Raw genomic sequence first — 112,713 nt, 5'->3', positions numbered from 1 at the left:
CCGACCGGTTGTATCTGCAGAACCACTGGGGGGTGTACAGAAGCGACGACGCGGGCGCGCACTGGACCGACATCGGCGCGGACCTGCCGTCCACGTTCGGCTTCGCGGTGGCCGCCCATCCTCGCCGCGCCGAGACGGCGTACGTCTTCCCGATCAACGCGGACGCGGACCGGGTGCCCGCGGAGCACCGCTGCCGGGTCTTCCGCACCACGGACGCGGGCCGGTCCTGGGAGCCGCTGTCCAAGGGTCTGCCGCAGGAGGATCACTACGGCACGGTCCTGCGGGACGCCCTGTGCACCGACGACGCCGATCCGGCGGGGGTGTACTTCGGCAACCGCAACGGCGAGGTCTTCGCCTCGGCCGACGACGGCGACAGCTGGCGGCAGCTGGCGTCCCATCTGCCGGACGTGCTGTGCGTGCGGGCGGCGGTGATCGGCTGACCGGGGCGGAGCGGGCCGCGCGAGGGCGTCGCCGCGGGGCGCCGGCCATCGGTTGATCACCGGGCCGGGTACGGCAGTAGGGTGACGCCCGTGGCACCACGACCCTTGCATGAGATCGTCGAACCGGGCTGGGCGAAGGCCCTCGAACCCGTCGCGGAACGGATCGCCGGGATGGGCGACTTCCTGCGTGCGGAGATCGCCGCGGGACGCACCTACCTCCCGGCCGGACCCAACGTCCTGCGGGCCTTCCAGCAGCCGTTCGACGACGTGAGGGTCCTGATCGTCGGTCAGGACCCGTATCCGACCCCGGGGCACGCGGTGGGCCTGTCGTTCTCGGTCGCGCCCGAGGTACGCCCGCTGCCGCCCAGCCTGATCAACATCTTCCGCGAGCTGAACACCGACCTGGGTCTGCCCCAGCCGTCCAGCGGCGATCTCACTCCGTGGACCCAGCAGGGCGTGCTGCTGCTCAACAGGGCGCTGACCACGGCTCCGCGCAGCCCGGGCGCCCACCGCGGCAAGGGCTGGGAGGAGGTCACGGAGCAGGCGATCCGGGCCCTCGCGGCGCGCGGCAAGCCGCTGGTGTCCATCCTGTGGGGCCGGGACGCGCGCAATCTGCGTCCGCTGCTGGGCCGGCTGCCGGCCGTGGAGTCCGCGCATCCCTCGCCGATGTCGGCCGACCGCGGGTTCTTCGGCTCGCGTCCGTTCAGCCGGGCCAACGACCTGCTGATCCAGCAGGGCGGACAGCCGGTGGACTGGCGACTGCCGTGACCGTCGCCGGTTATCTGGCGGTGGACTCCGGCGGCTCCGGTCTCCGGGTCGCCGTCGGCGTGCCCGGCCGGGCGCCCGCCGCGCGGCGGGAGTCGCGGGAGCCGGTCCGCACCGGTGCGCGGGGCATCGATCCCGGCCATCTGATGGCCCAACTCACCCCGCTGGCCCGGGAGTCCGCCGCCGAGGCCGGAATCGGCCCACTGCAGACGGCCGTCGTCGGCGCCGCCGGGTTCGCCACCCTGGGCGACGCCCTGCGCGCCGAACTGCCGGGCGCCCTGGCCCGGGAGCTGGGGGTACGGCGGGTGGCGCTCGCCGCCGACGCCGTCACCGCCTACGTCGGCGCCCTCGGGCCGCGTCCGGGCGCGGTGCTCGCCGCCGGGACCGGCCTGATCGCGGTGGGCACCGACCTCACGGCCTGGCGCCGGGCCGACGGGTGGGGCCATCTGCTCGGCGACTGCGGCAGCGGCGCCTGGATCGGGCGGGCGGGGCTGGAGGCGGCGCTGCGCGCCCACGACGGCCGCGACGGCGGCTCCGCACCGCTGCTGTCCCGCACCGAGGAGCAGTTCGGCCCGGCGCACGGACTGCCGGGGCTGCTCTACCCGCGCACCGACCGGCCCGCCGTACTGGCCTCCTTCGCCCCTCAGGTGGCCGCTTGCGCCGCGCACGACCCGATCGCCGCGGGCATCCTGCGCGCCGCGGCCCGGCACATGGCCGAGTCCGTCGCGGCCGTGTGCCCGGCGGACGGGGAACCCCGAATGGCGCTCACGGGCGGCCTGTTCCGGCTCGGCGAGCCCCTGCTCGCCCCTCTGCGGGAGGAGTTGGCGCGCAGGCTGCCGCACGCCCGGCAGGTGCCCGCCGAGGGCGACCCCCTGCACGGCTCGGTACGGCTCGCGAGCGATCTGGCGGCCGGCCGGCTCACCCTGCCGGGTGAATCGACCATGCTCCACGTGGTCTCCGCGCAAGGCGATTGAGGTCACCGCAAAATCCGATTGTTCCGCCTTATAACCCCTTTATCGGCTAACGTTCCCGGCACGTGCCCGGAACACGTGTCGCCGTCGCGTAACTCATCAGACAAAACCGGACGGATACCGCTCACCTGCACCCTCCCCGAACGGAGTAACCCCGAAAGCCAGTAACATGCGGCGCCATGAGCACCCCCACTGGGCCCGCGTCCGGCCTGCCCGTACGAATGCCGCGACCCCGCCAGCCCGGACGGCACCGCCGGCCGGAACCGCTGGTTGCCCCCGAGGGCGCGCCCGCGCTCGCCCTCGCGGTGCCCGGTGCGCCCAGCGCCGCCACGCGCGCCCTGGCCGAGGAGGTCGTGAGCATCGCCCGCTCCGAGCTGCCCGGCCTGGACGCCCGGATCGGATTCCTGGACGGGGACGACGCCGAGTTCCCCACGCTGCGGACCGTGCTGGTGCGCGCGGCCGAGGAGCGCACGGCCCGTTACGAGCAGGCCGTCGCCGCCGGGGTCGAAGGGGTCAAGGAGCCCGACGGCCCGGTCGCCGTCGTCGTCCCGCTGCTGGCCGGCCCGGACAGCGCGCTGCTGCGGCAGATCCGCCAGTCCGTGATGGACAGCCGGGTCGCCGCCGATCTGACCGACGTGCTCGGCCCGCACCCGCTGCTCGCCGAGGCGCTGCACGTGCGGCTGTCCGAGGCGGGGCTGGCCCGTGCCGACCGCGCGCGCCTGTTCACCGTGGCCACCGCCGCCGACGGCATCATTCTGGCGTCCGTGGGCGGCGAGGAGGCCGTACAGGCGGCCGGGATCACCGGCATGCTGCTCGCCGCGCGCCTCGCCGTGCCGGTGATGGCGGCGGCCCTGGACCAGGAGGGCTCGATCTCCTCCGTCGCCGAGCAGCTGCGTTCCTCGGGCTCGCAGCAGCTGGCCCTGGCGCCGTATCTGGTGGGACCGGAGATCGACCCGGCGCTGCTGGCGGCGGCCGCCGAGGAGGCCGGCTGCGCCACGGCCGAGGCGCTCGGCGCGTACCCGGCGATCGGCAAGCTCGCCCTCGCCAAGTACACGACGGCGCTGGGCATCGCCCCGCCGCAGCCGCAGGGCACGCCGGTCCGCTGACCCACGCCCGCCTCCGCGGCACCCGTACGACACAGGGCCCGCTCCCCTCCCGGGAGCGGGCCCTGCGCCTTGCCGGGCGCCCTGCCAGGCAGGCGCTCCTCAGCCGAAGACGACGCAGGAGGCCGCGGTGACCGCCACGGAGCCCTCGTAGCGGGGCAGCCCCGTCGCCTCGTCCAGGGCGAACCATGTCACGTCGCCGGAGCGCTCGTTGGCCGCGTAGAGGAAGCCGCCGTGCTCGGCGAGCGCGCGCGGCCAGTGCCCGCCGCAGGGCACCGTACCGATCAGCCGGAGCACCTCGCCCTCGACGGCGAGGATCGACAGGACGTCCTCGCCGCGGGTCGCGGTCCACACGAAACGGCCGTCGGGCGAGACCACGATCCCGGACGGATAGGCGTCGCCGGCCGGGGCGCCGGGCAGCAGCGGGACCTCGGCCAGCGGTCTGAGGGAGCCGGCCTCGGCGTCCCAGCGGCACACGGTCACCGTGGGGGTGAGTTCGTTGACGACGTAGGCGTGCGCGCCGTCCGGATGGAAGGCCAGATGGCGGGGGCCGGAGCCGGGGCGCAGGGCGAACTCGCGGTGCACGGCGGGGACGCCGTCCTCCAGGGTGCAGATCCGCACCGAGTCCGTGCCGAGGTCGACGCTGACGGCCCACCTGCCGCTCGGGTCGGGCTGCACCTGGTGGGCGTGCGGACCGCGCTGGCGGCGGTCGTGCGGGCCGGAGCCGGTGTGCTGGAGGCGCCCGGAGGGCTTGGCGGCGAGCGAGCCGTCCGGACGCACGGGGACGGCGGTGACGCTGCCGCAGCCGTAGTTGGCGGTCAGCACGTGCCCGCCGTACAGGCCGAGGTGGGTCGGTCCGCTGCCGTCGACCCGGACGGGTGGCCCGGCGAGTTCCGGCCGGCCGCCTGCGACGCGGTAGGCGGCGACGGCGCCCTCGGCCGTCTCGCTGACCGCGTAGAGCGTCTCCCCGTCCGGCGACAGGACCAGGTAGGACGGGTCGGGTACGTCGTACAGCGCGGTGCCGAGGAGGAGGGCGCCGCTGTCCGGCGCGACCTCGGCGGTCACGAGTCCGGGGCCGCCCGCCGCCGTGAACGAGCCGATGAAGGCCCGGCGCCTGCCGGGCCTGCCGTCCTGTGCCACCGCTGTCCCCTCTCGGTCGAGCCCGTCCGGGCCGACGGTAGCAGCCGATCACGCCCGGTCTAGACCAAGGAGCGGGGGTTGTCGGCGGTTCTTTTCCTGGCGGGGTCGCGTCATCGCCCGCGGCCCGTCGGCTGCACGGGACCTGCGGTCGCCGCGGGGGATGTGTCCCTGCTCCGCAGGGAGGTGTCGTCGCCCTGCGAGCCTATGGCTGCGCGAGGGTCTGCGGGTGGCCCGACAGCCAGACCACGAAGCGGTCCGGCCCGGCTCCCCAACCCGCCCCAGCTTGCGGCACTCCCGACTCAGGCCCGCCCCGCGCACCCTCGGCCTCCCGGGCCGAGCCCTTGAGAGCCGCAAGCGCGGCGCGGCACGCTCAAGCTTCACCAGCCCCGTCGGCGAGCTCCGACCCTCCGGCCACCAACCGCACGAGCGACGACGTCGCGCGCCCACACCCCGCCAGCCCGATCGGCGATCCCACCCTCGGCACACCAGCCGCACCCGCGCGCTGGCTCAGCCCGCCAGCTGTACCCACGGCGTCCAGACTCAGCCCCCGTCAGCCGTAACCACGACGACCCAGGCTCAGCCCCCGTCGGCCGCACCCCAGCGGTGCTTTGCTCAAGCGCCAGCGGTGTCCTTCTCCCCACCAGCCGCATGCCAGCGGTGTCCTTCCCCCCACCGGCCACATGCCGCCAGCGCTCTGCTCAGCCCCCGTCGGTCGGCCGCCCCCGACCGTTACCCGCTCAGGCGCCCACCAGCCGCGACCCCGTCCGGGCGCGCAGGGGCTCGGCCAGGTCGGCGAGGGCGCGTTCCAGGCCGTGCAGGTGGGCGAGGGCGGGCTCGGCGGGCGGCTCGGCGGGACTGCGAACGGGCTCCGGCCGGCCCGCGGTGAGCGCCTCGACGGCCGACTCCACGCGCCAGCAGGCCGCGGCCAGGCGGGCGTCGTGCGAGGCCTCGGGATCGGCGGCGACCGCCACCAGGCCCCGCACCTCACGGGCGCAGTCGTCGAGGAGCGCCAGGACCCGGCGGGCGCGCCGCTTGCGGGCCGGCATCGGGTTCAGCGGGTGCACCAGCGGGGCCACCGACAGCCGTACCCGGCCGAGCAGCTGCTCCAGTTCGGCGACGCGGGGCGCCGGGTCCGCCGTCGGGGATCCCGCGAGCCGGGCCGCGGCCTCGGCCGTGCAGGCGTGGACGCAGCGCAGGGCGCGCTGGATCCACGCGTCCGTGATGGTGTGGGTGGTGACGGGCAGGACGAACAGCACGGCGAGCGCGGCGCCGAGCGCGCCCACGCCGGTCTCGGCCAGACGTAGGGCGAGCAGGCCGGGGCTCAGGACGCCGAGGAGGCCGTAGAGCAGTTCGGCGAGCAGGGTGACGCAGAACATCATCCAGGTGTAGGAGACCGCGGCCGTGTAGAAGATGCCGAAGACGGCGACGGCGACCAGGACGGCCGTCGGGACCGGCGCGCCGCCCACCGGGACGGCGACGAGGAAGCCCAGGCCGATGCCGATCACCGTGCCGAGGACCCGGCGGAAGCCGCGTACCAGGGTCTCCCCGCGCGAGGCCGTGTTGACGAAGATCCACCAGGTGGCGCCGACGGCCCAGTACCAGCGCTGTCCGGACACGAGCTGGCCGACGACCAGCGCGAATCCCGCGCCCGCGGTCGCCTGCACGGCCTGCCGCGTGGTCACCCGGGCCAGACCGCGCCCGGCGGGCGGGGCCGGTACGGCGGCCGGGGGCAGCCGGCGCTCGTAGCACCACACCCCGAAGCGCACCACGGCCGCACTGAGCACGGACAGCAGGACGGCGGCGTACAGCTCGGGCAGCTGCGCCGGGGTGGCGTGCAGGAACTGGGCCACGAAGAAGGTCATGAAGGCGAACACGCCCAGGCTGTGCCCGCGCGGGCCCCAGCGGCGCGCGTACACCCCGGCGCCGACGACGGCCAGGAAGACGAGGTCCCGCGCGACGGGCACGGCGTGCAGCTCGGCCGCGGCGGCGAGCACCGGCACGCCCACGGCGGGCAGCAGCGCGGTGGTGACCGCCTGCCCGCGCACGGTCGGGTCGGCGACGGTGAACAGGGCGAGGAGCGCGGCGAGGCCACCGGTGACCGCGCCGACGAGGGAGTGCCCGGCGAGGAAGCAGACGACGACCGCGAGGCCGATGCCGAGGACGGCCCGCGCGGCGAAGCGCAACCGCGCCCGCCCCGGGTCCGGAGCCACGAACATCCTCTTCAGCACTGCTGCCCTCCCCATGGAATCCGGATGGATCACCGGCACAGAAAAGGCGCCGCGGAGGTCCGCAGCGCCATCGACGACTCCATGAGAGCATCACCGACGTCACTGGCTCAAGTGTGTCCAGAATCGCTGTGCCATTGGCCCATCCTCATGTCTGTGTCCGCGCCGAGCAAGGAGCCAACGGACCAGGTCGGACGGCACAGGCCGGGATGCGCCCGCTGAGCCATTGGTACAGTCGTCCATCATGGCCGTGGACGAACTCGACACCCGCATCCTGCGACTGCTCCTGGAACAGCCGCGCACCAGCGTGCGCGAGTACGCCCGCATCCTCGGCGTCGCCCGCGGCACGCTCCAGGCCCGGCTCGACCGGCTCGAGCGGGACGGCGTGATCACGGGCACCGGTCCCTCGCTCTCCCCCGCCGCCCTGGGCCATCCGGTGCTGGCGTTCGTGCACATCGAGGTCACCCAGGGCCACCTGGACGACGTGGGGGACGCGCTGGCCGCCGTACCGGAGATCGTGGAGGCGTTCTCGATCACGGGCGGTGGCGATCTGCTCGCCCGGGTGGTGGGCCGGGACAACGCCCATCTGGAGGACGTCATCCAGAAGCTGATCAGCCTGCCGGGCGTCGTGCGCACGCGTACGGAGGTGGCGCTGCGCGAGCGCGTTCCGCACCGGCTGCTGCCCCTGGTGGAGTCCATCGGGCGGGCGGCGCGCGCCTGACGCTTGGCATGCTGGAGCGCATGAGCGATCTCGGCGGCCTCTCGGTCATCTTCGATCTCGACGGAACGCTGGTGGACAGCGAGCCGAACTACTACGAGGCAAGCCGGCAGACCCTGGCCGGGCATGGCGTCCCGGACTTCACCTGGGCGGACAACGAGGCCTACGTCGGCATCGGCAACCAGGACGCGACGCGGCTCTGGAAGGAGCGGTACGGCCTGAGTGCGCCCGCCGGGGAACTGCTCGCCGAGCTCAACCAGCGCTATCTGGAGCTCGCCCGCACCCGCACCCCGGTGTACCCGGAGATGCGCAAGCTCGTGGAGCTCCTGGCCGCCGAGGGCGTACCGATGGCCGTCGCGTCGGGATCCTCCCCGGAGGCGATCGAGGCGATCCTGACGGGCACGGGCCTGGGCGCGTACCTCCGTACGGTGGTGTCCGCCGAGGAGGTGCCGCACGGCAAGCCCGCCCCCGATGTGCTGCTGGAGGCGGCCCGGCGGCTCGGCGCGGATCCCGGCGACTGCGTGGTCCTCGAGGACGCGGCACCGGGCGCGGCCGCCGCCCACGCGGCCGGCATGCGCTGCATCGCCGTCCCGTACGTGGCCGCCCAGGCCGACCTGCCCGAGTTCGCCACGGCGAGCCTGCTGCTGCGGGGCGGTCAGACGGAGTTCACCGCCCAGTCGGCCTACGCCTGGCTCCGGGCCACGGCGCAGACCGGCTGAGCGCGGCGCCGGGCCACGGCGCTGTCCCGCCGAGCATGGGGCCGGACCACAGCGCGGTCCCACCGAGCATGGGGCCGGACCACAGCACGGTCCCACCGAGCATGCCGCCCGACCACAGCACGGTCCCGCCGAGTGTGGCGCCGAGACACCCGTCCGGAGCAAGGAGGCGCCGCCCGCGCAGGTCGGTGCGTTCCTGGCGGCGAGGGTGGAGCGGGCGGTCCTGCCGTGGAGGTTCCTGCCGTGCGGGTACGGCGGTGGCTGCCTAGCGTGATCCCATGACCACAGACCGGGCCGGGCCGGCCCCGCACGACCGACGGTGGCAAGCGCTCGCCGTCTGCCTGACCGCGGCCTTCATGACCTTGCTGGACACCTCGATCGTGAACGTGGCGCTCCCCTCGGTGGAGCACGGGCTGGGCGCCAGCACGGCCCAGCTGTCGTGGGTGATGTCCGGCTACGCCCTCACCCTCGGCCTCGCCCTGGTCCCGGCGGGGCGGCTCGGCGACATGCGCGGGCGGCGCCAGACCTTCCTGACCGGGCTCGCGCTGTTCACGCTCGCCTCGGCGGCCTGCGGGCTGTCCACCGGCGCGGCCTGGCTGGTGCTGTTCCGGCTGGTCCAGGGAGCCTCGGCGGGCCTGATCGCGCCGCAGACCTCGGCGCTGATCCAGCAGATGTTCCAGGGCGCGGAGCGGGCCCGCGCGTTCGGCATGATGGGCAGCACCATCGGCATCTCCACGGCGGTCGGCCCCCTCGCGGGCGGACTGCTGATCCAGGCGGTCGGTGGCCCCGACGCCTGGCGCTGGGTGTTCTACGTCAACCTGCCCCTCGGGGCGGCTGCCTTCTGCGCGGCGCTGCGGCTGCTGCCCCGCTCCCCCGGTGCACCGGGACGGCGCGAGTGCTTCGACGTGCCGGGCGTCGTGTTCCTGGGCTCGGGTGTGCTCGCCCTGCTGCTGCCCCTGGTACAGGAACAGCAGTGGCACGGACGGCTGAAGTGGGCCCTGCTCCCGGTGGGCGCCGGGCTGCTCGCCGCGTTCTGGGCGTGGGAGCGGCGCCAGGGACGGCGCGGCCGGGCACCGCTGGTCGACCTGCGGCTCTTCTCGCTGCGCTCCTTCTCGCTGGGGGTGCTGCTGAGTCTGGTGTACTTCGGCGGCTTCACCACGCTGTTCTTCGTCTACACGCTGTTCCTGCAGAACGGCATGGGCTACGGCGCGCTGGCGGCGGGCCTGTCGTCCATGCCGTTCGCGGCGGGCTCGGCGGCCGGTGCCGCTGCGGGCGGCCGACTGGTGGTGCGCTTCGGGCGCAGGCTGGTCATCGCCGGGCTGTGCACGGTGGCGGCAGGGATGCTCGGGGTCGTCGCGGCCGTGCACTGGGTACCGGGACGGGGCGTGGCCTGGGCGGCCGCTGTCCCGCTGCTCCTCGCCGGCATCGGCTCCGGCCTGACCATCTCCCCCAACACCACGCTCACCCTGTCCCTCGTGCCCGTAGGGAGGGGCGGGGCGGCGGGCGGCGTACTGCAGACCGCGCAGCGCATCGGCTCGGCGGCCGGTGTCGCCGTGGTGGGCTCGGTGTACTTCGCCCATCTGGCCACCCATGGCACCCCCGCGACCGCGCTCCAGTACGGCCTGCTCACCTCGGTCGGCATCATCCTGCTGGCCCTCTGCCTGGCCTTCGCCGACCTGCGCGAACGCCTCGCCCATCCACAGCCGGAGCAGCCCAGGCAGACGGCGCGGGAGAAGGTGTAGGGGCCGACGGCCGGACGGGGGATGGAGGGGCCGTTACGGCACGGCGCGGGCACGGGGCCGACGGGGGCGCGAAGAGGCCTGGCGGCACGGCGTGGCGGGCGGGGGCCGGAGAGCGGTGGCGGGCACGGCACGAGGGGGCGGGGTTGGGCGGGGCCCGGAGAGCCGTGGCGGCACGGCACGAGTGGGCGGGGGCCTGGAGAGCGGTGCCGGCCCCGGCGTCGGGTCGTATTGTGACACTCCGTGTGGCAGGGCGGTCGAACTCGGTCGCGCGACGGGATCGGGCACGTCGCGGCTGCGGCCGTGCGGCATCGGGTGTACGGCACCGGAGGTGGGCGGGGCAGGGGGCGCATGGCCTCTGCGCGAGTCGCCGTACGCCGAGATGCCTGCACCATCCGGTCCGCAACCCGAGCCCTGCCTCGCGGAACCCCACCAGCACCGCCGATAACCGAATGCACCGGTACGCGCACCAGTACCGGCACCGGCACCGACGTCCGCCGTCCCACGCGCCCGGCGCTCGCCACAAGGCGCCGGCGGCGTCCGGAAGCGGCGTGATCGAAGCCGGCGGCCCGCCGCTCACGACCTCCGGCGTGGCTTGCCCCGCTTGGGGGCCGGCTTGCTTCCCGCCGTGCGGGCCCGCGGGTTGCGGCCCGTCGGCTTCGGCGCCGGTTTCTGCCGGGTGCCGCTCGCTTCGGTGCGCTTCCGCTGCTGCTCCGCCGGAGGCTTGGCGCGGCCGCGCGTGCTGTTGACGGTGCGGCCGCGGACGATGCCGATGAAGTCCTCCACCAGGTCGGTCGTGGCCTCCTCCGGCCAGGACAGGGCGACGCCGGACTGGGGGGCATCGGTGACCGGGCGGTAGGTGAGGTCCTTGCGGTGGTGGAGGCGGGCCAGGGACTGCGGGACGACGAGGAGGCCGACGTTCGCGGCCACCAGCTCGATCGCGTCCTCGGTCGTCGCGGGGCGCTCGAAGGCGGGTTCGCCGGGCGGGCCGTCCCAGTCGAAGACGTCGTCCAGGGGGTGGAAGAGCACCTCGTCGGCGAGATCGGCCAGCGTGACCTCGTCCGCGGCCGTGATCAGGTGGTCCTTGGGAACCACGACCACCGTGGTCTCGGTGTAGAGGGGGATCGCGCTGAAGAACGTGCGGTCCACCGGGAGCCGGACGAGGCCGGCGTCGGCCTCGCCCGCCCGCAGTACCTCAGGCGCCTGGGCGGCCGGGACCTGGACGAGGGTGAGCGGGACGTCCGGCAGGCGCTCGTTCCAGATCCTCACCCATTTGGCGGGCGTCACTCCGGGTACGTACGCGAGCCGGAACGACGGTGATTCCTCCGAGCCTGTCACCAGGCCAGGTTACCGGGCGTGGTCGGTGGCCCGGCACGCGGCCGATACCCTTGGCCTCATGAGTTCGCAGCAGAGCGCCCAGACGATGAAGCCCGCGACCGCGGCGAAGAAGCTGGGTGTGTACCTCCCCGCCACCCCCGCCTCGTTCCAGGGGGGCGTCGTCACGCGCGCCGAGCTGAACGAGCTGCAGGCGAACCCGCCGGAGTGGCTGAGCGAGCTGCGGCACAACGGCCCCCACCCGCGCCCGGTGGTCGCCGCGAAGCTCGGCGTGTCCATCGCCGGCCTCGCGCGCGGCGGGGTCACCGAGCCGCTGACCACCGAGCAGATCGAAGCGCTCAAGCGGGAGCGGCCCGAGTGGCTGGAGAAGGAGCGCGCCACCCAGGCCGAGGTCCGCAAGGAGGGCGCGCGGATCAAGCAGCGGAAGAGGGAGGAGCAGGAGCGCGCCGCCGGGCGCGGCTGATCCTGCTCCGCCGTTCCGGTCTTCCGGAACGGCCTATTCCGAACGGCTCGTCCGGACGACCTGTCCTGAACGGCTTTTCCGTACGGCGATCTCCGTACGGCCTTGCCAGAACCGTTTTTCCACAACGCCCTCCGGACGGCCGGAGGGCGTTGTCAGTGGCCTGCCCTACAGTTCCCGTCACTTGATCAACGCGGGTGCGGGAGGCACGTATGGGGTGGGTGTCGGCAGGTGACTACGAAGTCGCCCTCGACGGCGGAAAGGTGGTGTGCCGCAACGCGTCCGGTCGGCGGCTGAAGTCGGTGCCGGCGAAGATCGGCGACGATCCGGCGGTGGTGGGCCTCAGGCAGCTCGTCGAGTGGCTGGAGCGGCACGAACGGCAGTGCCTGGACACGGCCGAGCGGTGGATGGTCCGCTCGCTGCCGGTGCCGCTCGCCGTCGTCACGCGCGTGTGGCCCGACCCGGCCTGGCGGGCGAAGCTGCGCGACCTCGTGGTCACCGGTGCCGACGGGCAGGTCGCCGGCTTCCTGCGGGACGCGGATCCCGAGCGCGGCCTGGGCCTGGTCGACCTCGACGGCGACCCCGGCCGGAGTGCGGGCGCGAAGGGGTACGGCACCGGACGGGCCGCCGTTCCCCCGTACCGGCGGCCCGCCGCACGGAGATCCGCACGGGCCGGTGCCGCGGGTTGCAGTGTGCGACAGCCGGGGGCCGCGGGGGTATGCGTACAACTACGTACGTCGACGGCCGGGGACGGGCCGCGAGGCGACCGGAGAGGAACAGGTGGGGCTGGACAGGGCCTATGAGCACATGACCGCGGTCGCCGTGGCGGCGCTGCACGAACGGGAGCCCGCGCAGCTGTGGCCGATGCTCGCCGGCGCCCTGGCGGATCTGTGCGGCGGCGAGGCGGCGATCCACAAACTCGACGACTGGAGCGAGCACGCGGGGACGATCGGTGTGGCGCCCGATGCCGCCGCCGTCGAGCTGGGGCGGCTCGCGCAATCGGACCTGGCCCTGCTCCGCGCGGGTTATCCCTTCGCCCGGCACTACGCGGACAGGACCGACCGGTTGCCCGTCACCGCCCGTCGAGCGGCGGGGCGGCGCTGGCCGGGCAGTCCCACGGCGCGTCTGCTCGGCGAGGCGCTCGACGTCGACCAAGTGCTGGGCGTGCCGCTTCCCGAGAGCACCAGCCCGGTCACCGGGTGCCTGGTCTACCGCGCCGGTACGGACTTCACCGACGACCATCTCGCCATGGCGGAGCGCGCGCAGCCGCTGCTGGCCGCCGTGGAGCGGCAGCGGCGGCTGCTGGAGGAGTGGCGGCGCGGACTCGGGCCGGGCGGAGCGCCGGACGAACGGGCGGCGGACGAGCGGGCGGCGGACTGCGCGCTGACGCCGCGCGAGACGGCCGTCCTGCTGCTGCTCACCGACGCGCTCACCGCCGACGCCATCGGCCGTCGCCTCGGCATCTCCGTCCGCACGGTGCACAAGCACGTCGAGAACATCTACCGCAAGCTGGGCACCCGCGACCGGCTGGGCACCGTGCTGCGCGCCCAGCGACTCGGTCTGGTGCCGTCGCCCGGTCCACCCTGAACCTGGGCGCGGCCTGCGTGATTCGTTACCGTGGAGCGGTCCGCCGGAGCCGAGCCGATCTGAAGGGTTGTCAGCCAACTTGTCACGTGATAGGTCGACGGTACCGCGAACCGCGAACCGCGAACCGCGAACCGCGAACCGCGAACCGCGAACCGCGAACCGCGAACCGCGAACCGCGAACCGCGAACCGCGAACCGCGAACCGCGCGGGAGCGGGGGCTCGGTGTCCGGTAGCCCCTCCGGCGGTTTCCTGCGCGTCCCCATAGGCCCCGACGCCCACCGCTGGCGTACGTTCCCGGCCGAGCGGACGCTCGTCGTGGCCGCGCGCACCGTCACCTCCACCGTGCGCGTGCTGGAGGTGCTGCCCGCCCTGCTCCGCGACGACCCCCGAGTGAGCGTCGTCTTCGCCCACGACCCCACCTCCGCGTTCGCCGACGGGGTGGGGGAGCTCCTGCGGGAGTCCGGATGCCGGGTCATGCCCTGGGACCAGCTGGCGTTCATCAGCCCCGATCTCATCCTCACGGCCAGCGAGAACGTGGACATACCGGACGGTGACTGCCCGGTGCTGGTGCTGCCGCACGGCGTGGGCTTCCAGAAGCGGGTCCCGGACGCGCGCGGGCCACACGACCGGCTGTCCGGCCTCGTCCCCGACGCGCTGCTGGAGTCCGGCCGGGCCTGGCTCGCCGTCTCGCACCCGGACCAGGAACGACAACTCCTCGCCGCCCACCCGAAGACCGCCGGCCGCACCCTGCTGCTGGGCGACCCCTGCTACGACGAGCTGCTCGCCGCCCGGGCCCGCCGGAACGCGTACCGGCGGGCCCTCGGCGTTGAGGAGGGCCGGCGGCTCGTCGTGATCAGCTCCACCTGGGGGCCGACCTCCCTGCTGGGCCGGCATCCCGATCTGCCGGTTCGCCTGCTGGGGGCGCTCCCCCACGACGCCTACCGGGTCGCGGCCGTGGTCCATCCCAACGTCTGGTCGGCGCACGGGTCCTGGCAGATCCGTGCGCTCCAGGCCTCGGCGCTCGACGCGGGCCTGCTGCTGATGCCGCCCGTGCACGCCTGGCGGCCCGCGCTCGTCGCGGCGGACCTGGTGATCGGCGACCACGGGTCGGTGACGCTGTACGGTGCCGCCCTCGGGCACCCGGTGCTGCTCGGTGCCTTCGGCGCCGACGCGGTGCCGGAGACGGCGGCACACGATCTGGCCGCCGCGGCCCCGCGCCTGGACCCGGGCACCGATCTGGCGGCTCAGGTCGAGAACGCCGTACGCGACCACTCCCCCGAGCGGTACGCCCATATCACCGGGCGGGCCTTCGCCGACTCCGGCCGGGCTCTGACACGGCTCCGCACCGCCGTCTACGAACTGCTGGAACTCCCCGAGCCCGGCTCCGCACCCCCGCCGGACCTGTTGCTGCCCGTGCCGGAACCGGCCGCCGAGCCGGTGACCTCCTGGCTGGTCGTCACCGAGGTGGGCGAGGAGCCGGCCGGTCCGGTCGTGTCGGTGCGCCGGTATCCGGCCGAGGCACGGGCGTACGCGCACGGTGGGCCGGAGGCCGAGGAGGACAGCCCGGACTCCTCGCCGTACCGCTTCGCGCATCTGGCCTGTTCGGACGGGGAACGCGACCGCCGGCTGCTCGAGAGCGCCTCGGTGATCGAGCGGGCCGACCGGGCCGGATCGGTCGCCGAGGCGCTGGCCTGGATCCGGGACACCCTGGCCCGGCTGCCCGGCAGTCTGCTGGCCGCCTGCGCGGTGGCGCGCGGTGGCCATCTGGTGGGGCTGCGGGACGGTCAGGTGGTAGAGGCGGCGGTGACCGGTCCGGCGCCGTCTCCCGGGCTCGCGGCGGCGGTCGTCCACGCCCGGCTGCGGCAAGGCCTGCCGCCGGGCGAGGCGCTGCTGACCCTGCGCATCGCCGGCGTGCGGGACGAGGACGTCGTACTCCGCCCGCGCCCCGCGCCGCCGCGTCTCAGCTGAGGTCCCGCAGTCGCCGGCGCACGTCGTCCGCGCGCCGGTTGCCGTTCGCCTCGTGGATCTCCAGGGCACGGGTCAGCCAGGCGCGCACCCCGTCCGGGTGGCGGCCGGTCCGCTGGGCGAGGCCGGCGAGTTCCTCCCGCGCGTCGGCCTCGTAGCCGTACGCGCGCCGTGCCTGAAGGGTGTCGGCCGCCGCTTCCAGGGCGTGGAAGGCCGCGTCGTACTCCTCGCGGTGGGCGTGGGCCCGGCCGAGGGCGAGGAGGGCGCGGGCCGCCATCCGCTCGTCGGGCTCGGGGAGGCCCAGCAGATCCGCGCGTGCCCGGCCGAGCAGGGTGAGGGCCTGTTCGTGCTCGCCCTGGGCGTCCAGCGCCGAGCCCAGGAAGAGCAGGGCCAGGGCTTCGCCGCGCCGGTCCTGGGCGCGGCGGTTGAGGTCGAGGCAGTAGCGGTACGTCTCCACGGCCCGGGCCGGTTCGAAGAGGTCGAGGTGGCGGCCGAGGAACTCCTGGACGGAGGCGCGCAGCAGCAGCCGGTCGGTGGCTTCGGCGAGGGCGACGGCGCGCTCCAGTTCGGTGCGGGCGCGGTCGTGCTCGCCGAGGTCCGTGAGGGGGCGCGAGAGCAGGCTGCGCAGCCGGGCCTCGCCGGCCCGGGCCTCGGCCGCGGCGTCGGCGGGGGTGGCCGGGTCGGCGGCGAGCGCGGCGGCGGCCTCGCTGCCCAGGATGAGGGACTCCTTCCAGGCGCCGAGCTGGCGGTGGTGCAGGAACAGCACGGTGAACGCCTCGGCCAGCGGCCAGGCCAGGGCGTGCAGGCGGTGGCGTACGGCCGCGCGCAGGACGGCGAGGATCGCGGGACACTCGGCGTCGAGCCAGGTCAGCGGGGCGGGGCCGTCGGGTGCGCGGAAGGGGTCCGTGGCCCCTGCCAGCAGCGCGGTCAGATCGGCGACGCGCAGCCGGTCCGCGCGCTGCGCCCGGTCGGCGAGGGCCGCGAGGACGAGGTAGTGGGTGGTCACCCGCTCGACGAGGGCCCTCTCCTCGTCGGGCCGTTCCTCGGCCACGGCACGCTCGCGGGCGTAGAGCCGGACGAGGTCGTGAACGCGGTATCGGCCGTCGCGGTCCCTGTCCAGCAGGCTCGCGGCGGCCAGTTCGCGCAGCAGGCGCCGGGCCGTGCGGCGGTCGACGCCCGTGGCGGCGGCTGCGACCGACTCGTCGAACAGTCCCGCGGGCAGCCAGCCCAGCAGCCGGAACATCCGGGCCGGTCCGGGCGGCAGCAGCCGGTAGGAGGGGCCGAGGACGGCCGACAGCGAGTGGCCGCCGCCGGGCAGGGAGATGCCCTCCAGCCGTTCGGCCTCGTCCCCGAGTTCCTGGGCCAGGTAGGTCAGGCTCGGGGCGTCGCCGGTGGTCAGCCGGGTCGCCACGATGCGCAGTGCCACCGGCAGTCCGCCGCACAGCTCCACGAGGCGTGCAGCCGCGCCGGGTTCGGCCGCGACCACGTCCGCTCCGCACTGGTCGCTCAGCAGTTTCAGGCCGCTGTGCGGGTCGAGGGGTTTCAGGTCGATGAGTTCGGCGCCGTCCTGCGCGACGAGCTCGCCGAGCTTGCTGTGACTGGTGACCATGACGGTGCTGCCGGGGCCCGTGGGGATCAGCGCCCGCACCTGGGCGGCCAGGGTGACGTTGTCGATGAGGACGAGCATGCGCCGGTCGCGGGAGTGGGTCTCGTACTGCCGCCTCAGCTCCTCGAACCGCTCGGAGACATGGGCATCGCTGCCCAGCAGCGCCCGCAGGATCGAGGCGAGGGCCTGTGAGGTCTCGACCGCACCCATGGCCGCGCCCACGGCGGACTCGTCGCGCAGGGCGGCGTAGTCGACGTAGAAGAGGCCGTCGGGGAAGTGCGCGCGCCGGGTGTCCGCCCAGCGGCAGGCGAGCGCCGTCTTGCCCACCCCGGGCAGCCCGGCGAGGACGGCGAGCCGCACCCTGTCGGGTTCCCCGCACAGGCTGTTCATCCGGTCGAGCTCGGCGACCCGGTTGCTGAACGTGCCGGTCAGGGCGGGCAGCTGGTCGGGCTGGACGCCGGAGGCCGCCGGGGCGGGCGGAGGGACGTCGAAGGCGATGTCGTACGACGCCGCCGGCAGCACCTCGGCCAGCAGCCGGCGCAGTTCCTCGGCGGCCTCGGGGTCGTCCTCGAGGATGCGCAGCAGGCGCCGCTCCCAGTCGGCGGCGACCCGGTTCGCCGCCGCCTCCTCGTCGCCGCTCTCTCTGGCGGCGTCCAACTCCGCGCGGGCGGCGTCCAGTTCGCCGTCCTCGCCGCGCCGGGAGAGCCAGCGGCTCAGCCGCCGCCCCCCGTGCTTCATCCTCAGCCAGGCGTCCGTGACCATGAGCCCGACCAGAGCCGTGGCCCCCTGTGCGGCGAGCGTCCCCAACTCGGCTTCCACCAAGCCCCCTTACGTCGTCCAGCGGCACCGGGACAGGCGGACCCCACGGTAGAAGGATCTTCGCCGGATTCCCAGTCGGCACCACCGGAGAGCCGACGTCATCACACCGGAGCCCGCTGCGCCCCCTGGCCGGTGCCGCTGGGTCGGCCAGGGAGGCTGAGCCGTACCGTGCGGCCGGGATCCTGCTCGTCGGTGTGCGGCGAACGCCCTACTCCGGCGCCTGGAAGCCGCCGATCCTCCGCTCGAGCAGTTCGGCCAGCCGCAGCGGGGTGCGGTCCTCGAACATCGGACCGATGAGCTGCACTCCCACCGGGAGACCCTCGGGGGACCGGCCCGCCGGTACGGCGGTGGCGGGCAGGCCGGGCATGGTCGCCACACCGGCCCACACCATCTGGTCGAGGTACGGGTACTCCACGCCGTCGATGTCGAGCCGGCGTGCCAGCGGATCGGGGTCGTGGTCATGCGGGAACGCGGGGGTGGGCGTGATGGGACACACCACGGCGTCGAACTCCGCGAAGAGCCGCCGCCAGCCGTGCCGGTGGAGTTCGCGGCGGCTGTTCGCCTCCACCCAGTCCCGGTGGCTGGACACCATGCCGCGCAGCCGCGCCGCATGGAGACTCCGGTCGTCGGCGCTCAGCCCGGCGGCACGCGCCCGCAGTTGCTCGTACGCCTCGTCGGGAAAGCGCGCGACGGCGCCCGAGAACCACAACTGCATGTAGGTCACCGCGGCTTCGGCCAGATCGGGCAGCAGCGGACTGTGCCGTTCGACGCGGGCACCGCCGTCGGCAAGCGCGTCGGCCACCCGGTTGACGCCCGCCCGCACGGCGGACCCGGTCGGAATGCACGGATGCTCCTCGATGACCAGGACCCGGAAGTCGCAGAGCCGCTCGTGGCGCGCGGGCGGCAGCCTCAGGTCGTACGCCACCCCCCGCGTCAGCGGGTCCGGCCCGGCCATCACGTCGAGCAGGAGCGTGAGGTCGCGGGCGCTGCGCGCCATCGGACCGACGACGGCGAGGTCCTGGTCGACCGGCAGCGCCGGCCCGGGCGGCGGGACCATACCGCGGTCCGCCGCCAGCCCCAGTGTCGGCTTGTGCGCGTAGACACCGCAGAAGTGTGCGGGGGTGCGCAGCGAGCCGCCGATGTCGGAGCCGATGGACAGCGCGCCGAACCCGGACGCCAGGGCCGCCGACGATCCGCCGGAGGACCCACCCGGCGTACGGCCGTGATCCCACGGGTTGTTGGTGGTGCCGTAGACCTCGTTGAAGCTCTGTATGTCCTGGAGTCCCAGGGGCACATTGGTCTTGCCGAGCACCACCGCGCCGGCGGCCCTGAGCCGTGACACCTGCACCGCGTCCTCGGCCGGTACGTAGTCCCGGTGGTGCGGCATGCCCCAGGTCGTGGGCAGTCCGGCGATGTCGTACGACTCCTTGACCGTCACCGGGATGCCGAGCAGCGGCCGGTCCTCGCCGCGGGCGCGCGCCTGGTCGGCACCGCGCGCGGCGGCCCGTGCCCGGTCGAAGTCCGGCACACAGATCGCGTTGATCGCCTTGTCGTCCCGCTCGATACGGGCAATCGCCTCGTCGGTCAGTTCCGCCGAGCTCACTTCACCGGCACGCAGGGCGGCCACGAGTTCTTCGGCCGTCTGAAAACTCCACTCCATGGATCAGACCGTACCGGCGCCTGAAACAGGGCACGAAACACCTTTTCGGGCAACCGAGTTGGAGATCTGAACGGTGGCTAGAATGAGCCATGACATTGAACTCCATACATGCAGGGACGAGTTGGAGTAGGCGGCGCTCGGCGGTTCTGGCTTCCTTGCTGAGTGCGGCGACCCTCGGATGGACTGCGGTCGCACTGAGCGTGCACACGGCCGGCTCGACCGCGCCGGACCCTGGCGGTGTGACCGACGCCGACCTGGCCCGGCTGGGCGCTGCAGTGATGGCCGTCATCGCGGCGGTGGCTGCCGGACTGTGGTGGCGCCACTGGGCGGCCGTACGCCGGCCGGTGATCGGCGGAGGTTGGGCGCGGGGGGCGTTCGCTGTCTCCGCCGTCCATTCCATGTTCGTCGTGCCAGTGATTCTCTTCGCCCCCTGGGACTGGAAAGCCCCTGTGATCGCGTTCACGTGCGCGGTGCTCGCCGGTGGTGTGCGGGAGGCCGCCGAGGTGACCGCCCCGGCCGGCTGGGGCGCGTCCGTCGGTGAGGGCCTGACTGCGTGACACCCGCGGCCCACGACGGCGGACGAGCGCGGCGGCCTACGTCGCCTGGTCCACGGGGAGCGAGAGACCGGCGCAGACCTCGTTGAGGACGGTGGGGCCTGGGCCGTGGTGCGGCCGTCCGGAGACGGGGGTCCCGAGTCCTTGCGCTCATGACAACGCACCCTGTCCTGGCCACAGTGCGTGCAGGCGGCCTCGTCCATCACTTACAGCTCCTCGGATCAGGCTTGATGAGTGGACGGCGGATCCGGCAGGTCGCCAGGTGAGCGTCCGTCACCGTCGTCCGGCGGGGCCGGACCTCACCGCTGCAGTCCCATCGAAGCGCATCCCTAGCCGAGGAAGCTCAGCCGCACCTGACGGTTGGGATTGTCCCTATTGGTGTCGACCAGGCAGACCGACTGCCAGGTGCCCAGCTCCAGGCGGCCGCCGATCACCGGGAGGGTGGCGTGGGGTGGGACGAGGGCCGGGAGGACATGGTCGCGGCCGTGGCCGGGGCTGCCGTGGCGGTGCTGCCAGCGGTCGTCGGCGGGGAGCAGGGTGTGCAGGGCGGCGAGCAGGTCGTCATCGCTGCCGGCGCCCGTCTCGATGACGGCGATTCCGGCCGTTGCGTGCGGGACGAAGACGCTGAGCAGGCCGTCGCGACCGGCCGCCGCCTCGCGCAGGAAGTCCTCGCAGTCGGCGGTGAGGTCGACGACGCGTTCCCGGGAACCGGTGGAGATGTGCAGCATGCGGGTGGTGAAGGCATCTGGCATGTCCCCATCCTGGCCCATGGGCCGGGTTTCGCAGCTGTGGCACGGGCACGTCCTGAGACGCTTCTTGCTCTCCGGATACCCGCATCTGGAGGAGGCGTACTGGTTCGGCGAGGGCGTGATTCCGGAGCCGTCGGCCCGCGGCCTGCTGGACCGTATGGCGGCTCCGGTCGCCGGGGGCGCGGCGCCACTGCCGGTCTCCGGCGGGCGCTGAGCCGGGGACGGGGCGCCGCGGCTGGTCTTGGGCGGACGCTGAGGCCGGGCCGGCTGACGCTTGGGCCGGGGCCGGGCCGGGGCCTGTCCGGCTTCGGGGCCCCGGCCGCCCCGGCTCTCGGGAAGATCCACCCCCGGTGTCAGGTTAGTAGAACCGTGAACGAATCACGTGAGGTCGAGGTTGTCGTCATCGGCGCTGGTCAGGCCGGGCTGTCCAGCGCCTACCATCTGCGGCGCACCGGTTTCGAGCCGGACCGTGACTTCGTGGTCCTCGACCACTCCCCCGCGCCGGGCGGCGCCTGGCAGTTCCGGTGGCCCACGCTGACGTACGGCAAGGTGCACGGGATGCATGCGCTGCCCGGCATGGAGCTGACGGACGCCGATCCCGCGCGCCCCTCGGCGGAGGTGATCGGTGGATACTTCGACCGGTACGAGCGCACCTTCGGGCTGCGCGTGCGACGGCCCGTCGACGTACGCGCGGTACGGGAGGGAGAGGGCGGACGGCTGCTCGTGGAGACCTCGGCCGGCTCCTGGTCGACCCGCGCCCTGATCAATGCCACCGGTACATGGGACCGGCCGTTCTGGCCCCGCTATCCCGGCCAGGAGACCTTCCGCGGGCGGCAGTTGCACACCGCGCAGTACACCGGGCCCGGCGAGTTCGCCGGCCGGCGTGTCGTGGTCGTGGGCGGCGGCGCCTCGGGTACGCAGCACCTCCTGGAGCTGGCCCCGTACGCGGCCGCGACCACCTGGGTGACCCGGCGGCCTCCCGTGTTCCGCGACGGCCCGTTCGACCAGGAGGCGGGCCGCGAGGCCGTCGCGCTGGTGGAGGAGCGGGTGCGCCAGGGGCTGCCCCCGCGCAGCGTGGTCTCGGTCACCGGGCTGCCCCTCAACGACGCGGTCCGGCAAGGGCTCGCGGACGGAGTACTGGACCGGCAGCCGATGTTCGACCGGATCACCCCGGACGGTGTGGAGTGGGACGGCGGACGGCACGTCACCGCCGATGTGATCCTCTGGGCAACCGGGTTCCGCGCCGCGCTGGATCATCTCCGTCCGCTGCGGCTGCGCGAGCCGGGCGGCGGGATCCGGGTCGAGGGCACCCGGGCGGTGGCCGATCCGCGCGTCCATCTCGTCGGCTACGGGCCGTCGGCCAGCACCATCGGCGCGAACCGGGCGGGCCGCGCGGCCGTGCGGGACATCAGGCGACTGCTGGCCGAGGAGCAGCCGGTCGCCGCGTGACGTTCCGCCGGCTCAGCGGGCGCCGCGTGACGTTCCGCCGGCTCAGCGGGCCGAGGGCCGCGAGGAGGACCGAGTCCGGCTCGGGCTCTGCGCCCGGCCGGTGCCCTCGTGGCGGGAGTTGAACTCCGCCACGTTGCGCATGTGCGTCGTGTAGTCGGAGGTGAAGCGGGTGTCTCCGGGCTTGACCGTGACGAAGTACAGCCAGTCGCCCGGCGTCGGGTTGAGTACGGCGCGCATCGCGTCCGCGCCGGGGTTGCCGATCGGTGTGGGCGGCAGGCCCATGCGCTGGTAGGAGTTGTAGGGGCTCTCGATGCGGGTGTCGTCCTGGGCCGTGTGGACGGTGTTGCGGTTCAGCGCGTAGTTGATCGTCGAGTCCATCTGCAGCGGCATTCCGCGCTCCAGCCGGTTGAGGACGACCCGGGCGACCTTGCCCATGTCCGCCTCGGTCGCGGCCTCGGCCTGGACGATGCTGGCGATGGTGACGGTCTGGTAGGGATTCATCGCGTCGTGCTGCGGCCCGGCCGCGATCGGCGCCGCGTCGAACTTGCTTTCGGCGGTGTCGACCATGAAGCGCAGCAGGGACTCGGGGGTCGCACCCTTCCGGAGGGGATACGTCGCCGGGTAGAGATAGCCCTCCGGGTTTCCCGCGGCGTCCCTCGGCAGCTTCAGACCGGCCTTCCCGACGGACTTGCGCGTGCTTCCGGGCGGCAGCCGCAGGGCCTTGTCGATCGCGTCGTACACCTGACTCGCACGCCAGCCCTCCGGGACGACGAGTACCGCGGACGGTGTCTGCTCGGTTCCGCTGTTCATCGTCAGCAGCGGCACCGCCACGGCGGTACCGGCCACGACGGCGCCAGCCACGAGAAGGGCGAATCTGCCCCGGCGTGTCAGTCGAATCGTGCTCCGCGGCGGAGTCTTCGTCTGCATGCGGGAACGGTAATACGCATATCACTACAAACCCGGCATCTGTCCGGTCTGTCGGTCACGGCGTCAGCGCGTCGGTAGCGGCCGCGTTCAGCTCGCCGGTTCGAGTTGCGCGTCCCGGCGCACCAGCGCGGCGTACCACCCGTCCAGTTCCAGCAGGTCCTCATGGCTGCCGCGTTCGGCGACCCGTCCGGAGTCGAGGACCACGATCTGGTCGGCGCCGCGGATCGTGGACAGTCGGTGGGCGATGGTGATCGTCGTGCGGTCGGCCGACAGGGCGTCGATCGCCTCCTGGACGGCCGCCTCCGTACGGGTGTCGAGCGCGCTGGTCGCCTCGTCGAGGATGAGGACCGGCGGATCGCGCAGGATGGTGCGGGCGATCGCGAGGCGCTGCTTCTCACCGCCGGAGAAGCGGTGGCCGCGCTCGCCGACGACCGTGTCGTAGCCGTCGGGCAGCGCGGCTATGTGGTCGTGTATCTGCGCCGCCCTGGCCGCCGCCTGCAGTTCCTCGTCCGTGGCGTCCGGCTTGGCGAAGCGGAGGTTGTCGGCGACCGAGGCGTGGAAGAGGTACGTCTCCTGCGAGACGACGCCGACCGCGCGGGCGAGGGTGTCGAAGTCGAGGTCCCGGACGTCGACCCCGTCGATGGTGACGCGGCCTTCGGTGACGTCGTAGAGGCGGGGCACCAGATAGCCGAGCGTGGACTTGCCGGCACCGGTCGGGCCGACGACGGCGAGGCTGCCGCCCGCCGGCACGGTGATGTCGACGCCGTCGAGGACTGCGCGGGCCCTGTCGTCGTTGTCGTAGCGGAACTCCACGCCCTCGAAGCGGACTTCGCCCTTGACCTGGTCGAGGTGGACGGGCCGCTCGCGCTCGGTGATGTCGATGGGCAGGTCCAGATACTCGAAGATGCGCTGGAAGAGGGCGAGGGAGGTCTGGATCTGGACGCCGGTGGCGAGCAGGCTCACGGCCGGCCGGAACAGTCCCTGCTGGAGCGAGACGAAGGCCACGATGGTGCCCAGGGAGACCTTGGGGCCGCCGAACTGCAGGGCCAGGCCGGCCGTCCAGTAGATGACGGCGGGCATGGCGGCCATGACGATGGTGATCACGGCCATGCGCCAGCGCCCGGCCATGTTCGACTTCACTTCCAGGTCGACCAAACGCTCGGACTCCTCGGCGAAGGAGGCGGTGAGCGAGTCGGAGCGGCCCATGGTGCGGCCGAGCAGGATGCCGCTGACCGAGAGCGACTCGGTGACGGTGGCCGCCATCGCGGCCATCTGCTTCTGCCGCTGTGTGGTGATCTTCTTGCGTTCGTTGCCGACGCGGCGGCTGATCCACACGAAGACCGGCAGCAGGAGCAGGGAGACGATCGTGAGCCGCCAGTCGAGGGCGACCATCGCGACGATCGTGGCGACCACGCTGGTGGCGTTGGAGACCAGCGAGGTGGCGGTCGAGGTGACGGTGGCCTGCATGCCGCCGATGTCATTGGCGATCCGGGACTGCACCTCGCCGGTGCGCGTCCGCGTGAAGAAGGCGAGCGACATGCGCTGCAGGCGGCCGTAGACGGCGGTGCGCAGGTCGTGCATGACGCGCTGGCCGACGGTGGTCGAGATCAGCGTCTGGAGCACGCCGAAGACGCTGGAGAGGACGGCGCTGAGGATCATGCCGAGCGCGAGCAGGCTGAGCAGGCCGGTGCGGCCCCGGGGGATCGCGACGTCCAGGGTCTCCTTGAGCAGGAACGGCGTGGCCACCGAAACCAGCGAGGAGGCGCCGACCAGCAGGCCGACGATCGCGAGCCGCCCGCGGTAGGGACGGAAGAGCTTCAGGATGCGGCGCACCTGCCGGGGCTGTTCCTTGGCGTCGGCAGGCGGGGTCCAGGACGGTTCTCGGTCGGGATGCATGGGCTCCTACGGAGGTGAACGGGCGTCGGTCGAGGGTCGGCCGGCGATGACGAACGGATCGTAGCTCATTGTTACCTATACTCACAATGAACGGCATCCTGATATTGTTCCCGCATGACCACCCCCGATTCCGACGGCCTGCTCGCCGAGCAGTTGCTGCGGCTGACCCGCCGGGTGCACCGCATCCAGAAACGCCATCTGGAACGGCACGACCTGGGCGTCACCCCGGCCCAGTCCCGGCTGCTGCGCACCCTCGCGCACTACGCCTCGCCGCCGCGCATGGCCGACCTCGCCGAGCGCCTGGAGGTGGTGCCGCGCGCGGTGACGACGCTGGTCGACGGGCTGGAGGCGAGCGGGAAGGTACGGCGGGTGGCGGATCCGGCGAACCGGCGGGTGACCCGGATCGAGCTGACGGACGAGGGGCGCACGACCCTGCGCGAACTGCGCGGCGCACGCCGGTCGGCGGCCGAGGAGATCCTCGCTCCGCTGACGGAGAAGGAGCGCCAGGTGCTCGGCGTGCTCCTGGACACCCTCATCGAGGGGGACGGCGGCCAGCGCTGCTGAACGCGGCGAACCGCGCTCCGCGACAGGGCACCGGACCCGCGTAGACCGCGGCGCGTAGACCACGGCGGACCGCACACCACGGGTCGACGTGCGGGCCGGAACCGGACTGGAGGACGTCCCGGGCCACAGCTTCCCGACGACGACGCTGAGCACGAGCACGCGGGCGACCCGCGCGAAGAGGGAGGTACGCAGTATGCGCGCGACGCGTCGCGGCAGGGACGGTACGGACTGCGGCACGGGCACTCCTGGAAGGGGAGACGCCCGTGTCACAGCCGTACATCACAGGTGGCGCACCTGACATCGCGCTGTGCTCAGCAGCGCTCGCGATCCTCCGTCAGCACTCCCTGAACGGTGGTCAGCGAACGGTCGTAGCAGCCGTCGGAGCCGTACAGCCGGTAGCGCTCGCTCGACGTGCCGACCGCATGCCGCTGGTCGCGCGGGACGTTGATCGTGTACGCCGCGTCGCCGCTGTAGGTGTCGTCGAGCCGCGACCACGCGGTGCGCCGGCCGTCCCGCAGTTCCACGACCGACGCGCGGTCGCCGAGCGTCAGGACGGTGCGCAGCCTGTCGTCCGCGCCGACGGTCGTCGCGCCGTTCATCGTGTAGGTCCGGTCGGTGTGCGTGGTCCGGGCGGGACCGTGGCCGCCGACGGTGACCGTCTGGTCGTCGGTCCAGGTCGCGTCCAGTCCGTCCGTGTTCTCGCCGTCGGTCCAGCGGTGGACGGAGGTGTTGGCGAGCGTCCGGGTGACGGTGGTGGTCACGCGCCCGTGCGAGGTGTCGAGGTATCCGGACACGGTGAGCCGGTGTCCGGCCTCGGTGTTCACACGGTTCTCCGAACCGGGCGTGTAGACGGAGGAGTTGGCGATGTCCGTCGCCCTGTTCCCGGTGAGCGCCCCCGTCAGGTGGGAGCGGTGCGCGTCCTGCCAGACCAGGACGTTCACCGGGGCGCTCCAGCCCGACTGGCCCGCGGGCACACCGACGACGGAGACCTCGACGCGGTGCGGGCGCCCGTCGTCGAGCAGGCCCGCGAACGGCGTGAGGTCGTATGCGATCGGCCGGACATCGAAGGCGCCCGGCGCCGGAATGACGTACCAGAGGAAGGGGTTGGACCAGCCGCCGGTCCAGACGTTCGGGAACGGCGCGGCGATTCCCGCGAGTTGGCCGTCGACCTTGATCTGCACCTCCCGGTACGGTCCGTGATCGGCCTTGCAGGAGTACGACGCCGGGTCGGCCACGGTCAGGTACCAGAACTCCTCGCAGCCGCCACCCGAACCGGTCGCGTAGACCTCGGCGACGATCCGCTCGCTGTTGCGCGGGGTGGTGAGGGTCGTGCCGCCGGGCGTGTCGGCGAGGGTGAGCACCCGGTCGGGCGTCCGCTCCGCGGGACGGCCCGCGGAGAACGTCAGGGTGACGTGCACGTCGATGACGCCTGTGTAGGTGTCGTCCACGACGTTGCCGATCAGCATCTCGACGTTCTGCGGGCTGCGGAAGGTGTCGCTGTAGCGGGTGACGTCCTTCTCGACGTGCCAGGCGATGCCGTCGGGCGAGGGCTCCGGAGTGGAGGTGCGCAGGATCTCGACCCCGCCGACGTGCAGATAGCCGAGGCGGTCGTACTGACGGCCCTTCACCTTGCCGTCGAGCCGCAGCACGACCTTGCTCCAGCGGTCACCGCAGCCCTGGGGCGGGGTGTACGCGCCCCGGTACGGCGTGAAGTCGCGGAACTGGGCGTCGGCGAGGGTGACCTGGCACGACTTGGTGTGCGGCCGCTCGACGGGCGGTGCCGCGGTGACCGGGTCGTGCCAGTCGGTACCGAACTCGGCCGGAACGTCGGCCGCTTGGGCGTCAGCGGCTCCGGTGCCGAAGAGGGCGCTCGCCAGGAGGGTCGCTCCGGCAAGCATGGACATGACTATCCGTCTTCTCATGGCCGGTGTTCTACGGGCCAGTCGGGGCCGGCCGCAATGACGCCTCGGGAACAACGGCGCGATCGTGCGTTCAGGCGCGCAGTTCCGCCCGGTCGCCCATCACCATCACGGGATGCCGAGCCGGGTCCAGCGTGCGCAGCAGGAACTCCATGGCGTCCTTGGACACGCTGACGCACGCGGACGTGCCGTCGCCGTGGTCGAGATGCAGCCAGATGCCGCCGCCCTTGTCGTCGCCCTCCGGGCGCGTGGGGTCGTACGGCGGGGTGCCCGGGAGGCGGTTGTAGTCGATGGCGATGACGTAGTCGAAGTCGTGCCGGTGCGCCTCGCCCCAGTCGTTCGGCGGCGCGTAGGCACCCTCGTCCTGGTCGTACGGCAGCCGGGTGCCGGGGTCGTCGAGCACACCCCCCGCGTCGGAGAGACCGAACACGCCGACGGGACTGCGCTCGTCGCCCATGTGATGGTCCGTGGTCCAGCCGTACCGGCCGTTGTGCGCGGGCCAGTCGGCCACCGGCCGCCACCGCGCGCCGTCCCGTGTGTACAGCACGACCGTGGAGTCGGCCGAGTCCTCGGCCTCGCCGTACACCACGACGACCTGGTCCGAGTCACGGGGGATCTGCCGGTGGAACCGGTCACCCACGCCCGGGATGCGGGTCGGGTCGGTCGCGGGGAGGGCCGACACCGACGGGCTCGGCCCGGCCTCGCCGCGCGAGCCCGCCGCCCCGGCGGTGCGGGCCGGCCCGGAGCTTCCGGTGCCGCACGCCGACAGAGTCGCCAGCAGAGTTCCAAAAGCCGTCACCGCGACCGCCATTCGCCGCACACCCTGGATCCGCACGCCACCATCGTGACACCCCATACCGGATGTTTATGCCCTCTTCCGGACATTCGGGTGACGGCCTCGTGACGTGGCCGACCGGCCGACCAGTGGCCGGAAGCCGGTGAACGTCGCCGCTCCGTCGGGAAAACCGTTTGAAATTAACCACTCGGCGACGCGAACCTTTCACGGCCTGTCACCGCTCTTCTCCCCTCCCCCCTTCACTCCATCCCCTCGACACCCCTTCCCTCCTGACACGAGCAACTGGGACGTCATGCAGATTCAAGACCTTCCGTACTCCGATCCGGGCGTCCCGGACGCGCGTTCGGGTCCCCGATTCCTGTGGTGGCTCGGGCGGAACCAGCTGGCCGGACAGCTGAAGTCGCTCGCCTGGGGCCTGCTGCACTTCGTCTCCGTCTCGGCCCTGCCCTTCTGCGTCGGTCAGGCCGTGGAGGCCGTCCTGGAGCGCTCCGGCACCGAGCTCGCCCTGACGGGTGCTCTGATGCTGCTGTGCGGCACGGGAATCGCCCTCGGCGACACCTTCCTGCACCGGGCCGCCGTCACCAACTGGATCACCGCGGCCGCCCGCGTCCAGCAACTGCTGGCGCGCCAGGCCGCCCAGCTGGGCTCCGCCCTGACCCGGCGGGTCGCGGCAGGCGAAGTGGTGGCCGTCTCCACGGGTGACGTCGAGAAGATCGGCTGGTTCGTCGAGGCGGTCTCCCGGTTCACCGCGGCCGCGCTGACGGTCGTCGTGGTCTGTGTCGGCCTCCTCGTCTACCAGCCCGCCCTGGGCGTGGTCGTCGCTGTCGGAGTACCCGTCGTGGCCCTCGCGGTGCTGCCGCTGCTGCCCCGGGCGACGCGCCGCGCCGATGTGCAGCGCGAGAAGGCCGGCCGGGCCACCGAGCTGGCCTCGGACACGGTCGCCGGGCTGCGGGTGCTGCGTGGCATCGGCGGCGAGGAGCTGTTCCTCGACCGCTACCGCCGCGCCTCGCAGGAGGTACGGCACGCCGCGGTGCGCAGCGCCCGGATGTGGTCGCTGATCTCCGCCGTCCAGGTGCTGCTGCCCGGACTGCTGCTCATCGCCGTCGTCTGGCACGGCGTCCACCTCGCCCGCCAGGGCCGGATCACCGTCGGCGAACTCGTCACCGTCTACAGCGCGGTCATGATCCTCAACTACCCGCTGCGGCACTTCGAGGAGATCGCCATGGCGTACTCCTTCTCGCGCCCCTCGGCCAAACGGGCGGCCCGCGTGCTGTCGCTGGAGCGGTCCACGGCCACCGAGGGCACCCTCGAGGCGCAGGTGCCGGGCGGCGACCTGTACGACCCCGGCACCGGTCTGCTCGCTCCCGCCGGCCGGCTCACCGCCGTGGTCTGCGGCGACCCGGACGCGGCGGGCAGACTCGCGGAGCGGCTGGGCGGCCACCCGACCGAGCCGTGCCGCTCGGTGCTGCTCGGCGGGGTCGCGCTGGACGACCTCCCCCTGGACAGCGCCCGTACCGCCGTCCTCGTCCAGGACAAGGATCCGGTGCTGCTCTCCGGGACGCTGCGCGAGCTGCTCGACGTGCCCGCCTCGGGAGCCGTACGGGCCGCGGACGCGCTGGCCGCGGCGCAGTGCGGCGACGTCCTGGACGCGCTCGTGCAGGGATCGCTGGACGCCGCCGACCCGATGGACGCCCGCATCACCGAGCGTGGGCGGTCCCTGTCCGGCGGCCAGCGCCAGCGGCTCGCGCTGGCCCGGTCGCTGATCACCGACCCCGAGGTGCTGGTGCTGGACGAGCCGACCTCCGCGGTCGACTCGCACACCGAGGCACGGATCGCGGACGGACTGCGCCGGCTCCGCTCGGGCCGTACGACCGTGGTGTTCACCTCCTCTCCGCTGCTGCTCGACCAGGCGGACCGGGTCGCCCTGGTCCATGAGGGCGAGGTCGTGGCGGTCGGCGTACACCGCGAACTGCTCGACGGCGAACCGCGGTACCGGGCCGTGGTCACCCGGGAGACGGCCGACGAACTGGCCGCGGCCGACGAGGGCGCCCTGGTGGGCGCACGCCAGGAACCGGAAGAGATCGAGGAGAGCGCATGATCGGCGTAGCGCCGCCGGCGTACGACCCGGCGGCCCCGACGACCGCCACCACCCTGCCCGTCGGCGCGACCGCGACCGTGCGCGCCTACGTCACCGAGCTGTTCCGCCGGCACCGCCGGGCGTTCCTGCTGCTCATCGGCGTCAACACGGTGGCCGTGATCGCGTCCATGGTGGGGCCCTACCTGCTCGGCGGCCTGGTCGAGCGGGTGGCCGACCGGTCTGCGGACCTCCATCTGGGCCCGACCGCCGGGCTGTTCGTGCTCGCGCTGGCCGTGCAGGCCGTGTTCACCCGGCAGGTGCGGCTGCGCGGCGCGATGCTCGGCGAGCGGATGCTGGCCGACCTGCGCGAGGACTTCCTCGTCCGGTCGGTCGGCCTGCCGCCGGGCGTGCTGGAACGGGCGGGGACGGGCGACCTCCTCTCCCGCATCACCACCGACATCGACCGCCTGGCCAACGCGATGCGCGAGGCCGTGCCCCAGCTGTCGATCGGTGTCGTCTGGGCCCTGCTGCTGCTCGGCGGGCTCGTCGTCACGGCTCCGCCGCTCGCGGCCGCCGTACTGCTCGCCGTGCCGGTGCTCGTGGCCGGGTGCCGGTGGTACTTCAGGCGGGCGCCCTCCGGCTACCGCTCCGAGGCCGCCGGGTACGCCGCCGTGGCCGCCGCGCTCGCCGAGACGGTGGACGCGGGCCACACCATCGAGGCGCACCGGCTCGGCGCCCGCCGCGTCGCCCTCTCGGAGCGGCGGATCAGGGAGTGGACCGCCTGGGAGCAGTACACGCTGTGGCTGCGGTCGGTGCTGTTCCCGGTCATCAACGCCGTGCACACGATCGTGCTCGGCTCGGTCCTCATGGTCGGCGGGACCTTTGTGCTGAGCGGCTGGATCGGGGTAGGGCAGCTGACCACCGGCGCCCTCATCGCGCAGATGCTCGTCGACCCGGTGAACCTGATCCTGCGCTGGTACGACGAGGTGCAGGTCGCCCAGGTGTCGCTGGCCCGCCTGGTCGGCGTGCGGGACATCGAGCCGGACGCCGGGGACGGCTCGCTGGCACCGGGCGGGCGGGACCTGCGGGCCGACCGGGTCCACTTCGGCTACCGCGAGGGCGTCGACGTGCTGCGCAAGGTGTCCCTCGACGTCGCCCCGGGCACCCGGCTGGCCCTGGTCGGCCCCTCGGGCGCGGGCAAGTCGACCCTGGGCAGGCTGCTCGCCGGGATCTACGCACCCCGCGACGGCCGGATCAGCCTGGGGGGCGCCGAGCTGTCCCGGATGCCGGCGGAACGCGTCCGGTCGCACGTCGCCCTGGTCAACCAGGAGCACCACGTCTTCGTCGGCTCCCTGCGCGACAACCTCCTGCTGGCCCGCACCACCGCCACGGACGCCGAGCTGTGGGCGGCACTGGGCGCGGTCGACGCGGACGGCTGGGCACGGGCACTGGACGACGGCCTGGGCACCGAGGTCGGCTCCGGCGGTCTTGCGCTCACCCCGGCACAGGCCCAGCAGATCGCGCTGGCCCGGCTGGTGCTCGCCGATCCGCACACGCTGGTCCTGGACGAGGCGACCTCGCTGCTGGACCCGCGCGCGGCCCGGCACCTGGAACGCTCGCTGGCCCGGGTACTGGACGGCCGCACCGTGGTCGCCATCGCCCACCGTCTGCACACCGCCCACGACGCCGACGTGATCGCCGTCGTGGAGGAGGGCCGCATCAGCGAGCTGGGCAGCCACGACGAGTTGGTCGCGGCGGACGGCGCCTACGCGGCACTGTGGCGGTCCTGGCACGGGTGAGGACCCGGCGAGCGCACGGGCGGCCGGTGCCGCGGCCCGACGCCTGCCGACAGGGCCGCCGGCGCGCGTTGCCCGCCGGCAAGGCCGCCGACGCGGTGCCCGCCAGCATGGCCGCTGACGTGGTGCCCGCCGACAAGGCCGCCGACGCGGTGCCGCCAGCAAGGCCGCCGGTGCAGCGCCCGCCGACAAGGCCGCCGCCGCGGTACCGGCCGGCAAGGCCGCTCTCCGCGATCAAGGCGGCGGCGCCGGCAGTGACCGGTTGCGCTCCGCTGGGTGTCGTGGGCACGGCTGTCGGTTCCCGGGACGGCCTGTCCGCCGAGGGCGGGCGCCCGGCGGGGGCTACCGCCGGCCCTCCGCCCCGCCGGTCACGGCGGACCAGCGCGCGGCCGCGTCTCCCGGCGCTTCCGGCAGCCGGGCCACGGCGCGAGGGCGCGCGATGGGGTGTGATCGGTGCCGGTGGGCGACCGCCGGCAATGACCCGCGCCCGTGCCGTTGCGCGGTGCCGAGCAGGGGTGGAAGTCTGGAAACGGCACCGGTGCGAGGAACGCCCCGGAACCATCCGGTTCACGGCGTGTGACCCTCGTCCTCGTGCCACGCGTGCCGGCGGCCCGCCGCCCCTCGCGGCGGCACATGGCCGTCCTCACCACCTGGAGGTACTCGTGGACAGCGCCGACGGCTGGGGGGACGACGTCTACCAGCCCGATCCCTCGGAGATCCGGGAGGACTCGGGGGTGCTCGACGTCGAGGACACACTGGACTTCGACGGCGTCGCGGACCCGCTCGACCGTGGCTGGTCCCCTCCCGAGCGCCCCTGGGCGGTGGAGCACACCGGGGTGACGGCGGCCGAGCGCCAGGCGGGCGAGACTCTGGACCAGCGGCTCGCCGAGGAGCAGCCCGACCTCGTCGCCCCCGACGGCGACGACATCGGTGACCGCGACAGCGACGGGGAGCTCCTCGACAACGAGGTCGGCAACCTCCGCTCCGGCCGGCTGGTGGCCCCGGACGAAGGAGCGCACGAGGACGAGGAGGCCGCCCTCGTCGCCACCGACGTCGGCATCGACGGCGCCGCCGCCTCCGCCGAGGAGGCCGCGATGCACATCGTCGACGAGGACTCCCTGCCCGGCTGACCCACGGGCCCCGGCGGGTCCGCCCACGCCCTGCTCGACCGCCCCGCCCGAGGAGCCGCTACGCAGCAGGACGAGCACCCCGACCACCACCCCGTGGTGTTCCGCGACCGCGCCGCCGGCTGCGCGTCTCTGACCCGCTCGACGGCGTGGAGTGAGCAGACCATCGAGTGGACGACGACCGGACTACCGGGTGATCGACGTGGAGATCCCCTCTGGAGAGCCACCCCTTCTACACGGGCAAGGCCCGCACGGGTCGGCATCGAGGGCCGGATCGCCCGCTTCGAGCGCCGGTACGGCGGGGCGGGGGCCGGCGCAGCGACCTGAATCCGAGGGGTGCCTCGGGTGCGAGGCGTGCCTCGGGCCAGGCGCCGGGGGCCCGGACGCGAGGGGCGCGCCGCGTCCGGGGGATGCCTCAGATGACGTTGAGGGCCGCCGCGCAGCCCACGCCGCCGAGCAGCATGAACACGGGCATCAGCACCTTCAGCTCCACCCAGCTCCCGGCCCGGAACCGCATGACCTTGGGCGGCCCCAGGGGGTACCAGCGCTTGCGGCCCACGGGGATCGGCCACAGGATCGGGCAGCCGGACACCGTCAGCGCGTCCCCGATGTCGTGCACCAGAGCGCCGAGCACGATCGGCAGCCCCAGCCACAGGTACTGCTGGCCCGGCGCCGTGAACAGCCAGTGGGAGCCGTTGCCGGGCTTGTCCAGGACGCCCGCGAGGATCCACGCGGTGGTCGCCGCCAGCAGCCAGACCAGGACATCGCTGCTGGAGCCGCGTGCCGCCCGCCACAGCAGTCCCTCGATCGCCAGCACCATGTGCACGAACAGGATCGCGAGCACGGCCCAGCGGCCCCCCGCGATCGCCGCCCCCGAGCAGCCGGCACCGATCAGGACCGCCCACAGCCAGGTGTGCGTGAGCGTACGGTGACCTCCGGAGCGGCGCGGGTCGCCCTTCATCCGGGTCGCCTTGTAGACGGCGTACGACAGCTTGTCCACGATCTCGCAGATCCAGCGCGAGATCGGTCCGAAGGCGCGCGAGATCGTGGCCGCCTTGTGGTCGAGGTCGGGGGCGAGCGCGGCGCCGGCGCAGATCAGGGCGCCGCAGAGGAGTACCGGCCAGGGCATCGGGTGACCTGCCGCGGCGGCTGCCGCCCCGACGCCGAGCCAGGCCGCGGCCCCCGACAGTGAGTGTGCTGGTCCCATCATGGCCGCTTCCCGCCCCATTCCTCGTGTGCCGCTGTCCAGTTGACCTGGTGCACTGACATCCCGTCGGCGACACAGCGTAGCGGCCATGATCTTCCTGCCCGCATCCGATTCCCCTCTCGGGGGCAAGGCCAGGCAAGATGGGGGCGTGACCCTCATCGATCAGCTGCCGCCGACCGCCGACCCCGACGCCCTGTACGAAGCCTTCGAGTCGTGGGCGCAGGAGCGCGGCCTCACCCTCTACCCCCACCAGGAGGAGGCGCTGATCGAGGTGGTCTCCGGGGCGAACGTGATCGTCTCGACGCCGACCGGCTCCGGCAAGAGCATGATCGCCGCGGGTGCCCACTTCGCCGCGCTGGCCCGGGACGAGGTCACCTTCTACACGGCCCCGATCAAGGCGCTGGTGTCGGAGAAGTTCTTCGAGCTGTGCAAGCTGTTCGGCACCGAGAACGTCGGCATGCTCACCGGCGACGCCTCCGTGAACGCCGACGCGCCCGTGATCTGCTGCACCGCCGAGGTGCTGGCGTCGATCGCGCTGCGCGACGGCAAGAACGCGGATGTCGGCCAGGTCGTCATGGACGAGTTCCACTTCTACGCCGAGGGCGACCGTGGCTGGGCCTGGCAGATCCCGCTGCTGGAGCTCCCCCAGGCGCAGTTCATCCTGATGTCGGCGACTTTGGGTGATGTGTCGTTCTTCGAGAAGGACCTCACCCGTCGCACCGGCCGCCCCACGTCGGTGGTCCGCTCGGCGACCCGTCCGGTGCCGCTCTCCTACGAGTACCAGCTCACCCCGCTCACCGAGACGCTCACCGACCTGCTGGAGTCCCGGCAGGCGCCCGTGTACATCGTGCACTTCACGCAGGCGCAGGCCGTGGAGCGGGCGCAGGCGCTGATGAGCATCAACATGTGCTCGCGCGAGGAGAAGGACCAGATCGCCGAGCTGATCGGCAACTTCCGCTTCACCACCAAGTTCGGCCGGAACCTGTCCCGTTACGTCCGGCACGGCATCGGCGTCCACCACGCCGGCATGCTGCCCAAGTACCGGCGCCTGGTGGAGAAGCTCGCCCAGGCGGGCCTTCTGAAGGTCATCTGCGGCACGGACACGCTCGGCGTGGGCGTCAACGTGCCCATCCGCACGGTGCTGTTCACGGCTCTCACGAAGTACGACGGCAGCCGGGTGCGCACGCTGCGGGCCCGGGAGTTCCACCAGATCGCGGGCCGGGCCGGCCGGGCCGGTTTCGACACGGCCGGGCTCGTCGTGGCGCAGGCGCCGGAGCACGTCATCGAGAACGAGAAGGCGCTGGCGAAGGCGGGCGACGACCCGAAGAAGCGGCGCAAGGTGGTGCGCAAGAAGGCGCCGGAGGGCTTTGTCGGCTGGACGGAGAACACCTTCCAGAAGCTGATCGACTCGGAACCGGAGCCGCTGACCTCGCGTTTCCGGGTGACGCACACGATGCTGCTGTCGGTGATCGCCCGCCCGGGCAACGCGTTCGAGGCGATGCGCCACCTCCTGGAGGACAACCACGAGCCGCGCAGGCAGCAGCTCCGGCACATCCGGCGGGCCATCGCGATCTACCGGTCGCTGCTCGACGGCGGAATCGTGGAGAAGCTCGACAAGCCCGACGCCGAGGGCCGTATCGTCCGCCTCACGGTCGACCTGCAGCAGGACTTCGCGCTCAACCAGCCGCTGTCCACGTTCGCCCTCGCCGCGTTCGAGCTCCTCGACCCCGAGTCGCCGTCCTACGCCCTCGACATGGTCTCCGTCGTCGAGTCCACCCTGGACGACCCGCGGCAGATCCTCGTCGCGCAGCAGAACAAGGCGCGCGGCGAGGCCGTCGCCGCGATGAAGGCGGACGGCGTGGAGTACGAGGAGCGCATGGAGCGCCTCCAGGACGTCACGTACCCGAAGCCGCTGGAGGAGCTGCTCTTCCACGCGTACAACACCTACCGCAAGAGCCACCCGTGGGTCGGCGACCATCCGCTGTCGCCGAAGTCGGTGATCCGCGACATGTACGAACGGGCGCTGTCCTTCACGGAGTTGGTGTCCTTCTACGAGCTGGCCCGCACCGAGGGCATCGTGCTGCGCTACCTCGCCAGCGCCTACAAGACCCTCGACCACACCATCCCGGACGACCTGAAGTCCGAGGACCTGCAGGACCTGATCGAGTGGCTGGGCGAGATGGTGCGGCAGGTGGACTCCAGCCTGCTGGACGAGTGGGAGCAGCTGGCGAATCCGGAGGAGATGACCGCCGAGGAGGCCCAGGAGAAGGCCGACGAGGTCAAGCCGGTCACCACCAACGCGCGGGCCTTCCGGGTCCTGGTCCGCAACGCCATGTTCCGCCGCGTGGAGCTGGCCGCCCTCGACCAGGTCGAGGAGCTCGGCGAGATGGACGCCGAGTCCGGCTGGGACGCCGACGCCTGGGGCGAGGCGATGGACAAGTACTGGGACGAGTACGACGACCTCGGCACCGGTCCCGACGCCCGCGGTCCCAAGCTGCTGGTCATCAACGAGGAGCCGGAGAACGGCCTCTGGCGCGTCCGCCAGATCTTCGACGACCCGAGCGGCGACCACGACTGGGGCATCAGCGCCGAGGTCGATCTCGCCGCCTCGGACGCCGAGGGCCGTGCGGTCGTCCGCGTCACCGAAGTCGGTCAACTGTGAACCGCCGTCGACCAGTTGTGAGACCCGTTGTGATCCCAGGAGAATCCCACCGATGACGACGAATCCCGCCGAGCGCCTGGTCGACCTGCTCGACCTGGAGCAGATCGAGGTCAACATCTTCCGTGGCCGAAGCCCGCAGGAGTCGCTGCAGCGGGTCTTCGGCGGCCAGGTGGCGGGCCAGGCACTGGTCGCGGCCGGCCGCACCACGGACGGCGACCGCCCGGTGCACTCGCTGCACGCGTACTTCCTTCGCCCGGGCCGCCCCGGCGTGCCCATCGTGTACCAGGTGGAGCGGGTCCGTGACGGCCGGTCGTTCACCACGCGCCGGGTCACGGCCGTGCAGCAGGGCCGCACGATCTTCAATCTGACGGCCTCCTTCCACAAGCCTGAGGAAGGACCGTTCGAGCACCAGCTGCCGCCGGCCCGTGAGGTGCCGGATCCGGAGTCGCTGCCGACGGTCTCCGAGGAGATCCGCAAGCACCTGGGCGCGCTGCCGGAGCAGTTGGAGCGGATGGCGCGCCGCCAGCCCTTCGACATCCGCTATGTCGACCGGCTGCGCTGGAACACCGAGGAGATCCAGGGGGCCGAGCCGCGCAGTGCCGTGTGGATGCGCGCGGTCGGACCGCTCGGCGACGACCCGCTGGTGCACACGTGCGCGCTGACCTACGCCAGTGACATGACCCTCCTGGACGCGGTCCGCATCCCGGTCGAACCGCTGTGGGGCCCACGGAACTTCGACCTGGCCTCCCTGGATCACGCCATGTGGTTCCACCGGCCGTTCCGCGCGGACGAGTGGTTCCTGTACGACCAGGAGTCGCCGATCGCGGTGGGCGGCAGGGGCCTTGCCCGGGGCCGCATCTACAACCTCTCAGGGCAACTGATCGTGTCCGTGGTGCAGGAGGGCCTCTTCCGCAAGCTGAGCTGACCTGCGGTTTCACCGATCGTCGGCCGGTCCGGGTAGCGTCGTGCGACGGTCTGCGGGCCGGTCGTGACGACTGCTCGTTCGCGTGCGAAGGTGACAAGGAGGCCCGCCAACGCCGCAGACAGAGTTCAGGCGCGTTCGGGCGTGCGGCGCTGGTGCGCCAGGCCGCGGTGCCCATTCAAGTCGCCGCTGACCTCCTACGCCCGGCGCACTGGCCGCTCAGCGTCGTGCGCGTTCGCCCCGAGATCCCGGCAGACCGGGGCAAGCCGGACCGCTCGGTGATCAAGTGTCGCACCCGCCGCATGAGATGACATCTCAGTCGCCCGGGAGGAGCCTCTCGGCGACGAGGTCGTCGTAGACCGCTTCGAGGTGGGAGGTGACGCCCCGGGCGGGGTTGGCGCCCTTGGCGACGGGGGCGATGACGCCTTTCAGCGGATTGTCGTCGCGCGGTTTGTCCAGGGTCAGGACCCCGCCGATGCCGGGGGCAGCGGCATCCCGGGCCGTGAGCGGATCCACCCCCCACCGCTCCTCGATCGTCTTGAGCACCGAGGTGTGGTCGAACGGCACGCTGCCGGCGGGGACCCGGAAAACGGTCCCGCGCTCGATGAGCGGGGACACCAGCACCGTGGGCACCCGCACTCCGAACCGGGTGAAGTCGAAACCAGCCTCGCCCTCGGACTGATCGGGCGGTGTCGCGCCGGCCGGCGGCGGCACGTGGTCGTAACAACCGCCGTGCTCGTCGTAGGTGATGACCAGCAGAGTCTTGGCCCAGTCGGGCCCCGTGCGCAGCGCGTTGTACACATCGAGGATGAGCTGCTCCCCTGACGAGACGTCATCATTGGGGTGCTGGCTGTTTCCGTCGTGCTTCCAGGCGGGCTCCAGGAAGGTGAAGGCGGTCAGCGAGCCCCCGGCGGCGTCGTTCTTGAAGTCCATGAAGCGGCCGAAATGCCCCGGATCGGCCTGCATGGTGTCGGGGAAGTCCGCCCTGGTCAACGGCTCGAGGTTGTAGCCGTAGATCCTCCAGTCGATGTTCTTGTCACTGAGCCGGCCGAAGATGCTGGGCACGTCGAACATGACCTTGTTGGCCTTCGCCTGAGCCATGCACGCCTTGTCACTCACCAGGCCCTGACTGGTCCCGGCAAGGGCGAAGGCCCGGTTGGGCATGGTCTGGGTAGGCACCGAGCAGTACCAGTGGTCGCAGACCGCATAGCCCTGGGCCAGTCGGGAGAGCACCGGCAGCGCTTCCGGTGGGAAGCAGCCCATGATGTCGGCAGCGGTGACGCCCGGGGAGTTGCCTCTCCTGGTCGGAAACATCTCCGCGAAGTCGGTGACAAAGCCTTCATTGGTCGCGGCAGGGGCTGGTGAGGACACCTGTTGCGTGCCGAACAGCTGGTTGTTGACTCGGTGGTATTCCTCCCCGGGGACGGAACCGGGCATGAAATACGCGCCGGGCTGAGTTTGGTCGATCCGGAATACGGTGACCTTGCTGCCGTTCCCGTCCGGGTTGGACTCCGCTCCGGTCAAGCCTTCGACGGGTTGGCCGGACGGGGACCGATTGCCCTGGTCGGTGCACAGGAATCCGAGCATGTTGTCGAAGGAACGGTTTTCCAGCATGAGGACCACAAGGTGGTCCATCTGGTGCAGAAGTGTGGTGTCGGATGTCATCTGGTGCCTCCGCAGATCGCGCGGACGGGGGCCCGCCGCCCCGCCGGGCCCCCGCTAACCACCGTAGGACAGAACCCCATACCTCGCTCGGCGGCATCGCGCACACGGAAGTGCACCATGCGGGCCCATCGTTGACCGCTCAACGGAGTAGGCAACGAAGAACATCCGCCGCCGTGGGCTCCCATGGTGTGGTGACGGGGGCTGTTCGCTCACCCGCGGACTCCTGCTGTGGGGGTGACCCCCGACGGGAGCTCGATGGTGATGAGCAGGCTGGGGCGGTCGGGGGCCATGTCTCTCCTGGGTGCGTCAGCTGCCGCCGGAGCGGCCGTTCTTCTGGCGGCGGTGCAGGGCGTCCATGATGCCCGCGGGACGTTGACCACGCCGTAGCCGTAGTCGAACCCTGCGGCACCGCGGTCGTCGGCGGTGCGCCGCAGGAGGGTCCGCAGCTCGCCGGGGCCGATGGAGGCGGCGGACCACTGGGTACGGATGGCGGCGACCACACCCGCGGCCACGGGGCAGGCGGCCGAGGTGCCGCTGTCCGGCGCACCCGGACCGAATGCCTCCGAGCCGCTGAAATGCGTGAAGGCGCAGATGTCGGGTGTGCGCCGGCTGAGCCGGCCCGGTCCCTGAGAGGAGTAGCCGACCCGGTCGCGTTGGGTGTTGACACCGCCGACGCACAGCACGCCCCGGCTTTCCTGGCGTCGTGGTGGCGGGGGCTGACGCCTTCCTCTCCGGTGCCCGGGTGCCCGCTCCAGGGCCGAGGCGCGGCTCACGGCGGCGGGGACACGCAGGCCGACGTGGCGGTGATGAAGGCTGCGGACGTACGACGCATCGCCTTGGTCAGCGCCGGCCTGATCGGTACCGGACCGTCATGGGCCCATGCGCGGGGTGACCGCGCCTCGTGAGCGGTGGCGGTCTCATCATCTGACGGCTTCTTCGCGTCCGCGCGGGTGGCAATGGCCGCTCGCGGCACGGTTCGCCACATTTCGCATTTCGTAGCACACTGGGGAGCAGAAACGCTTATCAGTCAGGACCTTTGCCGCCCCGACACCCGCACCGGGTAGCGGCAGCGATGCTCTGGCGGCAGTTGGTCACGACCTCTCGCTGCCGCATGCGCACCTGGTGTCAGACGCAAGGAGCCTGCAATGGCTGATTTGTGGCTGCCCGGCGCTGTCAGAGCCGATCTCGGGGACCATGCCCCGTGCGACTCCGCCTTTCCGGCGAAGGCGATCGCGCACATCACCGCGGACCGCGAGGCCACCCCCGCGGCCCCGCAGGACCTCGTACCGTTCGCCTCCCTCAAGAATTACTTCACCGGCAGCGGCAAGGAACTGGCACCGCACGTCCTTTGGGATCCCTTCACCGGTGCCTTCGCCCAGTTCTTCCCCGCACCATCCCGCAGCAAGTCGCTCAGGGACCGGTCCGGCGGCACGCGCACCAACCGCGCCGGCAAGGTCGTCATCCAGATCGAGGCCCTTTTCTTCCCGCACTGCCGCCTCAACGGCAAAGTGTTCGCGAAGCTCACGGACACCCCGTGCAAGGGCTGGGCCGAGCTGAACGCGTGGGTGCGCTCCTGGGGCGTTCCGGAGAACTGGCCCATGGGCCGGCCGACCGATTTCACCGCGCACCGCTCCGAGAGTGTGTGGCGGTCCCAGGGCGGCTGGTACGCACACGCGCACGTCCCTGAGAACGACCACGTCGATCCCGGCTCATGGCCGGCATACGTGGAGGCCCGGCACCCCGTCGGCGCCGGAGCTCCGGCCCACCACCGTCCCTGAACCCGAGCCGTTCCTCGGTACTGAACCAGCCATACACACCGGTCAGCGAGGAGGCAGGCGCCATGGTGACGCTCGCCAACGTCCAGTTCGGAAAGACCAACGAGGACGTTCGCACCGTCCAGCGCGCTCTGATCGCGCGGGGCCGCGGCATTCCGGCCGGAGCCACGGGTCACTTCGATGAGCAGACCAAGGCCGCGTACGCCGCCGAGCAGCGCGCTCAGGGCTTCCACGGGAACGACGCGGACGGCGTCCCCGGCTGCGAGACGCTCACCCAACTCGGGCGCCTTGAAGGTTTCACTGTGGATTGCCAGGCCGTCGCGCCCACCAGGAACACACCGGGCAGGCTCAGCCTGGCACAGGTCACCTACCACGACCCGAACGACGGTGTGGGCAAGGCCGCCATGGAGGGCTACGCCCGGACGGCGTGCTCTCTGACCGGCATGGAGCCCGCATTCGGAATCCCGGCCCTGGTCACCATTTCGCTGAGGGAGTCCTCCTACAACGCCCCCGGCCACCGGATCAACACCCGCGACGGCAACAACCGCGGACCGATCGTGGCCGACGGCCACCGGCAAAACTGCTCCCGGGGCGCGATGCAGGTCATTCCGCCGACCTTCGCGGAGCACCACCAGGCCGGTACGGCGACGACGCCGTACGACGTGGTCGCCGACATGTGCGCCGCGGTCAACTACGTACGCAGCCGTTACCGCGTCAACCATTCAGGCTCGAATTTCGCCGCCCGCGTCCAGCAAGCCGACCCCCACCGGCCGCCCCACCCGTACTGAACGAGGCGACGGTGCACGGAAACACGTGCCCACGGCAGTGGGCCCCTTGGAGGTGCACGATGAGCCACGCCACCGACATCGGCGCCGACCGGCTGCTGGACATGCCGCAGCCCGAGCTCGACCGGTTGTTCCGCGCCTCCCCGCCCGGGGATATTCCCCGGGGAAGAGGCCTGGGGACGGTACTCCTGGGACGCAGCCCGAGGATGAACGCCGTGGCAGCCGTGCTGACGCGCCGTCTCGCGTGGCAGGGCAAGGTCTTCGAACCCGGTGGCCGGGAACTGCGGAACCTCGTCACGCCGTTCGGGATCCGGGCGGTGCGGGCGCGGGTCTACCGGGACTCGAGCTGGTCGGACGACGGCGCGTGCATCGTCCTCGACTACTCGCGCACCTCCCTCGTGGCCCACTGGATCCGGGACGAGATCCGCAGCGTCGGGCAGGGGGTCTACCTCGGCAACGTCTACTGGGGGCGGCGCAAGGTCCTGGATTTCAGCCTGACGTTCCGGGACGCGCCGACCTGAGGGCCCGAGGAGTGGCGGAGGTGCTTGAAGATGCCGTATCAGACGGCGGTCACCGTCCAGGCCGCCCTGCCGCCGGATCGAGTCGCCGAGGTGCGGGAGCTGCTGCACGAGGCCGGCCAGAAGGGCACGGCCGGGGAGCTGTTCCCCTTCGCCGAAGTGCCGGGCGTTCACTTCGCACGTGTCGTCCTCGTTCCCGAGGGACCCGGCGGCGCCGCAGCGGACATGCCGCCCAGCGTCGTGTACATGGGCGAGGTGGACGGGCCCGTGGAAGCGCACCTGACCGGTCTCGTCCGCAAGGCGGGCGACGGCCTGGACCGGCTGTTCGGGCACTGCGCCGGATATCCGGCAGGGGGCTCCTCGGATGCGGCGCGGATCGGCTGGCTGCGTTCCCACTTGGTGCCCTGCGCCGCCTATTACGTCAACACCGTCGGGAGGGGACGGCAGCAGATCGAGCAGGAGGCCGTACTGCGCGAGGTGATCGAGGAATTCCTCGACCGGAACGGACCGGCTCTGGCCGGCAGGACCCCGGTGGAGATCAGGGCCGCCATCCAGGAATACGTCGGCGGCCGCGAGGACCTCGCCTGGGCCCGCGCCGGGCCCGCGCCGCCCCCGCTCGGGTGGCGGATCCGCCGGGCCACCCACCTGGTCGGGGTGCCACTGGCCGCCCTGGTGCTGCTGCCGCTTCTCGTGATCGCCCTGCCGGTCTGGGTCGTCCTGCTCAGGCTGCACGAACGCCGCGATGTCCCCGACCATGCCCGCCCGAGCCACGACCGGATACGCGAACTCGCGGGTTACGAGGATTTCGTGGCGCAGAACCCGTTCACCGCCGTCGGATCCGTCAAGACCGGTCCGTTCCGTCGGATCACGCTCACCGCCGTTCTGTTCGTCGTGGACTACGGCGTCCGTCACGTCTTCAACCGGGGCGACCTCGCCGGGGTCAAGACGATCCACTTCGCGCGTTGGCTGTTCGTCGACGGGAAACGCCGGGTGGTCTTCGCGAGCAACTACGACGGCAGCCTGGAAAGCTACATGGACGACTTCATCGACAAGGTGGCCTGGGGGCTCAACGCCGTCTTCAGCAACGGCCTCGGCTATCCGCGGGTGCGCTGGCTCGTGCTGGACGGTGCCAGGGACGAGCAGGCGTTCAAGAACTACCTGCGGTGCCACCAGGTGCCGACGCAGGTCTGGTACTCCGCGTACGACACGTCGACCGCACACGACCTCGACATCGCCGCCCGCATCCGGGCGGGCCTCTTCGGGCCCCTCGGTGCCGCCGAGACGGAGGCCTGGCTCGCCCTGTTCTGAAGAGCTGTGAAGGAAGGGTGCCACCATGACGATGCCGCTGGAACTCGACGACATCCAGGGCCTGGTCACCCGCGGCTACCGCACCCTGACGTCGGCCTGCTTCCTGGTGCTCGCCACTGCCGGGCAGGCCGCCACCGCCCGTGCCGCGCTGGGACGGCTGGCGCCCCGCGTGACGAACGGCCGCGCCGAACCCGCTGACACCGCGGTCAACGTGGCCCTCACCTCCGACGGTCTGCGCCGCCTCGGACTGGACACACCCGGACTGGACGGATTCCCGTACGAGTTCGTCGTAGGCATGACCGACCCCGACCGCAGCCGCTTCCTCGGGGACGTCGGGGAGAACGCCCCCCGGTACTGGCAGTGGGGCGGCCCGGCCGGCCCGCCCGTGCACGTCCTGGTGATGCTCTACGCGCGCGACGAGCGGCGGCTGGGGCAGCTGGAGGCCGAGACGCGGCGAGAGGTCCTGGCCCCCGGCGCGTTCACCGAGACCGTACGGCTGGGCACCGCCGAACTGATCGGCCGTGAGCCCTTCGGCTTCCGTGACGGCATCTCCCAGCCCCTCATCGAGGGGCTGCCCAAGGCCACCGCGGCCGGCGACAGGGGCACGGACGGTGAGCAGGTGGTCAGGGCCGGGGAGTTCGTCCTCGGCTATCCCAACGAGTACGGGCTGCTGACCGACCGCCCGCTGCTACCGCTCCCCTACGACCCCCTCGGCGTCCTGCCCCGCGCGCCCGAGGGCGGTGCGGACTTCGGGCGCAACGGCAGCTACCTGGTCTTCCGGCAGCTCCGCCAGCACGTCGAGGCCTTCCGGGACTACCTCGACGCGGAGACGCGGCGCCCCGACGGCAGCAGCGACCCCGCCGCGCAGGAGGCGCTCGCCGCGCGCATGCTGGGACGCTGGCCCGGCGGCGCTCCTCTGGTCCGGTCGCCCGAGCACGACGACCCCGCCCTGGCGACGGACAACGGCTTCGGCTACCACGCCACGGATCCGGACGGTCTGCGCTGTCCGCTCGGGGCCCACATCCGCCGGGCCAACCCTCGTGACTCCCTCGATCCCCGCCCCGGCTCCGCCGATTCGGTCGCCGTCGGACGCCGGCACCGGCTGCTGCGCCGCGGCCGGCCCTACGGCCCTGACGGCACGGCGGACGACCCGGACGCGCGGGGACTGCACTTCCTCGGGCTGAACGCCAACATCTCCCGCCAGTTCGAGTTCATCCAGCACACCTGGCTCGACAACCCGAACTTCAACGGGCTCCACGACGGCCCCGACCCGATCGTCGCGGCGCGCCAGGAGCGCCGCGCGACGTTCACCGAGCAGGGCAGGCCCTTCCGTACCCGCCGCCTCGGCCTTCCGCAGTTCGTCACCGTTCAGGGCGGCGCCTACTTCTTCCTCCCGGGCCTGAAGGCGCTGCACTACCTCTGCACGGTCGTACCGGAAGGTGAGCGGCAGTGAGTGCCGGGCGGCGACTCAACGACGCGGTCCTCGGCGGCGTCCTGCTGGAGCGGCGCATCGACCCCTACGTGCGCCCGCTGTTCGACCGGACCCTCCTGCGTCCCGTCCAGGCCGCCGTGCAGTGGTGCATCAACGTACGCCGCCGCGACGAGCACCTGGGTCTCGCCGAGGAGCGTGCCGTGCCGGGCGAGGCGGCACTCGCCGAGGCCATCGCACAGCAGATGGCCCGCTTCGTCCGGCGCCAGTACCGGCCGGGGGAGTCGCAACGGGCCGGCAACACCAAGACCTACGGGGTCGTCCACGCGGAATTCACCGTCCGGGACGGCCTGCCCGCACGGCTGCGGCACGGCGTGTTCCGCGCCCCCGCCACCTACCGCGCCTGGGTCCGCTTCGCGGGTCCCGGTCCCCTCGCGCCGCCCGACATCAAGGACAACGGGATCCTCAGCATCGGCGTCAAACTCCTCGGTGTCGGCGGCGAGAAGCTGCTCGACGACGAGCGGTGGACCCAGGACTTCACCGGCATCAGCGCGCCGGCCTTCACCACGCCCGATGTCGTCGAGAATCTCAGGCTCCAACAGCACGTCTTCGCGGGAACTCCGGTCCTGTACTTCCTCGACCCCCGTCATCCGCACCTCTGCGACATGATCATGCAGGGCCTGTACGCGAAGACCCGGTCCAGCCCGCTGGAGGCCCGCTACTGGAGCTGCACGCCGTACCTCCTCGGGGCGGGCCAGGCGATGCAGTACTCCTTCGTGCCCCGCGACGGGACCCGCAGCCGGGTGCCCTGGCACCCGCCCGACGACTACCTGCGGCAGGCCCTAGCCGCCGCACTGCGGGAACGCGACGTCTACTTCGACTTTCTCGTCCAGGTGCAGTCCGACGCCCATCGGATGCCGGTCGAGAACGCGTCCGTGGTGTGGCCCGAACGCCTCTCGCCGTTCGTGCCGGTGGCCACCCTGCGCCTGCTCCGGCAGGAGTGCGATCCGGCGGACCAGTTCGCCCGCGCCGACCGGCTGTCCTTCAACCCTTGGCACGCCGTGCCCGAACACCGCCCGCTGGGCAACCAGAACCGTGCCCGCCGCACGATCTATCTGCAGCTCGCGCGGCTCAGACAGGCCATGAACGGCACGCCGCACCAGGAGCCCGAAGAGCCCGGAGAGGAGGAATGACGACCGACGGCCGCCCCGCGGCCCGACGCGCACACCAGGACTGCTTCTCATATCGTAGGAAAAAGGCGTGAACATCCTCGGGATGCCCGCCTGGAAGGGACGCTGAGATGGACGTGCGGATGGCCGCACGCTGTTCCCTGGCCATGATCCGACTGGTGAACGGCGCGGCGGCGCTGCTGACCCCGCGAGTGATGGCCCGGCGTCTGGGCGCGGATCCCGGACGGCCCGCCCTGGTCTACGTGCTTCGCATGTTCGGCGTGCGCACCGTGGTCATCGGCGCCCAACTCCTGTGCCCCGCGGACTCGGACGACCTTGACCGGGCGCTGCGGACCGGCACGCTCATCCACGCGAGCGACGCCCTGGCAGCCGCCTGCGCCGGCCGCGAGGGTCTGCTTCCGCACCGCATGGCCGCTGCGACCACGGCGATCTCGACGGTCAACGTCGCCCTGACCCTAGTCGCCCGGGGATGGCCGGGCCGGCCGCCAGACGTCCGCTGACGGTAGCCGCCGCGCCTCCCGGGACGGGACGCCAGAAGGAACCCCTCATGAGCACAGCACCACAAGGCCGGGCCCCGTGGTTCGTACTCCTGCACGACCGGCTGGCGGTCGCCGTCGACCACAAGGTCGGCTGGCACCGCCTGCCCAAGCCCCTCGGACTGCTCACCCTCATCGGCCTGCGGGACAACCTGCGCCGCAAAAACCTCTTCGACACCGGCTCCTACCCGTCGTGCAACCTGCCGGCCGTCGACGCTCCGGACGCGCAAGGCCTCACGGGACGCACGGCCGACGGCACCTACAACGACCTGGCCGATCCCCGTATGGGCATGGCCCGTGCGCGCTTCGGCCGCAACGTGCCGCCCCACCTGGCCTTTCCCGAACCCGAGCCGCGCCTGCTCTCCCCGAGCCCTCGCGAGGTGAGCCGGGCCCTGCTCACCCGGCACGCTTTCGTCCCGGCAGAGTCCGTCAACACCCTGGTCGCCGCCTGGCTCCAGTTCATGATCAAGGACTGGGTCAGTCACGGGCAGGGCACCATGGACCGCCCCTGGCGCATCGATCTGGCCGATGACGACCCGTGGCCCGCACCACCGATGCTCGTGCCGCGGACCATCCCGGACCCCACCCGGGCGGACGGGCACGACGGCCTGCCGCCGACCTTCCTGAACGAGAACTCGCCCTGGTGGGACGCGTCCCAACTGTACGGAAACACCCTGGACGAGCAGCGGTCGCTGCGGACCGGCGAGGGCGGCAGGCTCCGCGTCCCCGACGGCCCGCTGTTCCCGGACCACCCGGACAAGGACCCGTCGGGCATTCCTGGCTTCTGGCTGGGACTGGCCATGATGCACCTGGTCTTCCTGCTCGAACACAACGCGATCTGCGAAGCGTTGCACGACGCCTACCCGACGTGGTCGGACGAGGAGCTCTTCCAGCGGGCACGGCTGATCACCGCGGCGCTGATCGCCAAGATCCACACCGTGGAGTGGACGCCTGCCGTCATCAGCCACCCGACGACCGTGGCCGCCATGCACGCCAACTGGTACGGCCTGCTGGGCGAGCGCCTGCACAAGGTGTTCGGCCGTCTCAGCAGGAGCGAGGTACTCAGCGGCATCGTGGGCGGGCACACGGACCACTTCGGCGTCCCGTACTCCCTCACGGAGGAGTTCGTCGCCGTCTACCGTATGCACCCTCTCATCCCCGACGACTGGAGCTTCAGGTCTGCCGCCGACGACTCGCTCCTGCAGGAGGCGACCTTCCGGGAACTGACGGGGCGGCAGGCGTACGACATCCTCGGCAAGCACTCCCTGACCGACCTGCTCTATTCCTTCGGCACATCGCACCCGGGCCTGGTGACCCTGCACAACTACCCCCGGTTCCTCCAGGAGTTCCAGCGGCCCGACGGCAAGCTCATGGACCTGGGGGCCGTCGACATCCTGCGCTCGCGGGAGGTGGGCGTGCCCCGCTACAACGAGTTCCGGCGCCAGCTCCATCTCCTGCCCGCCGAGGACTTCGACACCCTCACGGACAACCCCGTGTGGGCCGAGGAACTGCGCAGGGTCTACGACGGGGACATCGAGCGTGTCGACCTCTCGGTGGGCATGTTCGCCGAACCCCGCCCGAAGGGCTTCGCCTTCAGTGACACGGCCTTCCGCGTCTTCGTCCTGATGGCCTCTCGCCGCCTCAACAGCGACCGGTTCCTCACCACGGACTACACGCCGCAGGTGTACACACAGACCGGCCTGGACTGGATCGAGAACAACACCATGACCAGCGTGCTGCTCCGGCACTTCCCGGGGCTGCGAGCGTCGCTGCGGTCGGTGGACAACGCCTTCGCCCCCTGGTCCGCAGCGGGGGTCCCGCGGTGAGACAGGAGGCGGACGGCGGGACGCGCGGCCTGCCGGCCTCGCCGGGAGACGCCGGCCCCGCCAGGCTTTCGCGCGTGCACAGCAGCATCCTGGCCGTCGTGGCCCTCGCCGTCTTCGGGGCAGGGCTCGCGATCCGCCTCCAAGCCCCCGCCGTCGATGACGTGGGGCTGCAACTGGCCGGCAGCGCGGGTGCGGCGCGCGCCCTCGTCGGCGTCCGGACGGCCGACTTCCGTACGGCACTGGCGTACGACTTCGTCCCCACCGGGACGTACACCGCCAGCACGGTACTCGTGCTGTGGCTGAGCGGCCGCACCATAGCGGTGCGCATGAGATACCGCTGCCTGGTCGTGTACGGGATCGGCGCGGCCGTCGCAGCGTGTGTGTGCGCCGTGACCGAGAAGCTGCTGCTCCTGCACGGGCTGAGCGGCGCGGACTGGACGTTCGCGTGGGCGGCGGGCTTCGCGACGGTCAAGTGGCTGCTGGTCGTCCTCACCGTGCCGGTCGCCGCGGTCGTGGTCGCGATCATCCTCAAGCGGGCCGCGTTCCACGGCTGTGCCCAGCGCAGGTACGCCAGGGAGCGCGCAGGCCACAGCACCTGCGCATGCGGGAGCGAGCACACCGGCGACAGGGCCGGCTCCGGCCCCGTGGGGCCCGACGTCGTCGCGCCCTGGCCCGTGCTGGAGTGGGGCCGACGGCGCTGGCCGGGGACGGCGCGTGGTGACGCGCCCCGTTCCAGGGAGGCTCGCTGGCAGAACGGCAGCCGGGTGCCGCCCGGCCGGGAACAGGGCGGGCTCGGCTTCTGCGTCTCGGGCGGCGGCATCCGCTCGGCCTGCGTCACCCTGGGCGCGCTGCAGGCGCTCCGGCCCCAGCTGCGCAGGGCGCGCTATCTGGTGTCGGTGTCCGGAGGCGGCTACACCGCGGGTGCCCTGCAACTCGCGCTGGCCGGGAAGAGCCGGAGTCGTGAGCAGGGCCGGTGTCGTGAGCAGGGCCGGTACAGGGCTGGTACCGACGACGTCTTCATGCCCGGCACGCCGGAAGAGGACCACACCCGCCGGCACTCGAAGTACGTCGCGGAGGGCACCGGCCAATGGCTGGCCGCCATCGGGGCCGTTCTGCGGGGCCTGCTGGCCTCCCTGGGACTGCTCACCGCGACTCTGCTGGTCCTGGGGCTCGCGCTGAGCTGGGGCTACCACCTCGTTCCGCTGGCGGACCCGGCCCGGCTCCCGGGCTTCCGGGCACCCGCGCTGTGGGCCGTTCTCGCCCTGCTCCTGTGCGCTGCCGTGTTCTGGCTTCTCTGGCTGGTGTCCTTGTTCTTCGCCAGGCAGTTCCTGTCGGGCGCGTTGAAGAAGACCTTCCTCACGTTCGTGGTGGCGGGCCTGCTGCTGGCCGTCGTGGTGGTCGTCCTCCCCGCGCTGGAGTGGGTGACGGCGCGTCTGTGGACGCTTCATGCCCCGGCGACCGCGATGAGCGGCGGAGCCGTGGGGCTGCTCACCTATCTCACCGTTCTGGTCAGCACCACATGGCGGCGCATCGAGACCACCGAACGCGCCCTCGGGCCGGCCAAGCGTTCGCGACTGGTGCGCACCGCGCCTGTCATCGCCAAGTATCTGCTGGTATGGACGGTTCTCATCGTGGTGACAGTGGCCTCCCTGCTCGTTCTGGGCGCGGCTATCCACGTCGGGCGGACCTGGCCGGTCGCCGTCCAGATCGGCCTCCCCGTCGTCCTCGGCGTCGTCGCGCTGAGCCTTGACCAGACATGGACGAGTCTCCACCCCTTCTACCGCGCCCGACTGGCCACCGCTTTCGCCGTCCGCCGCAGGACCGACCCGGACGGCGAACAGCTGGCGGTCCCCTACGACTTCGACGAACCGACGCCGCTTGCCTGCTACGGCAGACGGCACCCCGGCTTCCCCCAGGTCGTCTTCGCCGCGGCGGCCAACCTGTCCGGCGACGACCGCACACCGCCGGGGCGGCATGCCGTCTCGTTCACCCTGTCATACGACTACGTCGGCGGTCCGGACGTCGGGTACGCCCGGACGGACGTCCTGTGGGGCCGCACCAGGCCGGTCATCCGCAAGGACCTGACCGTCGAGTCGGCCGTCGCCGTCTCCGGTGCGGCCTTCGCCTCGGCCATGGGACGCCAGGCACGCGCGTTCCAGACGCTGTTCGCGCTCTCCAACGCCCGGCTCGGCACCTGGCTCCCCAACCCCGGTGTGCTGGGTGCCCTGTGGGACGAGGGCGCCGATTGGGGGCTGCCTCCGATGCCCGGCATCCGCCGCCTGTCGTACCTGCTGCGGGAAGTGTGCGGCCGCTACCCGATGGACGACCGGATGCTCCTGGTCACGGACGGCGGGCACTACGAGAACCTCGGCTTGGTCGAACTGCTCCGGCACGGCGTCACGACCGCCGTGTGCGTGGACGCCAGCGGGGGCTCCGGGGCCTTCGCTGCCGCCCTGGGCGAGGCCATCGCCCTGGCGCGGGAGGAGCTCGGCGTCGAGATCGTAATCGAGCGCGAGGACTGGCAGAAACTCGTTCCCGGCAGCGCGCCTCCCCTGACACCCCGGCCCACCCAGCCGACCCAGCCGGGCCAGCCGGGCCAGCCGGGCCAGCCGCCCCCACCGAACCCCCTGGCCGCCCTTGACCTGCGGCTCTCGGCCGACACAGTGGTCGAGGGCAAGATCGTCTACCCGCGGGCACTGGTGGACGGACACGGCCGACCGCTGGGCAGGCGGGGGCGGCTGATCGTCGCCCGGGCCACGCTGACCCCCGACATGCCCTACGCACTCCTCGCCTACGCTCAGTCAGACCAGCAATTTCCGCACGACGGCACCAGCGACCAGTGGTTCGACAGCCGGCGCTTCGACGCCTACCAGGCACTCGGCTACCGGATGGGCAAGCGGGTGGCGCAACTACTCCCGGTGAACAGCAGCGCGCCCCGGAGCCCGAGGCCGTGGCCCGGGCGCCGAGGAGCAGGAGCCGTGCGTGACGGCAGGACGGGCGGAAGAAGAGGATGACCTCACGCTCGTGAGACGACACGTCAGGCGAAGTGTTTCTCAAGCCAACCGAGCAAGGCCGCGAATGCCGGGGACATGGCGGCGTCCGACTGGGTGAGAACGGTCGAACGTCCCTCGTCCTCCACTGTGATCGTATAGCTCATCGCATCCGGGGCACGGCCGTGCCGTTCCTCCTCGGCCGCAGGGACGGCCGCCGCCACCAGCCGGGCCAGCTCCGCTGCGGCGTCCTCGGGCAGGACGTCGGTGTCCAACACCCTGGGCGGCAGGCGGAGATGAATCGCAGCCGCCTGCCCGCCGTGGGTCGCCAACGTCACCTTCACTTCCGCGCCCTCAGCGCGGTCACGTCCTTGGCGAGCCCCGTCACCTGGGCGCTCAGTGCCCCGATCTGCTGGGTCAAGGCGGTCAGGCCGTCCTTCCGGCCTACTCCACCGTTCCGGTGGCCCGCGTGGCTACGCGCCCGGGCGACCCCTGCCGGGACTCCGCTGATCTGGATGCCCACCGCCTGCCACGCCTCCAGGACGGCCAGCTGTTCGTTGCTGCCGGCCCCATACAGTTCCTCGGCCTTCCGGTAGGTGGTGTCCGCGAAATCCTGGAACTGGGTCTCGGCGCTGGAAGCCTTGAGCGATTCGTACCAGATTTGCCCGGGAGCCTCCCAGGCGAATCCGCCGATACCCACGGCGGTCAGGTAGAACGCCTTGTTCGGGATGCCGGAGTTGATGTGCACCCCGCCGTAGTCACCTCTGTCGGTGTCCGGCAGGTTGACGAATTTGCTCATGTGGTCGGGCTGGGGGTCCTTGCCGAACTGGGGGTTGTCGTATGCGTGACCTGGCGCCTTCATCGACCGCAGGGCGTCGGCTTCGATCCCCGGGGTGAAGATCTCCGCCCCGATCAGCCAGTCCGCCTCGTCGGCCGACTGCTTCAGGGACCACTGCTTGACCAGCGATCCGAAGACGTCCGAGATGGACTCGTTCAGGGCCCCGGGCTGATTGTGGTACGCGAGGCCCGCGGTGTGCTCGGTGACTCCGTGCGCCAACTCGTGAGCGACCACGGTGAGGGATCCTGTGAGGTCGGTGAACATCTTTCCGTCTCCGTCACCGAAGACCATCTCCCGGCCGTCCCAGAAGGCGTTGTTGAAATTCACGCCGAAGTGGGCGTATCCGTCCAGGCGCATCCCTCGGTCGTCGATCGAATTGCGATTGAACACCTCGCGGTAGAAATCGCGCGTCGAGCCGAGACCGTCGAACGCTCGGTTGACGGAATCGTCCGCGGACGCCGGTCCGTCCTCGGACCGGGTCATGACAGCCGAGGCGAGAAGCCTGCCATGCTGGCAGTCGAAGATCGTCCGTCGGCCGTCGCCGGGGGCGGCTGCGCCGGTGAAGGACGCCCTGACCGCTCGCTCACCGCGCAGCCGAGCCGTGGTCACCAAGGTGTCCAAGGCAGCCTGTTGTACCTCGCTGTCCTCACTTCTCAGGAGCTCCTCGAGAAGGTGCGGGGGAATGATGCAATTGAGGCGGGTCCTGGTCATGGGATTCCTCACATACCAGATCGTGGGCGCCGAACGCGGCGCACCAGGGCGTTGATCATCGGCAGGGATGGCTTTGCTGTGACTGGACGATCGCGTCCCACGCGCGGGACGACATCTGTGCGGAGGGCAAGATCCCTCGTGGCATGCAGGTCAAGCCACGCAGAAGGGGGAAACCGCGTCCAGTTCGAGTATCCGCTCGATGCCGTCGACGCGCACCCCGAAAGGGGGTTCTCCCCTCCCGTGATGACGCGGACCCGGTCGTCGTCTCCGGCGTCAGGAGCCGACTGCTCCGCACGCGTCCTCACTCCGGCATGAGATCGCTCAGGTCACGCGCCATATCAGCGGAACGATCCGGTCGGCCCCCGCGAGAGGGAGAGTCCGGCGTGTACCTCGTTCGCCGGCAGTGCGGCGCCCGGCGGATCCCCGACCCGGTCGCTCGCAGCAGCCCAGTACTCCAGCGGTAGATCGTGATCTCGCTGGTGGGGCTGGGGCGGACATGGGTGCGGCCAGCGTTGATCATCGGTGTGTGAAGACAAACGATCATACGGTGGCCGCAGGTCGCAGCGTAGACCCTGCCCGCTGGCAGGGCTCATTCGACGCCATGACGGGGCGCATCGCAGGCCGGTTAGCCCGGGTTGAACCTCGCCGTCGGATACGACGATGGGTGCTCGGACTGCTCTCGGATCTGCCCCGGAAGAACTGCTGGACCATCGCGAAGTGGGCCGGTGAGGCGACCCCGGACGGCATGCACCACCTGCTGAACCGCGCCAAGTGGGACGCCGAGGTCGTCCGCGACGACCTGCGCGACTACGTGTTGGGCCCACATCAACCTGCCCAACCCGGCCCACGGCTACCGCCACCTGCTGATCCACCGCAACCGCGCCACCGGCGAACTCGCCTACCACCGCTGCTACTCGCCCCAACCCGTACCGCTCACCACCTTGGTGAAGGTCCCTGGATCAAGGTGGCGAGTCGAGGAGACATTTCAGTCCGGTAAGGAACTGGCCATTCCTGGCGGTCGTCCGCGCCGACGAAGGAGCCTGCCATCCCGTGCCGGACAACCTGATCCCGCTCACCTGCAACGAGATCGCACGTCCGTTCATCACGCTCATCGCCCAACGCGTCCACGACACGGCATGTACCAGTCACCCCTGCTGGTCCAGCGCGGCGAGCAACTGGCTCGCGCGTCCGTCCGCCGCGGCGAAGGAGAGGTGGTCGTGGTAGTCGCGGGTCTCGATGATCAGGCCGTCCCTGACGCGGAGGACCTGGATGTTGGCGGTGCGGAAGGTACGGCCAGTGGCGGGGTACAAGCCCTCGTAGTCGAACTCGGCGATCACGACTTCGGGGTCGTCGGTCTCGTGGATGCGGATGTTCTCGGTACGTAGGCGAACCGCGTCAGAGGCCTCCAGGGCGTCGAAGCGCTTACGGAGCTCCGCCCGGCCGTGGATGCGGCGTGGAGGAACTGGCGAGAAGACGATCTCCACCTCGGCGTCCTCCGCGTAGAGCTCGGGGAGTTCGCTCCACTTGCCCGCCGAGATGAGACCTGTCAACTGCCCGAAGATCTCGCGGGGCGTAGCTGGTGCAGACATGGCTGACCTCCGTGATCCCGCCGCCATATAATCGGATAGGCGACTCCGGTTCTGACGATACGGATACGCGACTCCGTTTGTCCAGGCATGGTGAGGACCACATGACGACAGATCAGACTTCCCCCGCCACAGGCGTGAAGCCCCTGCGCGCCGACGCACGGCGAAACCGCGCGCGGCTGCTGGAGGTCGCCGAGGCGGTCTTCACTGAGCGGGGTACAGGCGCCTCGACGGAGGAGATCGCCCGCGAGGCGAAGGTCGGCATTGCCACCGTGTTCCGACATTTCCCCACCAAGGAAGCCCTGCTCGAAGCGGTGCTCGTCCGGCGATTGGAACGGCTGGCCGAGGAGGGGCGCCGCCTGATAATCGAGACCGGGCCGACGTACGCTCTCTTCGCGTTCTTCGACCTGGTACTGGATCAGTCTCCGGTCAAGAATGCCTTCGCTGCGGCGCTCGCGGACGCGGGAGTCGATGTGCGGGCCGCTACCTCTGAGGCCGGGCGAGCCCTGCGCGAGGTGCTCACCGCGCTCCTCGACGGCGCCCAGCAGGCTGGTGTGGTGCGACGGGGCCTGGAGGTACCGGAGTTGACGGCGATCCTGGTGGGCACCTGCCGCATGCTGGAACACCTGGACGGCCACCCGGAGTCCGCGAAGCGGGCCCGAGCGGTCGTCCGCGACGGGCTGAAGGCGTGCACCGGCAGCCCGGAAGGGCCTTTGCCACAAGGACGTGCCCACTCCTGAAGGAGGAACGGGCAGCCTACGTTCCGGGCGGTCTGAAACTGTCAGGATCACGATCTACGCTGGAGTACTAGGCCGTGACCCGCAGTCACAGCCACAGAGGCGGCGGAGTCGCCAGTAGAGCCGGTGACGGCCCCGGCCCGATGAGACTCCACTCCGCGCCAAGTTGCCCCTGATGGCCTTCAGGCGGGTTCCGCTCCGTCTGCCCGGCCAGGGCCTGCATCAACTACTGGTCAGCGGTACGGACGTGTGTAATCTCCCGGTTGCGTGGAGGGGTTGGTTGTGCGGCTCGGCTTTCCCGGTGAACCCGGGCTCGCGCTTCCTGGACGGCCCGGCAGGGATACGTCCGCGCGGTGGGCTCGATCGGTGACGACCGGTACCGTGCCGCGCCTCGTCCGGCTCCCGGGCCATGGGTATCGAGGGCTGGAAGACCCTCCGCAACCGCCGCCTCAAAGGCGACGGCGGTTCTTCCGACTGGTACGGCGACCGCGTGCCCATGCCCTCACAGGCCACCTTCGACCGCCTCGTCCATCAGCTCGCCCATCCCGCCGATCAACACCACCGCCCCTGCTGACCAGCCCAAACTCCACCGAACAGCAATAACGCGCCCGAGCTTTTACCCCCAAACGCTACCTTCGACTACCCACCCGCAACTCAACACACCACAGACAACCCCAGCTCACCTCGCCATCACTCGAATGGACGCACCCGAATGGCGGTACTGCACCGGGCGATTCTACGGTCGGTTGAGATCTCGGTTCCGAGAAAGGTGGCTCGCTAGGGAGGTCAACCATGAACCGACATCGCGCTCTCGCCATCGCGGCCGCGCCGGCGGCATTGCTGATCGGCCTGGCGATTCCGGCTCCCGCCGCACCCGCGCCGACAACGCCGAACGCCGGCTGCTACATGCCGCGGGCCAACCAAGTTCTCACTGCCCAGGAAGGCATCAAGCTCGTCAACGCCTGCAAGGCTCAGAAGTCTGACCCCTCGTGGCACTGGATGGGCAACTACGGCTCGGTCTACGACGTGGTCAACGTCGCGAACAGCCGGGGCGTCGGCGCCGGCGGGCTGGTAACGATACCGAATGCCAGCGGCGGCGGCCTGATTCCGACGTTCATGTACTACTGAACAGGCGACCAGGAGGGTCCGCCGGTAGGTCATGAACGCATCGGAGTGGCGGCACGGCGGGCAGGCTTCTGCGGATCATGGAATCGCTTACGGTCTGTGATCCGAGCAGAAGACTCCTGCCCGTCGTGCCTGCGTTCCATCATCGACCCGGCCCGCGCCGAGTTCCTGGCCAGCCGGCGTCTGCCGCATGGCGGTGCCGACTACGGCTTCTGCGCTCGCCTTCGTCTCGGTCGTCCAGGAGAGCCTGTTCAGGTCCCTGCAGTGAGTCGACGGCCGGGCCTGCGGCCGCGGGGGTTCAGGTCCGCGCGGGCCGCGGCCTTCTACCCCGCAGCCAGGCGCGCAGGCCCCGTTTGGTCCCCGTCGGGCACTGCTCGGCGCTGCGGGGTCGGCGGTGGGCCGACGACGGCGCGGCCGCGAGCATCACCGGTGTGCGGTGCCACTCGAACGCTCGGGCCACGGGGGCGTCCGTCGGCGAGGGCAGCCCCGGCGGCGGTCCGCCACTCGGCCCGGAGGCCACCGTCACCGTGCCGCTCTCCGGCCCCGGCGGTCCCAGCGGCGGCTCGGCTGCCCGGGCCACGGCCGGCTCCGCTCCGGGCTCCGACGACGTCGGCACCGCCGGCTCGGTGGGCCGTGTGACCGTGCGGGCCATGGGCGGGATGGGCCGTGCGACAGCTCGCTCGGCCGGTGCGGCGCGACGGGCGGCCGGGCGCGGGGCCCGTGAGAAGGCGCGGGCCTCCTCGAGCACATGGGCCAGTTCGCTGCGCAGCCACTCGATCTCGTCCGCGTCCTGCGCGATCGCGATCCGCTCGGCGAGGTGCGCCGCAGGGGAGCCCGGAGTGCCCTGGCCGAGCGGCGCGGACCGGAACCGGCTCAGATGGGCACGCTCGTACGGATCCTTGACGACATCGGCGATCTCGACGGGCGGGAGGAAGGCTGCCACGGCTCCGGCCCGAGCCCATGGCTCCTCTGCCTGCCGCAGCAGGAACCCGAGATGGCGTCCCCGCCAATTGCGGGCGCGCAGGTCGACCCCGGCCTCCAGCTGTCCCCGCAGGTTCTCGGGCATACGCCCCTTGAGCAGGTGGGCGTTCTCGGGGCTCGCGGTGAAGTTCCGCAGGTCTTCGGCCAGATACAGCCAGACGACGGCTCGGTAGCGGTTGAGGTACCACTTCGCCGGGACCACCAGGCCCAGGCGGGCGAGACGCGTGAACCGTCCGGCCGAGATCTCCATGAGCGCGGCCCCCTCGGTGGTGCCGACCACCCGCACGCGCTCACGGAGGGTGTCCGCACCGCCCTCCCGTGCGTGCAGGCGGTCGATCTCCGCGCGCTCCACCCTGCGGCCTCCTCCGCCGCCCTCGTCGGGCAGGGTCCGGATGTGGCCGAGGTGCACGGCGAGGTCGAACTCGCCTCGTTTCAGCCCCAGTTCCCGAGCGGCGTGGCTCGGGCTGCAGGCGGTGGGCCGGGGTGGGCCGAAGGTGCTTGCCGACATGGTCGTACTCCCCCGTGGAGTCGTTGGCTCACGCCCTGCGCGTTCGCCGTGCACACACCGTAGCCAATGCGCGGCACGGCGTGGTGGCCCTGTGGATAACTCCGCGGCGTGAGGAGAAGGCGCAGGTCAGGCGTCTGCGGTGGGGGTGCGCTCCGGCTGCCTGGCGTCGACGCCGAGGTGCTCGCCGACGCGATTGACGAGCAGCGTCATCTCGTAGGCGATCTGGCCGATGTCGGCCTCCGCGCCGCTGAGCACACACAGACAGCTGCCGGTGCCCGCCGCCGTCACGAACAGCACCGCGTCGTCGTACTCGACCATGGTCTGGCGTACCCCGCCGGCGCCGAAGTGGCGGCCCGATCCCTTGGCGAGACTGTGCAACCCGGATGCCACCGCGGCCAGATGCTCGGCGCCCTCACGGCGCAGGCCCGTGCTCGCGCCCGTGACCAGCCCGTCGTTCGACAGGACCAGCGCGTGCCGCACGTCGTCCACACGCTCGGTCAGATCGTCCAGGAGCCAGCCGAGTCCCTGGTTCTGCGCCATCTCCGTCTCCCCGTGTGATGTCTCCCCCTGGCTGGAGGAACTGCCCGCCAGCCTTCCCCAGGTCGGGCGTCCGGGCAAGCAGGATGGACGCATGGCACAGAAGATGACCGACGAGGAATGGCGGGCATTCGTCTCGCACGGCACCCGGACCGGCAAACTGTCCACCGTTCGCGCCGATGGGAGCCCTCATGTGGCGCCGATCTGGTTTCTGCTGGACGGGGACGAACTGGTCTTCAACACGGGCAAGGACACGGTGAAGGGGCGCAATCTCGCCCGAGACGGGCGGGTCGCCCTGTGCGTGGACGACGATCGGCCGCCGTTCCACTTCGTGGTGATGAACGGCCGCGCACGGCTGTCGGAGAACCTGGACGAGCTGCGTCATTGGGCCACCCGGATCGCCGCCCGGTACATGGGTGAGGACCGCGCCGAGGAGTACGGCGCCCGCAACGGCGTTCCGGGCGAGCTGCTGGTCCGGGTCCCGGTCGACCAGGTGGTGGCCGTGAAGGACATGGCGGCCTGAGCGACGGGGTCAGCCGACCGAGTCCAGGAGCCGGGCGGTGTGCATCCGCCCGGCGTACTCGACGAGCCGGATCAGGACTTCCTTGCCGGAGTCCCGGTCGCGGGCGTCGCACAGCACCACGGGGGTGCCACGGTCGAGGTCGAGAGCGCGTGAGACGTCGTGCGCGCCGTAGGTGCGCGCGCCCGCGAAGCAGTTGACGGCCACCACGAACGGGATGCGCCGGTGCTCGAAGTAGTCGACCGCGGGGAAGCAGTCCTCCAGGCGCCGGGTGTCGGCGAGGACGACGGCGCCGAGGGCTCCCTGGGACAACTCGTCCCAGAGAAACCAGAAGCGGTCCTGGCCGGGTGTGCCGAAGAGGTAGAGGGACAGCCCGGAGCGGATGGTGATGCGGCCGAAGTCCATGGCGACGGTGGTGGTGACCTTGTGGTCCACGCCGTCGGTGTCGTCCACCAGCTGCCCCGCCTCGCTGAGGAGTTCCTCGGTGCGCAGCGGCCGGATCTCGCTGACCGCCCCGACCAGGGTCGTCTTGCCGACGCCGAATCCGCCGGCGACCAGTATCTTCAGCGCCAGGGCGGTGGTGTCGCCGACGGCTTCGGAGTGCTCGGTGACCATGATCACTTCTCTCGGGAGGGCCGGCTGCGGTCGGCGCCCGTCCGCTGCGGGCGCGAAGGCAGCATCATGACAACGCAGCCGCACCTTGGGGCTGGCGGACCGGAATGCTCCTGATGTGACCGACTCGCGTCCGGTCGGCGCCCGAACGCGTACGGACCGGGATGCCGCATGGCGTACGGCGGCTTCGGAACGTTCATCTACAGCGCTCGCAATCCCGCGATGACCTCGCGCAGAATCCGCTCGTCGGGCAGGTGGGCCGGCGGCACCGGACGGCTGATGACCACGCAGCCGAGTTCCAGGAGGTCACCGAGAAGCACCCTGACGACGCCGACGGGAAGGTCGGCGTCCGCCGCGAGTTCGGCGACGGACTGCGTCTCCGTGCGGCACAGCTCGATCAGGGTCCGGTGTTCGGGGCCGAGCGCGGCCTCCTCCAGCGCCGGTGCCGCCGGGTCGAGGGTGACGAGCGCGATCAGGTCGAAGCGCACCCCGGTGGGCCCCGGCTGGGTGCGGCCGCCCGTCATCGCGTACGGGCGCACGAGTGGTCCGGCCTCGCCGTCGTACCACTGGCTCCCCGGCTCCCACGGACCGGCGCTCTCGTTCTCGGTCATCTGTGCCGCCCGTTCCCGTTCAGCCGGCTGCGGGCGGCTGCGCGGCGACCCGCGGCGGCGTGTACAGGTGCTCGCCGACCCGTTTGACCAGGCGCGCCATCTCGTAGGCGACCAATCCGATGTCGGCGGTGACGGCGGTGAGCACGGCAAGGCAGGAACCGTCGCCGGCGGCGGCCACGAAGAGGAAGGCGTCGTCCATCTCGACCATGGTCTGCCGCACGCCGCCCGCTCCGAAGTGCCGTCCCGCGCCCTTGGCGAGACTGTTGAACCCGGAGGCCACGGCGGCGAGGTGCTCGGCGTCCTCCCGTGCGAGGCCGCCGGAGGCGCCGACGGCCAGTCCGTCGTTGGAGAGCACGACGGCGTGCCGTACCTCGCTCACACGCATCACCAGGTCGTCGAGCAACCAGTCCAGTTCGCCGGAGCGCTGGCCGGCCCTCGTGTTCGGGTCCTGGATCATGCCGGGTCTCCTTCGCTGCTGTCTCTTCCCGTTTCGGGTTCCGGGGCGGCGCCGCGCCCAGGCTGTCTGCCGCCGCCACGAACCCAGCCGTCGCGGTAAGCCGCCATGCGGTCCCGTACGAGTTCGGGGGTGCGCCGTTCGTCGCTGTGCCGAGCGGTCTCCTGCGCCGGCGCTTCGGTGCGCTGCTGCCGCAGCTGGGGTGCGAGGCTCGCCTGGCGCACACGGCGTGGGAGGTCCTCGGAGCCCTCGGAGTCGTTCGGCGGTCGGTGCAGCCTCAAGGCGGTGACTCCGGGGGGTGGGGTCTCATCGTCGGCTCCGTGCGGGTCCGGCTGGTCGACGACGCCGTACGGACCGGGCACGGTGACCGCGAGGGCGGGCCGGTCCGAGCGTGCGGCGACGGCCTCTTGAGGTGGACTGGCCCCGGGCACGCGCGCGTACCCGCGTTCCAGCTCCGGACGGGACTGCTCCCCTTGGTGGGAGGGACGTTCCTCCGGACCACTGTGCAGCAGGGCGGTGGGCACCAGGACGACCGCGGTGGTTCCTCCGTAGGGGGAGGTCCGCAGATGCACCTTGACGTCGTGCCGGGAGGCCAGCCGGCTGACCACGAAGAGTCCGAGCCGGTCGCTGTCGAACAGGTCGAGGGCCTCCGACTGCTCGATGCGGCGATTGGCCTCCGCGAGGGTCTCGGCGCCCATGCCGAGTCCCCGGTCCTCGATCTCCAGGGCGTAGCCGTTGCCCACGGGCTCGCCGGTGACACGCACGCGCGTGTGGGGCGGGGAGAACTGGGCGGCGTTCTCGACGAGTTCGGCGAGCAGGTGCGTGAGGTCGGCGACGGCGGCCCCGATGACCTGGGCTTCGGGGAGCTGACGTACCTCCACGCGCGCGTAGTCCTCGACCTCGGACACAGCCGCCCGTACGACGTTGGTCAGGGACACCGGCATGCGCCAGGCCCGACCGGGTGCGGCGCCGGAGAGGATGATGAGGCTCTCGGCGTGCCGCCGCATGCGCGTGGTGAGGTGGTCCAGGCGGAACAGGTCGCTCAGCTCGTTGGGGTCGTCCGAGCGGCGCTCCATGCTGTCCAGGAGGCTGAGCTGGCGGTGGACCAGCACCTGGCTGCGGCGGGCCAGGTTGACGAAGACGCCGGAGATTCCGCTGGCGAGTTCGGCGCGTTCCACGGCGGCGTGCAGGGCGGCGCGGTGGACGGTGGTCAGCGCTTCCGAGACCTGCCCCGTCTCGTCCTCCGCGGGTGGTCCGGCGGGCGCCTCCGCCTGGATGTCGATCTCCTCGCCCGCGCGCAGCCGGCGCATGGCCTCGGGGAGTTTGCGGCGGGCGATCTCCAGGGCGTCGTTGCGCAGGCTCACGAGCTCGACCACGAGACCGCGTCCGATGCGGACGGAGATGACGAGCGAGGCGGCGACGGCGGCCAGTCCGAGGAGCACGGCGGCGCCCGCGGGGCTGAGCAGGCCACGTGCGAACGGATCGGCACGGCCCGCGACCGCCCGGCCCGTGTCCGCCGCGATGCCCTGCATCGCGTCCTGCACGCGCGCGTGGGCGGCGTTCCAGGCGGCCAGCTGCGCCGCTTCGGCCGGCCTGCCGCCGGGCCCGGCGGTGATGATCCTGTCCTCGGTGGCACCGAGGGCCGTGTAGGTGTCGCTGCGGGCCAGATCCTGCCAGGCGGCGCGCTGGGCGGCGGGCAGATCGGCGACCGCGGCCTCGGTGAGCGTACGGCGCGCGGCGACGGCGGCGCCGAACAGCCGTAGCCGTTCGCCCTGCAGTTGCCCGGCGGTCCGGGTACTGCCGAGCAGGGTGTCCTCCTGGGCCAGTGCCTCGGCGGCCCGGCTGAATTCGAGCAGCACGCGCGCGTCGGAGCCGAGATCGGCACGCTGGATGCCGGTGAGGGCGCCGTCCACGGCGAAGGCCGCGCCGATGGTCTTCGTGTACTGCGCGTACACGGTCTGCCAGTCGGCCTTGCGGTCGAGTACGGCCGTGCGCAGGGCGCGCAGGTGTTCGGCGCCGGTGACGAAGGAGCCGAGGCGCCCCTGGGCACCGGGGGGCAGTTCCTCGCTGTCGGCCACGGTGTTGTGATCGCCGAGCCGCAGCTTGGCCACCGCCTGGTCGGTGCGCGCGGCCAGGCTGCGCAGGTCGCCGCCGTCATCCGTGGCCGGTGCGGTGGCGTAGCGCACGGCTGCGGTGCGCTCGGCCTGGAGGGCGGTGACGGCCGCGGCCACCGGGGTGCGCAGTTCGGCGTCGACCCGCTGGGACTGCCGCAGCCGGGCCACGTCCTGGGCGGTGGTGACGGTGGCGTAGGCCCACAGGGCGAGCAGGGAGACGACCGGCACCATCAGCAGGCTGACCACTTTGGCGCGCACCGTGCGGGGGCGCAGGTGCCAACGGCCGCCACGCGCACGTGCCTTGGCCGGCTGCGTGCCGAGCGGGCGGTCGGCTCCCTCGTCGGCGGGTGGGCCGGCGTGTGCACGGCGGCCGCGCGGCGGGTGGGCCGGGGTGCCGGCTTTCGGGGCGGTACGGGGTGGGCGCATGGCCTCCTCGCTCGGGACGTGGGTCGGGGCGCTCGGGCCGGGCTCCCGCTAGCGGGCGATGCTCTCGACGGGACGCTGCGCGGAGGCGGACGCCTCCCGCTCGTCGGCCGTGGGCGAGAGGGCGACGAAGGCCGAGGTGATGAACAGGTAGGACCCGAGGCCGACGGCGAGGGGGAAGATGAACTGCATCGCCGTGGCCCCGGGCAGGGTCTCGCCGGAGGGGTGCACACGCACGCTCACCGCGAACATCCCGGTGTAGTGCATGCTGCTGACGGCCGCTCCCATGACGAGGGAGGCGACGGTGACCGCGAGGGGCGACTTGATGTTGAGGCCGGCCCACAGTGCGGCGGTCGCCGCCACGACGGCGATCAGCACCGACACTCCGACGAGGACGGGGTCGTACCTGACGTCGCCGTGCAGCCGGACCGCCGCCATGCCCAGGTAGTGCATGCTGGCGACGCCGATCCCGGTGGTGAGTCCGCCGAGCAGGAGCGCCCGGGTGCGGTCGCGGCTGTAGCCGACGGCGAAGACGCCGGCGCAGACGACGACCATGGCGACCAGGAGACTGAGGATGGTCAGCGGCACGTTGTAGCGGATGTCGGTGCCGCTGACGCGGAAGCCGAGCATGGCCACGAAGTGCATGGTCCAGATGCCGGTGCCGATGGCGGAGGCCGCGGTGACGAGCCAGTTGCGGCGCGAGCGGCCGGTGGTGGCGAGCGCGCGGACGGTGCAGCGCAGTCCGAGCGCCGCGCCCACGCAGGCCATGAGGTACGACAGCACGGGGGTCAGCCAGCCGAAGGCGGCGTGGTCCAGGTGTCCCATGGCCAAGGGACGCTAGGGGGGCACGGGCGCACAAAGGGGGCGCATTTCGAAAGCTGTTGGAATATGACACCTGGATGCGACAGAACGATCGACTCCGGCCCGAACATGTGCGCCTACGTATCCCCCACGACGGTGAGGAATCATGCGGAACATGAGCGACGACCACACACACGTGCAGAAGTTCTTCACCGCCCGTGCGGCGGACTGGGACAGCCGGTTCCCCGACGACGGCCCCGCCTACGCGGCGGCCGTCGCCGATCTCGGGCTGCGGCCGGGCGACCGCGTGCTGGACGCGGGCTGCGGGACGGGGCGCGCCCTGCCGCCGCTGCGGGCCGCCGTGGGCGCGTCCGGGGTGGTGCTGGGCGCCGATCTGACGCCGGCGATGCTCGCGGCCGCCGTACGGGCGGGCCGGGACCGGGACGGACGGCTGCTGCTCACGGACGTCGCCGCGCTGCCGCTGCGGTCCGGGGCGCTGGACGCCGTGTTCGCGGCCGGCCTGATCGCCCACCTGCCGCACCCGGAGAAGAACCTGCGTGAGCTGGCCCGCGTGGTACGGCCCGGCGGCATGCTCGCACTCTTCCATCCCATCGGGCGCGCGGCCCTGGCGGCACGTCAGGGCCGGCAGATCACCCCCGACGACCTGCGCGCCGAGGCCAACCTCCGTCCGCTGCTGGCCCGTTCACGGTGGAGCATGACGTCGTACGTCGACGAGGACGCCCGTTTCCTCACCCTCGCGGTGCGCGCGGGCTGAACGCCGTGTGCGGCCCGTCGCCGAGAGCACGCTCTACCCGGCGATCAAGCGGCTGGAGAAGGCGGGTCTGCTGGTCCGGGCCACCGAGCCGGGCGCCGTGGCCGCGCCGCGTCACGTGCTGCGGCTGACCGAGGAGGGCAGGCGTGAGCTCAGGCGCCGGCTCGCCGAACCCGCGCAGCGTGAGATCACCGATGAGAACCAGTGGTTCACGCTGCTCGCGTTCCTGCGGCACCTGGAGGATCCGGCCGCCCAGGCGGCCGTACTGCGGCGCCGGTTGGCCTTTCTGGAGGAGCCGGCGAGTTTCTTCTACGCCGGCGACCGGCCGCTGCGCGCCGAGGAGCTGGACGATCCGTTCGGGCGCGGTGTCCTCACCATCGCGCGTGCCATGAGCCGGGCCGAACTGGCCTGGCTGCGCGAGACGCTGGCCTCACTCGGCGACGTCGGCCGCTGAGGTGTCCCCGTTCCGCACCGGGCAGCCGCGCAGCCCGGGCACCGGGCGGGTGCCCAGGTCCGCCACCCGGTAGCCGTCCGGATAACCCTTGATCTCCCAGTTCTGCCGTGCGAAGTGCGGGGCACGGCGCGGCGGCAGCAGCCGGACGAGCCGGCCACGCGTGCGTACGGCCCGACGCACGAGAGCCGAGGTGGCCGGGCCGGGCGGGGTGTACCGGAAGGCGCGCAGCAGTGGCTCGTCGAGCAGGGCGAGCGTCGCGGTACGCAGCAACGGCGCCAGAGGGCGCGGATACCAGGACGCCATCAGGTCGAGCGTGGCGTCCGACACCCGCCGGGACTGCTCGTCCCAGCCGAAGTGTTCCGCTTCGTACGCGTCGAGGAGCGCCTCGAACTCCTCGTACGTCTCGGGAACACCGGGAATGCCCATGTGCCGGCCGAGGGTGCGGTAGTACTCGGTGCCGGCGACGATCTCGTGCCGCGACAGCCGCCGCCAGCCGTAGGCGTCGATCCAGCGCCTGGGCATCACGACGAACGTGCTCAGCACATACCGCATGTCGTCGTCGCCGATGTCGTAGCTGCGGTGCATCTGATTGATGCGGCGGATCGCGCTGCGCCCCTCGTCGCTGGCGAAACCGTGCTCGACAACCGTGTCGAGGAGGAGGACGGTGTCGTCGTACCGCTTCTGGGTGCGCTCGGTCAGCTCCGCCGTCCGCGCGAGCAGCCGCCCGATGCTCGGCACGGCGTACGTGCGGTACAGGGCCAGCTCCAGGGCGCGGGTGTAGTCCCAGGGGAACTCGAACGCCACACTGAGCCGGTAGATCTCCAGAGCGTCCGCCGCCGGGTCCAGCCGCCGGATCTGCCGGAGCCGCTCGAAGCGCTTCACGCTGCTGTCCCCCTTCTGCCGCCGAACGTCCAACTCTACGTTGAAGGAGAGCAGATGAACGATCGACGACGACCCCGTTCGGGGGAAGGATGGTCCGCGTGTTCGGTCAGATACGCAAGTACACCGCCAGGCTCCGCACCTCCACGCGCGCGCAGCCGGTGATCACTCGGGAGAGACGTGCGCACAACTTGTTCGAAGCGGCGGCCACGTATGTCGCGGCCCGTGCGGAGGACGATCAGGACCGGATCGAGGAGGCGGCCGCCTGGGTGTCGCCGGAGGCGCTGTCGTTCGGGGTGAGCGAACTCGCCTGCCGGGCCGTCGTGGCGTTGGCCCGGGAGCGCGCGGAGTCGCCGGCGGTGGTGGCCCGTGAACTCCTCGGGCTGCCCACGGGCTGACCGGAAGCTCCCCGTCCATCGTGGTCGTTTCGCCCCCCTCCAGGCGGAAACCTGCAGCTCCGCGTGGTGTGAGGAGTCGTGACAAGCGGCTTCCGCTCGCACTAGGGTGCGCGCCGATGGACGAACCACTGGGAGGCAGGGATGGCCGGGGCCGAGGATGAGGCCGTCGCCGCCGCGGACGATGCGCTGTACGTACTGACGGCGGTGCTGCTGACGCCGGCGCAGTTTCCGAGCGTTCTGGGCGACGACTATCCGGAGGCGTGTGCGGCGCTGGGACTGGCGCCGCTCGCCGACGGATACGGCCTGGTGCTGGGGCAGGACGGTGACGGTGCGCGCTGGACGGTCGTGATCGACGACGTCTCGCTGGTCGCCGTGGCGATCGCGTCCTGGGACTGCGGCATGGAGTACGAGCTGTCCCCGGACGAGCGCGCCGTCGTGGCCGCCCTGCCGGGCTGGCCACTGGCCGTCGCCGTCTCCGCTCCCGGCGTCCCCGCTCCGCACGACCCCGATCCCGAGGTGGCGGACCGGCCTGCGCTGAGCCCGCCGGACACCAGCTGCTGGGGACCGGCCCAGCGCCGCCTGGGCGCCGACGAGATAGCCCTGCAGTGGGCGGCATGGCGGGAGCAGATCAACGACGAGGATTTCTCGGCGGACGGGCAGCCGCGGCCGGACGGGCAGGCGAAGCCGGGCGGGCCGGAGACGGCCGCGGAGTCGTCGCCGGAGGGCGGGCAGGGTGTGCCGCACCGCGGCCACCAGGGGATCAGGCGGGTGCTCGCGGAGGCCCGCGCCTACGTCGAGGCACCTCCGCCGCTCGGCCGGGTCCGCTCCTCCTTCGCCCCGGGTGACGCCCGTACGCTGCGCGCCGACGGCCCCGGCTGGTCGATCGTGGCCCGCACCGACGACATCGCCTTCGTCCTGCTCGACGAGGAGCCCGGCGAGGTCCTGCCGGTGGGCCGGGGCCCGGAGCTGCCGGGCCTGCTGGAGGCACTCGACAAGATGGCCGTACGGCCCCTCTGAGGCCGGACGGCGCCGGGGCCGGCGGGTGAGCCGCGGGCGCCTGGGGTCCACCGCCTGGTGCCGGACCTCCTCACGGCCCGGCGCCCGTGGCCGGACGCGCATGCGGCCGCCCTCCGAGGGACAGCAGGCGGTGGCACACCCGCCGTCCGAAGCTGCACGACCGCAGGCCCGTGCCACCCGCGGCCGCACGACGACACCAGGCCCCACGGGGGCCTGTTGGCCTGCACGGCTGCCCAGCTCACCTACACCGTCGTCCACCCGTACAGCACTCCGGCCGCCGCGCGGTGTGAGGCAGGCTCCAGCAAGTGCCCTGCGCTGCCACGAGGACCGGCTGCGCCTCGGGGGCCGCGCACGCCCCAAGGCCCGTCCGGCCCCCGCAGTCGCCTCCGCACGCCTGCCGACGGCCTCAACGGCCCCGTCAGCGGCCGAGTTCCTTGCGTGTGACCCTGCGCAGCCTGCGCCGCTGCGAGGGGTCCAGCGCCAGATACGCGGCCGCCGGAACCCCGACCACGATCAGGAACGCCACCCACCAGGGCAGCCAGATCAGCAGGATCAGCCCGACCGCCACACCCCCGCCGGCGATCTTCGCGGTGTTGGACATGAGCGTCGCCTCCTTCGCGGCCACTGCCGCTCTCTGCTCTGAGAACGGCGCCCCGCCCCGAGCGGTTCCAGAACTCGCCCCTGAGACGTCCCTGAGGCCCATCCCCTAGTGGACCGGGGACCAACAGTCGAACAGATTGTGAAGTGATCCGGATCGTGACGCCGGTATGCCGGGGCCGTCCTCACTCTGCCGTGCCCACGACTGCTGTACGCGCCCGCGCTCCCGCGCCGGTGCATCACGCCCCATCTCGATCCGATGAGCGGTCGACGCGAGCCGTTCACCGGGCGGTCGTACGGCGTTCCTCATGAGGCCCAAATGTGGCCGCTGCCAACGTACTTGTTCCCAGGAGGCCCGATGTTCCCGCTCGATCCCGGCCGGCGCCGCGTCCCCCGTTCCGTCGCCACGGGCCTGCCCCTGGCCCTGGCGGCCGCGCTCGTGGCCGCGGGAACGGCCACGGCGGCGCCCTCCCGGGACGCCCGCGTCACCCGCACGGCGACGCTCGGCGAGATCCCGCTCGGGGCGTTCAGCAACGCACTGCTGCCCGGCAGCGTCGACGACGACCACGGGGTGAAGCTCGGCGGCATCGGCAGTGACATCTACCCGGCAGGCCGCGAGGGCGAGTACTGGACGGTGACCGACCGCGGCCCCAACGGGCAGATCAAGGTGGACGGCAAGAAGCGCCGCACGTTTCCGGTGCCGGGATTCGACCCCGCGATCGTGAAGATCCGGGTCTGCGGAGACTCGGTCCAGGTCGTCGACGCGATCCCGCTGACCACTTCCTCCGGGAAGGCCGTCACCGGGCTCCCCGATCAGCAGAGCCGGGACGAGGCGCCGTACACCTACGACGCCAGGACGCCGCTCTCGTACAACCCGAACGGACTCGACACCGAGGGCATCGTGCGCGCCGCCGACGGCACGTTCTGGCTCGTCGACGAGTACGGCCCCTCGCTGATCCACGTCTCCGCGCGCGGGCAGGTGCTCACCCGGTACGTGCCCGAGGGGCTCGGCCTGACGGGCACCGACTACCCGGTGGTGGAGGCGCTCCCGTCGGTCTTCCTGCACCGCAAGATCAACCGGGGGTTCGAGGGGCTGGCCCAGCTTCCCGACGGTGACCTGGTGCTGGCGCTGCAGAGCCCGCTGTCGCTGCCGGACGCGGACGCCGGGAACGCCTCGCGCACCACCCGGCTGCTGCGCTTCTCGCCGCGCGAGAAGGCCGTCACCGCCGAGTACGCCTACCGCTTCGACCCGGTGAACGTGTCGACCCGAGCGAGAACGACACCTCCGAACTCAAGATCTCCGCGGTCGTCGCCGTGGGCGGCGACCGGCTGCTCGTCGAGGAACGCACGGACAAGACGGCCCGGCTGCAGCTGGTGCGGCTGGGGCGCAAGTCGAGCATCCTGGGCGGCCCCTGGGACGACGACACGACCTCGCCGTCCCTGGAGCAGCTGGACGATCCGGCCGCCGCCGGCGTGCCGGTGCTCGCCAAGCGGCTCGTGGTCGACCTGGACAAGGTCGACGGCGTGCCGCGGAAGATCGAGGGCATCGCGCGCGTGAACCACGACACGCTCGCCTTGATCAACGACAACGACTTCGGGATGACCGACGGCGCCGGCGCGTTCGACGCCCAGGGCCGGCTGGTCGACAGCGGCATCAAGACGACCGTCGTGTACGTCCGGCTGCCCGAGGACCTGTGACTCACGCTCATTGACCGGACAGTCCGCGAACTGGACTGACGGAGGGCCGGGGCGGCGGGTGCCGCATCCCGGCCCTCCGCGCCTTCAGCCCCGCGCGCCGAGCAGGTGGTCCATGGCGAGCTGGTCGAGGCGTTCGAAGGCCATACCGCGCGCGGCCGCGGCCTCGACGTCGAAGTCCTCGAAGGCGGTGCGGTCGGCGAGCAGGGCCTGCAGTCCGTCCGCGGCGGTGGGCCGGGCCAGCTCGTCCAGGCGCGAGTCCCGCAGCGCCTGCTGGACCTCGGGGTCGGCGCGGAAGGCCCTGGCGCGCTCCTTGAGGATGAGGTAGTTGCGCATGCAGCCCGCCGCCGAGGCCCAGACCCCGTCGAGGTCCTCGGTCCGCGGCGGCTTGAAGTCGAAGTGCCGCGGCCCCGCGTAGCCGGCGCTCTCCAGCAGGTCGACCAGCCAGAACGCGGCGCGCAGGTCACCGGCGCCGAACCGCAGGTCCTGGTCGTACTTGATGCCGGACTGGCCGTTGAGGTCGATGTGGAAGAGCTTGCCCGCCCACAGGGCCTGCGCGATGCCGTGCGGGAAGTTCAGGCCGGCCATCTGCTCGTGGCCGACCTCGGGGTTGACGCCGTACAGCTCGGGGCGCTCCAGACGCTCGATGAACGCCAGGGCGTGGCCGACGGTGGGGAGCAGGATGTCGCCGCGCGGCTCGTTCGGCTTGGGCTCGATGGCGAAACGGATGTCGTAGCCCTGGCTGGTGACGTACTCGCCGAGCAGGTCGAAGGCCTCCTTCATCCGGTCCAGGGCCACGCGCACGTCCTTGGCGGCGCCGGACTCCGCCCCCTCGCGACCGCCCCAGGCCACGTAGGTCCGCGCACCCAGCTCGACCGCCAGGTCGATGTTGCGGATCGTCTTGCGCAGCGCGTAGCGGCGCACGTCGCGGTCGTTGGCGGTGAACGCGCCGTCCTTGAACACCGGGTGGGTGAACAGGTTGGTGGTGGCCATCGGCACGGTCATGCCGGTGGCGTCCAGGACCTGCCGGAACCGCTTGATGTGCGACTCGCGCTCGGTGTCCGAGGACCCGAAGGGGATCAGGTCGTCGTCGTGGAAGGTCACCCCGTAGGCACCCAGCCCGGCCAGGCGCTGCACCGTCTCGACCGGGTCCAGGGCGCGACGGGTGGCGTCGCCGAACGGATCCCTTCCCTGCCAGCCGACGGTCCACAGGCCGAAGGTGAACCTGTCCTCGGGGGTGGGCTGGTAGCTCATGCCGCGGCTCCTTGCTGCGTTGCGACTATTTCGTCATGCCGGTTTACAAATTAGTATGCGCTCGCGCCTCTGGGAAGAGACAAGATGTCTTTGTCCCGCAGAGCCGTGGAAAGTCACCGAAGTCGCGGAACGTCGCGGAAAAGGGAGAGCCCGATGTCAGCAGCCGAGGGTCCGCTCGTCGTCGGCGTGGACACATCCACTCAGTCCACGAAGGCACTGGTCGTCGACGCGGCCACCGGCCAGGTGGTGGCGAGCGGCCAGGCGCCGCACACCGTGTCCGCCGGCGCGGGCCGCGAGAGCGACCCGCGGCAGTGGTGGGACGCGCTGTGCGAGGCCCTGCGCCGGTGCGGTGACGCGGCGCACGAGGCGGCCGCCGTGTCGGTCGGCGGTCAGCAGCACGGCCTGGTCACCCTGGACGAGCGGGGCGAGCCGGTGCGTCCGGCGCTGCTGTGGAACGACGTCCGCTCGGCACCGCAGGCCCGCCGGCTGGTGGAGGAACTGGGCGGTCCGAAGGCCTGGGCGGAGCGCACGGGCAGCGTGCCCGGCGCGTCGTTCACGGTCACGAAGTGGGCGTGGCTGGCCGAGCACGAGCCGGAGTCGGTCCGCGCGACCAAGGCGGTACGGCTCCCCCACGACTACCTCACCGAGCGCCTGACCGGGCAGGGCACGACCGACCGCGGCGACGCGTCCGGCACCGGCTGGTGGGCGTCCGGCACGGAGACGTACGACGCGGAGACCCTGGCGCACGTCGGTCTCGACCCGGCGCTGCTGCCCCGGGTGGTGCGGCCGGGCGAGGTGGCCGGCACCGTGCGCGACAGCCACGACCTGCCGTTCTCGAAGGGCACGCTGGTCGCCCCCGGCACCGGCGACAACGCCGCGGCCGCGCTCGGGCTCGGCCTGCGGCCCGGCACCCCGGTGCTCAGCCTCGGCACGTCCGGCACGGTGTACGCCGTCTCCCGGCGCCGCCCGGCCGATCCGACCGGCACGGTGGCGGGGTTCGCCGACGCGCACGGGGACTGGCTGCCGCTGGCCTGCACCCTGAACTGCACACTCGCCGTGGACCGCGTCGCGGCGCTGCTGGGCCTGGACCGCGAGGCCGTGGAGCCCGGCGGCTCCGTGACCCTGCTGCCGTACCTGGACGGGGAGCGCACACCGAACCTGCCACACGCCTCCGGTCTGCTGCACGGCCTGCGTCACGACACGACCGCCGGGCAGCTTCTGCAGGCCGCGTACGACGGCGCCGTGCACGCGCTGCTCGGCGCGCTCGACCTGGTCCTGGACGAGGACGCGGACCGCAGCACCCCGCTGCTGCTGATCGGCGGCGGGGCCCGCGGGACGGCCTGGCAGCAGACGGTACGGCGGCTGTCCGGGCGGCCGGTCCAGGTCCCCGAGGCCCGCGAACTGGTCGCCCTCGGCGCCGCGGCACAGGCCGCCGGCCTGCTCACCGGCGAGGACCCGGCCGCGGTGGCCCGCCGCTGGAACACGGCCGCGGGGCCGGTGCTGGACGCCGTGGACCGGGACCAGGAGACGCTGGAACGGATCACCGGGGTACTCTCCGACGCATCCCCGCTGCTGGAGCGGGGCACGCAGACCACCCCGCGCGCATGAGCCGGGCCGCAGACACCGAGGACTGACTCCAGGCATGACCGCACCGCTGCACGAGGCCCGCCCGCCGGGCGCCGGCCGCGCCCTGCCGGACACCCAGCAGGGCATGCGCCGGCGCAATCTGGCCCGTGTGCTGCACGCCGTCGGCGCGGCGGGCCCCCTGTCGCGGGCCGCGGTCGCCTCGCGCATCGGGCTGACGCGGGCGGCCGTGTCGACGCTGGTGGACGAGCTGATCCGGTGGGGTCTGCTGGAGGAACTGGGTCCGGAGCGGCCGGGCCGGGTGGGCCGGCCCGGGTCGGCGCTCGCACTGAGCGGCCGCGGGCCGGCGGGGATCGGCGCCGAGATCGGCGTCGACCACCTCGCGGTGTGCGCGGTCGATCTGCGCGGCGTGGTCCGGGCGCGGGCCGTACGGCACGGGGCGAACCGGGGCCGGGCGCCCGGACCGGTGGTCGAGGAACTGACCGGACTGGTACGCCGGGTCGTCGCGGAGGCGGAGGGGCAGGCGCTCTGGCCGGCCGGGCTGGCGGTCGCCGTGCCCGGGCTCGTGGCGCGGGACGGCCGTACGGTCGTACGCGCCCCGAACCTCGACTGGCACGACACCGACCTCGGCGCCCTGCTGCCCGACGCCTGGCCGCTGACCGTGGACAACGAGGCCAACTACGGCGCGCTCGCCGAGCTGTGGCTGGGTGACGGTGCGGCGCGTGACTTCCTGCATGTGTCGGCCGAGATCGGCATCGGTGCCGCGGTCGTCGTGGACGGCGGACTGCTGCGCGGCACCCGCGGCTTCGCGGGCGAGCTGGGGCACGTACCGGTGCGGCCGGACGGACTGCCCTGTCCGTGCGGCGGCCGGGGCTGCCTGGAGCAGTACGCGGGCGAGGAGGCGGTGCTGCGCGCGGCGGGGCTGGAGCCGCGCGAGGACCTGGTGGGCCTGCTCGCGGGGCGCGCCGAGCAGGGTGACGAGGGCGTGCGGGCGGCCCTGCGGGACGCCGGTACGGCCCTCGGCATCGCCCTGACCGGGGCGGTGAACCTCCTCGACCCCGAGACGGTGGTCCTGGGCGGCGCCCTGGCCGGCCTCTCCCCCTGGCTGCTGCCGTCGCTGGAGACGGAGCTGACGAGCCGCACGGCGGGCCCGCCCTGCCCGGTGACGGTCTCCCGGCTGGGGCCCGACGGCCCTCTGCTGGGCGCGGCGCACTCGGTCGTCCGGGGCGTGCTGGACGATCCCGCGGTGGTGGCGGAACGTTCCTGAGGGCCCTCCCCGGGCCCTGCGGGATGCCGGCTTGTGAGACGGACTGGGGACAAACGGCCCGGCCGCTACCGGTGTTCACCCGATCGGATGACCGGGTTTTCCACAAGTGGAGGCTTGTCCACGGATGCGGTGTGCGCTCTTCTGCCCAACCCGCCCGCGCCGTACCGTGATTCACGCGAGGCACGGCCGACGGACCGTCAAGGCCGTGCCGCTGAGCGGTTGACGGTATTTCACGAGCGCCGGGTGGCAGTGGGCTGACAGACATCGGGGGACACATGCACGAGGACACGACCGGGACGCTGCGGCGCGACGCCGTCGGATTGCGCGAGGTGCTGTTCCAGAGCGTCACGGCGATGGCGCCGGCGGCCGCCGTGGCCGCGTCGATCCCGGCGGGCGCCGCCTTCGCGGGCGGCAGCCTGCCGCTGGCGGTGCTGGTCGCCCTGGTGGCCTGCCTGTTCACGGCGTCGTGCGTGGCCGAGCTGGCCCGGGAACTGCCCGCGGCGGGCTCGGTGGCCACGTATGCGGCGCGGGGGCTGCACCCCGCCATCGGGTTCCTCGTCGGCTGGGGTTACGTCTTCGTGGAGATGCTGGTCCCCCCGCTGCTGTTCCTCCAACTGGGTTTCACGGCGGCGGGCACGCTGCACGAGGAGTGGCCCTCGTATCCGGCCGACCTGTGGTGGCCGTGGTCCCTGGCGGGCGCCGGCGTGATCGCCGTCGCCGGTTACCTGGGGGTCCGTGCCTCGGCCCGCTTCGGCACCGTCCTCGGCGTCTTCGAGATCCTGGTCTTCCTGGTGTTCGCGGTCCTGCTCATCGGCAAGGCAGGTGACGCCAACACCCTGTCGGTGTTCGGCACTTCACACACCGCCAACGGATACGCAGGGATCAGCGGCGTGTTCGCCGGGTCCGTGTACACGGTGCTGGCGTTCGCGGGGTTCGAGGCGGCGGCGCCGCTCGCCGAGGAGACGCGCGACCCCCGGCGGACCATGCACCGCGCGGTCCTCGGGGCGGCCCTGGGCATCGGTCTGTTCTATGTGATCACGACGTATGCGATGACCGTCTACTTCGGCCCGGACCGCTTCGCGAAGTTCGGTGCCTCGGGTGCGGCGTCCTGGGACGGCGTCGCCCGGGCGTCCTTCGGCCTCTTCTGGGTGCTGGTCTTCCTGGCGGTGGTCAACTCGACGATCGCCAACGCCAACGCGTGTGCGAACGTCTCGACCCGTACGGCCTTCGCCCTGGCCCGCGTCCGGGTCCTGCCCCGCCTGCTCGCCGCACTCCACCCCCGGCACCGCTCCCCCGTCGCCGGTATCGCACTGCAGAGCCTGGTCGCGGTCGGGGCGGTCCTGGGACTCGGTTTCGGCTACGACCCCGTGACCGCGTTCCTGCTGCTCGCCACGGTGATCGTCACGGTCGTCGTCGGTGTCTACATCGTCGTGAACCTCGCCTGCGCCGGCTACTTCCTGCGGGCCGGCCGGGCCGCTGTCAAGCCGGTACGGCATCTGCTGTTCCCGGTGCTCGGCGTCGCGGCCTTCGTCCCCGCCCTGCTGACGGCCGCCGGCCTCCCGGTCTTCGACTTCGTCACCGAACTGACGGCCCCGGTCTCCTACGCCGGCCCGATCGTCGGCGCCTGGATGGCGGCCGGTGCGGTCGTGCTGGTGGTGCTGATACGGCGTCACCCGGAGCGCATAGCCGAGACCGCCCGGGTGCACCTCGACACGTACGACACGGCCGGTCCCCGGCAGAACGGGACCGTCCCCCGCTGACTCGCCGGCACCGTGCGGCGGCCCCCGGCCCGGACTGCGCGAGCCGCGTCCCACGACCGCTCCCGTCAGAAGGGACCACTCCACGATGACCGACCCCCGTATCCTGACCGTGCGCCCGGAACCGGACGCATACGCCTGGACGTTCGGCGGCGCACCGCCCATGGCCAGGATCGCGCCCGGCGCGGTTCTCGACCTGTACACGGAGGACTGCTTCGCCGGCCGGGTGCGCTCCGAGAAGGACCTGGTCTCCGAGGTCTGCGAGTTCCCGTTCCTGAATCCGCAGACCGGTCCCTTCCACATCGAGGGCGCCGAGCCCGGCGACACGGTGGCCGTGCACTTCGTCTCGATCGAGCCGGCCCGCGACTGGGCCGCGTCGACGACGGTCCCGCTCTTCGGCGCGCTCACCTCCACGCACACCACGGCCACGCTGCAGCCCCCGCTGCCCGAACGCGTCTGGATCTGGCAGCTGGACCGCGCCCGGCGCACCGCCCTCTTCCAGGCCCACGACAGCGACATCGAGGTGGAGCTGCCCATGGACCCCATGCACGGCACAGTCGGCGTGGCCCCGGCCAATCTCGAAGTGCGCTCGGCCCTGGTGCCGGACGCGCACGGCGGGAACATGGACACACCCGAGATGCGGACCGGCGTCACCTGCTACCTGGGGGTCAACGTCGAGGGCGCCCTGCTCAGCCTCGGTGACGGCCACGCCCGGCAGGGCGAGGGCGAGACCTGCGGCGTGGCCGTGGAGTGCGCGATGAACACCGTGGTGGTCGTCGAGCTCCTCAAGGACGTCGCCACGCCGTGGCCCCGGCTGGAGTCGGACACCCACATCATCTCGACCGGCTCGGCCCGCCCGCTGGAGGACGCGTTCCGCATATCGCAGCTGGACCTGGTGCAGTGGCTGGCCCGCGACTACGGGTTCAGTGAGCCGGACGCGTACCAATTCGCAACCCAGGCGGTCGAATCACCGTTGGCCAACGTGTGCGACACGAACTACACGTGCGTGGCCAAGCTCCGCAAGGAGTGGCTGCCGGCACGCGAGACGTACCGAGGCATGCACGCGCGGTTGCGGGAGACCGCGCGCGCCCTTCGGGGCTGACAGGACGAGGTCCCTGGCGACGGCCCCCGGCAACAGCCCCTGGTCCCCGGCGACGGCTCCCGGCTCGTGACGCTCCCGCCCCCCCCACACACACAACCTCTGAAGCCCCCACCCCCGAAAGGCACCCGCCGATGGACATGGGCATGGACATGAACATGGACCCGGCCGGACCGGCACGGCGAACGGAGCCGGAGCAGCCGGCGAGACAGGGCAGGCCGCGCGTGAGCAGGCGTCGGCTGCTGATGGGTGCGGCGCTCGCCGCCGTTCCCTACGCGCTGCTCCCCGACCCACGCGCCGGTGCGCAGTCCGGCACCGTCGACTACCCGCCCGCCGAATGGCGGCCGGCGAGCCCCTCCAACTACACCGCGTCCGACCGCCCCGGCGGCTACGTCATCGACCGTGTGATCATCCACGTCACACAGGAGACGTACACCAACACGCTGGCGATCTTCGGTGATCCGGCGAAGAAGGTGTCCGCGCACTATCTGGTCCGCTCGGCGGACGGGCACGTCGCGCAGTGCGTGCACGAGGCCGACATCGCCTGGCACGCGGGCGACTGGGACTACAACACCCGCAGCATCGGCATCGAGCACGAAGGGTGGGTGGACCGGCCGGCCTACTTCACCAACGCGCTGTACGAGGAGTCGGCGAAGCTCACGGCGGCGATCTGCGACAAGTACGGCATTCCGAAGGACAGGGAGCACATCATCGGCCACTACCAGGTGCCCGGTACCGATCACACCGATCCCGGCCCGTACTGGGACTGGGTCCGCTACCTGAGGCTGGTCAACTTCGCCTAGCCGGAAGACGATGGTCGCGGGACGAACGTCACTGTTTCACCGTCCGGGGAGGCCGAGTTGACCGATCCGTGGGTGGCCCTGGAGCCGGGGGCCGACCCCGCCGAGCGGGTCCGTGTGCTGCGCCGGGCGCACGAGACGTTCACCACGGTGGGCACGGTGCCGCGTCCGGTGCGGTCGGTGGTGGCCGAGTCATGGCGGCGCAGCGCGCGGGCCGGTGTCCGCCCGGACGGCACCGCCGGTGTGGAGCTGACCGACGGTGACCTCGGCGCGTACCGGGCGGAGCACCCGCTGGCCAGGGTGATGCCGCTGTTCCGGGAGCTGCTCGGCACGTTCGCCGCCGACGGCGAGCATCTGCTGGCGGTGTGCGACGCGCACGGCAGGCTGCTGTGGGTCGAGGGGCACCCGGCGACCCGGCGCCGGGCGGACGGGATGAACTTCGTGCCAGGGGCACGCTGGTCGGAGAGCGCGGTCGGCACCAACGCGCCGGGGACCGCGGTCGCCGTGGACCGGCCGGTGCAGGTGTTCGCCGCGGAGCACTTCATACGGCGGGTCCAGCCGTGGACGTGTGCGGCGGCACCGGTGCACGATCCGCGCACCGGACGGGTCCTGGGCGCCGTGGACATCACCGGCGGCGACGGGCTGGCGCATCCGCACAGTCTCGGGTTCGTGCAGGCGGTGGCGCGGGCGGCGGAGACGCAGCTCGCGCTGCTCGATCCGCCGGGGAGCGCGGTGGACACGCCGCTGCTCGGCGCGCTGGGCCGGGACGAGGCCGAGTTCGTCCTGGACGGCAGCCGGATCCGGCTCAGCCGCCGGCACAGCGAGATCCTCGTGCTGCTGGCCCGGCATCCCGAGGGGCTGAGCGGTGACGAGCTGCTGTGCGCGCTGTACGCGGAGGAGTCGGTGACGCCGGTGACCCTGCGAGCGGAACTCGCCCGGCTGCGCAGGCTGTTGGGTCCCGGTCTGCTCGGCTCGCGGCCGTACCGGCTGACGGTCGCGGTCGAGTCGGACGTCACCGTGGTGGAGCGACGGCTCAGGGCGGGGTCGGTCACGGCGGCGGCGGAGGCGTACACCGGGCCGCTGCTGCCCGGTTCGCAGGCGCCGGCGATCGTACGACTGCGGGACCGTCTCGCCGACGAGCTGCGGACGGCGCTCGTCGCACACCGCGATCCGGACCTGCTGGCGGACTGGGCGCACGCGCCGTGGGGCGAGGACGACCTTCAGGTGTGGCGGGCGCTGGCCGCGGTGCGGCCCACGGCGCCGGTGCGGGCCCGGCTCGCCGCGCTGGAGGCCGAGCTGACGGCACCGGCCGGCCGGCCACCGGGGCGGAGCCGCGGCGCAACGTGGTTGCAACGTCCGCCCGCCTAGCCTCGCGCCCGAGAGCTGCCCAACGGCGGGCAGCGCTGCACCGGGAGGCAGACCAGCATGACTCGTTACGCGGCGCCGGGCACCGAAGGCGCGATCGTCTCCTACCAGGCGCGCTACGACCACTTCATCGGCGGCGAGTACGTGCCGCCGCTGCGCGGGCAGTACTTCGAGAATCCGTCGCCGGTCAACGGGCAGCCGTTCACCGAGATCGCGCGGGGTACCGCGGAGGACGTCGAGCGGGCGCTGGACGCGGCGCACGCGGCCGCGCCGGCGTGGGGCCGTACGCCGGTGGCGGAGCGCAGCGACATCCTGCTGAAGATCGCCGACCGCATGGCGGCCCACCTGGAGCCCCTGGCGGTGGCCGAGAGCTGGGAGAACGGCAAGCCGGTCCGCGAGACGCTGGCGGCCGACATCCCGCTGGCGATCGACCACTTCCGTTACTTCGCGGGCGTGATCCGGGCGCAGGAGGGGTCGCTCGGGGAGATCGACAACGACACGGTGGCGTACCACTTCCACGAGCCGCTCGGCGTCGTGGCGCAGATCATCCCGTGGAACTTCCCGATCCTGATGGCGGCATGGAAGCTCGCGCCTGCGCTCGCCGCGGGCAACGCGGTCGTCCTGAAGCCGGCCGAGCAGACACCGGCCTCCATCCACTACTGGGTGGGCCTGATCGCGGACCTGCTGCCGCCCGGTGTGCTGAACATCGTCAACGGCTTCGGCGTGGAGGCGGGCAAGCCGCTGGCGTCCAGCCCGCGCGTGGCGAAGGTGGCGTTCACCGGGGAGACCACGACCGGGCGGCTGATCATGCAGTACGCCTCCGAGAACATCAAGCCCGTCACCCTGGAACTCGGCGGCAAGTCGCCCAACATCTTCTTCGACGACGTGTGGGCGCACGACGACGACTTCCGCGACAAGGCGCTCGAGGGCTTCACCATGTTCGCGCTCAACCAGGGCGAGGTGTGCACGTGCCCGTCGCGGGCGCTGATCCAGCGCGGCCACTACGCGGAGTTCCTGCAAGCGGCCGTGGAACGCACCCGGCGGATCAAGCCGGGCCATCCGCTCGACACCGACACGATGATCGGCGCCCAGGCCTCCAACGACCAGCTGGAGAAGATCCTCTCCTACCTGGACATCGGCCGGCAGGAGGGCGCGAAGGTCCTCACCGGCGGGGAGCGCGTCGAGTACGACGGCGAGCTCAAGGGCGGCTACTACGTGCAGCCGACCATCTTCGAGGGCGACAACCGGATGCGGATCTTCCAGGAGGAGATCTTCGGCCCGGTCGTCTCGGTGGCCTCCTTCGACGACTTCGACGACGCCATCAAGATCGCCAACGACACGCTGTACGGCCTCGGCGCGGGCGTGTGGACCCGCGACGCCAACACCGCCTACCGCGCGGGCCGCGCCATCCAGGCGGGCCGGGTGTGGACCAACTGCTACCACGCCTACCCCGCGCACGCGGCCTTCGGCGGCTACAAGCAGTCCGGGATCGGCCGCGAGACGCACAAGATGATGCTGGAGCACTACCAGCAGACGAAGAACCTCCTCGTGTCGTACTCCCCGAAGAAGCTGGGCTTCTTCTAGACGCCCGGGAAGGGGCGCCTGACTGGCTGTCCGCCGTCAGGCGCCTTCCGCCGGCCTCACCCAGCGGTGAGCGCGGTTCGCACAGCGGCGTCAGTTCGTCTCGGTTTCGAAGGTGCGCAGCAGATCGGCGGCGACGCTCACGGCGATGGTCGCGGGTTCCTTGCCGGTGATGTCGGGCAGTCCGATCGGCGTCTTGATCCGATCGACGGTGGCCTCGTCGTGACCGCCCTCGGTGGTGAGGAGCTTGCGGAACCGCACCCACTTGGCCGCCGACCCGATCAGCCCGATGGAGCCGAGACGGGGGGTGCGCAGGGCGGCGTCGCACAGAGCGGCGTCCTCGGCGTGATCATGGGTCATGATCAGGACGTGGGTGCCGCGCGGCAGCTCCTCCAGCACCTCCTCGGGCAGCAGCGGCGTGTGATGCACGTGCACCTGCGCCACCGCGTCCGCCAGCACCTCGAGCCGCTCCTCGGTGAGGACGTCGGAGCGCGTGTCGATCAGATGGAGGTCGAGGTCCTGACGTGCCAGGATGCGCGCCAGTTCCAGCCCGACGTGCCCGACGCCGAAGATCGCCACCGCCCGTACCACCGGCAGCGGTTCGAGCAACACCGAGACCGTGCCGCCGCAGCACTGCACGCCGTGCTGGTTGGTCACCTTGTCGTTCAGGGCGAAATCGATCAGCTCCGGCTCAGGTTTGGACACGGCGATCATCTCCCGGGCCCGATCGATCGCGACGGCCTCCACATTGCCGCCGCCGATCGAGCCCCACGTCCCGGTCTCCCCCACGACGAGTTTCGCACCGGCGTCGCGCGGGGCATGACCGCGCACGGTCGCGACGGTCACCAGCACGCCGGGCTCCCGGCGTGCCCGCAACCGTGCGACCGCGGCGATCCACGTCATGTCAGGCACCGTTCAGCGCTGTGGCGTCGGTTCGGATCCTGCCGCCCGCGGCGTGACCGTTGCCGGTGTGGCCGCCCGCGGCGAACCCGGCGCGGGCGTGACCGTTGGGCGAGGCATCGCTCCGACGGGCCTCCTGGAGTGCCCAGTACACCGCCTCCGGCGTCGCGGGCGACGCCAGATCGACGCTGACCCCGCTCGGCCCGAACGCGGCGATGGCCTGCCGCAGCGCCTCGCGCACCGAGAACGCCAGCATCAGCGGAGGCTCACCCACCGCCTTGGAGCCGTAGACCGCGCCCTCCTCGGTGGCGTTCTCCAGCAGCGTGACGTTGAACTCCTCGGGCATCTCCGAGAAGCTCGGCAGCTTGTAGGTGCTCGCGGCCTGCGTCAGCAGCCGGCCGCGGTGCGGCCCGTCACTGACGTCCCAGCGCAGGTCCTCGAGCGTCAGCCAGCCCGCGCCCTGCACGAAACCGCCCTCGACCTGACCGATGTCGATCAGCGGGGACAGGCTGTCGCCGACGTCGTGCACGATGTCCACCCGACGGATGCGGTACGCGCCGGTGAAGCCGTCCACCTCCACCTCGGTCGCGGCGGCGCCGTGGGCGAAGTACTTGAACGGCGAGCCCCGGAACGTCTTCGCGTCCCAGTGCAGCCCCTCGGTCCGGTAGAAACCGGACGCCGACAGCTGGACGCGCTGGAAGTACGCGGTGCGCACCAGGTCGTCCCAGGCCAGCTCCTTGTCGCTGCCCAGGGCACGCGCGACGCCCTCGGTGATGCGGACGTCCGAGGCGTTCGCGCCCAGCTGGGTGGCGGCCACCTGCAGCAGCCGCCCGCGCAACTGCTCGCAGGCGTTCTTCACCGCCCCGCCGTTGAGGTCCGCCCCGGAACTGGCGGCGGTGGCGGAGGTGTTGGGCACCTTGTCGGTGCGGGTGGGGGCCAGCCGCACCTTGTGCAGCGGGATGCCCAGCGTGGTCGCGGCCACCTGCAGCATCTTGGTGTGCAGGCCCTGACCCATCTCGGTGCCGCCGTGGTTGATCAGGACCGAGCCGTCCTTGTAGATCAGCACCAGCGCGCCGCCCTGGTTGAAGGCGGTGAGGTTGAACGAGATGCCGAACTTGATGCCGGTGATCGCGAGCGCCCGCTTGGTGTGCGGGTGCGCGGCGTTGAAGGCGGCGATCTCGCGCTTGCGGTCGGCGATGCCGGCGTCGTCCTGGACCTGCCGCCAGACGGTGGAGATCCGCTCGGCCTGGGTGACCGGCTGCCCGTACGGCGTCGTCTGGCCCTGGCCCGGCTGGTAGAAGTTGCGCTCCCGCAGCTCCATGGGGTCCAGGCCGAGCAGCGGCGCGCAGCGGCCCAGGATGTCCTCGATCACCAGCATGCCCTGGGGGCCGCCGAAGCCGCGGAAGGCGGTGTTGGAGACCGTGTTGGTCTTGGCGATGCGGCCCGCGACGCGCGCGTTGGGGATCCAGTAGGTGTTGTCGATGTGGCACAGCGCGCGGGCCAGCACCGGCTCGGAGAGGTCCAGGCTCCAGCCGCCGTCCGCGGTCAGGGTGGCGTCCAGGGCCTGGATACGGCCGTCGGCGTCGAAGCCGATCTTCCACGTGGCGTGGAACCCGTGCCGCTTGCCGGACATGGTCAGGTCCTGGGTCCGGTTGAGCCGGAACCGGACCGGCCGGCCGGTCAGCTTGGCGCCGAGCGCGGCGACGGCCGCGAACCCGTGCGGCTGCATCTCCTTGCCGCCGAAGCCGCCGCCCATCCGCAGGCACTGCACGGTCACCTCGTGGGCGGGCACCCCGAGCACGTGCGAGACGATCTCCTGGGTCTCCGACGGGTGCTGGGTGCTGCTCTGGATGAACACCTGCCCGTTCTCGTCGACCTGGGCCAGCGCCGCGTGCGTCTCGAGATAGAAGTGCTCCTGACCGGAGAACTGGAACTCCCCGGTGAACACGTGCGCGGAGTCGGCGAAGCCCGCGTCGACGTCGCCGTGCACCATCACGGGCTGGGCGCCGTGATAGCTGCCGGCCGCCATCGCGTCCTGCAGCGTGATCAGCGAGGGCAGTTCGTCGAGTTCCACCTCCACGGCCGCCGCACCGAGCCGGGCCGCCTCCAGGGTCTCGCCGAGCACCCAGGCGACCGCGTGGCCGTGGAACATGACCTCGTCGGGGAACAGCGGTTCGTCGTGCTTCATCCCGGCGTCGTTGACGCCGGGCACGTCGGCACCGGTCAGCACACGGACCACACCGGGCACGGCGAGCGCGGGCTCGGTGCGCAGCGCGGTGATCCTCCCGTGGGCCTTCATGACCTGGACCGGGTAGGCGTGCAGCACGTCCTTGGTGCGCTGGACCAGGTCGTCGGTGTAGAGAGCGGTGCCGGTGACGTGCAGGTTGGCGCTCTCGTGCGGCATCGGGACGCCGACGACGGGCTTCTCGGGACGCTCGGACAGATGGCTCATGACGACACCGCCTCGGTGTTCTGCGCGTACAGCTTCAGCAGGCTCTGGCCGAGCATCGCGGAGCGGTAGTCGGCGCTGGCACGGTGATCGCTCATCGGTGTGCCCTCGGCCCGCAGCACCTGGGCCGCGGCCTCGACGGTCTCCACCGCCCACGGCCTGCCCTCCAGGGCCGCCTCGGTGGCGAGGGCGCGGATCGGGGTGGCGGCGACGCCGCCCAGGCCGATGCGCGCCTTGCGGACGACTCCGTCCTCGATGTCGAGCGCGAAAGCGACCGCCACACTGGAGATGTCGTCGAAGCGCCGCTTGGCGATCTTGTGAAAGGCCACGACCGGCGACAGCGGCAGCGGGACGCGCACCGCGCGGATCAGCTCGCCGGGACGGCGCACGCTCTGCCGGTAGCCGGTGAAGTAGTCCGCCAGCGGGACCTCACGCTCACCGTCGGCGTCGGCGAGCACCACCGATGCCTCCAGCGCGAGCAGCACGGGCGGGCTGTCACCGATGGGGGAGCCGGTACCCAGGTTGCCGCCGAAGGTCGCGCTGTTGCGGATGAGCCGGGACGCGAACTGCGGGAACAGCTGTGCCAGCAGCGGGACATCGCCGTCGAGGCGGCGTTCGATCTCGGTGAGCGTCAGAGCCGCCCCGATCTCGATGTGGTCGGAGTCGACGCGCAGCTCCCGCAGTTCGGGCAGCCGGTCGATGGCGACCACGCAATCCGCCCGGCGTGAGCGGATGTTCACCTCGACGCCCCAGTCGGTGGAGCCGGCGACCACCACGGCGTCGGGCCGCTCGCGCAGCAGCCGCAGCGTCTCGGCCAGGGTGCTCTTGCGCAGGAACGCCTGGTCGTCCTGGGTGTACTCGGTGGCGACGGGGGCCGGCGGGGACTGCTCACGGCGCTGCGCCAGCGGGTCCTCGTCGGTGGGCACACCGACGGCGAACGCGGCGTCGCGAATCGGGCGGTACCCGGTGCAGCGGCACAGGTTTCCGCTGAGCGCGTGCAGATCGAATCCGTTCGGACCGTGCTCGGTGTCGGCGCCGTGCTCGGCCTCGGCGCTGTGCCCGGCGTCGCTGCCGCCGGCCGGGGCCGCATGGGCGCACCGGTCCGGCCGGTAGTACTCGGCGGCCATGCTGCACACGAATCCCGGCGTGCAGTAGCCGCATTGGGAGCCGCCGCGGACCGCCATCTCCTCCTGCACCGGGTGCAAGGTGGGCGGTGTGCCGGGTTCGCCGGCGGTGGCGAGACCTTCGGAGGTGATGATCTCCTGACCGTCGAGCGCGGCGGCCGGGATCAGGCAGGCGTTGACCGCCACCCAGTCGGTGGGCTTGTTCACGCCGGGACGGGCCACCAGGATCGAACAGGCGCCGCATTCGCCCTCGGCGCAGCCCTCCTTGGTGCCGGTGAGCCCGCGCTCGCGCAGGAAGTCCAGCGCTGTGGTGTGGGGCGCAGCCGGTGAGATCGGTGCTTCTTTCCCATTGACCGTGATCCGCGCCGCTACCATGACGGGCCTTCGTTCCGGTGTGTGATGGGTCGATTCATCATGTTCGCCAATTTCAGGCAGCTTTCTGTGTTCAGACGCGCCACGTGGGAGAAGCGGGCGCAAAAGGGCACGCGACAGCGACGTGCCGGAAGGTGGTGACGGGGAGTCCCCCATGTGCCGTGGACGGGCGGCACATCACAAAGGCGTGCTCAGCAGCCGTGCGCGATCCGACCCGGAACCCAGACCGTGCGCTGGGCGAGGCGACCGAGATCAGAGCAGGTGTACATCCGCCGGTCGCCTCCTTTCGGTAGTCATGGATCGGCTACCGCAAGCTAGTGGCTGGGACTACCGAGGTCAAGAGGTCGGTCCGGCCAGCGGGCCCCTGGTGGACGGACGGCGGGGTCTGCGGGGCGCATCCGGCGAGGTCGGCGATGAGCCGGCGCGTGACACCGGGAGCGATGAGCGTCACCGGCGATGACCACCCGGATGGCGGCCGGCAGGTCGTCGAGCGCCATGTCCTTCGCCAGGAAGCCGCCGGCCCGGGCCTGTCCTCGTACGGGAAGATCAACGACCGGCAGGGCATGCGGGGCGACGTCAGCGGCACGATCACCTCGGCGCTGAGCCTGATGCTCCACCTGCTGCTCGGCCCAGCTGGAGTCGGTGGTGATCCTGGCCGGAGATCCAGACGAGCATCCGGACCGGCTGGGACCGGGACGGCACCGGGGCGCGCGTTTTCTCGGTGGCCGGGCGATGCTGGTGAGCGAGCAGCCCTGCGAGCAGGCCGGGAGGCGCGGCCAGGTGATAGCCGTCAATCCGATGAACAGCGCCTCGGTGCTGGCCGCCTTCGGCGCGATCGGCGTCCTGGTGGTGATCTTCGCGGAGTCCGGTCTGCTGGTCGTCGGCTTCCTCCTGCCCGGAGACACCCTGCTGTTCCCCGCCGGTGTGCTGTGCGCCGGCGGGGCGCACCAGGAGCCCCGGCTGGCGTTGTGGCAGGTGCTGCTGTGCGCGGCGGTGGGGGCGGTGCTGGGAGGGCAGGTCGGGTACCTGATCGGGCAGCACGGCGGACGGGCCCTGCTGGCGCGCACCTCCAGCCGGCGGGTCAAGGCGGCGGCCGTCCGGGCCGAGGAGCTGCTGGCCCGGTACGGCTACCGGAAGGCCCTGGTCATCGGCCGGTTCGTGCCGTTGCTGCGGACGGTGCTGCACCCTGTGGCCGGCGTCCTCGGGGTGCCCGTGCGGACCTTCACGCTCTGGCAGACCGTGGGCGGGGTGCTGTGGTCGCAGCTGCTCGTCCTCGCCGGGTACAGCCTCGGCACGTCCGTCCCGCACGTCGACGACTACCTGCTGCCGCTGGTCGCCGTGGTGGTCGTCCTGTCGATGCTGCCCCTCCTGCTCGAGGCCCGCCGGGCGCGCCGGGAGCGCCGCGAAGGGCGTACCCGCCGTTGACAGCGTCGCGCGCTGAGCGTGCCGCACTGTGCCGTCCTGCGTCCGCGGCGCCGTCCTGCGTCCTCGGCGCCGTCGTGGCTGGTCGCACCCGCGCGGCGGAGCCGCACAGCGATACAGCGATACAGCCCCGCGCCCCTTCGGCGCGCGCTTCGCTGACCTTGCCGATGCGCTGGGTCCGCGACGGGTCGCTCCTCGCAGCCGGCCCCAGGGCTACCCTGGCGTCTCCCGCACCAGCCGACCGAGCAGCGGAGCCGCGAGATGCCCGTACGCCGCATCGTGCCCAACGTCCAGTCGACCGCGCTGCCGCGGAGCGCGGAGTTCTACGGGGTGCTGGGGCTCGAGGAGGTCATGAACCACGGCTGGATCATGACCCTGGCCTCCCCCGAGAACCCGGCCGCGCAGCTCAGCCTGATGACCGGGGACCGCACCGCGCCGGTCGCGCCGGACCTGAGCGTCGAGGTCGACGACGTGGACGCGGCGTACGCGGCGATGCGGGAGCACGGCGCGGAGCTCGTGCATCCGCTCACGGACGAGGAGTGGGGCGTACGACGGTTCTTCGTGCGGGATCCGAACGGCCGGGTGGTGAATGTGCTCGGCCACCGCTGACCCGACCGGGCGGGGCCGACGAGGCGTGCTGGACGGGCCGGTGACGATCCGTGAGACTGGGCCGGGCCCGACGTCCCGCGCCCCGGCCCTCCAGGAGGGTGACCCATGGATGAGGAAACCCCGCGCGTCGAACTCACCCCCGAGGCAGCGGACCTGGTGCGGCGGCTGCACGCCGAGCACGGTCCGCTGATGTTCCACCAGTCCGGCGGCTGCTGCGACGGCAGCGCGCCCATGTGCTACCCGGACGGCGAGTTCCGCACCGGCGGCTCCGACGTGCTGCTGGCGGAGCTGACGGTGGACGGCGTGGCCGAGCCCGTCACCTTCTGGATGTCCCGGAGCCAGTACGAGGCCTGGAGCCACACCCGGCTGATCGTGGACGTGGTACCCGGACGGGGCAGCGGCTTCTCGCTGGAGGCACCCGAGGGGGTGCGTTTTCTCACCCGTTCTCGCGTAGTCGACGCCTAGTCGGCCCCGCGGTCGCCGCCCTCTGGTCCACTGCCCCTTGACGCCGTACGACAGCCCGTACGGCAGGGACAGTTGACGACCCATCAGGGGGCACGGTGATCAGACGTCGCAGGCGTTCGGCAGCGGGCAGAGCGGTACTCACGGTTGTCACGGCGTTCGGTGTGCTGGCCGGTGCGGCCCTGGCAGGGGCGGCGCCGGCCGGTGCCGTACCGGCCGGCAGACGCATCGCGCCGGGTGTCACCTACCGGCAGTTCGACGTCCGGGCGGCCGCGGGACCGGCACACGCCCATCTGCTCACCGTCGACCTGGCCGATCCGCACGTCCACGTGGACCTGCTGTACCCGGGCGCGGTGGCGGCCCGGGCCACCGTCTCCGGGATGGCGGACTCGGCCGGGGCGGTCGCGGGGGTCAATGGTGACTTCTTCGACATCAGCGAGACCCAGCATCCGGGCGTGGACGCCACCGGGGCGAGCGTCGGACCGGCGATCGCGGGCGGGCAGGCGCTCAAGGCGGCGGTACCGAACGGCCAGCGGTTCGGACCCGCGCTGCCGCCGGGCACGAGCACGCAGGACGTCTTCGGCGTGGGCACCGACGGGCGGGCCCGGATGGACCGCCTCTCCCTCACCGGCGGCGTGGACACACCGGACGGCACGTTCCCATTGAAGGGCCTCAACCAGTACGCGCTCCCGGAGAACTCCGTGGGCGCCTTCACCGCACACTGGGGCAGCGCCTCCCGGAAGCGTGCCGTGTGCGGTACCGACGCCCAGCGGTCGGCGCCGTGCAGCACCGACACCTACGAGGTGAGGGTCCGGGGCGGCCGGGTGGTCTCGGCCTCCGACACGCCGGGCAGCGGGGCGATCCCGGCGGACACCACGGTCCTGGTGGGCCGCGAGGAGGGCGCGCAGCGGCTGCGCAAGCTCTCCGTCGGCGAGCCGGTGAAGGTCACGCACGACCTGGTGGCGGCCTCGTCGGGGGTGCGGTACGCCTTCGCGGTCGGCGGCTTCCCGGTCCTCGAGCACGGCGAGGCGCTGCCCGGTCTGGACGACAAAACCTCGTCGGTGCGCACGGCCGTGGGATTCCGGGACGGCGGGCGGCAGTTGCTGATCCTGGCGCTGGACGGAGCCGCCGCCTACCGGACCGGCATGACGCTCGCGGAGGAGGCCGGCACCATGCGCTCGCTGGGCGCGTCCGACGCGTTCAACCTCGACGGCGGCGGCTCGACGGAACTGGTGGCCCGCGACGACGGGGCGAGCGCCGTGACGGTCCGCAACCATCCGAGCACCGGCGCCGAGCGCCCCGTGGCGAACGGCATCGGAGTCTTCTCGGCCGGCTGACCTCAGGGCCGCAGGCTGCTCACCAGGTCGGCGGTCGTCATGAGCCCGCTGTGGATGGTCGGCGCCATGCTCGTGCCGGCCAGGAAGAATCCGAGCAGCATGCAGACCAGGGCGTGGGAGATCTTCAGCGAGCAGTTGCGAATGAAGATCACGGCCAGGATCAGGAGCAGCACGACCGCAGAGACCGGAATGACCACCAGGAACCTCCTCCGCCACGCCCCATGAGTGGCGTTCCGGCCGCAAGTGTGGCGTAGCGGAGGGTTCGTCCGGGTGGCTGACGTGTCCCCCAAACGTGTGGTGTCACGCGGTGGGGCGGGCGTCCAGGAAGGTCTCCAGGCCGGCCAGGTCGTCGGTGTTCAGATAGTCGACACCGGCGCCGAGCAGTTCCGTCCACAGGGCGTCGCGGGCGGGGCCCGCGGCGTCCGGGGTGGCCCAGAACCGCACCTGCTGACCGCGGGCGTGCGCCGCGGCGGTGATGCTCCGCAGTTTCTGCCGCTCGGCGTCGGGGAACGTGCCGTCGCCCGCCCAGGTGAAGTTCTGCGTCCAGTTGTCGCTGATCAGCGAGATGAGGGCGGCCGGGGCGGGCCCGCCGAGATCGGTGAGCCGGCCGTCGTAGAAGGCGCGCCGCTCCTCCTGCGCCTGCATGGGGATGCGGGCGGCCCGGTCGCCGGAGACGACGGCGGTGACCGGTCCGGGGTGGACGCGGCCGCGCGCGTACCGGGTGAACAGGTGCGGGTGGCGGCGCAGACGGCGGTCGAGTACGAGGTACGTCGAGGAGCCCTCGGTCTTGATGTCGATCAGGAGCTGCAGCGGCCGGCGCCGGCCCCGGTACACGGCACCGTGGTTCTCCCGGACCCGGGCGGCGAGCGGGTCGAGGTAGAGGGACTCGAGGGTGCGGGAGGGGTCCAGCTCGGAGCTGTCGTGGCCGATGAGGAGCTGGTCGCCGACGAGGAAGATGTCGGCCTCGACGCTGTTGAAGCGGTGGTCGAGGGCGTCGAACAGCGGCCGGGGGTGCTCGTAGTCGTTGTGGGCGTGCGCGTTCCACAGCGGGTGCGGGCCGCGCGGCCGTCCGCCGGCCAGGGCGCGGCCCGTGGGCAGGGCGAGCGTGCCCACGCAGGCGGCGCCGAGGGTGGTGAGGGCTCTGCGACGGGTGGTGGGGGCCATGCGCATACTCCCTTGAGGTGCCGGAGGGGACCTCAAGGGAGTATGCGTACGGTCTACGGCCAACGTCCCCCGCCTGAAGGGGAGTTCGCCCTGTGTTCACCTGCGGGCGCCGGTGGTCAGGGCCCCTGGAGATCCACCAGCCCGGCCAGCGCCGAGCGATGCTCGCCCGCCGTGCCGTAGGCGATCGAGTCCGCCTTGGCCCGCTTCAGATACAGGTGGATCGGGTGTTCCCAGGTCATCCCGATGCCGCCGTGCAGCTGCAGGGCCTCCTCGGCGGCATGGACGGCCACCGGTGCCGCGTAGGCCTGCGCGACGGCGACCGACACGTCCGTGTCCTCGCCGGAGGCCAGCGCGTCGGCGGCGGCCCGGGCGGCGGCGCGCAGGTTCACGACCTCCAGCCAGAGCTGCGCCAGCCGGTGCTTGAGCGCCTGGAATCCGCCGACCGGCCGGTTGAACTGCTTGCGCTCCTTCAGATAGCGGACCGTCTCGGTCAACGCCCAGTCGGCGACACCGAGTTGCTCCGAGGCCAGCAGTCCGGCCGCGGCGCGCAGGGCGCGTCGTACGGCGGGTTCGGCGTCGCCGACGCGGCGGCCGGGCGCGCCCTCCAGCCGTACCGTCGCCAGTGGCCGGGTCAGGTCGAGGGAGCTCTGCGGGATGACCGTCGCGGCGCCCGCGGCCACCGCGTACAGGCCGCCGTCCTCGGCCGGGACGAGCAGGACGTCCGCCACGGCCGCGTCGGCGATGCCGGTCAGCTCGCCGTGCAGGACGCCGTTGTCCAGGCGTACGGCCTTGTAGGAGGCGCCCGGAGCCGAGTGCAGGCCGACCGCGAGGGCGCCGATGGCGCGCCCGGAGGCCAGCTGTCCCAGCAGCTCCTCGTCACCGCAGGCCAGCAGGGCCTCGGTGGCCACGACCGCGCTGCTGAGGTACGGCACCGGAGCGACCGCCCGCCCCAGCTCCTCCAGCACGACGGCGACCTCGCGGGCGGAGGCGCCCTGGCCGCCCTGCTCCTCGGGCACCAGGAGCCCGGCGAGGCCCATGCCCTCGGTGAGGGACTTCCACAGGGCGAGGTCGTGCGGGGTGTCCGACTCGACGCGGGCGATGGTGTCCGCCGGCGCGCAGTGGTCCGTGAGGAGGTCGCGGACGGCGGCGCGCAGCGCCTCTTCCTCCTCGGAGTACAGCAGGTCCGCCGCTTGTGTCATCGGGCCAGGTCCTTCCATGCGACGTCCTTGTCGGTGCGCGGTTCGGCGGGCAGGCCGAGGACCCGCTCGGCGACGATGTTCAGCAGGACCTCGGTGGTCCCGCCCTCGATGCTGTTGCCCTTGGAGCGCAGATAGCGGTAGCCGGCGTCGCGGCCGGTGAAGTCGACCAGCTCGGGGCGGCGCAGGGTCCAGTCGTCGTACAGCAGGCCCTCCTCGCCGCGGAGTTCGACCTCCAGGCCGCTGATCTCCTGGTTGAGGCGGGCGAAGGCGAGCTTCATGCCGGCGCCCTCGGGGCCGGGCTGGCCGGCGACGAGCTGCTGGCGCAGGCGCTCGGCGGTGAGGCGGGAGACCTCGGCCTCGACCCACAGCTTCAGCAGCCGCTGGTGCAGATCGTGGGTGCGCAGCTCGGGGCGTTCGCGCCAGGTCTTCGACACCGGGCCGATCATGCCGCCCTCGCGGGGCAGCCGCATGCCGCCGATGGCCACGCGCTCGTTGTTGAGCGTGGTCTGGGCGACCCGCCAGCCGTCGCCGACCTCGCCGAGGCGGCAGGAGTCGGGGATGCGGACGTCGGTGAGGAAGACCTCGTTGAACTCGGCCTCGCCGGTGATCTGGCGCAGCGGCCGGACGTCGACACCGGGGTCGGTCATGTCGCAGAGGAAGTAGGTGATGCCGGCGTGCTTGGGCACGCTCGGGTCGGTGCGGGCGATGAGGATGGCCCAGCGGGCGTTGTGCGCGCCGGACGTCCACACCTTCTGCCCGTTGACGACCCAGGTGTCGCCTTCGCGCACGGCCCGGGTGCCGAGGGCGGCGAGGTCGGAGCCTGCGCCGGGCTCGCTGAACAGCTGGCACCAGACCTCCTCCCCCGTCCACAGCGGCCGCAGATAGCGCTGCTTCTGCTCGTCCGTGCCGTACTTCAGGATGGTCGGCGCGGCCATGCCGAGCCCGATGCCGTTGCGGCGCGCGTCGTTGTCGGGTGCGCCCGCGGCCTCCAGCTCGGCGTCCACGACGGCCTGGAGGTGGCGGGGCGCGCCCAGTCCGCCGAGGCCCTCGGGGTAGTGCACCCAGGCGAGGCCGGCGTCGAAGCGGGCCCGCAGGAAGTCCAGGCGGTCGGTGCTCGCGGGTGGATGCGCGGCCAGCAACTCCCGTGTGCGGCGGCGCAGTTCGTCGGCGTCGGTCATGCTGCTCCCTCCATCACCACGGCGATCCGGCCGGTGGAGAGGCCGTCCGCCACCTTCTGCACCGCCGCGGCGGCCTCGCCCAGCGGCACCCGCTCGCTGACCAGCGGCTTGATCGCGCCCCGGGCGGCCAGTCCGGTCAGCTCCTCGTGGCAGCGCTGGACCAGCTTGGGGTTCTTGGTGTTGTACAGGCCCCAGTGCAGGCCGAGGATCGAGTAGTTCTTCACCAGCGCGTGGTTGAGGGCCGGGCTGGGGATGGTGCCGCTGGCGAAGCCGACCACGACGATCCGGCCCTCGAAGGCGACGAGCTTGGCGGACTGGGTGTAGGCCTCGCCGCCGACGGGGTCGTAGATCACGTCCGCGCCCCGGCCGCCGGTGGCCTCCTTCACGGCCGCGACCACGTCCTCGGAGCGGCGGTCGACCACCACGTCGCAGCCCAGCTCGCGGGCCACGGCGGCCTTGTCCGCGCCGCCGACGACACCGATCACGGTGGCGCCGGCCGCCTTGCCGAGCTGGACGGCGGCGCTGCCCACGCCTCCGGCGGCGGCGTGCACGAGCAGGGTCTCGCCCGCCTCCAGGTGCGCCCGGCGGTGCAGGCCGAACCAGCCGGTCTGGTAGCCGATGTGCAGCGCGGCGGCCTCGGCGTCGTCCAGCGCCTCGGGCGCGGGCAGCAGGGCGCGGGCGTCGGCGAGGGCGTACTCGGCGAAACCGCCGTACGGCAGCGCGGGGTTGGCGATCACCCGGCGGCCGTCCTCGGTCTCGCCGCAGATCTCCACGCCGGGCGTGAACGGCAGCGGCGGGCGCACCTGGTACTGGCCCCGGCACAGCAGCGCGTCCGGGAAGTTGATGTTCGCGGCGCGCACCCGCAGGCGCACCTGGCCGTCACCGGGCGTGGGCGGCTCCACCTCCGCCAGGCGCATCACCTCGCTCGGCTCGCCGTTCTCGTGCACTTGCCATGCCTGCATGCGGGGCCTCCACGGGACTGCTTCGTCTGACCGGGTCCGACCACATACTAAGCGGTCGCTTGCCCATCAGGGAACTGTCGGCCGTGTCACTTCCGCCGCGAGCGCGCCCGTACATGCATCCGCTCCCCCTGCGGCCCGAAGAGGCTGAGGAACTCCACCGGCCCCTCGCCCGTCGACCCGAACCAGTGCGGCACACGCGTGTCGAACTCGGCGGCCTCCCCCGCCGACAGCACCACGTCGTGCTCGCCGAGGACGAGACGCAGGCGCCCCGACAGCACATACAGCCACTCGTACCCCTCATGGGTGCGCGGATCCGGCTCCTGCCTTCGCTGCGGTTCCAGCACCTTGAAGGCCTGCAGGCCGCCGGGCCGGCGGGTCAGCGGCCAGTGGGTGCGGCCACCCCGCACGATCGGCTCCGCCCGCACCCGCGGATCCCCGACCGGTGGCGCGCCGACCAGTTCGTCCAGCGGTACCTGGTGGGCCTGGGCGATCGGCAGCAGCAGTTCCAGGCTGGGCCTGCGCAGGCCGGACTCCAGCCGGGAGAGCGTGCTGACGGAGATGCCGGTGGCCTCGGACAGCGCCGCCAGGGTCACCTCCCGGTCCTTCCGGATGCGGCGCAGCCGGGGGCCCACCTCGGCGAGAACGTCGTCGGTACTCATGCCGGTATTGCAGATTCGGCAAACACGTTTGTCAACCTGGCCGGCAACGCCCCGAAGGGGCGCGGGGCTGCATCTGATATGCGGCTACCGCCGCGCGGGCGCGACCAGCCACCCCTGCGCCGCACCCGGCAACGCACCGCACCCGGCAGACGCGTAGCCACCCGCGCACCCGGCGGAGCGTTGGTGCACCCTTGAGGACATGCTGCTGACCCGGCTCGCCCAGGTGTCCCGGGAGGTCGCCGCGACGGCGGCCCGGTCCCGTAAGACGGCGCTGCTCGCGGAGCTGTTCCGGGAGGCGGAGGCGGACGACGTGCCGATCGTCATCCCCTACCTGGCCGGGCGGCTGCCGCAGGGCCGGCTGGGCGTCGGCTGGAAGGTGCTGAGCCGGCCGGTGCCGCCGGCCGGTGCGCCCACGCTCACGGTCCAGGCGGTCGACGCCCTGCTCACCGACCTGGGCAAGGTGTCCGGGCCGGGCTCGCAGGCCGAGCGGGTCCGGCTCGTCGGCGAGCTGATGGGCGCGGCCACCGAGGAGGAGCAGCGATTCCTGCTCGGCCTGCTCACCGGCGAGGTACGGCAGGGCGCGCTGGACGCGGTCGCGGTGGAGGGGCTCGCCGGGGCGACGGGCGCCGACCCCGCCGCCGTACGCCGGGCGGTGATGCTCGCGGGGTCGCTGCAGACGGTCGCCCAGGCCCTGCTGGGCGACGGCCCCGAGGCGCTGGACCGGTTCCGGCTCACGGTCGGCCGGCCCGTGCTGCCGATGCTGGCGCACAGCGCGTCCTCGGTGGCGGAGGCGGTGGAGAAGCTGGGCGCCTGCGCGGTGGAGGAGAAGCTGGACGGCATCCGGGTGCAGGTCCACCGGGACGGCGACACGGTCCGGGTGCACACCCGCACCCTGGACGACATCACCGGCCGGCTGCCCGAAGTGACCGCGGCGGCAAGGCGGTTGCCGGGCGAGCGGTTCATCCTGGACGGCGAGGTGATCTCCTTCGACGCGGCCGGGCGGCCCCGGTCCTTCCAGGAGACGGCGGGCCGGGTGGGCTCGCGGACCGACGTGGCGAAGGCCGCCGAGGAGACCCCGGTCTCCCCCGTCTTCTTCGACGTCCTGTCGGTCGACGGCACCGACCTGCTCGACCTGCCCTTCGCCGAGCGGCACGCGCGGCTGGCCCGGCTGGTGCCCGAGCCGATGCGGGTGCGCCGTACGGTGGCCGACGGGCCCGGCGGCATTCCGGAGGCGGAACGGTTCCTCGCCGAGGCCCTGGCCCGTGGTCACGAGGGCGTGGTGGTGAAGGCGCTGGACGCGCCGTACAGCGCGGGCCGGCGCGGCGCAGCCTGGCTGAAGGTCAAGCCCGTGCACACCCTCGACCTGGTGGTGCTGGCCGCCGAGTGGGGGCACGGCCGCCGCACCGGCAAGCTCTCCAACCTCCACCTCGGCGCCCGCACCCCGGACGGCGGCTTCGCCATGCTCGGCAAGACCTTCAAGGGCATGACCGACGCGATGCTCGCCTGGCAGACCGAGCGGCTGCGGGAGCTCGCCGTCGCGGACGACGGCTGGGTGGTCCGGGTCCGCCCCGAACTCGTCGTGGAGATCGCCTACGACGGCCTGCAGCGCTCCTCCCGCTACCCGGCCGGGGTCACCCTCCGCTTCGCCCGCGTGGTCCGCTACCGGGAGGACAAACGCCCCGAGGAGGCCGATACCGTGGAGGATCTGCTGGCGGCCCATCCGGAGGTCAGGCCGTGACGGTGCGTGCGACCAGGCGCAGTGCGGGACTGCTGTTGTTCCGGCACACCGATGAGGGACTTCAGGTACTGCTGGGCCATATGGGTGGTCCGCTCTGGGCGAAGAAGGACGCCGGGGCGTGGACCGTCCCCAAGGGCGAGTACGACCCCGAAGAGCCCGCCTGGGAGGCCGCCCGGCGCGAGTTCCAGGAGGAACTGGGGCTGGCGCCGCCCGAGGGGGAGGCCGTACCGCTGGGCGAGGTGGCGCAGCGGAACGGCAAGGTCGTCACGGCCTGGGCCGTCGAGGCGGACCCGGACCTGAGCGGCTTCAGCCCCGGCACCTTCACCATGGAGTGGCCGCCGCGGTCCGGCCGGGTGCGGGAGTTCCCGGAGCTGGACCGCGTGGAGTGGCTCGGCCTGGAGCGGGCCCGGGCGGTGATCATCACGGCGCAGACCGCGTTTCTCGACCGGCTTCAGGAGCACTCGGCCTGAAGGGACGCCACGCGTTGCGGGCGGCCGTACCGCGCGCGAAGGTCTAAGCAAGCCCGCTCCCAGGGAGGTCAGCCATGCCCATCGCGACGGTGAACCCGGCGAACGGCGAGACGCTCAAGACGTACGAGCCCATGGGCGAGGAAGAGCTGGAACGCCGGCTCCAGCTCGCCGAGGCCACGTTCCGCACCTACCGGATGATGTCGTTCGTCGACCGCGGCCGGCTGCTGCTGAGGGCCGCCGATCTGCTGGACGAGGACCGGCAGGAGGTCGCCAGGGTGATGACCACCGAGATGGGCAAGCCGATCAAGCAGGCCCGCGCGGAGGCCGCGAAGTGCGCCAAGGCGATGCGCTGGTACGCCGAACGCGCCGAGGGGCTGCTGGCGGACGAGGAGCCCGCCGAGCCGGACGTGCGGGACTCCGGCGCGTCCCGGGTCCGGGTGCGGTACCGGCCGCTGGGCCCCGTCCTCGCGGTGATGCCGTGGAACTTCCCGCTCTGGCAGGTGATCCGGTTCGCCGTGCCCGCGCTGATGGCGGGCAACGTGGGCCTGCTCAAGCACGCCTCGAACGTCCCCCAGACGGCCCTGTACCTGGAGGACCTGTTCCACCGGGCGGGCTTCACCGAGGGCTGCTTCCAGACGCTGCTGATCGGCTCGGGCGCGGTGGACGACATCCTGCGCGACGAGCGGGTCAAGGCGGCCACCCTGACCGGCAGCGAGCCGGCGGGCCGGGCGGTCGCCTCCACAGCCGGTGAGATGATCAAGAAGACGGTGCTGGAGCTGGGCGGCAGCGACCCCTACGTCGTGATGCCCTCCGCCGACCTGGACCGGGCGGCCGAGGTGGCGGTCACCGCGCGCGTGCAGAACAACGGGCAGTCCTGCATCGCCGCGAAGCGGTTCATCGTGCACTCCGACGTCTACGACGCCTTCGCCGAGAGGTTCGTCGCCGGTATGCGGGCGCTCAAGGTCGGCGACCCGTTGGAGGAGGACACCGACATCGGGCCGCTCGCCAGCGAGCGGGGCCGTGCCGACCTGGAGGAGCTGGTCGACGACGCCAGGCGCGGCGGGGCCGAGGTGCTGTGCGGCGGGCAGCGCCCGGACGGGCCGGGCTGGTTCTACCCGCCGACCGTGCTGGCCGGGATCACCCGGGAGATGCGCATCCACCGGGAGGAGGCGTTCGGGCCGGTGGCCACGCTGTACCGGGCCGGTGACCTGGACGAGGCGATCCTGATCGCCAACGACTCGCTGTTCGGGCTCAGTTCGAACGTGTGGACACGGGAGGAGAGCGAGATCGAGCGGTTCGCCCGCGACCTGGAGGCCGGATCGGTGTACGTGAACGGCATGACCGCCTCCCATCCGGCCTTCCCGTTCGGCGGCGTCAAGCGGTCCGGGTACGGGCGTGAGCTGTCCGGGCACGGAATCCGCGAGTTCTGCAACATCACCACGGTTTGGCAGGGTGCGTGAGCGCTGCGCGGCTACCATCCCCTTTTGTGAACCGCGAAGTGACCCTGCCTCTGATCGTCGACGACCGCGGTACCTTGCAGGTGGCCGCGGCCGACGTGAGTAAGCTGCTGAGGACCGTGGGCGGGCGGTGGCTGCGGCTTGTCGAGGCCGGGGAGCAGGGGTTGGACGAGGACACGGTCGCCGCGTTGACCATCGAGCTGGCCAAGCTGGCCGATCGTATCGATGTGGCGTGCATCGCGCACAGCAGTGGGGCGCCCTAACGGCGCCCTAACCCAGCGACGTCCAGAACATCGCCTCGTACGCCTGAAGAAGGCCCCCGTAGGCGTGTGCCCTGTCCGGGCTCAGGGAGCCCGTGTCCAGGCCCGCCCGGACTGCCGCCGTCGCCTGCTCGTCGAGGAGCGGCGCCGGTGCGGCGAAGAAGTCGAAGAACGCGCAGGACTCGTCCGTGAAACCGTAGTGCGCCCGCAGGCCTGCCGCGATGCGGCCGCAGTAGCCGCCCCACGCGGAGAAGTTCGCGGTGAGGGCCAGGACCACGTCCGCCGGGGCGGCGTTGAGGGCCAGCCAGGAGACGTAGGCGGGGTAGGCCTGGCAGCCGGCCAGGGGGACGTGGGTGCGGGAGCGGTCCTCCGTCACGCCGCAGGCCCGGGCGAAGGCCGTCAGGTGCCGCGCCGCCAGTTCCTCGCCGGTCGCGAGGGTGGTGAAGAAGGCCGCCGAGGCGGGGTCGGCACGCTGGGCCAGGTGGTCGAAGGAGCGGCGGTCCGCGGGGATCACCCACTGCTGCTCCAGGGCCAGGCGGGCCAGGTTCTCCCGGGGTGCCTCGCCGCGTTCCACCAGCGGGACGAACGGGTTGGCGGCCGGGTCGGGGGCGAGTTCCCGGGTGGTCGTCTCCAGCAGCTTCTCGGCCGATGTCGTCATGGTGTTCTCCCTCCTGCGGACCTGCGGTTTCCTACCCGGATCCGTACGCGGTGTCCCCGGTCTGGAGTAGTTCGGCGCGAGAACGTCGCCGTGCCGAGTGATCGTGGGTGAACCACCCCCTGAGGTGAACGACCCTCTGACCGGCGGGCGCAGGCCTTCCGGAAGGCTGAAAGCAGGCACGGTTCATGGCGACTTTGTGCAGACCCTCGGTGTCGGTTCCGGAACACGTGATCACGATGGAGGAGACGCTGGAGCTGGCGCGCTCCCGCCACGCGGACCACCCCCAACTGCCGCTCGCACTGCGGCTGATCGAGAACACGGGCGTCAGGACGCGGCACATAGTGCAGCCCATCGAGGAGACCCTGAAGCACCCCGGCTTCGAGGAGCGCAACAAGCTCTACGAGGCCGAGGCCAAGGCCCGGGTTCCCGCGGTGATCCAGCGGGCCCTCGACGACGCGGAACTGCTCACCACCGACATCGACGTGATCGTCTACGTCTCGTGCACGGGCTTCATGATGCCCTCGCTCACGGCGTGGCTGATCAACGAGATGGACTTCGACCCGACCACCCGACAGCTCCCCATAGCCCAGCTGGGCTGTGCGGCCGGCGGCGCGGCGATCAACCGCGCGCACGACTTCTGCACGGCCTACCCCGACGCCAACGCGCTGATAGTCGCCTGCGAGTTCTGCTCGCTGTGCTACCAGCCCACCGACCTGGGCGTGGGCTCGCTGCTCTCCAACGGCCTGTTCGGTGACGGCATAGCCGCCGCCGTGGTCCGCGGCAAGGGCGGCACCGGCGTCGAGCTGGAACGCAACGGCTCGTACCTGATCCCGAAGACCGAAGAGTGGATCATGTACGACGTCCGGGCGACCGGCTTCCACTTCCTGCTCGACAAGCGGGTGCCGGCCACCATGGAGCCGCTGGCCCCGGCGCTGCAGGACCTCGCGGGCATGCACGGCTGGGACGCGTCCGACCTGGACTTCTACATCGTCCACGCGGGCGGGCCGCGCATCCTCGACGACCTGAGCAAGTTCCTCCAGGTCGACCCGCACGCCTTCCGGTTCAGCCGGGCCACCCTCACCGAGTACGGCAACATCGCCTCCGGCGTCGTGCTGGACGCGTTGCGCCGGATGTTCGACGAGGGCGGCGCGCAGAACCGGGCGCGCGGGCTCCTCGCCGGGTTCGGACCCGGCATCACCGCGGAAATGGCGCTGGGCCGCTGGCGCAGCTGACGACCGAGAGACGGTTCGAGTACGGCATGACCGAAGAGACGCTCACCGAGACCCTGCCCCCTATCCGGCACTGGCCGGCGCTCGACCTGACCGGGACGGACTTCGACCCGGTGCTGAGAGAGCTCATGCGCGAAGGCCCGGTCACCCGCATCCAGCTGCCCAACGGGGAGGGCTGGGCCTGGCTGGTGACCCGGATGGACGACGTGCGCATGGTGACCAACGACCCCCGCTTCAGCCGCGAGGAGGTCATGAAGAAGCCGGTCACCCGGCTGGCCCCGCACTTCATCCCCGACCCGGGCGCGGTCGGCTTCCTCGACCCGCCCGACCACACCCGGCTGCGCCGCTCGGTGGCGGCCGCGTTCACCGCGAAGGGCGTGGAGCGGGTACGGGAGAAGGCGCGCGCCATGCTGGAGGAACTGGTCGACGAACTCCTCCAGGACGGCCCGCCCGCCGATCTCACGGCGACGGTGCTCAGCCCGTTCCCGATCGCGGTGATCTGCGAGCTGATGGGTGTCCCGGCCGCCGACCGGCACACCATGCACACCTGGACCCAGCTCATCCTGTCCTCCTCCAACGGCAAGGAGATCAGCGAGAAGGCCAAGCGGGAGATGGCCGCCTACTTCTCCGACCTGATCGGGCTGCGCGAGAACAGCACGGGCGAGGACGTCACCTCGCTGCTCGGCGCCGCGGTGGGCCGGGGCGAGGTGACGCTCGAGGAGGCCGTCGGTCTCGCCGGTCTGCTGCAGATCGGCGGCGAGGCGGTCACCAACAACAGCGGGCAGATGTTCTATCTGCTGCTGACCCGCCCCGACCTGGTGGAGCGGCTGCGCGCAGAGCCGGAGATCCGTCCCCGGGCGATCGACGAGCTGCTGCGCTGGATCCCGCACCGCAACGCGGTCGGGCTGTCCCGGATCGCCCTGGAGGACGTGGAGATCCGGGGTGTGCGGATCCGCGCGGGCGACGCGGTGTACAACTCCTACCTGGCCGCCAACCGCGACCCGGAGGTCTTCCCCGACCCGGAGACCATCGACTTCTCCCGCAGCCCGAACCCGCACGTCTCGTTCGGCTTCGGCCCGCACTTCTGCCCCGGCAACATGCTGGCCCGGCTGGAGGAGGAACTCATGGTGGACGCTCTCCTGGACCGGATTCCGGGGCTGAGGCTGGCGGTTCCGCCGGAGAAGGTGCCCTTCAAGAAGGGCGCGCTGATCCGGGGGCCCGAGGCCCTGCCGGTGACGTGGTGACCCGCCGATGACCGGGATCGAGGCGCTGTACGTGCCGCCGGGCCACGGCCGTGTCGTGGAGACACCGGCCCAGCGGGTGACGTTCAAGGTCACCGGCACGCACTCGCGGATGGCCTCCACCTTCGAGGTGGAGGTCCCCCCGGGTTTCGACGTGGGCGCGCATGTGCACACGCGCAGCGAGGAGTTGTTCTACGTCCTGGAGGGCGAACTGGACGTCCTCGCCTTCGAGCCGCGCATCCGCACCCCCGACAACTGGCGCACGTGGGAGTCGAGTTCGGGCAGACGGGTGGTGCGGGCGACGCCGGGCACGGTCATCGTCGTACCACCGGGGTGCCCGCATGCCTTCGCCAATCCGACGGACACCCCGGCCAAGATGTTCTTCCAGGCCTCTCCCCCGCCGGATCACGAGCGCTATTTCGAGGAGTTGCTGGAGATCCTGGGGAACGGGGGCCCGCCGGACCAGGAGGCGATCGAGGCCTTGCGGGCCAAGTACGACATCGAGCAGCTGACGCCGCTCAGGCACCGTTAGCGGATGGGCATGCCCGACAGAGTGCGGGCGATCACCAGCCGCTGGATCTCACTCGTGCCCTCGAAGATCGTGTAGATCGCGCTGTCCCGGTGCATGCGCTCGACGGGGTATTCACGGGTGTACCCGTTGCCGCCCAGGATCTGGATGGCCTGGGCGGTGACCTTCTTCGCGGTCTCACTCGCGAACAGCTTGGACATCGACCCCTCGGCGGCGGTGAACGGCTTGCCGTTGACCGCCATCCAGGAGGCACGCCAGACCAGCAGGCGGGCGGCGTCGATCTGCGTCCGCATGTCCGCCAGCTGGAAGGCCACGCCCTGGTTGTCGATGATCGGCCGGCCGAACTGCTCCCGGGTCTTCGCGTAGTCGAGGGCGACCTCGTACGCGGCCCGGGCGGTGCCGACCGCCATGGCGCCGACCGCCGGACGGGAGGCCTCGAAGGTCGCCATCGCCGCGTTCTTGACGCGCTCGCCGCCCTTCGCGGCCTTCTCCCGGGCCCGGGCCAGCCGCTCGTCGAGCTTCTCCTTGCCGCCGAGCAGGCAGGAGCCGGGCACGCGGACGTGGTCGAGGACGACCTCGGCGGTGTGCGAGGCGCGGATGCCGTGCTTCTTGAACTTCTGCCCCTGGGCCAGGCCCGGCGTGCCCGGCGGGACGATGAAGGATGCGTGGCCCTTGGAGCCCAGCTCCGGGTCGACGCTGGCCACGACGACGTGGACGTTGGCGATGCCGCCGTTGGTCGCCCAGGTCTTCGTGCCGTTGATCACCCACTCGTCCTTGGCCTCGTCGTACACGGCACGCGTGCGCAGGGAGGCGACGTCGGAGCCGGCGTCGGGCTCGGAGGAGCAGAAGGCGGCCACCTTGACGTCGTTGACGTCTCCGTACATCTGCGGGATCCAGGTGCCGATCTGTTCCTCGGTTCCGTTGGCGAGAACGCCCACGGCGGCGAGCCCGGTGCCCACAATGGACAGGGCGATGCCCGCGTCGCCCCAGAACAGCTCCTCCATGGCCATCGGGATGCCGAGGCCGGTGGGGTCGAAGTACTGCTGCGCGTAGAAGTCGAGGGAGTAGATGCCGACCTTCGCGGCCTCCTGGATGACCGGCCAGGGCGTCTCCTCGCGCTCGTCCCACTCGGCGGCCGCGGGGCGGATCACGTCGGCGGCGAAGCCATGGAGCCAGTCCCGGACTTCCTTCTGTTCGTCGTTCAGCTCCATGGTGAACTCGGCCATGTCCCCTCCAGCGGCGGCGGTGCGATGTTACTAGCGGTAACACGAGTCTGTTACCGGCGGGTAGGAAAAGTCAACCGGCGATGACGTCTCGGCATCCCGTTCGATGTCAGGGGCGCGGTCAGTGCTAGTTTGCGCAGGCGTCACCGAAACAGCACGGGTGGGGAGAGCACATGGACACCACACAGCGGACCGATCAGCAGCGGTCCGCCGACCGCCGGCGGCGCGAGCTGCTGGAAGCCGCCGACCGGGTGGTGCTGCGCGACGGCCCGCAGGCGTCGATGAACGCGATCGCCGCGGAGGCCGGCATCACGAAGCCGATCCTCTACCGCCACTTCGGCGACAAGGGTGGCCTGTACGCCGCCCTGGCCAAGCGGCACACGGACGCGCTGCTCGATTCCCTGCGGGCGGCGCTGGACGCTCCGGCCGACCGGCGCGAGCGGGTCGAGTCGACGCTGGACACGTATCTCGCCGCGATCGAGGCGCGGCCTCAGGTGTACCGGTTCCTGATGCATCCGGCGGAGGGGAACGCGGGCGGCGATCAGGGCTTCGACGTCGGCAAGCACTCCGCTCCGCTGCTTCGGCGGATGGGCGAGGAGCTGGCCCAGGTCATCGAGGAGCGGGTGGATCTGGGGCCGGGGAGTCAGCAACTGGCCCGGGTGTGGGGGCACGGGATCGTCGGCATGATGCATGCGGCGGGAGACTGGTGGCTCGGGGAACGTCCTTGTTCCCGGGGTGAGTTGGTGAGGTCCCTTGCGGATCTGTTGTGGGGTCGTCTCGCGGCGGCAGGGGACAAAATGGGGGGGCCGGGGTTCTAGCGATCGATCCCCGTCTGCGGGTGCGTGGGGGCTGATCGCGCCCACGCGGCGGAGCCGCACATCGACACAGCCCCGCGCCCCTTTCACGTGGGGCCAGTCCCCCGGCGCCATGAAGCTCGCTTGATCTGCCTCGCCAGTCTCCGCTTGCGCCAGCCCGTCAGGTGGTCCGCGTACACCCGGCCCGCCAGGTGGTCGCACTCGTGCTGCAGACACCTCGCGAAGAAGCCCGTGCCGTGCACGGTCAGCGGCTCCCCGGTCACCGTGAAGCCCTCGACCACCGCATGGTCGTACCGCTCGGTCCCCGCCTCCAGCCCCGGCAGGGACAGGCAGCCCTCGGGTCCCCGGACGACCACCCCGTCGGCCTCCACCAGCCGCGGGTTCACCACATGTCCGAGATGCCGGACATCGTCGTCGTCCGGGCAGTCGTACACGAACACCCGCAGCGGCACCCCCACCTGATTCGCCGCCAGGCCGACGCCCTGCGCCGCGTACATCGTGGCGAACAGGTCCTCCACGAGGGCCGCCAGCCCGGGGCCGAATTCGGTGACTTCCCGGCATTGTTCGCGCAGATCCGCGTCGCCGAGCAGGGTGAGGGGCCGGACGCGCCCGTGGGCGCCCGGAATGGAACCGTGTCGCATGGCGGCAAGGGTACGGTTCGTATCGCCCATGCCCGCCGCTCACGACGTGGGCCGGGATTCGGGTGTGGATACGGATCTCGATAGGCTGAGGTCACACCACGCTGCCGGATGGCCCCAGGCGCGGCGCGTACGCAAGGAGGATCGAGAACTGATGGCAGGCAACTCGGACCCGCTCACGCCGCGGGCCAAGCTGGCCGTGACCGCGGGCAAGGCGGTCGCTGCGGCATCGCGCGCCGCCGGGCGCGGCAGCGGGTCGGTGATCGGTGGCCGGGTCGCGCTGAGACTCGACCCCGACCTGCTCGGACGGCTCGCGCAGAACCTGGACGTCGTCCTGGTCTCCGCCACCAACGGCAAGACGACGACCACCCGGCTGATCGCCGAGGCGCTGCGCGCCGCGGGCCCGGTCGTGTCGAACGCGCTGGGCGCCAACATGCCGGCCGGCATCACCTCCGCGCTCGCGGGCGGCTCGGACGCGAAGTTCGGTGTCATCGAGGTCGACGAGAAGTACCTGGCCGGTGTGGCCCGGGACACCGCCCCGAAGTGCATCGCCCTGCTCAACCTCTCCCGCGACCAGCTCGACCGTGCCGCCGAGACCCGGATGCTCGCCGAGAACTGGCGCGAGGGCCTCGCCGGCTCCAAGGCCGTGGTCGTCGCCAACTGCGACGACCCGCTGGTGGTGTGGGCCGCGTCCTCCTCGCCCAATGTGATCTGGGTCGCGGCCGGGCAGATGTGGAAGGACGACGCCTGGTCCTGCCCGTCCTGCGGTGGCGTGATGCAGCGCCCGGGGGACGACTGGTTCTGCGGGGAGTGCGGGTTCCGCCGTCCCACGCCGACCTGGGCGCTGTCCGGGGACCACGTGCTGGATCCGCACGGGTCCGCCTGGCCCATTCACCTGCAGCTGCCGGGCCGCGCCAACAAGGCGAACGCCGCCTCCTCCGCGGCCGTCGCCGCCGTCTTCGGGGTGCCGCCGCAGGTCGCCCTGGAGCGGATGTACCAGGTGCAGGCCGTGGCCGGCCGGTACGACGTCGTACAGTTCCAGAACCGCGATCTGCGGCTGCTGCTGGCCAAGAACCCGGCCGGCTGGCTGGAGACCTTCTCCCTGATCGACCCGCCGCCCACCCCGGTGATCCTGTCCGTGAACGCCCGCGGCGCCGACGGCACCGACACCTCCTGGCTGTGGGACGTCGACTACACCCGGCTGACCGGCCACCCGATCTTCGTGATCGGTGACCGGAAGCTGGACCTCGCCGTCCGTCTGGAGGTCGCGAACCAGCACTTCCAGGTCTGCGAGAACCTCGACCAGGCCGTGCAGATGTGCCCGCCGGGCCGGATCGAGGTCATCGCGAACTACACCGCGTTCCAGGACCTGCGCCGCCGCGTCGGCAACTGATCTTCTGATCCTCGAAGGGCGATCACCTCAATGAGCGACAACCAACTGCGGCTGGTGTGGATCTACCCGGACCTGCTGAGCACCTACGGCGACCAGGGCAACGCCCTCGTCGTGGAGCGCCGGGCCCGGCAGCGCGGCCTGGACGTGGCCCGGCTCGACGTGCGCAGCGACCAGCCGATCCCGACCTCCGGCGACATCTACCTGATCGGCGGCGGCGAGGACCGTCCGCAGCGGCTCGCGGCCGAGCGGCTGCGCCGCGACGGGCATCTGCAGCGGGCCGTGCAGAACGGCGCGATCGTGTTCTCCGTCTGCGCCGGCTACCAGATCCTCGGCCACGAGTTCATCAACGACCTCGGCCAGCGCGAGCCGGGCCTCGGCCTGCTCGACGTGGTCTCGGTGCGCGGCGAGGGCGAGCGGTGCGTCGGTGACGTGCTCGCCGACATCGACCCGCAGCTCGGGCTGCCCCAGCTGACCGGCTTCGAGAACCACCAGGGCGTCACCCACCTCGGCCCGACCGCCCGCCCGTTCGCGCGGGTGCAGATCGGCAAGGGCAACGGCACCGGGGACGGCACGGAGGGCGCGTACAACGGCACCGTGTTCGGCACGTACATGCACGGCCCGGTCCTGGCCCGCAACCCGCAGATCGCCGACCTGCTGCTGAAGCTGGCGCTCGACGTCAACGCGCTGCCGCCGACCGACGACCGCTGGTACGAGGCGCTCCGCAACGAGCGCATCGCGGCCGCCCAGCAGCCTGCCTGAGCACCGTTTCAGCGAGAGCCCAGCGCCTTCCGGCACCGCTCCCGGCGGGCCCGCCTGACGGTCCGTCCGCTCACATGTGCGGGCGCGTCCAGCAGGCGGACGCCCGCTACGGAGCCACCCCCCGACGCCGGTAGGGTGGCCGGGAATCCGCCGGACAACGTGGTCCGGTCTACCCGGCCCACGTTGAGAAGGTATTTCGGGCTATGCGCATTGGTGTCCTCACGTCCGGCGGCGACTGCCCCGGCCTGAACGCCGTCATCCGGTCCGTCGTGCACCGTGCCGTCGCCGACCACGGCGACGAGGTCATCGGTTTCCGGGACGGCTGGAAGGGCCTCCTGGAGTGCGACTACCTCAAGCTCGACCTCGACGCCGTGGGCGGCATCCTCGCCCGCGGCGGCACCATCCTCGGCTCCTCCCGGGTCCGCCCGGAGCATCTGCGGGACGGTGTGGAGCGGGCCAAGGGCCATGTCGCGGAACTCGGCCTCGACGCGATCATCCCGATCGGCGGTGAGGGCACGCTGAAGGCGGCCCGGCTGCTGTCCGACAACGGGCTGCCGATCGTGGGCGTGCCCAAGACCATCGACAACGACATCGCCGTCACGGACGTCACCTTCGGCTTCGACACGGCCGTCACCGTGGCGACGGAGGCCCTGGACCGGCTGAAGACCACCGCCGAGTCGCACCAGCGCGTGCTGATCGTGGAGGTCATGGGCCGGCACACCGGCTGGATCGCGCTGCACTCCGGGATGGCGGCCGGCGCCCACGCCATCGTCGTCCCGGAACGGCCCTTCGACATCGACGAGTTGACGCGGAAGGTCGGCGAGCGGTTCGAGGCGGGCAAGCGGTTCGCCATCGTGGTCGCGGCCGAGGGCGCCAAGCCGAAGCCCGGCACCATGGACTTCGACGAGGGCGGCAAGGACATCTACGGCCACGAGCGCTTCGCCGGGATCGCCCGGCAGCTGTCGGTCGAGCTGGAGCAGCGGCTCGGCAAGGAGGCGCGGCCGGTGATCCTGGGCCATGTGCAGCGGGGCGGCACGCCGACCGCGTACGACCGCGTACTGGCGACCCGTTTCGGCTGGCACGCGGTGGAGGCCGTGCACCGGGGTGAGTTCGGCCGGATGACGGCTCTGCGCGGGACGGACATCGTGATGGTGTCCCTGGCCGAGGCCGTGGAGACGCTGAAGACCGTTCCGGTGGAGCGGTACGACGAGGCGGAGTGCGTCCTGTAGTTCACCCGGGAACAACCCGCCCCCGGTCACAGCCGTGGCCGGGGGCGGTTCTACTCTTGGGGGCGGACAACTCGCACAACCCCCACGAATCAGGAGCCGCCGGATGGACCACAGCGGGCACGGCATGATGATGGATCTGCCGCCGTTCACGCTGGGACGGGGGCTGGAGTGGTCCGCTGATCCGTTCTTCCTCGTCGCCTGCCTGCTCGGGCTGGGGCTCTACGGCTGGGGTGTCGTACGGCTGCGGCGGCGCGGGGACGCCTGGCCGGCCGGCCGTACGGTGTCGTACGTCGTGGGTGTGCTGACCGTCGCCCTGATGATGTGCACGAGGCTGAACGACTACGGCATGGTGATGTTCAGCGCGCACATGGTGCAGCACATGGTGATCAGCATGCTGTCGCCGATCCTGATCCTGCTCGGCGCGCCGGTCACCCTGGCCCTGCGGGCGCTGCCGACCGCCGGCCGGGGCCGCAAGGGCCCGCGCGAGCTGCTGCTGGCGCTGCTGCACAGCCGGTACATGCGGATCATCACGCACCCGGCGTTCACCATCCCGCTGTTCATCGCGAGCCTGTACGCGCTGTACTTCACCCCCATCTTCGACTCCCTGATGGGGTCCAAGGCCGGGCACGTCGCGATGATGGTGCACTTCCTCGCGGTCGGCGTGGTGTTCTTCTGGCCGATCATCGGTGTCGACCCGGGCCCGCACCGGCCGGGGCACCTGATGCGGATGCTGGAGCTGTTCGCGGGCATGCCGTTCCACGCGTTCTTCGGCATCGCGCTGATGATGGCGTCGACGCCGATGGTCGACACCTTCCGGCACCCGCCGGCCTCCCTCGGCATCGACGCGCTGTCCGACCAGAACGCGGCCGGCGGCATCGCCTGGGCGTTCAGCGAGATCCCGTCGGTGCTGGTGCTGATCGCGCTGCTGTTCCAGTGGTACCGCTCCGAGCAGCGGCAGGCCAAGCGCAAGGACCGGGCCGCGGACCGGGACGGCGACAGGGAGCTGGAGGCGTACAACGCCTACCTGGCCTCGCTGAACGCACGCGAGGGCTGAGCCGCACGCGAGAGCCGGGGCGGAGCCGTCCCGTCCGGGCGGGAATCGGGGCACCATGGTCGGGACGGACCATGAGGAGGGTGTCGCGATGCCCGGTTCCACGAACGGTTCCACCAAGGCGATGGGGGCTCTCACGGTCGGCGGGCTCGTCGTCGTGACCGCCTACACGGTCGCGCTCGGCAGCAACGGCTGGCTGTGGTTCGGATGGGTGGTGCTGGGGCTGCTGACGCTCGCCATGGTCGTCACCCAGTCGTGAGGCCGGCCGCCGGGCGCGGCTGACTACAGTGCCCGCATGAGCAGCAGGACGACCCCGTTCGACGACCTCGACCGCCAGATCATCACCGCGCTGATGGCGAACGCCCGGACCAGCTTCGCCGAGATCGGCGCGGGCGTCGGGCTGTCCGCGACCGCGGTCAAGCGGCGCGTGGACCGGCTCCGGGAGACCGGGGTGATCACCGGGTTCACGGCGACGGTGAAGCCCTCGGCGCTCGGCTGGCGCACCGAGGCGTACGTCGAGGTCTACTGCGAGGGCGCGGCCCCGCCCCGCAGGCTCGCCGAGGTGGTGCGCAACCATCCGGAGATCACGGCGGCCATGACGGTCACCGGCGGCGCCGACGCGTTGCTGCACGTGCGGGCGCGGGACGTGGAGCACTTCGAGGAGGTGCTGGAGCGGATCCGGGTCGAGCCGTTCATCCGGAAGACGATCAGCGTGATGGTTCTGTCCCACCTCCTCCCGGAAAGCCCGGAGGCGGGCGCGACCCACGCGGCGCCCGAGTGACGAAGTATGCGCAGGACCAGTGCGTGCAGCCCGTAAAAGACGCAGCGATGCTGCGCATCTGCGCAGCTTTCGTTTCTTGTCGGCCGTCCGCCTCCCTTTCTACCGTGGTGTGCACCCTCAGTGACACACAGCAAAGCGGAGGAAACCCTCTGTGTCCGATAGCCGTGTACAGCGTCCTCGGCGCTTTCTCGTCTGCGAACCCAGACACTTTGCCGTCCGGTACGCGATCAATCCCTGGATGCACCCCGACAAGCCGGTCGACGTGGACCTCGCCCGGGAGCAGTGGCAGACGCTGATCCGCGCCTACCGCGACCACGGTCACACCGTCGAGTCGGTCGAACCGGTCCCCGGCCTGCCCGACATGGTCTTCGCCGCCAACGCGGCGTTCGTGGTCGGCGGCCGCGTCTTCGGCTCCCTCTTCCACGCACCCGAGCGGCGCCCGGAGTCGCTGCACTACGACACGTGGTTCAAGACGGCGGGCTACGACGTGTACCGCCCGGAGTCGGTGACCGAGGGCGAGGGCGACCTGGTGTGGACGGGCCGGTACGTGCTCGCCGGCACCGGGTTCCGCACCACCCGTGAGGCGCACCGGGAGGCGCAGGAGTTCCTCGGTCATCCGGTGATCGGCCTGACCCTGGTGGACCCGTACTTCTACCACCTGGACACGGCGCTGTTCGTCCTCGACGACGACAACATCTGCTACTACCCCGAGGCGTTCTCGGCCGGCAGCCGGGAGGTGCTGCGCCGGCTGTACCCGGACGCGGTGCTCGCCACCCGCGACGACGCGATGGCGTTCGGCCTGAACTCCGTCTCCGACGGCCGGAACGTCTTCATCGCCCCGCAGGCGGAGGCGCTCGCCGAGCGTCTCACCGGCCACGGTTACACCCCCGTCCCCGTCGACCTGTCCGAGTTCCACAAGGCAGGCGGCGGCATCAAGTGCTGCACCCAGGAGATCCGCTCATGACCGCACCCGCGCGCACCCGTACGTCCGACGACCTGATCCGCGCCGAGGAGCCGGTCCTCGCGCACAACTACCACCCGCTGCCGGTGGTGGTCGCCCGGGCCGAGGGCACCTGGGTGGAGGACGTCGAGGGCCGCCGCTACCTCGACATGCTCGCCGGCTACTCGGCCCTGAACTTCGGCCACCGGCACCCGGCGCTGATCGAGGCCGCGCACCGCCAGCTCGACCAGCTGACGCTGACCTCCCGCGCCTTCCACAACGACCGGCTCGCCTCCTTCGCCGAGCGGCTCGCGGCGCTGACCGGCCTGGACATGGTGCTGCCGATGAACACCGGCGCGGAGGCGGTGGAGAGCGGCATCAAGGTCGCCCGCAAGTGGGCGTACGACGTGAAGGGCGTCCCCGCCGACCGGGCGACGATCGTGGTCGCGGCGGAGAACTTCCACGGCCGTACGACGACCATCGTCAGTTTCTCCACCGACGAGACGGCCCGGGCGGGCTTCGGCCCGTTCACGCCCGGTTTCAAGATCGTGCCGTACGACGACCTGGCCGCGCTGGAGGAGGCCGTCGACGAGACCACGGCGGCCGTGCTGATCGAGCCCGTCCAGGGCGAGGCGGGCGTGATCATCCCGAGCGAGGGCTATCTCGCCGGGGTGCGGGAGCTGACCCGCCGCAAGGGCTGTCTGTTCATGGCGGACGAGATCCAGTCGGGCCTCGGCCGCACCGGCCGCACCTTCGCCGTGGAGCACGAGGCCGTCGTGCCGGACGTGCTGCTGCTCGGCAAGGCACTGGGCGGCGGGATCGTGCCGGTGTCGGCGGTGGTGGCCCGGCGCGAGGTGCTGGGTGTGCTGCATCCGGGTGAGCACGGTTCCACGTTCGGCGGCAACCCGCTCGCCGCGGCGGTCGGCACGGCCGTGGTCGAGCTGCTGGAGACCGGCGAGTTCCAGCGCCGGGCCGCCGAGCTGGGCGTGGTCCTGCGGGACGGGCTGACCGAGCTGGCCGGCCGGGGCGTGGTCGGCTTCCGTTCCCGTGGCCTGTGGGCGGGCGTCGACATCGACCCGGCGATCGGCACCGGCCGCGAGGTCAGCGAGCGGCTGATGCGGGAGGGGGTCCTGGTGAAGGACACGCGCGGTTCCACGATCCGGCTCGCGCCCCCGCTGACCATCACGGCGGAGGAACTGCGCTCCGCGCTGGCGGCGCTGGAGAAGGTCCTGGGGTCGTGACCCCGGTGTGGGCGGCCTGTGGGTGGCCCGCGGGTCGCCCACACCGGCCGTTCGTCTGCCCGCAGGGTGAAGATTGAGCCAAGAGGGGGTAGACCACTCTCAGCTACAGAGAGGTCGGCCGTGAGCACTCACGAGGAGCGGGACGTCACCCGGCAGCGGTTCGACGTGGCCGACGCCGCGCCCCTGCTGCTCGACGCACAGGGCGTGGTGACGAGCTGGACGCAGGGCGCC

Annotated in this window: 101 protein-coding genes and 7 pseudogenes (2 of these 108 only partly in view); 68 read left to right on the top strand and 40 right to left on the bottom strand. The window is 72.0% G+C overall.

What is annotated here, in order from left to right:
• The 4 genes from ABB07_RS33695 to ABB07_RS33680 all read left to right on the top strand — a co-directional run.
• Positions 1-440, top strand: partial view of a WD40/YVTN/BNR-like repeat-containing protein gene (locus tag ABB07_RS33695; protein ID WP_208902254.1) — the end only. 649 nt of this gene lie to the left of the window's left edge; the window shows 440 of its 1,089 coding nt (coding positions 650-1,089); its start codon lies off the left edge, out of view; the stop codon is at positions 438-440.
• Positions 441-530: 90 nt separating this feature from the next.
• The gene (locus ABB07_RS33690) at positions 531-1,208 is read left to right on the top strand and encodes a uracil-DNA glycosylase (RefSeq protein ID WP_208902253.1); all 678 of its coding nucleotides are present in this window, start codon (positions 531-533) and stop codon (positions 1,206-1,208) included.
• Positions 1,205-2,179, top strand: coding sequence for an N-acetylglucosamine kinase (locus tag ABB07_RS33685; RefSeq protein ID WP_208902252.1), 975 nt, complete (start codon positions 1,205-1,207; stop codon positions 2,177-2,179). Before ABB07_RS33690 ends, ABB07_RS33685 begins: the two co-directional genes overlap by 4 nt.
• A gap of 176 nt (positions 2,180-2,355) precedes the next feature.
• The gene (locus tag ABB07_RS33680) at positions 2,356-3,282 is read left to right on the top strand and encodes a sirohydrochlorin chelatase (RefSeq protein ID WP_208902251.1); all 927 of its coding nucleotides are present in this window, start codon (positions 2,356-2,358) and stop codon (positions 3,280-3,282) included.
• A gap of 99 nt (positions 3,283-3,381) precedes the next feature.
• Here ABB07_RS33680 and ABB07_RS33675 read toward each other — a convergent pair whose 3' ends face one another.
• Entirely contained in the window at positions 3,382-4,419 is a 1,038-nt protein-coding gene (locus ABB07_RS33675) for a lactonase family protein (RefSeq protein ID WP_208902250.1), read from the bottom strand.
• A 737-nt stretch (positions 4,420-5,156) separates the two neighbouring features.
• Complete coding sequence (locus ABB07_RS33670; protein WP_208902249.1) at positions 5,157-6,647, bottom strand: FUSC family protein; 1,491 nt, start codon at positions 6,645-6,647, stop codon at positions 5,157-5,159.
• Between the two features lie 241 nt (positions 6,648-6,888).
• Between ABB07_RS33670 and ABB07_RS33665 the strand changes: the two genes are divergently transcribed.
• From ABB07_RS33665 to ABB07_RS33655, 3 genes are all read left to right on the top strand, one after another.
• Entirely contained in the window at positions 6,889-7,365 is a 477-nt protein-coding gene (locus ABB07_RS33665; protein WP_055707893.1) for an Lrp/AsnC family transcriptional regulator, read from the top strand.
• Between the two features lie 20 nt (positions 7,366-7,385).
• A complete protein-coding gene (locus tag ABB07_RS33660; protein ID WP_208902248.1) occupies positions 7,386-8,081 on the top strand; it encodes an HAD family hydrolase in 696 nt (231 codons plus the stop codon).
• A gap of 275 nt (positions 8,082-8,356) precedes the next feature.
• Positions 8,357-9,820 (top strand): MFS transporter, encoded by a 1,464-nt coding sequence (locus ABB07_RS33655; RefSeq protein WP_208902247.1) that lies wholly within the window; start codon positions 8,357-8,359, stop codon positions 9,818-9,820.
• Between the two features lie 573 nt (positions 9,821-10,393).
• Here ABB07_RS33655 and ABB07_RS33650 read toward each other — a convergent pair.
• A complete protein-coding gene (locus tag ABB07_RS33650) occupies positions 10,394-11,155 on the bottom strand; it encodes a LysR family substrate-binding domain-containing protein (protein WP_208902246.1) in 762 nt (253 codons plus the stop codon).
• Between the two features lie 58 nt (positions 11,156-11,213).
• On the opposite strand from ABB07_RS33650, the gene ABB07_RS33645 reads away from it, so the two are divergent.
• From ABB07_RS33645 to ABB07_RS33630, 4 genes and pseudogenes are all read left to right on the top strand, one after another.
• Complete coding sequence (locus tag ABB07_RS33645; RefSeq protein ID WP_208902245.1) at positions 11,214-11,615, top strand: DUF5997 family protein; 402 nt, start codon at positions 11,214-11,216, stop codon at positions 11,613-11,615.
• Positions 11,616-11,824: 209 nt separating this feature from the next.
• A pseudogene (locus ABB07_RS33640) lies at positions 11,825-12,202 on the top strand (DUF4132 domain-containing protein); the annotation flags it as partial.
• 190 nt (positions 12,203-12,392) lie between these two features.
• On the top strand, positions 12,393-13,199 hold the full coding sequence (locus ABB07_RS33635; protein WP_244189597.1) for a helix-turn-helix transcriptional regulator: 807 nt from the start codon (positions 12,393-12,395) through the stop codon (positions 13,197-13,199).
• Positions 13,200-13,421: 222 nt separating this feature from the next.
• Complete coding sequence (locus tag ABB07_RS33630; protein WP_244189596.1) at positions 13,422-15,167, top strand: hypothetical protein; 1,746 nt, start codon at positions 13,422-13,424, stop codon at positions 15,165-15,167.
• Here the strand turns inward: ABB07_RS33630 and ABB07_RS33625 are convergent.
• Together ABB07_RS33625 and ABB07_RS33620 are read right to left on the bottom strand one after the other, a co-directional pair.
• Positions 15,160-17,589, bottom strand: coding sequence for an ATP-binding protein (locus ABB07_RS33625; protein WP_244189595.1), 2,430 nt, complete (start codon positions 17,587-17,589; stop codon positions 15,160-15,162). The genes ABB07_RS33630 and ABB07_RS33625 overlap by 8 nt on opposite strands.
• Positions 17,590-17,797: 208 nt before the next feature.
• Positions 17,798-19,249 (bottom strand): amidase, encoded by a 1,452-nt coding sequence (locus ABB07_RS33620; protein ID WP_208902244.1) that lies wholly within the window; start codon positions 19,247-19,249, stop codon positions 17,798-17,800.
• A 239-nt stretch (positions 19,250-19,488) separates the two neighbouring features.
• Between ABB07_RS33620 and ABB07_RS33615 the strand changes: the two genes are divergently transcribed.
• A complete protein-coding gene (locus tag ABB07_RS33615; RefSeq protein WP_208902243.1) occupies positions 19,489-19,806 on the top strand; it encodes a hypothetical protein in 318 nt (105 codons plus the stop codon).
• Between the two features lie 326 nt (positions 19,807-20,132).
• Here ABB07_RS33615 and ABB07_RS33610 read toward each other — a convergent pair whose 3' ends face one another.
• A complete protein-coding gene (locus ABB07_RS33610; protein WP_208902242.1) occupies positions 20,133-20,555 on the bottom strand; it encodes a secondary thiamine-phosphate synthase enzyme YjbQ in 423 nt (140 codons plus the stop codon).
• A 37-nt stretch (positions 20,556-20,592) separates the two neighbouring features.
• On the opposite strand from ABB07_RS33610, the pseudogene ABB07_RS33605 reads away from it, so the two are divergent.
• Positions 20,593-20,766: pseudogene (locus ABB07_RS33605) on the top strand (alkanesulfonate monooxygenase); the annotation flags it as partial.
• A 155-nt stretch (positions 20,767-20,921) separates the two neighbouring features.
• Positions 20,922-22,001, top strand: coding sequence for an NAD(P)-binding domain-containing protein (locus ABB07_RS33600; RefSeq protein WP_208902241.1), 1,080 nt, complete (start codon positions 20,922-20,924; stop codon positions 21,999-22,001).
• A gap of 42 nt (positions 22,002-22,043) precedes the next feature.
• Here the strand turns inward: ABB07_RS33600 and mltG are convergent, their stop codons facing one another.
• On the bottom strand, positions 22,044-22,928 hold the full coding sequence (mltG, locus tag ABB07_RS33595; protein ID WP_208902240.1) for an endolytic transglycosylase MltG: 885 nt from the start codon (positions 22,926-22,928) through the stop codon (positions 22,044-22,046).
• Positions 22,929-23,015: 87 nt separating this feature from the next.
• Complete coding sequence (locus ABB07_RS33590; RefSeq protein ID WP_208902239.1) at positions 23,016-24,824, bottom strand: ABC transporter ATP-binding protein; 1,809 nt, start codon at positions 24,822-24,824, stop codon at positions 23,016-23,018.
• Positions 24,825-24,938: 114 nt separating this feature from the next.
• Here ABB07_RS33590 and ABB07_RS33585 point away from each other — a divergent pair, with 114 nt between their 5' ends.
• Complete coding sequence (locus ABB07_RS33585; protein ID WP_055707317.1) at positions 24,939-25,388, top strand: MarR family winged helix-turn-helix transcriptional regulator; 450 nt, start codon at positions 24,939-24,941, stop codon at positions 25,386-25,388.
• A 96-nt stretch (positions 25,389-25,484) separates the two neighbouring features.
• On the opposite strand, the pseudogene ABB07_RS42090 reads toward ABB07_RS33585, so the two are convergent.
• From ABB07_RS42090 to ABB07_RS33575, 3 genes and pseudogenes are all read right to left on the bottom strand, one after another.
• A pseudogene (locus ABB07_RS42090) lies at positions 25,485-25,625 on the bottom strand (C4-dicarboxylate transporter DctA); the annotation flags it as partial.
• 74 nt (positions 25,626-25,699) lie between these two features.
• On the bottom strand, positions 25,700-27,310 hold the full coding sequence (locus ABB07_RS33580) for a peptide-N4-asparagine amidase (protein ID WP_341845906.1): 1,611 nt from the start codon (positions 27,308-27,310) through the stop codon (positions 25,700-25,702).
• A gap of 70 nt (positions 27,311-27,380) precedes the next feature.
• The gene (locus ABB07_RS33575) at positions 27,381-28,163 is read right to left on the bottom strand and encodes a hypothetical protein (protein WP_425264779.1); all 783 of its coding nucleotides are present in this window, start codon (positions 28,161-28,163) and stop codon (positions 27,381-27,383) included.
• A gap of 232 nt (positions 28,164-28,395) precedes the next feature.
• Here ABB07_RS33575 and ABB07_RS33570 point away from each other — a divergent pair, with 232 nt between their 5' ends.
• From ABB07_RS33570 to ABB07_RS33555, 4 genes and pseudogenes are all read left to right on the top strand, one after another.
• Complete coding sequence (locus tag ABB07_RS33570) at positions 28,396-30,201, top strand: ABC transporter transmembrane domain-containing protein (RefSeq protein ID WP_208902236.1); 1,806 nt, start codon at positions 28,396-28,398, stop codon at positions 30,199-30,201.
• Positions 30,198-31,979 carry an ABC transporter ATP-binding protein gene (locus ABB07_RS33565; protein WP_208902235.1) on the top strand — a complete coding sequence of 594 codons (1,782 nt, stop codon included), beginning with the start codon at positions 30,198-30,200 and terminating at the stop codon, positions 31,977-31,979. Before ABB07_RS33570 ends, ABB07_RS33565 begins: the two co-directional genes overlap by 4 nt.
• 659 nt (positions 31,980-32,638) lie before the next feature.
• Entirely contained in the window at positions 32,639-33,106 is a 468-nt protein-coding gene (locus ABB07_RS33560) for a DUF5709 domain-containing protein (protein WP_208902234.1), read from the top strand.
• A 30-nt stretch (positions 33,107-33,136) separates the two neighbouring features.
• Positions 33,137-33,430, top strand: a pseudogene (locus ABB07_RS33555) (type B 50S ribosomal protein L31).
• Between the two features lie 88 nt (positions 33,431-33,518).
• On the opposite strand, the gene ABB07_RS33550 reads toward ABB07_RS33555, so the two are convergent.
• Positions 33,519-34,313 carry a metal-dependent hydrolase gene (locus ABB07_RS33550; RefSeq protein ID WP_208902232.1) on the bottom strand — a complete coding sequence of 265 codons (795 nt, stop codon included), beginning with the start codon at positions 34,311-34,313 and terminating at the stop codon, positions 33,519-33,521.
• 145 nt (positions 34,314-34,458) lie between these two features.
• Between ABB07_RS33550 and ABB07_RS33545 the strand changes: the two genes are divergently transcribed.
• Both ABB07_RS33545 and ABB07_RS33540 read left to right on the top strand, forming a co-directional pair.
• Positions 34,459-36,972, top strand: coding sequence for a DEAD/DEAH box helicase (locus ABB07_RS33545; RefSeq protein ID WP_208902231.1), 2,514 nt, complete (start codon positions 34,459-34,461; stop codon positions 36,970-36,972).
• Positions 36,973-37,024: 52 nt separating this feature from the next.
• On the top strand, positions 37,025-37,897 hold the full coding sequence (locus ABB07_RS33540; RefSeq protein WP_208902230.1) for an acyl-CoA thioesterase: 873 nt from the start codon (positions 37,025-37,027) through the stop codon (positions 37,895-37,897).
• A gap of 312 nt (positions 37,898-38,209) precedes the next feature.
• Here the strand turns inward: ABB07_RS33540 and ABB07_RS33535 are convergent, their stop codons facing one another.
• Both ABB07_RS33535 and ABB07_RS33530 read right to left on the bottom strand, forming a co-directional pair.
• Positions 38,210-39,559 (bottom strand): alkaline phosphatase family protein, encoded by a 1,350-nt coding sequence (locus tag ABB07_RS33535; RefSeq protein WP_208902229.1) that lies wholly within the window; start codon positions 39,557-39,559, stop codon positions 38,210-38,212.
• 209 nt (positions 39,560-39,768) lie between these two features.
• Positions 39,769-40,242: a S8 family serine peptidase gene (locus ABB07_RS33530; RefSeq protein WP_208902228.1), complete on the bottom strand. Its 474-nt coding sequence runs from the start codon at positions 40,240-40,242 to the stop codon at positions 39,769-39,771.
• 462 nt (positions 40,243-40,704) lie between these two features.
• On the opposite strand from ABB07_RS33530, the gene ABB07_RS33525 reads away from it, so the two are divergent.
• The 9 genes from ABB07_RS33525 to ABB07_RS33485 all read left to right on the top strand — a co-directional run bounded on the left by ABB07_RS33525 (position 40,705) and on the right by ABB07_RS33485 (position 51,940).
• Positions 40,705-41,337, top strand: coding sequence for a hypothetical protein (locus ABB07_RS33525; protein WP_208902227.1), 633 nt, complete (start codon positions 40,705-40,707; stop codon positions 41,335-41,337).
• A gap of 62 nt (positions 41,338-41,399) precedes the next feature.
• On the top strand, positions 41,400-42,122 hold the full coding sequence (locus ABB07_RS33520; protein WP_208902226.1) for a peptidoglycan-binding protein: 723 nt from the start codon (positions 41,400-41,402) through the stop codon (positions 42,120-42,122).
• A 59-nt stretch (positions 42,123-42,181) separates the two neighbouring features.
• Positions 42,182-42,640 (top strand): hypothetical protein, encoded by a 459-nt coding sequence (locus ABB07_RS33515; protein ID WP_208902225.1) that lies wholly within the window; start codon positions 42,182-42,184, stop codon positions 42,638-42,640.
• A 30-nt stretch (positions 42,641-42,670) separates the two neighbouring features.
• Entirely contained in the window at positions 42,671-43,945 is a 1,275-nt protein-coding gene (locus ABB07_RS33510) for a hypothetical protein (protein WP_208902224.1), read from the top strand.
• A gap of 25 nt (positions 43,946-43,970) precedes the next feature.
• A complete protein-coding gene (locus ABB07_RS33505; RefSeq protein WP_208902223.1) occupies positions 43,971-45,398 on the top strand; it encodes a Dyp-type peroxidase in 1,428 nt (475 codons plus the stop codon).
• Positions 45,395-46,567, top strand: coding sequence for a catalase family protein (locus ABB07_RS33500; RefSeq protein WP_208902222.1), 1,173 nt, complete (start codon positions 45,395-45,397; stop codon positions 46,565-46,567). The genes ABB07_RS33505 and ABB07_RS33500 overlap by 4 nt, the downstream gene beginning before the upstream one ends.
• 107 nt (positions 46,568-46,674) lie before the next feature.
• Positions 46,675-47,064, top strand: a complete 390-nt coding sequence (locus ABB07_RS33495) for a hypothetical protein (protein ID WP_208902221.1) — start codon at positions 46,675-46,677, stop codon at positions 47,062-47,064.
• A 47-nt stretch (positions 47,065-47,111) separates the two neighbouring features.
• Positions 47,112-48,926 carry a peroxidase family protein gene (locus ABB07_RS33490; RefSeq protein WP_208902220.1) on the top strand — a complete coding sequence of 605 codons (1,815 nt, stop codon included), beginning with the start codon at positions 47,112-47,114 and terminating at the stop codon, positions 48,924-48,926.
• A 74-nt stretch (positions 48,927-49,000) separates the two neighbouring features.
• Complete coding sequence (locus tag ABB07_RS33485) at positions 49,001-51,940, top strand: patatin-like phospholipase domain-containing protein (protein ID WP_244189594.1); 2,940 nt, start codon at positions 49,001-49,003, stop codon at positions 51,938-51,940.
• 23 nt (positions 51,941-51,963) lie between these two features.
• Here ABB07_RS33485 and ABB07_RS33480 read toward each other — a convergent pair whose 3' ends face one another.
• Together ABB07_RS33480 and ABB07_RS33475 are read right to left on the bottom strand one after the other, a co-directional pair.
• Positions 51,964-52,254, bottom strand: coding sequence for a protealysin inhibitor emfourin (locus ABB07_RS33480; RefSeq protein WP_244189593.1), 291 nt, complete (start codon positions 52,252-52,254; stop codon positions 51,964-51,966).
• 2 nt (positions 52,255-52,256) lie between these two features.
• Positions 52,257-53,375, bottom strand: coding sequence for a M4 family metallopeptidase (locus ABB07_RS33475; RefSeq protein WP_244189592.1), 1,119 nt, complete (start codon positions 53,373-53,375; stop codon positions 52,257-52,259).
• 637 nt (positions 53,376-54,012) lie between these two features.
• Here ABB07_RS33475 and ABB07_RS41135 point away from each other — a divergent pair.
• Positions 54,013-54,689 (top strand): annotated as a pseudogene (locus tag ABB07_RS41135) (hypothetical protein).
• On the opposite strand, the gene ABB07_RS33470 reads toward ABB07_RS41135, so the two are convergent.
• Positions 54,611-55,054, bottom strand: a complete 444-nt coding sequence (locus tag ABB07_RS33470; RefSeq protein WP_208902217.1) for a nuclear transport factor 2 family protein — start codon at positions 55,052-55,054, stop codon at positions 54,611-54,613. The pseudogene ABB07_RS41135 and the gene ABB07_RS33470 overlap by 79 nt on opposite strands.
• Before the next feature lie 101 nt (positions 55,055-55,155).
• Here ABB07_RS33470 and ABB07_RS33465 point away from each other — a divergent pair, with 101 nt between their 5' ends.
• The 3 genes from ABB07_RS33465 to ABB07_RS33455 all read left to right on the top strand — a co-directional run bounded on the left by ABB07_RS33465 (position 55,156) and on the right by ABB07_RS33455 (position 56,916).
• Complete coding sequence (locus tag ABB07_RS33465) at positions 55,156-55,791, top strand: TetR/AcrR family transcriptional regulator (protein ID WP_208902216.1); 636 nt, start codon at positions 55,156-55,158, stop codon at positions 55,789-55,791.
• 406 nt (positions 55,792-56,197) lie between these two features.
• Positions 56,198-56,362, top strand: coding sequence for a hypothetical protein (locus ABB07_RS33460; protein WP_208902215.1), 165 nt, complete (start codon positions 56,198-56,200; stop codon positions 56,360-56,362).
• 218 nt (positions 56,363-56,580) lie between these two features.
• Positions 56,581-56,916 carry a hypothetical protein gene (locus ABB07_RS33455; RefSeq protein WP_244189591.1) on the top strand — a complete coding sequence of 112 codons (336 nt, stop codon included), beginning with the start codon at positions 56,581-56,583 and terminating at the stop codon, positions 56,914-56,916.
• A gap of 295 nt (positions 56,917-57,211) precedes the next feature.
• On the opposite strand, the gene ABB07_RS41130 is transcribed toward ABB07_RS33455, so the two are convergent.
• On the bottom strand, positions 57,212-58,402 hold the full coding sequence (locus ABB07_RS41130; RefSeq protein WP_425264778.1) for a DUF6397 family protein: 1,191 nt from the start codon (positions 58,400-58,402) through the stop codon (positions 57,212-57,214).
• A gap of 126 nt (positions 58,403-58,528) precedes the next feature.
• On the bottom strand, positions 58,529-58,942 hold the full coding sequence (locus ABB07_RS33445; RefSeq protein ID WP_208902214.1) for a roadblock/LC7 domain-containing protein: 414 nt from the start codon (positions 58,940-58,942) through the stop codon (positions 58,529-58,531).
• Positions 58,943-59,033: 91 nt separating this feature from the next.
• Here ABB07_RS33445 and ABB07_RS33440 point away from each other — a divergent pair, with 91 nt between their 5' ends.
• Positions 59,034-59,462 (top strand): PPOX class F420-dependent oxidoreductase, encoded by a 429-nt coding sequence (locus tag ABB07_RS33440; protein WP_208902213.1) that lies wholly within the window; start codon positions 59,034-59,036, stop codon positions 59,460-59,462.
• A 9-nt stretch (positions 59,463-59,471) separates the two neighbouring features.
• Here ABB07_RS33440 and ABB07_RS33435 read toward each other — a convergent pair whose 3' ends face one another.
• The 5 genes from ABB07_RS33435 to ABB07_RS33415 all read right to left on the bottom strand — a co-directional run bounded on the left by ABB07_RS33435 (position 59,472) and on the right by ABB07_RS33415 (position 64,498).
• On the bottom strand, positions 59,472-60,074 hold the full coding sequence (locus ABB07_RS33435; protein WP_055708890.1) for a GTP-binding protein: 603 nt from the start codon (positions 60,072-60,074) through the stop codon (positions 59,472-59,474).
• A gap of 197 nt (positions 60,075-60,271) precedes the next feature.
• The gene (locus ABB07_RS33430) at positions 60,272-60,682 is read right to left on the bottom strand and encodes a DUF742 domain-containing protein (protein WP_055708882.1); all 411 of its coding nucleotides are present in this window, start codon (positions 60,680-60,682) and stop codon (positions 60,272-60,274) included.
• Positions 60,683-60,701: 19 nt separating this feature from the next.
• On the bottom strand, positions 60,702-61,139 hold the full coding sequence (locus ABB07_RS33425; RefSeq protein ID WP_208902212.1) for a roadblock/LC7 domain-containing protein: 438 nt from the start codon (positions 61,137-61,139) through the stop codon (positions 60,702-60,704).
• Complete coding sequence (locus ABB07_RS33420; RefSeq protein ID WP_208902211.1) at positions 61,136-63,676, bottom strand: sensor histidine kinase; 2,541 nt, start codon at positions 63,674-63,676, stop codon at positions 61,136-61,138. The genes ABB07_RS33425 and ABB07_RS33420 overlap by 4 nt, the downstream gene beginning before the upstream one ends.
• Positions 63,677-63,724: 48 nt before the next feature.
• On the bottom strand, positions 63,725-64,498 hold the full coding sequence (locus tag ABB07_RS33415) for an MHYT domain-containing protein (protein ID WP_208902210.1): 774 nt from the start codon (positions 64,496-64,498) through the stop codon (positions 63,725-63,727).
• Between the two features lie 151 nt (positions 64,499-64,649).
• On the opposite strand from ABB07_RS33415, the gene ABB07_RS33410 reads away from it, so the two are divergent.
• Positions 64,650-65,249 (top strand): class I SAM-dependent methyltransferase, encoded by a 600-nt coding sequence (locus tag ABB07_RS33410; protein ID WP_208902209.1) that lies wholly within the window; start codon positions 64,650-64,652, stop codon positions 65,247-65,249.
• Between the two features lie 7 nt (positions 65,250-65,256).
• Positions 65,257-65,700: a helix-turn-helix transcriptional regulator gene (locus ABB07_RS33405; protein WP_244189590.1), complete on the top strand. Its 444-nt coding sequence runs from the start codon at positions 65,257-65,259 to the stop codon at positions 65,698-65,700.
• Here the strand turns inward: ABB07_RS33405 and ABB07_RS33400 are convergent.
• Positions 65,677-66,582, bottom strand: coding sequence for an oxygenase MpaB family protein (locus ABB07_RS33400; protein ID WP_208902208.1), 906 nt, complete (start codon positions 66,580-66,582; stop codon positions 65,677-65,679). The genes ABB07_RS33405 and ABB07_RS33400 overlap by 24 nt on opposite strands.
• Positions 66,583-66,680: 98 nt before the next feature.
• Between ABB07_RS33400 and ABB07_RS33395 the strand changes: the two genes are divergently transcribed.
• Both ABB07_RS33395 and ABB07_RS33390 read left to right on the top strand, forming a co-directional pair.
• The gene (locus ABB07_RS33395; RefSeq protein ID WP_425264777.1) at positions 66,681-66,977 is read left to right on the top strand and encodes a hypothetical protein; all 297 of its coding nucleotides are present in this window, start codon (positions 66,681-66,683) and stop codon (positions 66,975-66,977) included.
• Between the two features lie 141 nt (positions 66,978-67,118).
• The gene (locus ABB07_RS33390; protein WP_208902206.1) at positions 67,119-67,994 is read left to right on the top strand and encodes a hypothetical protein; all 876 of its coding nucleotides are present in this window, start codon (positions 67,119-67,121) and stop codon (positions 67,992-67,994) included.
• A 418-nt stretch (positions 67,995-68,412) separates the two neighbouring features.
• Here the strand turns inward: ABB07_RS33390 and ABB07_RS33385 are convergent, their stop codons facing one another.
• Positions 68,413-68,595 (bottom strand): hypothetical protein, encoded by a 183-nt coding sequence (locus ABB07_RS33385; protein ID WP_208902205.1) that lies wholly within the window; start codon positions 68,593-68,595, stop codon positions 68,413-68,415.
• Positions 68,596-68,949: 354 nt separating this feature from the next.
• On the opposite strand from ABB07_RS33385, the pseudogene ABB07_RS33380 reads away from it, so the two are divergent.
• A pseudogene (locus ABB07_RS33380) lies at positions 68,950-70,289 on the top strand (esterase-like activity of phytase family protein).
• A gap of 84 nt (positions 70,290-70,373) precedes the next feature.
• On the opposite strand, the gene xylA reads toward ABB07_RS33380, so the two are convergent.
• A complete protein-coding gene (gene xylA / locus ABB07_RS33375; RefSeq protein ID WP_208902204.1) occupies positions 70,374-71,540 on the bottom strand; it encodes a xylose isomerase in 1,167 nt (388 codons plus the stop codon).
• Positions 71,541-71,693: 153 nt separating this feature from the next.
• Here xylA and xylB point away from each other — a divergent pair, with 153 nt between their 5' ends.
• The 7 genes from xylB to adh all read left to right on the top strand — a co-directional run bounded on the left by xylB (position 71,694) and on the right by adh (position 80,996).
• The gene (gene xylB / locus ABB07_RS33370; RefSeq protein WP_208902203.1) at positions 71,694-73,148 is read left to right on the top strand and encodes a xylulokinase; all 1,455 of its coding nucleotides are present in this window, start codon (positions 71,694-71,696) and stop codon (positions 73,146-73,148) included.
• A 34-nt stretch (positions 73,149-73,182) separates the two neighbouring features.
• Positions 73,183-74,391: an ROK family transcriptional regulator gene (locus ABB07_RS33365; RefSeq protein ID WP_208902202.1), complete on the top strand. Its 1,209-nt coding sequence runs from the start codon at positions 73,183-73,185 to the stop codon at positions 74,389-74,391.
• A 275-nt stretch (positions 74,392-74,666) separates the two neighbouring features.
• Positions 74,667-76,151: an APC family permease gene (locus tag ABB07_RS33360; RefSeq protein WP_208902201.1), complete on the top strand. Its 1,485-nt coding sequence runs from the start codon at positions 74,667-74,669 to the stop codon at positions 76,149-76,151.
• 85 nt (positions 76,152-76,236) lie between these two features.
• Positions 76,237-77,250, top strand: a complete 1,014-nt coding sequence (locus ABB07_RS33355) for an acetamidase/formamidase family protein (RefSeq protein WP_208902200.1) — start codon at positions 76,237-76,239, stop codon at positions 77,248-77,250.
• A gap of 242 nt (positions 77,251-77,492) precedes the next feature.
• On the top strand, positions 77,493-78,050 hold the full coding sequence (locus ABB07_RS33350; RefSeq protein WP_244189813.1) for an N-acetylmuramoyl-L-alanine amidase: 558 nt from the start codon (positions 77,493-77,495) through the stop codon (positions 78,048-78,050).
• Positions 78,051-78,107: 57 nt separating this feature from the next.
• A complete protein-coding gene (locus tag ABB07_RS33345; RefSeq protein WP_208902199.1) occupies positions 78,108-79,415 on the top strand; it encodes a GAF domain-containing protein in 1,308 nt (435 codons plus the stop codon).
• Between the two features lie 57 nt (positions 79,416-79,472).
• Positions 79,473-80,996 carry an aldehyde dehydrogenase gene (gene adh, locus ABB07_RS33340; RefSeq protein ID WP_208902198.1) on the top strand — a complete coding sequence of 508 codons (1,524 nt, stop codon included), beginning with the start codon at positions 79,473-79,475 and terminating at the stop codon, positions 80,994-80,996.
• Positions 80,997-81,086: 90 nt separating this feature from the next.
• On the opposite strand, the gene xdhC is transcribed toward adh, so the two are convergent.
• From xdhC to ABB07_RS41125, 4 genes and pseudogenes are all read right to left on the bottom strand, one after another.
• Positions 81,087-81,896 (bottom strand): xanthine dehydrogenase accessory protein XdhC, encoded by an 810-nt coding sequence (gene xdhC / locus ABB07_RS33335; protein WP_208902197.1) that lies wholly within the window; start codon positions 81,894-81,896, stop codon positions 81,087-81,089.
• A 1-nt stretch (position 81,897) separates the two neighbouring features.
• Positions 81,898-84,345, bottom strand: a complete 2,448-nt coding sequence (gene xdhB, locus ABB07_RS33330; protein ID WP_208902196.1) for a xanthine dehydrogenase molybdopterin binding subunit — start codon at positions 84,343-84,345, stop codon at positions 81,898-81,900.
• Entirely contained in the window at positions 84,342-85,841 is a 1,500-nt protein-coding gene (locus ABB07_RS33325; protein WP_208902195.1) for a xanthine dehydrogenase small subunit, read from the bottom strand. Before ABB07_RS33325 ends, xdhB begins: the two co-directional genes overlap by 4 nt.
• 373 nt (positions 85,842-86,214) lie before the next feature.
• A pseudogene (locus ABB07_RS41125) lies at positions 86,215-86,377 on the bottom strand (DNA-binding response regulator); the annotation flags it as partial.
• Between the two features lie 241 nt (positions 86,378-86,618).
• Here ABB07_RS41125 and ABB07_RS33320 point away from each other — a divergent pair.
• The 4 genes from ABB07_RS33320 to ABB07_RS33305 all read left to right on the top strand — a co-directional run bounded on the left by ABB07_RS33320 (position 86,619) and on the right by ABB07_RS33305 (position 89,668).
• Positions 86,619-87,263, top strand: coding sequence for a DedA family protein (locus ABB07_RS33320; protein WP_208903718.1), 645 nt, complete (start codon positions 86,619-86,621; stop codon positions 87,261-87,263).
• 258 nt (positions 87,264-87,521) lie between these two features.
• Complete coding sequence (locus ABB07_RS33315; protein WP_208902194.1) at positions 87,522-87,869, top strand: VOC family protein; 348 nt, start codon at positions 87,522-87,524, stop codon at positions 87,867-87,869.
• A gap of 105 nt (positions 87,870-87,974) precedes the next feature.
• Positions 87,975-88,334, top strand: a complete 360-nt coding sequence (locus tag ABB07_RS33310) for a DUF779 domain-containing protein (RefSeq protein ID WP_208902193.1) — start codon at positions 87,975-87,977, stop codon at positions 88,332-88,334.
• Between the two features lie 95 nt (positions 88,335-88,429).
• Positions 88,430-89,668 carry a phosphodiester glycosidase family protein gene (locus tag ABB07_RS33305; RefSeq protein WP_208902192.1) on the top strand — a complete coding sequence of 413 codons (1,239 nt, stop codon included), beginning with the start codon at positions 88,430-88,432 and terminating at the stop codon, positions 89,666-89,668.
• A 2-nt stretch (positions 89,669-89,670) separates the two neighbouring features.
• Here ABB07_RS33305 and ABB07_RS33300 read toward each other — a convergent pair whose 3' ends face one another.
• From ABB07_RS33300 to ABB07_RS33275, 6 genes are all read right to left on the bottom strand, one after another.
• Positions 89,671-89,865, bottom strand: coding sequence for a hypothetical protein (locus ABB07_RS33300; RefSeq protein ID WP_055708577.1), 195 nt, complete (start codon positions 89,863-89,865; stop codon positions 89,671-89,673).
• 103 nt (positions 89,866-89,968) lie between these two features.
• Positions 89,969-90,832, bottom strand: coding sequence for a phosphatidylinositol-specific phospholipase C/glycerophosphodiester phosphodiesterase family protein (locus tag ABB07_RS33295; protein ID WP_208902191.1), 864 nt, complete (start codon positions 90,830-90,832; stop codon positions 89,969-89,971).
• 116 nt (positions 90,833-90,948) lie between these two features.
• Positions 90,949-92,031: an acyl-CoA dehydrogenase family protein gene (locus tag ABB07_RS33290; RefSeq protein WP_208902190.1), complete on the bottom strand. Its 1,083-nt coding sequence runs from the start codon at positions 92,029-92,031 to the stop codon at positions 90,949-90,951.
• Complete coding sequence (locus ABB07_RS33285; RefSeq protein WP_208902189.1) at positions 92,028-93,209, bottom strand: acyl-CoA dehydrogenase family protein; 1,182 nt, start codon at positions 93,207-93,209, stop codon at positions 92,028-92,030. The genes ABB07_RS33290 and ABB07_RS33285 overlap by 4 nt, the downstream gene beginning before the upstream one ends.
• Positions 93,206-94,171 (bottom strand): NADPH:quinone oxidoreductase family protein, encoded by a 966-nt coding sequence (locus ABB07_RS33280; protein ID WP_208902188.1) that lies wholly within the window; start codon positions 94,169-94,171, stop codon positions 93,206-93,208. Before ABB07_RS33280 ends, ABB07_RS33285 begins: the two co-directional genes overlap by 4 nt.
• A gap of 86 nt (positions 94,172-94,257) precedes the next feature.
• Complete coding sequence (locus ABB07_RS33275; protein WP_208902187.1) at positions 94,258-94,830, bottom strand: helix-turn-helix domain-containing protein; 573 nt, start codon at positions 94,828-94,830, stop codon at positions 94,258-94,260.
• Between the two features lie 199 nt (positions 94,831-95,029).
• On the opposite strand from ABB07_RS33275, the gene ABB07_RS33270 reads away from it, so the two are divergent.
• From ABB07_RS33270 to ABB07_RS33255, 4 genes are all read left to right on the top strand, one after another.
• Positions 95,030-96,568, top strand: coding sequence for an ATP-dependent DNA ligase (locus ABB07_RS33270; RefSeq protein ID WP_208902186.1), 1,539 nt, complete (start codon positions 95,030-95,032; stop codon positions 96,566-96,568).
• On the top strand, positions 96,565-97,038 hold the full coding sequence (locus ABB07_RS33265) for an NUDIX hydrolase (RefSeq protein WP_208902185.1): 474 nt from the start codon (positions 96,565-96,567) through the stop codon (positions 97,036-97,038). Before ABB07_RS33270 ends, ABB07_RS33265 begins: the two co-directional genes overlap by 4 nt.
• A 74-nt stretch (positions 97,039-97,112) precedes the next feature.
• On the top strand, positions 97,113-98,498 hold the full coding sequence (locus tag ABB07_RS33260) for an NADP-dependent succinic semialdehyde dehydrogenase (RefSeq protein ID WP_208902184.1): 1,386 nt from the start codon (positions 97,113-97,115) through the stop codon (positions 98,496-98,498).
• Between the two features lie 26 nt (positions 98,499-98,524).
• Complete coding sequence (locus ABB07_RS33255) at positions 98,525-98,758, top strand: DUF6213 family protein (protein ID WP_079048970.1); 234 nt, start codon at positions 98,525-98,527, stop codon at positions 98,756-98,758.
• Between the two features lie 7 nt (positions 98,759-98,765).
• Here the strand turns inward: ABB07_RS33255 and ABB07_RS33250 are convergent, their stop codons facing one another.
• Positions 98,766-99,413 carry a heme oxygenase-like domain-containing protein gene (locus ABB07_RS33250; RefSeq protein ID WP_208902183.1) on the bottom strand — a complete coding sequence of 216 codons (648 nt, stop codon included), beginning with the start codon at positions 99,411-99,413 and terminating at the stop codon, positions 98,766-98,768.
• A gap of 185 nt (positions 99,414-99,598) precedes the next feature.
• On the opposite strand from ABB07_RS33250, the gene ABB07_RS33245 reads away from it, so the two are divergent.
• Genes ABB07_RS33245 through ABB07_RS33235 form a run of 3 tightly spaced genes read left to right on the top strand, consistent with a single transcriptional unit; the run spans position 99,599 to position 102,415 of the window.
• The gene (locus ABB07_RS33245; protein WP_055708566.1) at positions 99,599-100,645 is read left to right on the top strand and encodes a type III polyketide synthase; all 1,047 of its coding nucleotides are present in this window, start codon (positions 99,599-99,601) and stop codon (positions 100,643-100,645) included.
• 26 nt (positions 100,646-100,671) lie between these two features.
• On the top strand, positions 100,672-101,886 hold the full coding sequence (locus tag ABB07_RS33240; protein ID WP_208902182.1) for a cytochrome P450: 1,215 nt from the start codon (positions 100,672-100,674) through the stop codon (positions 101,884-101,886).
• A gap of 7 nt (positions 101,887-101,893) precedes the next feature.
• Positions 101,894-102,415 carry a cupin domain-containing protein gene (locus ABB07_RS33235; RefSeq protein ID WP_208902181.1) on the top strand — a complete coding sequence of 174 codons (522 nt, stop codon included), beginning with the start codon at positions 101,894-101,896 and terminating at the stop codon, positions 102,413-102,415.
• Here the strand turns inward: ABB07_RS33235 and ABB07_RS33230 are convergent.
• Positions 102,412-103,638: an acyl-CoA dehydrogenase family protein gene (locus ABB07_RS33230; RefSeq protein WP_208902180.1), complete on the bottom strand. Its 1,227-nt coding sequence runs from the start codon at positions 103,636-103,638 to the stop codon at positions 102,412-102,414. The genes ABB07_RS33235 and ABB07_RS33230 overlap by 4 nt on opposite strands.
• 170 nt (positions 103,639-103,808) lie before the next feature.
• Between ABB07_RS33230 and ABB07_RS33225 the strand changes: the two genes are divergently transcribed.
• Complete coding sequence (locus ABB07_RS33225; RefSeq protein WP_055708562.1) at positions 103,809-104,453, top strand: TetR/AcrR family transcriptional regulator; 645 nt, start codon at positions 103,809-103,811, stop codon at positions 104,451-104,453.
• 83 nt (positions 104,454-104,536) lie between these two features.
• Here ABB07_RS33225 and def read toward each other — a convergent pair whose 3' ends face one another.
• Positions 104,537-105,091 carry a peptide deformylase gene (gene def / locus ABB07_RS33220; RefSeq protein ID WP_208902179.1) on the bottom strand — a complete coding sequence of 185 codons (555 nt, stop codon included), beginning with the start codon at positions 105,089-105,091 and terminating at the stop codon, positions 104,537-104,539.
• 151 nt (positions 105,092-105,242) lie between these two features.
• Between def and ABB07_RS33215 the strand changes: the two genes are divergently transcribed.
• The 9 genes from ABB07_RS33215 to ABB07_RS33175 form a co-directional block, all read left to right on the top strand.
• Positions 105,243-106,481: a MurT ligase domain-containing protein gene (locus ABB07_RS33215; protein WP_208902178.1), complete on the top strand. Its 1,239-nt coding sequence runs from the start codon at positions 105,243-105,245 to the stop codon at positions 106,479-106,481.
• A 30-nt stretch (positions 106,482-106,511) separates the two neighbouring features.
• Entirely contained in the window at positions 106,512-107,240 is a 729-nt protein-coding gene (locus ABB07_RS33210; protein ID WP_208902177.1) for a type 1 glutamine amidotransferase, read from the top strand.
• Between the two features lie 203 nt (positions 107,241-107,443).
• Positions 107,444-108,469, top strand: coding sequence for a 6-phosphofructokinase (locus ABB07_RS33205; protein WP_055708558.1), 1,026 nt, complete (start codon positions 107,444-107,446; stop codon positions 108,467-108,469).
• A 103-nt stretch (positions 108,470-108,572) separates the two neighbouring features.
• Entirely contained in the window at positions 108,573-109,523 is a 951-nt protein-coding gene (locus ABB07_RS33200) for a cytochrome c oxidase assembly protein (protein WP_208902176.1), read from the top strand.
• Positions 109,524-109,611: 88 nt separating this feature from the next.
• On the top strand, positions 109,612-109,779 hold the full coding sequence (locus ABB07_RS33195; protein WP_107093214.1) for a hypothetical protein: 168 nt from the start codon (positions 109,612-109,614) through the stop codon (positions 109,777-109,779).
• A gap of 36 nt (positions 109,780-109,815) precedes the next feature.
• Positions 109,816-110,301 carry an Lrp/AsnC family transcriptional regulator gene (locus tag ABB07_RS33190; protein ID WP_208902175.1) on the top strand — a complete coding sequence of 162 codons (486 nt, stop codon included), beginning with the start codon at positions 109,816-109,818 and terminating at the stop codon, positions 110,299-110,301.
• 151 nt (positions 110,302-110,452) lie between these two features.
• A complete protein-coding gene (gene ddaH / locus ABB07_RS33185; RefSeq protein ID WP_208902174.1) occupies positions 110,453-111,265 on the top strand; it encodes a dimethylargininase in 813 nt (270 codons plus the stop codon).
• Positions 111,262-112,482, top strand: a complete 1,221-nt coding sequence (gene rocD / locus ABB07_RS33180) for an ornithine--oxo-acid transaminase (protein WP_208902173.1) — start codon at positions 111,262-111,264, stop codon at positions 112,480-112,482. The genes ddaH and rocD overlap by 4 nt, the downstream gene beginning before the upstream one ends.
• A 120-nt stretch (positions 112,483-112,602) precedes the next feature.
• Positions 112,603-112,713, top strand: partial view of a SpoIIE family protein phosphatase gene (locus tag ABB07_RS33175; protein ID WP_208902172.1) — the beginning only. 2,367 nt of this gene lie beyond the right edge of the window; only the first 111 of its 2,478 coding nucleotides appear in the window; its start codon is at positions 112,603-112,605; the stop codon falls past the right edge of the window.

It is taken from the genome of Streptomyces incarnatus, assembly GCF_001027185.1.
Lineage (GTDB): Bacteria > Actinomycetota > Actinomycetes > Streptomycetales > Streptomycetaceae > Streptomyces > Streptomyces puniciscabiei.
The sequence above is the reverse complement of the archived record's forward strand: the minus strand, read 5'-3'. Positions and strand labels throughout refer to the sequence as shown.

Excerpts from the sequence above, each read along its gene's own strand:
- ABB07_RS33680 (WP_208902251.1), top strand. The coding sequence starts at position 2,356 with ATGAGCACCCCCACTGGGCCCGCGTCCGGCCTGCCCGTACGAATGCCG.
- ABB07_RS33665 (WP_055707893.1), top strand. The coding sequence starts at position 6,889 with ATGGCCGTGGACGAACTCGACACCCGCATCCTGCGACTGCTCCTGGAA.
- ABB07_RS33660 (WP_208902248.1), top strand. The coding sequence starts at position 7,386 with ATGAGCGATCTCGGCGGCCTCTCGGTCATCTTCGATCTCGACGGAACG.
- ABB07_RS33655 (WP_208902247.1), top strand. The coding sequence starts at position 8,357 with ATGACCACAGACCGGGCCGGGCCGGCCCCGCACGACCGACGGTGGCAA.
- ABB07_RS33645 (WP_208902245.1), top strand. The coding sequence starts at position 11,214 with ATGAGTTCGCAGCAGAGCGCCCAGACGATGAAGCCCGCGACCGCGGCG.
- ABB07_RS33620 (WP_208902244.1), bottom strand. The coding sequence starts at position 19,249 with ATGGAGTGGAGTTTTCAGACGGCCGAAGAACTCGTGGCCGCCCTGCGT.
- ABB07_RS33610 (WP_208902242.1), bottom strand. The coding sequence starts at position 20,555 with ATGCCAGATGCCTTCACCACCCGCATGCTGCACATCTCCACCGGTTCC.
- mltG (WP_208902240.1), bottom strand. The coding sequence starts at position 22,928 with ATGCAGACGAAGACTCCGCCGCGGAGCACGATTCGACTGACACGCCGG.
- ABB07_RS33590 (WP_208902239.1), bottom strand. The coding sequence starts at position 24,824 with ATGCATCCCGACCGAGAACCGTCCTGGACCCCGCCTGCCGACGCCAAG.
- ABB07_RS33585 (WP_055707317.1), top strand. The coding sequence starts at position 24,939 with ATGACCACCCCCGATTCCGACGGCCTGCTCGCCGAGCAGTTGCTGCGG.
- ABB07_RS33580 (WP_341845906.1), bottom strand. The coding sequence starts at position 27,310 with ATGAGAAGACGGATAGTCATGTCCATGCTTGCCGGAGCGACCCTCCTG.
- ABB07_RS33575 (WP_425264779.1), bottom strand. The coding sequence starts at position 28,163 with ATGGGGTGTCACGATGGTGGCGTGCGGATCCAGGGTGTGCGGCGAATG.
- ABB07_RS33570 (WP_208902236.1), top strand. The coding sequence starts at position 28,396 with ATGCAGATTCAAGACCTTCCGTACTCCGATCCGGGCGTCCCGGACGCG.
- ABB07_RS33565 (WP_208902235.1), top strand. The coding sequence starts at position 30,198 with ATGATCGGCGTAGCGCCGCCGGCGTACGACCCGGCGGCCCCGACGACC.
- ABB07_RS33550 (WP_208902232.1), bottom strand. The coding sequence starts at position 34,313 with ATGATGGGACCAGCACACTCACTGTCGGGGGCCGCGGCCTGGCTCGGC.
- ABB07_RS33540 (WP_208902230.1), top strand. The coding sequence starts at position 37,025 with ATGACGACGAATCCCGCCGAGCGCCTGGTCGACCTGCTCGACCTGGAG.
- ABB07_RS33535 (WP_208902229.1), bottom strand. The coding sequence starts at position 39,559 with ATGACATCCGACACCACACTTCTGCACCAGATGGACCACCTTGTGGTC.
- ABB07_RS33525 (WP_208902227.1), top strand. The coding sequence starts at position 40,705 with ATGGCTGATTTGTGGCTGCCCGGCGCTGTCAGAGCCGATCTCGGGGAC.
- ABB07_RS33520 (WP_208902226.1), top strand. The coding sequence starts at position 41,400 with ATGGTGACGCTCGCCAACGTCCAGTTCGGAAAGACCAACGAGGACGTT.
- ABB07_RS33515 (WP_208902225.1), top strand. The coding sequence starts at position 42,182 with ATGAGCCACGCCACCGACATCGGCGCCGACCGGCTGCTGGACATGCCG.
- ABB07_RS33510 (WP_208902224.1), top strand. The coding sequence starts at position 42,671 with ATGCCGTATCAGACGGCGGTCACCGTCCAGGCCGCCCTGCCGCCGGAT.
- ABB07_RS33505 (WP_208902223.1), top strand. The coding sequence starts at position 43,971 with ATGACGATGCCGCTGGAACTCGACGACATCCAGGGCCTGGTCACCCGC.
- ABB07_RS33495 (WP_208902221.1), top strand. The coding sequence starts at position 46,675 with ATGGACGTGCGGATGGCCGCACGCTGTTCCCTGGCCATGATCCGACTG.
- ABB07_RS33490 (WP_208902220.1), top strand. The coding sequence starts at position 47,112 with ATGAGCACAGCACCACAAGGCCGGGCCCCGTGGTTCGTACTCCTGCAC.
- ABB07_RS33470 (WP_208902217.1), bottom strand. The coding sequence starts at position 55,054 with ATGTCTGCACCAGCTACGCCCCGCGAGATCTTCGGGCAGTTGACAGGT.
- ABB07_RS33465 (WP_208902216.1), top strand. The coding sequence starts at position 55,156 with ATGACGACAGATCAGACTTCCCCCGCCACAGGCGTGAAGCCCCTGCGC.
- ABB07_RS33460 (WP_208902215.1), top strand. The coding sequence starts at position 56,198 with ATGGGTATCGAGGGCTGGAAGACCCTCCGCAACCGCCGCCTCAAAGGC.
- ABB07_RS33455 (WP_244189591.1), top strand. The coding sequence starts at position 56,581 with ATGAACCGACATCGCGCTCTCGCCATCGCGGCCGCGCCGGCGGCATTG.
- ABB07_RS41130 (WP_425264778.1), bottom strand. The coding sequence starts at position 58,402 with ATGTCGGCAAGCACCTTCGGCCCACCCCGGCCCACCGCCTGCAGCCCG.
- ABB07_RS33445 (WP_208902214.1), bottom strand. The coding sequence starts at position 58,942 with ATGGCGCAGAACCAGGGACTCGGCTGGCTCCTGGACGATCTGACCGAG.
- ABB07_RS33440 (WP_208902213.1), top strand. The coding sequence starts at position 59,034 with ATGGCACAGAAGATGACCGACGAGGAATGGCGGGCATTCGTCTCGCAC.
- ABB07_RS33435 (WP_055708890.1), bottom strand. The coding sequence starts at position 60,074 with ATGGTCACCGAGCACTCCGAAGCCGTCGGCGACACCACCGCCCTGGCG.
- ABB07_RS33430 (WP_055708882.1), bottom strand. The coding sequence starts at position 60,682 with ATGACCGAGAACGAGAGCGCCGGTCCGTGGGAGCCGGGGAGCCAGTGG.
- ABB07_RS33425 (WP_208902212.1), bottom strand. The coding sequence starts at position 61,139 with ATGATCCAGGACCCGAACACGAGGGCCGGCCAGCGCTCCGGCGAACTG.
- ABB07_RS33420 (WP_208902211.1), bottom strand. The coding sequence starts at position 63,676 with ATGCGCCCACCCCGTACCGCCCCGAAAGCCGGCACCCCGGCCCACCCG.
- ABB07_RS33415 (WP_208902210.1), bottom strand. The coding sequence starts at position 64,498 with ATGGGACACCTGGACCACGCCGCCTTCGGCTGGCTGACCCCCGTGCTG.
- ABB07_RS33410 (WP_208902209.1), top strand. The coding sequence starts at position 64,650 with ATGAGCGACGACCACACACACGTGCAGAAGTTCTTCACCGCCCGTGCG.
- ABB07_RS33390 (WP_208902206.1), top strand. The coding sequence starts at position 67,119 with ATGGCCGGGGCCGAGGATGAGGCCGTCGCCGCCGCGGACGATGCGCTG.
- ABB07_RS33385 (WP_208902205.1), bottom strand. The coding sequence starts at position 68,595 with ATGTCCAACACCGCGAAGATCGCCGGCGGGGGTGTGGCGGTCGGGCTG.
- xylA (WP_208902204.1), bottom strand. The coding sequence starts at position 71,540 with ATGAGCTACCAGCCCACCCCCGAGGACAGGTTCACCTTCGGCCTGTGG.
- xylB (WP_208902203.1), top strand. The coding sequence starts at position 71,694 with ATGTCAGCAGCCGAGGGTCCGCTCGTCGTCGGCGTGGACACATCCACT.
- ABB07_RS33365 (WP_208902202.1), top strand. The coding sequence starts at position 73,183 with ATGACCGCACCGCTGCACGAGGCCCGCCCGCCGGGCGCCGGCCGCGCC.
- ABB07_RS33360 (WP_208902201.1), top strand. The coding sequence starts at position 74,667 with ATGCACGAGGACACGACCGGGACGCTGCGGCGCGACGCCGTCGGATTG.
- ABB07_RS33355 (WP_208902200.1), top strand. The coding sequence starts at position 76,237 with ATGACCGACCCCCGTATCCTGACCGTGCGCCCGGAACCGGACGCATAC.
- ABB07_RS33350 (WP_244189813.1), top strand. The coding sequence starts at position 77,493 with ATGGGTGCGGCGCTCGCCGCCGTTCCCTACGCGCTGCTCCCCGACCCA.
- adh (WP_208902198.1), top strand. The coding sequence starts at position 79,473 with ATGACTCGTTACGCGGCGCCGGGCACCGAAGGCGCGATCGTCTCCTAC.
- xdhC (WP_208902197.1), bottom strand. The coding sequence starts at position 81,896 with ATGACGTGGATCGCCGCGGTCGCACGGTTGCGGGCACGCCGGGAGCCC.
- xdhB (WP_208902196.1), bottom strand. The coding sequence starts at position 84,345 with ATGAGCCATCTGTCCGAGCGTCCCGAGAAGCCCGTCGTCGGCGTCCCG.
- ABB07_RS33325 (WP_208902195.1), bottom strand. The coding sequence starts at position 85,841 with ATGGTAGCGGCGCGGATCACGGTCAATGGGAAAGAAGCACCGATCTCA.
- ABB07_RS33315 (WP_208902194.1), top strand. The coding sequence starts at position 87,522 with ATGCCCGTACGCCGCATCGTGCCCAACGTCCAGTCGACCGCGCTGCCG.
- ABB07_RS33310 (WP_208902193.1), top strand. The coding sequence starts at position 87,975 with ATGGATGAGGAAACCCCGCGCGTCGAACTCACCCCCGAGGCAGCGGAC.
- ABB07_RS33295 (WP_208902191.1), bottom strand. The coding sequence starts at position 90,832 with ATGGCCCCCACCACCCGTCGCAGAGCCCTCACCACCCTCGGCGCCGCC.
- ABB07_RS33290 (WP_208902190.1), bottom strand. The coding sequence starts at position 92,031 with ATGACACAAGCGGCGGACCTGCTGTACTCCGAGGAGGAAGAGGCGCTG.
- ABB07_RS33285 (WP_208902189.1), bottom strand. The coding sequence starts at position 93,209 with ATGACCGACGCCGACGAACTGCGCCGCCGCACACGGGAGTTGCTGGCC.
- ABB07_RS33280 (WP_208902188.1), bottom strand. The coding sequence starts at position 94,171 with ATGCAGGCATGGCAAGTGCACGAGAACGGCGAGCCGAGCGAGGTGATG.
- ABB07_RS33275 (WP_208902187.1), bottom strand. The coding sequence starts at position 94,830 with ATGAGTACCGACGACGTTCTCGCCGAGGTGGGCCCCCGGCTGCGCCGC.
- ABB07_RS33270 (WP_208902186.1), top strand. The coding sequence starts at position 95,030 with ATGCTGCTGACCCGGCTCGCCCAGGTGTCCCGGGAGGTCGCCGCGACG.
- ABB07_RS33260 (WP_208902184.1), top strand. The coding sequence starts at position 97,113 with ATGCCCATCGCGACGGTGAACCCGGCGAACGGCGAGACGCTCAAGACG.
- ABB07_RS33250 (WP_208902183.1), bottom strand. The coding sequence starts at position 99,413 with ATGACGACATCGGCCGAGAAGCTGCTGGAGACGACCACCCGGGAACTC.
- ABB07_RS33245 (WP_055708566.1), top strand. The coding sequence starts at position 99,599 with ATGGCGACTTTGTGCAGACCCTCGGTGTCGGTTCCGGAACACGTGATC.
- ABB07_RS33240 (WP_208902182.1), top strand. The coding sequence starts at position 100,672 with ATGACCGAAGAGACGCTCACCGAGACCCTGCCCCCTATCCGGCACTGG.
- ABB07_RS33235 (WP_208902181.1), top strand. The coding sequence starts at position 101,894 with ATGACCGGGATCGAGGCGCTGTACGTGCCGCCGGGCCACGGCCGTGTC.
- ABB07_RS33230 (WP_208902180.1), bottom strand. The coding sequence starts at position 103,638 with ATGGCCGAGTTCACCATGGAGCTGAACGACGAACAGAAGGAAGTCCGG.
- ABB07_RS33225 (WP_055708562.1), top strand. The coding sequence starts at position 103,809 with ATGGACACCACACAGCGGACCGATCAGCAGCGGTCCGCCGACCGCCGG.
- def (WP_208902179.1), bottom strand. The coding sequence starts at position 105,091 with ATGCGACACGGTTCCATTCCGGGCGCCCACGGGCGCGTCCGGCCCCTC.
- ABB07_RS33215 (WP_208902178.1), top strand. The coding sequence starts at position 105,243 with ATGGCAGGCAACTCGGACCCGCTCACGCCGCGGGCCAAGCTGGCCGTG.
- ABB07_RS33210 (WP_208902177.1), top strand. The coding sequence starts at position 106,512 with ATGAGCGACAACCAACTGCGGCTGGTGTGGATCTACCCGGACCTGCTG.
- ABB07_RS33205 (WP_055708558.1), top strand. The coding sequence starts at position 107,444 with ATGCGCATTGGTGTCCTCACGTCCGGCGGCGACTGCCCCGGCCTGAAC.
- ABB07_RS33200 (WP_208902176.1), top strand. The coding sequence starts at position 108,573 with ATGGACCACAGCGGGCACGGCATGATGATGGATCTGCCGCCGTTCACG.
- ABB07_RS33195 (WP_107093214.1), top strand. The coding sequence starts at position 109,612 with ATGCCCGGTTCCACGAACGGTTCCACCAAGGCGATGGGGGCTCTCACG.
- ABB07_RS33190 (WP_208902175.1), top strand. The coding sequence starts at position 109,816 with ATGAGCAGCAGGACGACCCCGTTCGACGACCTCGACCGCCAGATCATC.
- rocD (WP_208902173.1), top strand. The coding sequence starts at position 111,262 with ATGACCGCACCCGCGCGCACCCGTACGTCCGACGACCTGATCCGCGCC.